At 64.7% G+C, this 111175-nt stretch carries 111 protein-coding genes, 1 other RNA gene, 1 pseudogene and 1 riboswitch (2 of these 114 only partly in view); of the genes and pseudogenes, 39 read left to right on the plus strand and 74 right to left on the minus strand.

Going from position 1 to position 111175, the window contains the following annotated elements; genetic code table 11:
* The 4 genes in view from I6L39_RS03965 to yacG are tightly spaced (at most 37 nt apart) and all read left to right on the plus strand, a layout consistent with a single transcriptional unit that may run on beyond the window.
* Window positions 1–337, plus strand: the final stretch of a protein-coding gene (locus tag I6L39_RS03965) for an A24 family peptidase (RefSeq protein ID WP_042077625.1). The gene continues 539 nt to the left of window position 1, outside the view; 337 of the gene's 876 nt are visible here — the last part of the coding sequence; its start codon lies beyond the left edge, outside the window; the stop codon is at window positions 335–337.
* Window positions 338–355: 18 nt separating this feature from the next.
* Complete coding sequence (gene coaE, locus I6L39_RS03970; protein WP_042077623.1) at window positions 356–970, plus strand: dephospho-CoA kinase; 615 nt, start codon at window positions 356–358, stop codon at window positions 968–970.
* A 37-nt stretch (window positions 971–1007) separates the two neighbouring features.
* Entirely contained in the window at window positions 1008–1730 is a 723-nt protein-coding gene (gene zapD / locus I6L39_RS03975; RefSeq protein ID WP_042077622.1) for a cell division protein ZapD, read from the plus strand.
* Window positions 1731–1742: 12 nt separating this feature from the next.
* Window positions 1743–1937 carry a DNA gyrase inhibitor YacG gene (gene yacG / locus I6L39_RS03980; protein ID WP_042077620.1) on the plus strand — a complete coding sequence of 65 codons (195 nt, stop codon included), beginning with the start codon at window positions 1743–1745 and terminating at the stop codon, window positions 1935–1937.
* A 58-nt stretch (window positions 1938–1995) separates the two neighbouring features.
* Here yacG and mutT read toward each other — a convergent pair whose 3' ends face one another.
* From mutT to I6L39_RS04080, 20 genes are all read right to left on the minus strand, one after another.
* A complete protein-coding gene (mutT, locus tag I6L39_RS03985; RefSeq protein WP_174213873.1) occupies window positions 1996–2400 on the minus strand; it encodes an 8-oxo-dGTP diphosphatase MutT in 405 nt (134 codons plus the stop codon).
* 8 nt (window positions 2401–2408) lie between these two features.
* Window positions 2409–3593, minus strand: a complete 1185-nt coding sequence (locus I6L39_RS03990) for a tetratricopeptide repeat protein (RefSeq protein ID WP_042077618.1) — start codon at window positions 3591–3593, stop codon at window positions 2409–2411.
* A 68-nt stretch (window positions 3594–3661) separates the two neighbouring features.
* Complete coding sequence (gene secA / locus I6L39_RS03995; RefSeq protein WP_216991096.1) at window positions 3662–6382, minus strand: preprotein translocase subunit SecA; 2721 nt, start codon at window positions 6380–6382, stop codon at window positions 3662–3664.
* A 57-nt stretch (window positions 6383–6439) separates the two neighbouring features.
* Complete coding sequence (locus I6L39_RS04000) at window positions 6440–7345, minus strand: M23 family metallopeptidase (RefSeq protein ID WP_201955332.1); 906 nt, start codon at window positions 7343–7345, stop codon at window positions 6440–6442.
* Between the two features lie 140 nt (window positions 7346–7485).
* Complete coding sequence (lpxC, locus tag I6L39_RS04005) at window positions 7486–8409, minus strand: UDP-3-O-acyl-N-acetylglucosamine deacetylase (RefSeq protein ID WP_124813883.1); 924 nt, start codon at window positions 8407–8409, stop codon at window positions 7486–7488.
* A gap of 102 nt (window positions 8410–8511) precedes the next feature.
* On the minus strand, window positions 8512–9663 hold the full coding sequence (gene ftsZ, locus I6L39_RS04010) for a cell division protein FtsZ (RefSeq protein WP_005305686.1): 1152 nt from the start codon (window positions 9661–9663) through the stop codon (window positions 8512–8514).
* A 39-nt stretch (window positions 9664–9702) separates the two neighbouring features.
* Window positions 9703–10962 carry a cell division protein FtsA gene (ftsA, locus tag I6L39_RS04015; RefSeq protein WP_025328454.1) on the minus strand — a complete coding sequence of 420 codons (1260 nt, stop codon included), beginning with the start codon at window positions 10960–10962 and terminating at the stop codon, window positions 9703–9705.
* On the minus strand, window positions 10943–11695 hold the full coding sequence (locus I6L39_RS04020; protein ID WP_029314839.1) for a cell division protein FtsQ/DivIB: 753 nt from the start codon (window positions 11693–11695) through the stop codon (window positions 10943–10945). The genes ftsA and I6L39_RS04020 overlap by 20 nt, the downstream gene beginning before the upstream one ends.
* Before the next feature lie 97 nt (window positions 11696–11792).
* A complete protein-coding gene (murC, locus tag I6L39_RS04025; protein ID WP_216991097.1) occupies window positions 11793–13247 on the minus strand; it encodes a UDP-N-acetylmuramate--L-alanine ligase in 1455 nt (484 codons plus the stop codon).
* A 110-nt stretch (window positions 13248–13357) separates the two neighbouring features.
* Window positions 13358–14425, minus strand: coding sequence for an undecaprenyldiphospho-muramoylpentapeptide beta-N-acetylglucosaminyltransferase (murG, locus tag I6L39_RS04030; RefSeq protein ID WP_042077609.1), 1068 nt, complete (start codon window positions 14423–14425; stop codon window positions 13358–13360).
* Window positions 14422–15606: a cell division protein FtsW gene (gene ftsW, locus I6L39_RS04035; RefSeq protein ID WP_161653065.1), complete on the minus strand. Its 1185-nt coding sequence runs from the start codon at window positions 15604–15606 to the stop codon at window positions 14422–14424. The genes murG and ftsW overlap by 4 nt, the downstream gene beginning before the upstream one ends.
* Complete coding sequence (murD, locus tag I6L39_RS04040) at window positions 15603–16886, minus strand: UDP-N-acetylmuramoyl-L-alanine--D-glutamate ligase (protein WP_042077606.1); 1284 nt, start codon at window positions 16884–16886, stop codon at window positions 15603–15605. The genes ftsW and murD overlap by 4 nt, the downstream gene beginning before the upstream one ends.
* Before the next feature lie 3 nt (window positions 16887–16889).
* The gene (mraY, locus tag I6L39_RS04045) at window positions 16890–17972 is read right to left on the minus strand and encodes a phospho-N-acetylmuramoyl-pentapeptide-transferase (protein ID WP_042077605.1); all 1083 of its coding nucleotides are present in this window, start codon (window positions 17970–17972) and stop codon (window positions 16890–16892) included.
* Entirely contained in the window at window positions 17966–19321 is a 1356-nt protein-coding gene (murF, locus tag I6L39_RS04050) for a UDP-N-acetylmuramoyl-tripeptide--D-alanyl-D-alanine ligase (protein WP_216991098.1), read from the minus strand. Before murF ends, mraY begins: the two co-directional genes overlap by 7 nt.
* Complete coding sequence (gene murE, locus I6L39_RS04055) at window positions 19318–20802, minus strand: UDP-N-acetylmuramoyl-L-alanyl-D-glutamate--2,6-diaminopimelate ligase (RefSeq protein ID WP_216991099.1); 1485 nt, start codon at window positions 20800–20802, stop codon at window positions 19318–19320. Before murE ends, murF begins: the two co-directional genes overlap by 4 nt.
* A gap of 95 nt (window positions 20803–20897) precedes the next feature.
* The gene (locus tag I6L39_RS04060) at window positions 20898–22664 is read right to left on the minus strand and encodes a penicillin-binding transpeptidase domain-containing protein (protein WP_209794196.1); all 1767 of its coding nucleotides are present in this window, start codon (window positions 22662–22664) and stop codon (window positions 20898–20900) included.
* Window positions 22661–22975, minus strand: a complete 315-nt coding sequence (gene ftsL, locus I6L39_RS04065) for a cell division protein FtsL (protein WP_042077599.1) — start codon at window positions 22973–22975, stop codon at window positions 22661–22663. The genes I6L39_RS04060 and ftsL overlap by 4 nt, the downstream gene beginning before the upstream one ends.
* 3 nt (window positions 22976–22978) lie before the next feature.
* Window positions 22979–23917: a 16S rRNA (cytosine(1402)-N(4))-methyltransferase RsmH gene (gene rsmH, locus I6L39_RS04070; RefSeq protein ID WP_216991100.1), complete on the minus strand. Its 939-nt coding sequence runs from the start codon at window positions 23915–23917 to the stop codon at window positions 22979–22981.
* Entirely contained in the window at window positions 23918–24376 is a 459-nt protein-coding gene (gene mraZ / locus I6L39_RS04075) for a division/cell wall cluster transcriptional repressor MraZ (protein ID WP_216991101.1), read from the minus strand. It lies immediately after the preceding gene.
* Window positions 24377–24615: 239 nt separating this feature from the next.
* Complete coding sequence (locus tag I6L39_RS04080; protein WP_043762764.1) at window positions 24616–24912, minus strand: hypothetical protein; 297 nt, start codon at window positions 24910–24912, stop codon at window positions 24616–24618.
* A 255-nt stretch (window positions 24913–25167) separates the two neighbouring features.
* Here I6L39_RS04080 and I6L39_RS04085 point away from each other — a divergent pair, with 255 nt between their 5' ends.
* Window positions 25168–26022, plus strand: a complete 855-nt coding sequence (locus I6L39_RS04085) for a lytic transglycosylase domain-containing protein (RefSeq protein WP_254203771.1) — start codon at window positions 25168–25170, stop codon at window positions 26020–26022.
* Here I6L39_RS04085 and I6L39_RS04090 read toward each other — a convergent pair.
* The 11 genes from I6L39_RS04090 to lafA (I6L39_RS04140) all read right to left on the minus strand — a co-directional run bounded on the left by I6L39_RS04090 (window position 25958) and on the right by lafA (I6L39_RS04140) (window position 34745).
* Window positions 25958–26416 (minus strand): hypothetical protein, encoded by a 459-nt coding sequence (locus tag I6L39_RS04090; RefSeq protein ID WP_216991102.1) that lies wholly within the window; start codon window positions 26414–26416, stop codon window positions 25958–25960. The genes I6L39_RS04085 and I6L39_RS04090 overlap by 65 nt on opposite strands.
* Entirely contained in the window at window positions 26403–27350 is a 948-nt protein-coding gene (lafU, locus tag I6L39_RS04095; RefSeq protein WP_216991103.1) for a lateral flagellar motor protein LafU, read from the minus strand. Before lafU ends, I6L39_RS04090 begins: the two co-directional genes overlap by 14 nt.
* Window positions 27350–28207, minus strand: coding sequence for a lateral flagellar motor stator protein LafT (lafT, locus tag I6L39_RS04100; protein WP_041211799.1), 858 nt, complete (start codon window positions 28205–28207; stop codon window positions 27350–27352). The genes lafU and lafT overlap by 1 nt, the downstream gene beginning before the upstream one ends.
* A gap of 50 nt (window positions 28208–28257) precedes the next feature.
* Entirely contained in the window at window positions 28258–28968 is a 711-nt protein-coding gene (gene lafS / locus I6L39_RS04105; protein ID WP_209794201.1) for a FliA/WhiG family RNA polymerase sigma factor, read from the minus strand.
* 5 nt (window positions 28969–28973) lie between these two features.
* Window positions 28974–29402, minus strand: coding sequence for a lateral flagellar basal body-associated protein LafF (lafF, locus tag I6L39_RS04110; protein WP_302055607.1), 429 nt, complete (start codon window positions 29400–29402; stop codon window positions 28974–28976).
* Window positions 29403–29471: 69 nt separating this feature from the next.
* Window positions 29472–30554 carry a flagellar hook-length control protein FliK gene (locus tag I6L39_RS04115; RefSeq protein WP_216991105.1) on the minus strand — a complete coding sequence of 361 codons (1083 nt, stop codon included), beginning with the start codon at window positions 30552–30554 and terminating at the stop codon, window positions 29472–29474.
* On the minus strand, window positions 30545–30883 hold the full coding sequence (locus I6L39_RS04120) for a LafX (protein ID WP_216991106.1): 339 nt from the start codon (window positions 30881–30883) through the stop codon (window positions 30545–30547). Before I6L39_RS04120 ends, I6L39_RS04115 begins: the two co-directional genes overlap by 10 nt.
* Window positions 30884–31003: 120 nt before the next feature.
* The gene (gene lafC, locus I6L39_RS04125) at window positions 31004–31396 is read right to left on the minus strand and encodes a lateral flagellar export chaperone LafC (RefSeq protein ID WP_216991107.1); all 393 of its coding nucleotides are present in this window, start codon (window positions 31394–31396) and stop codon (window positions 31004–31006) included.
* A 39-nt stretch (window positions 31397–31435) separates the two neighbouring features.
* A complete protein-coding gene (gene lafB, locus I6L39_RS04130; RefSeq protein ID WP_216991108.1) occupies window positions 31436–32719 on the minus strand; it encodes a lateral flagellar capping protein LafB in 1284 nt (427 codons plus the stop codon).
* Window positions 32720–32831: 112 nt separating this feature from the next.
* On the minus strand, window positions 32832–33698 hold the full coding sequence (gene lafA, locus I6L39_RS04135; RefSeq protein ID WP_216991109.1) for a lateral flagellin LafA: 867 nt from the start codon (window positions 33696–33698) through the stop codon (window positions 32832–32834).
* Between the two features lie 180 nt (window positions 33699–33878).
* Window positions 33879–34745: a lateral flagellin LafA gene (gene lafA / locus I6L39_RS04140; RefSeq protein ID WP_216991110.1), complete on the minus strand. Its 867-nt coding sequence runs from the start codon at window positions 34743–34745 to the stop codon at window positions 33879–33881.
* Window positions 34746–34944: 199 nt separating this feature from the next.
* Here lafA (I6L39_RS04140) and fliB point away from each other — a divergent pair, with 199 nt between their 5' ends.
* Window positions 34945–36105: a flagellin lysine-N-methylase gene (fliB, locus tag I6L39_RS04145; protein ID WP_216991111.1), complete on the plus strand. Its 1161-nt coding sequence runs from the start codon at window positions 34945–34947 to the stop codon at window positions 36103–36105.
* 61 nt (window positions 36106–36166) lie between these two features.
* Here the strand turns inward: fliB and I6L39_RS04150 are convergent, their stop codons facing one another.
* From I6L39_RS04150 to lfgB, 12 genes are all read right to left on the minus strand, one after another.
* Window positions 36167–37168 (minus strand): hypothetical protein, encoded by a 1002-nt coding sequence (locus I6L39_RS04150; RefSeq protein WP_216991112.1) that lies wholly within the window; start codon window positions 37166–37168, stop codon window positions 36167–36169.
* Window positions 37169–37187: 19 nt separating this feature from the next.
* On the minus strand, window positions 37188–38087 hold the full coding sequence (lfgL, locus tag I6L39_RS04155) for a lateral flagellar hook-associated protein LfgL (RefSeq protein ID WP_216991113.1): 900 nt from the start codon (window positions 38085–38087) through the stop codon (window positions 37188–37190).
* A 144-nt stretch (window positions 38088–38231) separates the two neighbouring features.
* Window positions 38232–39551, minus strand: coding sequence for a lateral flagellar hook-associated protein LfgK (gene lfgK, locus I6L39_RS04160; RefSeq protein WP_216991114.1), 1320 nt, complete (start codon window positions 39549–39551; stop codon window positions 38232–38234).
* Window positions 39551–39949, minus strand: a complete 399-nt coding sequence (locus I6L39_RS04165) for a rod-binding protein (protein WP_043762724.1) — start codon at window positions 39947–39949, stop codon at window positions 39551–39553. Before I6L39_RS04165 ends, lfgK begins: the two co-directional genes overlap by 1 nt.
* 8 nt (window positions 39950–39957) lie before the next feature.
* Window positions 39958–41061, minus strand: coding sequence for a flagellar basal body P-ring protein FlgI (fgIL, locus tag I6L39_RS04170; RefSeq protein ID WP_209794213.1), 1104 nt, complete (start codon window positions 41059–41061; stop codon window positions 39958–39960).
* An 8-nt stretch (window positions 41062–41069) separates the two neighbouring features.
* On the minus strand, window positions 41070–41741 hold the full coding sequence (flgH, locus tag I6L39_RS04175) for a flagellar basal body L-ring protein FlgH (protein ID WP_209794214.1): 672 nt from the start codon (window positions 41739–41741) through the stop codon (window positions 41070–41072).
* Window positions 41741–42526, minus strand: a complete 786-nt coding sequence (gene lfgG / locus I6L39_RS04180; protein WP_209794215.1) for a flagellar basal-body rod protein FlgG — start codon at window positions 42524–42526, stop codon at window positions 41741–41743. The genes flgH and lfgG overlap by 1 nt, the downstream gene beginning before the upstream one ends.
* A gap of 87 nt (window positions 42527–42613) precedes the next feature.
* Window positions 42614–43348 (minus strand): lateral flagellar basal-body rod protein LfgF, encoded by a 735-nt coding sequence (gene lfgF, locus I6L39_RS04185; RefSeq protein ID WP_216991115.1) that lies wholly within the window; start codon window positions 43346–43348, stop codon window positions 42614–42616.
* Window positions 43349–43358: 10 nt separating this feature from the next.
* Window positions 43359–44552 carry a lateral flagellar hook protein FlgEL gene (flgEL, locus tag I6L39_RS04190; RefSeq protein WP_216991116.1) on the minus strand — a complete coding sequence of 398 codons (1194 nt, stop codon included), beginning with the start codon at window positions 44550–44552 and terminating at the stop codon, window positions 43359–43361.
* Window positions 44553–44570: 18 nt separating this feature from the next.
* The gene (locus tag I6L39_RS04195) at window positions 44571–45254 is read right to left on the minus strand and encodes a flagellar hook assembly protein FlgD (RefSeq protein ID WP_216991117.1); all 684 of its coding nucleotides are present in this window, start codon (window positions 45252–45254) and stop codon (window positions 44571–44573) included.
* The gene (gene flgCL / locus I6L39_RS04200) at window positions 45255–45680 is read right to left on the minus strand and encodes a lateral flagellar basal body rod protein FlgCL (RefSeq protein WP_043762711.1); all 426 of its coding nucleotides are present in this window, start codon (window positions 45678–45680) and stop codon (window positions 45255–45257) included.
* 2 nt (window positions 45681–45682) lie between these two features.
* The gene (gene lfgB, locus I6L39_RS04205; protein ID WP_216991118.1) at window positions 45683–46072 is read right to left on the minus strand and encodes a lateral flagellar basal body rod protein LfgB; all 390 of its coding nucleotides are present in this window, start codon (window positions 46070–46072) and stop codon (window positions 45683–45685) included.
* Between the two features lie 61 nt (window positions 46073–46133).
* Here lfgB and lfgA point away from each other — a divergent pair, with 61 nt between their 5' ends.
* From lfgA to I6L39_RS04220, 3 genes are all read left to right on the plus strand, one after another.
* Window positions 46134–46925, plus strand: a complete 792-nt coding sequence (gene lfgA / locus I6L39_RS04210) for a lateral flagellar basal body P-ring formation protein LfgA (RefSeq protein WP_216991119.1) — start codon at window positions 46134–46136, stop codon at window positions 46923–46925.
* 78 nt (window positions 46926–47003) lie between these two features.
* Window positions 47004–47276, plus strand: coding sequence for a flagellar biosynthesis anti-sigma factor FlgM (gene flgM / locus I6L39_RS04215; RefSeq protein ID WP_104454866.1), 273 nt, complete (start codon window positions 47004–47006; stop codon window positions 47274–47276).
* A complete protein-coding gene (locus tag I6L39_RS04220; RefSeq protein WP_104454867.1) occupies window positions 47273–47716 on the plus strand; it encodes a flagellar protein FlgN in 444 nt (147 codons plus the stop codon). Before flgM ends, I6L39_RS04220 begins: the two co-directional genes overlap by 4 nt.
* Window positions 47717–47720: 4 nt before the next feature.
* Here I6L39_RS04220 and lfiJ read toward each other — a convergent pair whose 3' ends face one another.
* The 16 genes from lfiJ to rsmI all read right to left on the minus strand — a co-directional run bounded on the left by lfiJ (window position 47721) and on the right by rsmI (window position 62849).
* The gene (gene lfiJ, locus I6L39_RS04225) at window positions 47721–48137 is read right to left on the minus strand and encodes a lateral flagellar protein LfiJ (RefSeq protein WP_216991120.1); all 417 of its coding nucleotides are present in this window, start codon (window positions 48135–48137) and stop codon (window positions 47721–47723) included.
* A gap of 9 nt (window positions 48138–48146) precedes the next feature.
* Window positions 48147–49478, minus strand: coding sequence for a lateral flagellar FliI-like assembly ATPase LfiI (lfiI, locus tag I6L39_RS04230; protein WP_216991121.1), 1332 nt, complete (start codon window positions 49476–49478; stop codon window positions 48147–48149).
* Window positions 49471–50163, minus strand: a complete 693-nt coding sequence (gene lfiH, locus I6L39_RS04235) for a FliH/SctL family protein (RefSeq protein ID WP_209794225.1) — start codon at window positions 50161–50163, stop codon at window positions 49471–49473. The genes lfiI and lfiH overlap by 8 nt, the downstream gene beginning before the upstream one ends.
* 12 nt (window positions 50164–50175) lie before the next feature.
* Window positions 50176–51204: a lateral flagellar motor switch protein FliGL gene (gene fliGL / locus I6L39_RS04240; RefSeq protein ID WP_104454871.1), complete on the minus strand. Its 1029-nt coding sequence runs from the start codon at window positions 51202–51204 to the stop codon at window positions 50176–50178.
* Window positions 51191–52939: a lateral flagellar M-ring protein FliFL gene (fliFL, locus tag I6L39_RS04245; protein ID WP_104454872.1), complete on the minus strand. Its 1749-nt coding sequence runs from the start codon at window positions 52937–52939 to the stop codon at window positions 51191–51193. Before fliFL ends, fliGL begins: the two co-directional genes overlap by 14 nt.
* A 9-nt stretch (window positions 52940–52948) precedes the next feature.
* Window positions 52949–53275, minus strand: coding sequence for a lateral flagellar hook-basal body complex protein LfiE (gene lfiE / locus I6L39_RS04250; protein WP_104454873.1), 327 nt, complete (start codon window positions 53273–53275; stop codon window positions 52949–52951).
* 11 nt (window positions 53276–53286) lie between these two features.
* Window positions 53287–54549, minus strand: a complete 1263-nt coding sequence (gene lafK / locus I6L39_RS04255; RefSeq protein ID WP_302055608.1) for a lateral flagellar response regulator transcription factor LafK — start codon at window positions 54547–54549, stop codon at window positions 53287–53289.
* A 252-nt stretch (window positions 54550–54801) separates the two neighbouring features.
* Window positions 54802–54889, minus strand: a riboswitch (cyclic di-GMP riboswitch).
* Between the two features lie 194 nt (window positions 54890–55083).
* Complete coding sequence (lfhA, locus tag I6L39_RS04260) at window positions 55084–57159, minus strand: lateral flagellar biosynthesis protein LfhA (protein ID WP_216991123.1); 2076 nt, start codon at window positions 57157–57159, stop codon at window positions 55084–55086.
* Window positions 57160–57162: 3 nt separating this feature from the next.
* Window positions 57163–58299: a flagellar biosynthesis protein FlhB gene (flhB, locus tag I6L39_RS04265; RefSeq protein WP_216991124.1), complete on the minus strand. Its 1137-nt coding sequence runs from the start codon at window positions 58297–58299 to the stop codon at window positions 57163–57165.
* A complete protein-coding gene (gene lfiR / locus I6L39_RS04270) occupies window positions 58296–59078 on the minus strand; it encodes a lateral flagellar biosynthetic protein LfiR (RefSeq protein WP_216991125.1) in 783 nt (260 codons plus the stop codon). The genes flhB and lfiR overlap by 4 nt, the downstream gene beginning before the upstream one ends.
* On the minus strand, window positions 59075–59344 hold the full coding sequence (gene fliQ / locus I6L39_RS04275) for a flagellar biosynthesis protein FliQ (protein ID WP_041211832.1): 270 nt from the start codon (window positions 59342–59344) through the stop codon (window positions 59075–59077). The genes lfiR and fliQ overlap by 4 nt, the downstream gene beginning before the upstream one ends.
* Window position 59345: 1 nt before the next feature.
* Window positions 59346–60080 carry a flagellar type III secretion system pore protein FliP gene (gene fliP / locus I6L39_RS04280; protein WP_216991126.1) on the minus strand — a complete coding sequence of 245 codons (735 nt, stop codon included), beginning with the start codon at window positions 60078–60080 and terminating at the stop codon, window positions 59346–59348.
* The gene (lfiN, locus tag I6L39_RS04285; protein ID WP_041211834.1) at window positions 60080–60457 is read right to left on the minus strand and encodes a lateral flagellar motor switch protein LfiN; all 378 of its coding nucleotides are present in this window, start codon (window positions 60455–60457) and stop codon (window positions 60080–60082) included. The genes fliP and lfiN overlap by 1 nt, the downstream gene beginning before the upstream one ends.
* 7 nt (window positions 60458–60464) lie before the next feature.
* Window positions 60465–61337 carry a lateral flagellar motor switch protein LfiM gene (gene lfiM / locus I6L39_RS04290; protein WP_216991127.1) on the minus strand — a complete coding sequence of 291 codons (873 nt, stop codon included), beginning with the start codon at window positions 61335–61337 and terminating at the stop codon, window positions 60465–60467.
* A 229-nt stretch (window positions 61338–61566) separates the two neighbouring features.
* Window positions 61567–61953: RNase P RNA component class A (gene rnpB, locus I6L39_RS04295), an RNA gene on the minus strand.
* Between the two features lie 62 nt (window positions 61954–62015).
* Complete coding sequence (rsmI, locus tag I6L39_RS04300; RefSeq protein ID WP_042077594.1) at window positions 62016–62849, minus strand: 16S rRNA (cytidine(1402)-2'-O)-methyltransferase; 834 nt, start codon at window positions 62847–62849, stop codon at window positions 62016–62018.
* 199 nt (window positions 62850–63048) lie between these two features.
* Between rsmI and I6L39_RS04305 the strand changes: the two genes are divergently transcribed.
* The 11 genes from I6L39_RS04305 (at window position 63049) to I6L39_RS04355 (ending at window position 76556) form a co-directional block, all read left to right on the plus strand.
* Window positions 63049–64839 (plus strand): penicillin-binding protein activator, encoded by a 1791-nt coding sequence (locus tag I6L39_RS04305; RefSeq protein WP_254203732.1) that lies wholly within the window; start codon window positions 63049–63051, stop codon window positions 64837–64839.
* A complete protein-coding gene (locus tag I6L39_RS04310; protein ID WP_216991129.1) occupies window positions 64757–65152 on the plus strand; it encodes a YraN family protein in 396 nt (131 codons plus the stop codon). Before I6L39_RS04305 ends, I6L39_RS04310 begins: the two co-directional genes overlap by 83 nt.
* A 9-nt stretch (window positions 65153–65161) precedes the next feature.
* Window positions 65162–65752 carry an SIS domain-containing protein gene (locus tag I6L39_RS04315; protein ID WP_010675848.1) on the plus strand — a complete coding sequence of 197 codons (591 nt, stop codon included), beginning with the start codon at window positions 65162–65164 and terminating at the stop codon, window positions 65750–65752.
* A 4-nt stretch (window positions 65753–65756) separates the two neighbouring features.
* Window positions 65757–66335, plus strand: coding sequence for a division/outer membrane stress-associated lipid-binding lipoprotein (dolP, locus tag I6L39_RS04320; protein ID WP_216991130.1), 579 nt, complete (start codon window positions 65757–65759; stop codon window positions 66333–66335).
* Window positions 66336–66948: 613 nt separating this feature from the next.
* The gene (locus I6L39_RS04325; protein ID WP_216991131.1) at window positions 66949–67848 is read left to right on the plus strand and encodes a LysR family transcriptional regulator ArgP; all 900 of its coding nucleotides are present in this window, start codon (window positions 66949–66951) and stop codon (window positions 67846–67848) included.
* A gap of 86 nt (window positions 67849–67934) precedes the next feature.
* A complete protein-coding gene (locus I6L39_RS04330) occupies window positions 67935–69956 on the plus strand; it encodes an exoribonuclease II (RefSeq protein ID WP_216991132.1) in 2022 nt (673 codons plus the stop codon).
* A gap of 660 nt (window positions 69957–70616) precedes the next feature.
* The gene (locus I6L39_RS04335; RefSeq protein WP_209793707.1) at window positions 70617–72545 is read left to right on the plus strand and encodes a PTS mannitol transporter subunit IICBA; all 1929 of its coding nucleotides are present in this window, start codon (window positions 70617–70619) and stop codon (window positions 72543–72545) included.
* Between the two features lie 37 nt (window positions 72546–72582).
* Window positions 72583–73728 carry a mannitol-1-phosphate 5-dehydrogenase gene (locus tag I6L39_RS04340; protein WP_182935173.1) on the plus strand — a complete coding sequence of 382 codons (1146 nt, stop codon included), beginning with the start codon at window positions 72583–72585 and terminating at the stop codon, window positions 73726–73728.
* A 116-nt stretch (window positions 73729–73844) separates the two neighbouring features.
* Window positions 73845–74366 (plus strand): MltR family transcriptional regulator, encoded by a 522-nt coding sequence (locus I6L39_RS04345; protein ID WP_042077582.1) that lies wholly within the window; start codon window positions 73845–73847, stop codon window positions 74364–74366.
* A 95-nt stretch (window positions 74367–74461) separates the two neighbouring features.
* Complete coding sequence (locus tag I6L39_RS04350) at window positions 74462–76243, plus strand: sodium:proton antiporter (RefSeq protein WP_216991133.1); 1782 nt, start codon at window positions 74462–74464, stop codon at window positions 76241–76243.
* Window positions 76244–76307: 64 nt separating this feature from the next.
* Window positions 76308–76556 carry a hypothetical protein gene (locus tag I6L39_RS04355; protein ID WP_042077579.1) on the plus strand — a complete coding sequence of 83 codons (249 nt, stop codon included), beginning with the start codon at window positions 76308–76310 and terminating at the stop codon, window positions 76554–76556.
* A gap of 37 nt (window positions 76557–76593) precedes the next feature.
* On the opposite strand, the gene I6L39_RS04360 is transcribed toward I6L39_RS04355, so the two are convergent.
* The gene (locus tag I6L39_RS04360) at window positions 76594–77112 is read right to left on the minus strand and encodes a mechanosensitive ion channel domain-containing protein (protein ID WP_042077578.1); all 519 of its coding nucleotides are present in this window, start codon (window positions 77110–77112) and stop codon (window positions 76594–76596) included.
* Between the two features lie 9 nt (window positions 77113–77121).
* A complete protein-coding gene (gene zntB, locus I6L39_RS04365; protein WP_042077577.1) occupies window positions 77122–78114 on the minus strand; it encodes a zinc transporter ZntB in 993 nt (330 codons plus the stop codon).
* 104 nt (window positions 78115–78218) lie between these two features.
* On the opposite strand from zntB, the gene I6L39_RS04370 reads away from it, so the two are divergent.
* Complete coding sequence (locus I6L39_RS04370) at window positions 78219–78668, plus strand: YaiI/YqxD family protein (RefSeq protein WP_042077576.1); 450 nt, start codon at window positions 78219–78221, stop codon at window positions 78666–78668.
* A gap of 126 nt (window positions 78669–78794) precedes the next feature.
* Here I6L39_RS04370 and I6L39_RS04375 read toward each other — a convergent pair whose 3' ends face one another.
* Window positions 78795–80000 (minus strand): NupC/NupG family nucleoside CNT transporter, encoded by a 1206-nt coding sequence (locus I6L39_RS04375; protein WP_209793710.1) that lies wholly within the window; start codon window positions 79998–80000, stop codon window positions 78795–78797.
* A 563-nt stretch (window positions 80001–80563) separates the two neighbouring features.
* Here I6L39_RS04375 and dbpA point away from each other — a divergent pair.
* From dbpA to I6L39_RS20230, 3 genes and pseudogenes are all read left to right on the plus strand, one after another.
* Window positions 80564–81943, plus strand: a complete 1380-nt coding sequence (dbpA, locus tag I6L39_RS04380; RefSeq protein ID WP_216991134.1) for an ATP-dependent RNA helicase DbpA — start codon at window positions 80564–80566, stop codon at window positions 81941–81943.
* 72 nt (window positions 81944–82015) lie between these two features.
* The gene (locus I6L39_RS04385) at window positions 82016–82303 is read left to right on the plus strand and encodes a YkgJ family cysteine cluster protein (protein ID WP_042077573.1); all 288 of its coding nucleotides are present in this window, start codon (window positions 82016–82018) and stop codon (window positions 82301–82303) included.
* Between the two features lie 34 nt (window positions 82304–82337).
* A pseudogene (locus I6L39_RS20230) lies at window positions 82338–82445 on the plus strand (YkgJ family cysteine cluster protein); the annotation flags it as partial.
* A 40-nt stretch (window positions 82446–82485) separates the two neighbouring features.
* Here the strand turns inward: I6L39_RS20230 and I6L39_RS04390 are convergent.
* Window positions 82486–82881 carry a hypothetical protein gene (locus I6L39_RS04390; RefSeq protein WP_216991135.1) on the minus strand — a complete coding sequence of 132 codons (396 nt, stop codon included), beginning with the start codon at window positions 82879–82881 and terminating at the stop codon, window positions 82486–82488.
* A gap of 274 nt (window positions 82882–83155) precedes the next feature.
* Here I6L39_RS04390 and I6L39_RS04395 point away from each other — a divergent pair, with 274 nt between their 5' ends.
* The gene (locus tag I6L39_RS04395) at window positions 83156–84553 is read left to right on the plus strand and encodes a PepSY domain-containing protein (RefSeq protein WP_216991136.1); all 1398 of its coding nucleotides are present in this window, start codon (window positions 83156–83158) and stop codon (window positions 84551–84553) included.
* Between the two features lie 66 nt (window positions 84554–84619).
* Here the strand turns inward: I6L39_RS04395 and I6L39_RS04400 are convergent, their stop codons facing one another.
* The 5 genes from I6L39_RS04400 to I6L39_RS04420 form a co-directional block, all read right to left on the minus strand.
* Window positions 84620–84838: a DUF6500 family protein gene (locus I6L39_RS04400; RefSeq protein ID WP_042077569.1), complete on the minus strand. Its 219-nt coding sequence runs from the start codon at window positions 84836–84838 to the stop codon at window positions 84620–84622.
* Window positions 84839–84851: 13 nt separating this feature from the next.
* Window positions 84852–85865: a GTP-binding protein gene (locus I6L39_RS04405; protein WP_216991137.1), complete on the minus strand. Its 1014-nt coding sequence runs from the start codon at window positions 85863–85865 to the stop codon at window positions 84852–84854.
* A gap of 213 nt (window positions 85866–86078) precedes the next feature.
* Window positions 86079–86276: a YbdD/YjiX family protein gene (locus tag I6L39_RS04410; protein WP_025325546.1), complete on the minus strand. Its 198-nt coding sequence runs from the start codon at window positions 86274–86276 to the stop codon at window positions 86079–86081.
* Between the two features lie 59 nt (window positions 86277–86335).
* Window positions 86336–88459, minus strand: a complete 2124-nt coding sequence (gene cstA / locus I6L39_RS04415; RefSeq protein WP_216991138.1) for a pyruvate/proton symporter CstA — start codon at window positions 88457–88459, stop codon at window positions 86336–86338.
* Window positions 88460–88701: 242 nt separating this feature from the next.
* Window positions 88702–89607 carry a 1,4-dihydroxy-2-naphthoate polyprenyltransferase gene (locus I6L39_RS04420; protein ID WP_042077561.1) on the minus strand — a complete coding sequence of 302 codons (906 nt, stop codon included), beginning with the start codon at window positions 89605–89607 and terminating at the stop codon, window positions 88702–88704.
* A 209-nt stretch (window positions 89608–89816) separates the two neighbouring features.
* Here I6L39_RS04420 and I6L39_RS04425 point away from each other — a divergent pair, with 209 nt between their 5' ends.
* The 8 genes from I6L39_RS04425 (at window position 89817) to I6L39_RS04460 (ending at window position 100912) form a co-directional block, all read left to right on the plus strand.
* The gene (locus tag I6L39_RS04425; RefSeq protein ID WP_216991139.1) at window positions 89817–91148 is read left to right on the plus strand and encodes an isochorismate synthase MenF; all 1332 of its coding nucleotides are present in this window, start codon (window positions 89817–89819) and stop codon (window positions 91146–91148) included.
* 34 nt (window positions 91149–91182) lie between these two features.
* The gene (gene menD, locus I6L39_RS04430; protein ID WP_216991140.1) at window positions 91183–92916 is read left to right on the plus strand and encodes a 2-succinyl-5-enolpyruvyl-6-hydroxy-3-cyclohexene-1-carboxylic-acid synthase; all 1734 of its coding nucleotides are present in this window, start codon (window positions 91183–91185) and stop codon (window positions 92914–92916) included.
* Window positions 92906–93667 (plus strand): 2-succinyl-6-hydroxy-2,4-cyclohexadiene-1-carboxylate synthase, encoded by a 762-nt coding sequence (gene menH / locus I6L39_RS04435; protein WP_216991141.1) that lies wholly within the window; start codon window positions 92906–92908, stop codon window positions 93665–93667. The genes menD and menH overlap by 11 nt, the downstream gene beginning before the upstream one ends.
* Before the next feature lie 4 nt (window positions 93668–93671).
* A complete protein-coding gene (gene menB / locus I6L39_RS04440; protein ID WP_280842010.1) occupies window positions 93672–94520 on the plus strand; it encodes a 1,4-dihydroxy-2-naphthoyl-CoA synthase in 849 nt (282 codons plus the stop codon).
* Window positions 94520–95449: an o-succinylbenzoate synthase gene (menC, locus tag I6L39_RS04445; RefSeq protein WP_216991142.1), complete on the plus strand. Its 930-nt coding sequence runs from the start codon at window positions 94520–94522 to the stop codon at window positions 95447–95449. Before menB ends, menC begins: the two co-directional genes overlap by 1 nt.
* The gene (menE, locus tag I6L39_RS04450; RefSeq protein WP_254203734.1) at window positions 95442–96860 is read left to right on the plus strand and encodes an o-succinylbenzoate--CoA ligase; all 1419 of its coding nucleotides are present in this window, start codon (window positions 95442–95444) and stop codon (window positions 96858–96860) included. Before menC ends, menE begins: the two co-directional genes overlap by 8 nt.
* 178 nt (window positions 96861–97038) lie before the next feature.
* Window positions 97039–99783, plus strand: a complete 2745-nt coding sequence (locus tag I6L39_RS04455) for a collagenase (protein WP_216991143.1) — start codon at window positions 97039–97041, stop codon at window positions 99781–99783.
* 166 nt (window positions 99784–99949) lie between these two features.
* The gene (locus tag I6L39_RS04460) at window positions 99950–100912 is read left to right on the plus strand and encodes a vancomycin high temperature exclusion protein (protein ID WP_216991144.1); all 963 of its coding nucleotides are present in this window, start codon (window positions 99950–99952) and stop codon (window positions 100910–100912) included.
* A gap of 58 nt (window positions 100913–100970) precedes the next feature.
* Here I6L39_RS04460 and I6L39_RS04465 read toward each other — a convergent pair whose 3' ends face one another.
* A complete protein-coding gene (locus I6L39_RS04465) occupies window positions 100971–101585 on the minus strand; it encodes a superoxide dismutase (RefSeq protein ID WP_216991145.1) in 615 nt (204 codons plus the stop codon).
* Between the two features lie 21 nt (window positions 101586–101606).
* Window positions 101607–102032: a hypothetical protein gene (locus tag I6L39_RS04470; protein ID WP_216991751.1), complete on the minus strand. Its 426-nt coding sequence runs from the start codon at window positions 102030–102032 to the stop codon at window positions 101607–101609.
* 281 nt (window positions 102033–102313) lie between these two features.
* Between I6L39_RS04470 and I6L39_RS04475 the strand changes: the two genes are divergently transcribed.
* Together I6L39_RS04475 and I6L39_RS04480 are read left to right on the plus strand one after the other, a co-directional pair.
* Window positions 102314–103225 carry a triacylglycerol lipase gene (locus I6L39_RS04475; RefSeq protein WP_216991146.1) on the plus strand — a complete coding sequence of 304 codons (912 nt, stop codon included), beginning with the start codon at window positions 102314–102316 and terminating at the stop codon, window positions 103223–103225.
* Window positions 103222–103977 (plus strand): lipase secretion chaperone, encoded by a 756-nt coding sequence (locus I6L39_RS04480; protein WP_216991147.1) that lies wholly within the window; start codon window positions 103222–103224, stop codon window positions 103975–103977. Before I6L39_RS04475 ends, I6L39_RS04480 begins: the two co-directional genes overlap by 4 nt.
* Before the next feature lie 51 nt (window positions 103978–104028).
* Here I6L39_RS04480 and I6L39_RS04485 read toward each other — a convergent pair whose 3' ends face one another.
* From I6L39_RS04485 to sgrR, 3 genes are read right to left on the minus strand one after another with little or no spacing between them, the layout of a single operon-like run.
* Window positions 104029–104727: a hypothetical protein gene (locus I6L39_RS04485; RefSeq protein WP_216991148.1), complete on the minus strand. Its 699-nt coding sequence runs from the start codon at window positions 104725–104727 to the stop codon at window positions 104029–104031.
* Between the two features lie 30 nt (window positions 104728–104757).
* Window positions 104758–105153: a thioesterase family protein gene (locus I6L39_RS04490; RefSeq protein ID WP_042077546.1), complete on the minus strand. Its 396-nt coding sequence runs from the start codon at window positions 105151–105153 to the stop codon at window positions 104758–104760.
* A gap of 50 nt (window positions 105154–105203) precedes the next feature.
* Window positions 105204–106943, minus strand: coding sequence for an HTH-type transcriptional regulator SgrR (gene sgrR, locus I6L39_RS04495; protein ID WP_216991149.1), 1740 nt, complete (start codon window positions 106941–106943; stop codon window positions 105204–105206).
* Between the two features lie 100 nt (window positions 106944–107043).
* On the opposite strand from sgrR, the gene I6L39_RS04500 reads away from it, so the two are divergent.
* The 3 genes from I6L39_RS04500 to I6L39_RS04510 all read left to right on the plus strand — a co-directional run bounded on the left by I6L39_RS04500 (window position 107044) and on the right by I6L39_RS04510 (window position 109363).
* On the plus strand, window positions 107044–107220 hold the full coding sequence (locus I6L39_RS04500; RefSeq protein WP_216991150.1) for a hypothetical protein: 177 nt from the start codon (window positions 107044–107046) through the stop codon (window positions 107218–107220).
* A gap of 138 nt (window positions 107221–107358) precedes the next feature.
* Entirely contained in the window at window positions 107359–108627 is a 1269-nt protein-coding gene (locus I6L39_RS04505; RefSeq protein WP_216991151.1) for an O-acetylhomoserine aminocarboxypropyltransferase/cysteine synthase family protein, read from the plus strand.
* A gap of 106 nt (window positions 108628–108733) precedes the next feature.
* Window positions 108734–109363 (plus strand): glutathione S-transferase family protein, encoded by a 630-nt coding sequence (locus I6L39_RS04510; RefSeq protein ID WP_216991152.1) that lies wholly within the window; start codon window positions 108734–108736, stop codon window positions 109361–109363.
* A 131-nt stretch (window positions 109364–109494) separates the two neighbouring features.
* On the opposite strand, the gene I6L39_RS04515 is transcribed toward I6L39_RS04510, so the two are convergent.
* Window positions 109495–110670, minus strand: a complete 1176-nt coding sequence (locus I6L39_RS04515; RefSeq protein WP_216991153.1) for an iron-containing alcohol dehydrogenase — start codon at window positions 110668–110670, stop codon at window positions 109495–109497.
* Window positions 110671–110861: 191 nt separating this feature from the next.
* Between I6L39_RS04515 and I6L39_RS04520 the strand changes: the two genes are divergently transcribed.
* Window positions 110862–111175, plus strand: partial view of a phage major tail tube protein gene (locus I6L39_RS04520; protein ID WP_216991154.1) — the 5' portion only. The gene runs 271 nt beyond the window's last position; the window shows 314 of its 585 coding nt (coding positions 1–314); the start codon lies at window positions 110862–110864; the stop codon falls past the right edge of the window.

A 111175-nucleotide genomic window follows, 5' to 3' on the forward strand; every position in this document is an offset into this window, starting at 1 on the left:
CCCCCTGGCGGATGCGGTGATCGGCGCCATGGCAGGCTATCTGGTGCTCTGGGCCCTCTACTGGGCCTTCAAGCTGCTCACCGGCAAGGAGGGCATGGGTTATGGCGATTTCAAGCTGCTGGCAGCCCTCGGCGCCTGGCTCGGCTGGCAGGTGCTGCCCATAGTGCTGCTGCTCTCCTCCCTGGTCGGCGCCGCCATAGGTATCGGCCTCATCCTGCTTCGCAACCACCATCAGGGCAAGCCCATCCCCTTCGGCCCCTATCTCGCCATCGCGGGCTGGATAGCGCTGCTGTGGGGGGATAGCATCACCCGCTGGTATCTCCATGTCGTGCTCTAGCAAGAGGATCTCTGACCCATGTATGTAGTCGCCATCACAGGGGGCATCGGCAGCGGCAAGACCACCATCGCCAACCGCTTTGCCGAGCTGGGCATCGAGGTGGTGGATGCCGACATCATCGCCCGCGAGGTCGTGGAGCCCGGCACCCCGGCCCTGGCCGCCATTGCCGACCATTTTGGCCAGGATGTCATCTCGTCCGATGGCCGGCTCGATCGCCGCAGACTGCGCGAGCATATCTTCAGCGACCCGGCGGCCAAGGCCTGGCTCAACGCCCTGCTCCACCCCCTCATCCGCAGCGAAATGCTGCGCCAGTGCGCGACCGCCGAGTCTCCCTACTGCCTGCTGGTGGTGCCCCTGCTGGTGGAGAACCGGCTCACCTCCCTCGCCGATCGGGTGCTGGTCATCGACGTGGACGAGGAGACCCAGATAGAGCGAACCTGTCGTCGGGATGGCGTGAGCCGGGCGCAGGCAGAGGCGATACTGGCGTCCCAGGCGCGCCGCGGGGAACGCCTGGCGATGGCCGATGACGTGCTGGACAACCAGAGTGTCACAAGTGAGACCATCCGAGAGCGAATTTTGGCCCTGCACCAGACATATCTGGCATTTGCCTCTCAACAAGCCCGCCAACAGTGAGTACACTAGGCCGGTTTATGGCTGGCCAGGATTAGGCATGATTTACGATTTCCCCCTCAATGAAAAAAGCCGGACCTATCTTCGTCTGGAGTCCCTGTTTTCCCAGATCCGCGACAATCTGGAGAGTGACCAGTCCTGGGCACACATCGCCTTCTTCAAGGGGTTGTTCGATTTGCAGGAGCTGCTGGAGCGCGGCGACCTGCGCGCCGATCTCATCAAGGACCTGGAGCGCCTCGGCCAGCGGCTGAGCCACTGGGCCAGCCTGCCTGACGTCGACCTCGAGCAGATCCAGCGGATGCAGCAGGAAAGCACCCAGCTCTCCCGCAGTCTGCTCAACTCCCCCCGTCCCGGTGCCCGCCTGAAGGAAGATCGCCTGCTCGGCTCCATCCGCCAGCGTTTCTCCATTCCGGGGGGGCTGTGCGCCTTCGACGTACCCCAGCTGCATCACTGGCTGGCCACGCCAGCCGTCGCCCGCCACCAGCAGATGCAGCAATGGCTCAGCGACATCACCCTGCTGATGAACGCCATCTCCCTGCTGCTGCGCCTGTGGCGCGAGTCGGGCAACTTCAGCGATCAGGTGGCCACCAACGGCTTCTTCCAGGACACCGCCGAAGGGGCCGAGCTTATCCGTATTCGCTTGCCCAATGGACAAGCCTGCTACCCCACCCTGAGCGGCCACAAGAACCGCTTCGCCCTGCGCTTCCTGCCGACGACGGAACAGCAGATTGGCGACGTCCCCTTCCAGCTCGCCTGCTGCTAAGGAGAGAACGACATGGTCACCAAGGTAAAATGCCCCACCTGTCAGAGTGAGGTTGAATGGACTCCCGAGAGCCCGTTTCGCCCCTTCTGCAGCAAGCGCTGCCAGCTGATCGACCTCGGTGAATGGGCCGACGAAGAGAAGCGCATTCCCGGCGAGATCAACCCGGATCTGCTGCCCGACCCGGAACAGGGCGATCCCTGGCAATAAACACAACACGATCAAGAAAGGGCCTGACCGGCCCTTTTTCAATGGTTGTGCTCTGCCCTCAGGCCAGCGAGGCTTGCAGCCGCGCCACTATGGGGCCGTTGGCATCCGGGAAGTGGTACTCGTGGAGCGAGGCCAGCGGCACCCAGCGGCACTCCTGCCCCTCCTTGCCGAAGGGCTCGCCATGGAAACGGGTTACCTTCCAGATATCCAGCAACACCTGCTTGTCGGGGTAGTCGTGGTGCAGCTCCATGAAGGGAGCGCAGTCCTGCACCCGGATCCCGATCTCTTCCCACAGCTCTCTGTCCAGCGCGGTGAGCAGGTCTTCCCCCGACTCCACCTTGCCCCCCGGAAACTCCCAGCGATCCCCCTGATGGCGATCGGCGGAGCGTTTGGCGATGAAGATATCGCCCCGTTCGTTCTCGATGACACCGACCGCCACCCAGATCCGTTTCTTCTGTTCCATCATTGTCCTCAACGTAAACACGACAAACGGGCGATCCAGGGGGCCAGCCGAGCGGCCTGCTTTTCCCCCTGGGCCCTGAAGAGATCCTGCCCCACATGTTCATTGCCCGCCGGGGCCGGCTGCGGCCAGGGGACGACGCCTGCCGGAGCAAAGCAGCGATCATGTATCAGCGCACTCTGGCGCAGATAGCGCCACAGGCAGTCACGCAGGAACCACTGATCGATATTCGGCGTCTCCATGGTCCTGGATTGATAACCCTCCAGCAGCGGCTGCAAGGGTGGAAGCACGCCGGCCACACCGCCCCACATGCCTGCCAGCACCAGATCGGTGTGGCTCCACCAGTCACGCATGATATGGAACCAGTGCCCCGATGCAAGCCAGTCATCGACCGCCAGCCGCTCCCGCAGATTCAGCACGGAGTCCGCATCGCGCACAAGAAAGCGTCCCACTCCGGGATCATTGGCGACCTGGAAGCGCCAGCACAGGCGCTGACGCAGGGACTGACCGTCGGGTTGCATCCTGACCTCGGCGCCATGCTCCCGCAGGCAGGTCAGCAACTCTCCCGGCACACTGGCATCCACGTAGAAGCGCACCCGCCAGCCGGGATAGAGGTAGGCTGCGGCCAGCACATTGTCGAGCGCTCCCCGCAAGTAACGGGCCTGCTTGCCCCAGAGGGAGAAGGCGATGACGGGCTGCCTCTCCCCCTGCCCGGCCAGCCAGGCTGCCGGCCCCTCTGCCGGCAGCGCCCACCCCTCGACGGGCTGCGAGACGGCCTCATCCTTGAGGGTCAGGGCCCGGGCCCCCGCCACCGAGGCTTCGGCATAGCGCCCAAGCTTGGCGAGGGAAGTGCAGAGTCCGTCATAGGTCAGATAATCGGCCGGCTCACGGCGGACCAGCTCGGTCAGATGAACCACGGCCCGCTCATGCTGACCCGAGCGGGAGAGACAGACGCAGAGATTGCGCAGCACCTCGTCGTCCTCGGGCGAGCCCTGGTGCGCCAGCATCAGTACCTGAGCGGCCGAGGCGGGATCCCCTGACAAAAAGAGGTAATAGGCCAACTGCAGCTGCAGGGGAACAGGCTTGATCCTTGCCTCGTTCAGCCTCATCAGCACCTGCTGGACAGCCTGCTGGCGATCCCCCCTCGACCAATGGCTATGTGCCTCGTCATCCCACCCCGCCGGCAGCTTGCTCATCGGTGATCTCCTCCTGTCCCGGAAACAAATACACCGCCCGGAGGCGGTGTATTCATCATGGCAGGGTGTCAGGTCAACTGACCGTGACAGTGCTTGTATTTCTTGCCGGAGCCGCAGGGGCAGGGATCGTTGCGGCCCACCTTCTGCTCGTCCCGCACGAAAGTGACGTGACCCGGTTCGGGCTGGGCCTCGTCGTCGGCCAGCTGGTTCTCGGCGGCGGCGTGGGTATAGGTGCGGGGAGCCGCTTGTGCCTGCTGGCGCTGCTGCTCTTCCATCGCCTCCACGTCGCGCTCCTGCACCTGGACACGGCTCAGGATGCTGACCACGTCGCGCTTGAGGGTCTCCAGCATCTGGGTGAACAGATCGAAGGACTCGCGCTTGTACTCCTGCTTGGGGTTCTTCTGGGCGTAGCCGCGCAGATGTATGCCCTGACGCAGGTGATCCATGGCCGCCAGATGCTCCTTCCACAAGCCATCCAGGGTCTGCAGCATCACCGCCTTCTCGAAGTTGCGCAGCACCTCCTTGCCGACCAGCTCCTCCTTGTGGGCATAGAGCTTGGTGGCCTCTTCCAGGATGCGCTCGCGCAGCTTCTCCTCATACAGCTTGTCGTCTTCCGCCAGCCACTGCTGCAGCGGCAGATCCAGCGCGAAGTCGGACTTCAGGCGCGCCTCCAGACCCGGCACGTCCCACATTTCCTCCAGGGACTGGGGCGGGATGTATTCGTCGATGACGCTGCCATAGACGTCGTCACGGATGACGTGGATGGTCTCGGAGATGTCGCTGGTGTCCAGCAGCTCGTTGCGCTGCTCGTAGACCACCTTGCGCTGATCGTTGGCCACATCGTCGAACTCCAGCAGGTTCTTGCGGATGTCGAAGTTGCGACCCTCCACCTTGCGCTGGGCGTTTTCGATGGCCTTGGTCACCCAGGGGTGTTCGATGGCCTCGCCCTCTTCCATGCCCAGCTTCTTCATCATGCCGGTCACGCGATCGGAGGCGAAGATCCGCATCAGGGTGTCTTCCATGGAGAGATAGAAGCGGGAGGAGCCCGGGTCACCCTGGCGACCGGAACGGCCGCGCAACTGGTTGTCGATACGACGGGATTCGTGGCGTTCGGTACCTATGATGTGCAGGCCACCAGCGGCCAGCACGGCATCGTGACGCACCTGCCAGGCGGCTTTCAGCTCGGCGATCTGCTCACTGGTCGGGTTCTCCAGCTGGGCTATCTCCGCCTGCCAGTTGCCGCCGAGCACGATGTCGGTACCCCGGCCCGCCATGTTGGTGGCGATGGTCACGGCACCGGTCTGGCCCGCCTGGGCGACGATCTCCGCTTCCATGGCGTGGAACTTGGCGTTCAGCACCTTGTGCGGGATCTTTTCCTTGGTCAGGATGCCGGAGAGCAGCTCGGAGTTCTCGATGGAGACGGTACCGACCAGCACCGGCTGGCCGCGCTGCACGCAGTCGCGGATGTCCTGCACGATGGCGGCGTATTTCTCCTGGGCGGTCAGGTAGACCAGATCCCCCATGTCCTTTCGCACCATGGGCTTGTTGGTCGGGATGACCACGGTGTCCAGGCCGTAGATCTGCTGGAACTCGAACGCCTCGGTGTCGGCAGTACCCGTCATGCCCGCCAGCTTGTCGTACAGGCGGAAGTAGTTCTGGAAGGTGATGGAGGCCAGGGTCTGGTTCTCGTTCTGGATCTTGACCCCTTCCTTCGCCTCGACCGCCTGGTGCAGGCCGTCGGACCAGCGGCGACCCGGCATGGTACGGCCGGTGTGCTCGTCGACGATGACGATCTCGTCCTTCTGGACGATGTAGTCGACGTTGCGCTCGAACAGGGTGTGGGCACGCAGGCCGGCGTTGACGTGGTGCAGCAGGCTGATGTTGGTGGCGGAGAACAGGGAGTCCTCCTCCGCCAGCAGCCCCTCTTTCTTGAGCAGCTCCTCCACGAAGATCTGGCCGTTCTCGGTCAGCAGCGCCTGGCGGTTCTTCTCGTCCACCGTGTAGTGGCCGTCGCCGGTGTACTCTTCGGAGTCTTCCTTGTCCTGCTTGACCAGCAGGGGGATCAGCTTGTTGATCTGGGTGTACATGGCGGAGCTGTCCTCCGCCGGGCCCGAGATGATGAGCGGGGTACGGGCTTCATCGATGAGCACCGAGTCCACCTCATCCACCAGCGCATAGTTGAGCGGACGCTGCACGCGCTGTTCCGGCGAGAACGCCATGTTGTCGCGCAGGTAGTCGAAGCCGAACTCGTTGTTGGTACCGTAGGTGATGTCGGCGGCGTAGGCGTCGCGCTTCTGGGAGGCATCCATGCCGGGCACGTTGCAGTCGACGGTCAGGCCGAGGAAGGCGAACAGCGGGCGGTTCGCCTCGGCATCGCGCTTCGCCAGATAGTCGTTCACCGTCACCACGTGGACGCCGCGGCCGGTCAGGGCGTTCAGGTAGGCCGGCAGGGTCGCGGTGAGGGTCTTACCTTCACCCGTCTTCATCTCGGCGATACGGTTGGAGTTCAGCACCATGCCGCCGATCAGCTGGACATCGAAGTGGCGCATGCCGAACACCCGGCGGGAGGCTTCACGCACGGTGGCGAAGGCCTCCGGCAGCAACTGCTCCAGGGTCTCACCCTGCTCCAGGCGCTGGCGATACTCGGCGGTCTTGGCCTGCAGCTCGCTGTCGGACAGTGCCTCGAACTGAGGCTCCATCGCATTGATCTGTTTTACAATTTTGCGCAAAGCCTTGAGCGTTCTGTCGTTCCGGCTGCCGATAATCTTGGTGAGCAGTGTGCTAATCATGGGTACCAACTGTTTTGGTTATATAAGCGTTCCGTCACTGGAACCTGAAGAAAAAACCTAACCCCGTCTGGCATTCAGAAAGCGCGCGGGGTTGACCTGACGACCATCTTTCAACACTTCGTAATGCAAATGAACTCCGGTCGCACGACCGGTTCGTCCCATCAGGGCGATCTTCTGGCCTTCGTCGACCAGGGTGCCCACATCCACCAGCAACTTGGAATTGTGGGCATAGCGGGTGACCAGACCATTGCCATGGTCTATCTCCACCATGTTGCCGAACTCAGGGTGACGCCCCGCCCAGCTGATGATCCCCTTGCCGGTCGCCAGTATGGGGGTGCCGGGCTTGCCGCGGAAATCCACCCCTTTGTGCATCTTGGCGCGACCGTTGAACGGATCGACCCGGCCACCGAAGCCGGAGGAGATCCAGACCCGCTCCTGTTTCACCGGTGAACCCGAGATGAAACCGGCATCGGTGATATGGTGATTCATGATGAAGGATTCAAGTACCGACAGCTGCTCTTCGCGGCTGCTGAGCTGACGGTTGAGGTGTTCCATGGAGTCTTGCAGCTCGCCCAGGCTGACTTCCAAGTCCGCATCGTAGGAGGGACCGCCCATGGGGGGCAGCTCCTTGAAGTTGAACTCCTCGGGATCGAGGTCCGCCTTCTCGGTCAGGCGTTCGCCGAGGGCGTTGAGACGACCGAGCTGCCCCTGCATGGTGCCCACCTGGGCCGCCAGCATGGCGAGCTGTTCGCGGGCTTCATCGGCCCCTTGCGTGGATTTTTGCTGCTGCGCCAGGGTCAGCGCCACTTCCAGCGCCTCCATCTTCTGGTGCCAGCTCTGCCAGAGCCAGCCACTCCCCAAGGCCAATGCAGTGAAGAGGATACCGCCGACCCAGGCCAGACGTTGTTTGGGTAAGTGCAACTTTCGGCGCTGCTTACCGTGGAGGATCAGGGTAATGCTCATAGGAATCTGTCTTCTCGGTCAGGTGAGGCCAAGGGCCTGCACGGGCAATAAAACCGGGAGATAATCGGTATTAAAGGATGGAATAAACAAATGACAGGACGTCGGTGCGGAGAGATGACCGACGTCCTGTTGCACAGCTATCAGGCCAGAACCAGACCGTTGTCGTAGTAAGCGATGGGCGCTTTGTCGCCCTCACCCTCGAAGGTCACCAGTTCCCAGGCCTCCTGCTGGGCCAGCAAGGCACGCAGCAGCTTGTTGTTCAGGGCATGGCCCGTCTTGTAGGCACGGAATTCACCGATGATGCTGCGGTTGCACATGTACAGGTCACCGATGGCATCCAGCATCTTGTGCTTGACGAACTCGTCCTCGTAACGCAGGCCATCTTCGTTCAGCACCCGGTAGTCATCCAGCACCACGGCGTTTTCCAGGCTGCCGCCCAGTGCCAGGTTCTGGGAACGCAGGTACTCGATATCACGCATGAAGCCGAAGGTACGGGCACGGCTGATCTCTTTCACGAAGGAGCTGCCGGAGAAGTCCAGCACGCAACGCTGGTTGCGGCCTTCAAACACCGGATGCTGGAAATCGATCTCGAGATCCATCTTGAAGCCGTTGCGATAGGGGTGGAATTCCGCCCACTTGTCGCCATCTTCAACCCGGATGCTCTGCTTGATCCGCACGAACTGCTTGGGTGCGTTCTGTTCACGAATACCCACTTCCTGCAGCAGATAGATGAACGGATGCGCACTGCCGTCCATTACCGGGATCTCGGGAGCATCAACCTCGACATAGAGGTTGTCGATCCCCATCCCGGCCAGAGCGGCAGACAGATGTTCGATGGTCGACACACGAACACCGGCTTCGTTCACCAGAGCGGTACAAAGCACGGTATCACGCACCTGATCGGCGTTGGCTGGCAGCTCTACCACAGGATTCAGATCGGTACGCAAGTAAACGATCCCTGTGTTAACAGGCGCCGGACGGAACGTCATAGTGACTTTCCGGCCCGAATGCAGGCCCACACCGGTGGCCTGGACACTCGTTTTCAAGGTTCTTTGTCTAATCATGGGCGTATCCGCTTTAACAGCTCAAATTCCTGACCAGATGGTCGTTGCCGGGCCATCTTAGCACAATCCTTAAGCAACAAACAAACCAGAGCCATCAGAGGCTTAGTCTGCCTGTTTGCGCAGGAACGCAGGAATATCGAGATAATCCGGTTCGCGACGAGCTTGCGGCTCGGCGTTCACCACCTTGGCCGGCGCCTCTTCCATCACGCGAGACTGCAGAGCTTCGCTGATCAGGGGCTGACGAGCCGGACGTTCCTGGACCATGTTGTTCTTGACCAGGGTAATGTCGGGCTTGCGCTCGGCACCGATACCGGTGGCCACCACGGTCACGCGCAGTTCGTCGTGCATCTCCGGATCGATGACGGTACCCACCACCACGGTGGCGTTCTCGGACGCGAAGGCCTTGACCGCGTTACCCACGGTCTCGAACTCTTCGATGGTCATGTCCATGCCGGCGGTGATGTTGACCAGGATGCCGCGGGCACCGGCCAGATCCACGTCTTCCAGCAGCGGGCTGGAGATGGCCTTCTCGGCCGCTTCTTCGGCACGGTCGTCACCGGAGGCGGAGCCGGTACCCATCATGGCGGTCCCCATCTCGCGCATCACGGTACGCACGTCCGCGAAGTCGACGTTGATCAGGCCCGGACGGGTGATCAGCTCGGCAATGCCCTGTACCGCACCCAGCAGCACGTCGTTGGCCGCCTTGAAGGCGTCCAGCAGGGAGATGCCACGGCCCAGCACCTTCAGCAACTTGTCGTTGGGGATGGTGATCAGGGAGTCGACGTTCTTGGACAGCTCCTCGATACCGTGGGCGGCGAAGCCCATCCGCTTCTTCCCTTCGAAGGAGAACGGCTTGGTCACGACGGCAACGGTCAGGATACCCATCTCGCGGGCCACTTCGGCCACGATCGGCGCGGCGCCCGTACCCGTACCACCGCCCATGCCGGCGGCGATGAACACCATGTCGGAACCGGTCAGCAGCTCGCGCAACGCTTCCCTGTCTTCCATGGCGGCGTCACGGCCCACTTCCGGGTTGGCCCCGGCACCCAGACCCTTGGTGATGCCACCACCGATCTGCAGAGTCGTGTTGGCACTGGAGTTGCGCAGCGCCTGGGCGTCGGTGTTGACGGTAATGAACTCAACACCCTCGATGTTTTGACGAACCATGTGCTCGACTGCGTTGCCGCCGCCGCCACCCACACCTATCACCTTGATGACGGCTTCGTCAGTGTGGCTATCCATAAATTCAAACATGTTGTCTCTCCGCTTTATTTGCCTGACTCAGCAAAATCTTTAGAACTCGCCACGCAACCAGTTGCTGACCCGTTTGACCAGCCCACCTACGCTTGCCTTGGCGGCATATTCCTTGCTACTGCCGGTGGATTGATTGGTACGGCCGTACTGCAGCAACCCGACCGCAGTCGAGTACACCGGTGCCTGTACGTAATCGCTCAATCCCCGGATATTCATGGGTTCGCCCACCCGGACCTGGCTCTGGAAGATCTGCTCTGCGCACTCCACTATGCCTTCGATCTGGGCCGCGCCACCGGTCAAGACCACACCGGCGGCCAGCTGATGCTTGACCCCCTGTGCCTTCAATTCGCTCTGCACCCGCACCAGCTCGTCATTCACCATGGAGAGCAACTCGGTGTAACGGGGTTCAATCACTTCCGCCAGTGTCTGCCGCTGCAGGCTGCGCGCCGGACGACCGCCGACACTGGGCACTTCGATATTGTCTTCCTTGCTGACCAGGCGGCCGAGGGCGCAGCCGTAGCGCACCTTGATCGCTTCGGCGTCCAGCGGCGGCGTGCCAAAGGCGTAGGCGATGTCGCTGGTCACCGTGCTGCCGGCGTAGGGGATCACCTTGGTGTGACGCAGGGCGCCGCCGGTAAAGAGCGACATGTCCATGGTACCGCCACCTATGTCCACCACGCAGACACCCAGCTCCTTCTCGTCCTCGGTCAGCACCGCATAGCTGGACGCCAGCGCCGAGAAGATCAGCTGATCCACCCGCAGACCCACCTTCTCCACGCACTTCTCGATGTTGCGAGCCATGTCGTTGTGGCAGGTGATCAGGTGCACCTTGGCCGCCATCCGCACGCCGGACAGGCCGACCGGGTTCTTGATCCCTTCCTGATAGTCGATGGCGAACTCCTGGGGCAGCACATGCAGCACCCGCAGCTCGTCCGACAGTCGCACCGACTTGGCGGTGTGGATGACGTTGTCCACGTCCTCCTGGGTCACCTCTTCATCGGAGATGGGCACCATGCCGGTCTCGTTGCGGCAATCGATGTGCTTGCCGGACAAGCCCAGATAGACGGAGCTTATCTGGCAGTCGGCCATCATCTCGGCCTCTTCCACCGCGCGGCGCAGGGACTTGACCACGGAGTCGAGGTCATTGACCCCGCCCTTCTCCATCCCGCGAGAAGCGTGGCTGCCCATGCCGATGACATTGAGTTCGCCATCGGGCAATACTTCGCCAACCAGTACCGCCACCTTGGTCGTGCCGATATCCAGTCCGACAATCAAATTTCTATCTGCGGTGTTGGTCATTCACTTTCTCTTCGCTTTTCTTCCAGCCAACTGCCATCCCGGTGTCGTATCGAAGATCCACGTAAGCAACCCGCTCACGGGGCTCGATGACCGGAAAGGCATCGATAAACCGCTGCAGACGAAGCGCGATATCAGAGCGCCCCACAAACAGCTGAATGTTGCCATCCAGGGTCAGTTCCCAGGCATGGCGGGGGGTCAGATTCACCCCCAGCAACTTGTATCCCTTGGCCGCCAGCAGCGTCTCGTACTGATGGCTGGCTTCCAGCACCTTGGCGGCCTGATCATCGGGCCCGGACAACTGCATCAGGGGTTTCTTCACCCTGTCCGGAGCACTGAACACCTCACCCTTGGTGTTGACGAAGCGGTTGCCGTTCCAGCGGGCCGCCACGTCCTGTTCGGTGAGATAGACCTTGATCTTGTTCGGCCACTTCTTGCGTACCGAGACCTGGGCCACCCAGGGCAGGGCGTTCAACCGCGCCTGCAATTCGTTCACGTCCAGCTCGAAGAAGTTGCGAAGCTCGGCACCATCCAGCACGGCGGCACGCAACTCATCGGCCTTCAAATATTCGTGTTGCCCCTGCAGCAACAGCTCGCTCATGGGCAACCGACTGGCATCCGTCAGCCAGTCTTTAACATCCAGCGCAGTCTGGTAGAGCCCCCACATGACCAGGATGAAAAATGCCACCCCGGCGATGAAGCCCCCCTTGGTGCGCCCTTGTGCCCTTGCCTCCACCCGATCGATCCCCGTTTAACGCGCCTTGCCGGCCACTTGCAGACCGGTTCGCCATTATATAGGCCCCGGCTTGGCGGTCAAAATACTCATTGGGCCCTCAGGCACCGGATTTCATGCTATCCACGCTCAATTTCATCTCGCCGAGACGGCGGGCCAGCGCCCCGACGTTACCCGCCCCCTGGGTCAGCACCAGATCCCCCTCGCCGATGAGGTCGGCCAGCACGGCCGGCACGTCGTCAGGCGTTGCGACAAAGATGGGCTCCAGGGTGCCGCGGGAGCGGATGGTGCGGCACAGGGCGCGGCCATCGGCCCCTGGGATCGGCTCCTCGCCGGCGGCATAGACCTCCAGCATCACCAGCACGTCCACCTTGGAGAGCACGTCGGCGAAATCTTCGTAGAGATCCCGGGTCCGGCTGTAGCGGTGGGGCTGGAACACCATCACCAGCCGCTTGTCGGGCCAGCCGGCGCGGGCGGCGTTGATGGTCACCTTCACCTCGCTCGGGTGGTGGCCGTAGTCGTCCACCAGCATGGCCTTGCCACGGCCGGTCTCGAACTCGCCGTATTGCTGGAAGCGACGTCCCACCCCTTCGAACTTGGCGAGCGCCCGGATGATGGCCTCGTCACCTATGCCGTCTTCGGTCGCCACCGCGATGGCGGCGGCGGCATTGAGCGCGTTGTGGATGCCCGGCAGATTCAGGGTCACCTCCAACTCGCCAGCATCCTTGCGACGGACCCTGAATCGGCTGCGGTTGCTGGTCTGCACGAAGTCCAGCACCTGCACATCGGCGTCATCAGACAGGCCATAGGTGATGGTCGGGCGGGCGATCTCCGGCAGCATGCCGCGGATCACGGGGTCATCCACACAGACCACGGCCAGGCCGTAGAACGGCAGGTTGTGCAGGAAGTCGATGAAGGTGGCCTTCAACCTGGAGAAGTCGCCGCCATAGGTGTCCATGTGATCCGCTTCGATGTTGGTCACGATGGAGACCATGGGCTGCAGATGCAGGAAGGAGGCGTCGCTCTCGTCCGCTTCCGCAATCAGATAACGGCTGCTGCCCAGGCGGGCATTGGTGCCGGCGCTGTTGAGCAGGCCGCCGATGACGAAGGTGGGATCCCTGTCCGCCTCGGCGTAGATGCTCGCCACCAGGCTGGTGGTGGTGGTCTTGCCGTGGGTGCCGGCGATTGCGATGCCGTGGCGGAAGCGCATCAGCTCCGCCAGCATCTCGGCGCGGCGCACCACGGGGATACGCAGCTCGCGGGCGGCCAGCAGCTCGGGGTTGTCCTGCTTGATGGCGGTGGAGACCACCACCACGCTGGCACCGTCCACATGCTCGGCACTGTGCCCCACGAAGATGTGGGCGCCGAGGGACGCCAGGCGCTCGGTCACCCCGTTGCGGGCCAGATCAGAACCGGTGACCTGGTACCCTTCGTTGGCAAGCACCTCGGCAATACCGCCCATACCGGCGCCACCTATGCCGATAAAGTGGATGCGACGCACGCGGCGCATTTCGGGGATAACGGTACGCAGTTTTGCCAGTTCAACCTTGGTCATAGTTCTTTCTCAATTCGCGGCCACAAGCCATTTTCATTCGGCGACACATGTATTCGGAGACAGGGGCGCGGCCTTGGCCAGCGCCATCCTGTCCATCAATCTCGTTCGGCTCACCCGGTGGCGAGCCGCTTGCACTCATCGGCCACCCGTTCGGCGGCATCGATGATGGCGACCCGGCGCGCAGCCTGGGCCATGTTCAGCAGGGTTTCCCTGCGCCCGGCGAGCCAGGAGAGACGGGCGGCCAGGGCGGCCGGCGTCAGCTCGGACTGGGGCAGAAACTCGGCCGCACCGCCGTCGACCAGGGTCAGGGCGTTGCGGGTCTGGTGATCGTCCACCGCATGGGGCAGCGGCACGAAGATGGCGGCCACCCCGGCGGCGGCCACTTCGGAGACCGTCAGGGCCCCGGCACGGCACACCACCAGGTCCGCCCAGGCATAGGCATCCGCCATGTCCCTGATAAATTCACTCACCTCGGCCTCGACCCCCAGCCCGGTATAGGAGGCAGCCACGGCCTCCCCGTTGCCCTTGCCGCACTGGTGGCGCACCGCGATGGGCACACCGGCGGCGGCGACCGCGGGCGGCACCTGCTCATTGAGGACCCGGGCCCCCAGGCTGCCACCGACGATGAGCAGGCGCAGAGGTTCGGCTGCGCTGCGCAGCACGGGGTCCGGCAGGGCCACCACCTCGGGGCGCACCGGGTTGCCCACCACGGCGGTGCGGGCGTTGGGGGCGAAGGCGCCGGGGAAGGCCATCAGCACCCGCTTGGCGAGGCGGGCCAGCAGCTTGTTGGTCATGCCGGCCGCCGCGTTCTGCTCGTGCAGCAAGAGCGGGATGCCGGCAAGCCAGGCGGCCACGCCACCCGGGCCCGAGGCAAAGCCCCCCATGCCCAGCACCACGTCGGGCTGGATGGTCTTGAGCACCTGACGGGCCTGCAGCACGGATTTGACGATGCGGTAGGGGGCCGCGAGCAGCCGCTTGATGCCGTTGCCACGCACCCCCTGGATGTCGATGAAGGAGATGGGATAGCCATGGGCAGGCACCAGCTCCGCCTCCATACGGTCGGCGGTGCCGAGCCAGTGGATGGTCCAACCCTGGGCCTTGAGGCGATCGGCAACGGCCAGGCCGGGGAACACATGGCCCCCGGTACCACCCGCCATCACCAGTAACGTCTTGCTCACGAAACCTCCCTCACGCGCGCCTGGGCACTGGCCTGGCGCAACTCGAAATCGATACGAATCAACATGCTCACCGCCACCATCATGATGATGAGGCTGGAGCCGCCATAGCTGACCAGCGGCAGGGTCAGCCCCTTGGTGGGCATCATGCCGCTGGCGGCGCCGACGTTGACGAAGGTCTGGAAACTGAACCAGATGCCGACGCCGATGGCCAGATAGCCTTCATAGAGCCGCTCGGCCACCAGCGCCTGATGGCCCAGCTTGAGCGCCTTGACCGCCAGCGCGAAGATGAGGAAGAGCGCGCCAAGCACGCCCACATAACCCAGCTCCTCGCCGAGGATGGCGAACACGAAGTCGGTATGGGCCTCCGGCAGGTACTCCATCTTCTGGATGGAGTTGCCGAGCCCCTCGCCAAACCAGCTGCCGCGGCCAAAGGCCATCAGGGACTGGGTCAGCTGATAGCCGCTGCCGAAGGGGTCGGCCCAGGGGTCGAGGAAGGAGGTCACCCGCCGCATCCGGTATGGCTCGGCGATGATCAGGGTCACCACGGCGCTCACCCCCACCAGGATCAGGCCGATGAACTGCACCAGCCGGGCGCCGGCCAGGAACAGCATGCCGAGCGAGGTGACGAACATCACCACCACGGACCCGAGATCCGGCTGGGCCAGCAGCAGTATGGCCACCACGAACAGCACCGCCATGGGCTTCATGAAGCCGATGAAGCGCTCGCGCACCTCGCTCTGGCGGCGCACCAGGTAGCCCGCCAGGTAGACGAACAGGGCCAGCTTGCCGAACTCGGCCGGCTGCAGGTTGAAGGGACCAAGCGGCAGCCAGCGCACCGAGCCGTTGACGCTGCGCCCCACCAGCAACACCATCACCAGCAGCACGATGGCGAGCAGCAGCATGGGGCCGTTGTACTGCTGCCAGCGGGCCATGGGCACCTGCAGCACGAACCAGGAGATGCCGAGCGCCATCACCAGGAACATGCCGTGGCGCTTCACGAACATGAAGGGATCATCCCCCAGGGCTATCCCTTCGGGGATGGAGGCGGACGCCACTATCACCAGCCCCACCGACATCAGCGCCAGCGCCAGCACCACCAGTTGCCGATCGTAGAGACCGGCGGGGCGCGCCGGTAGCAACCAGCGCTGCAGGAAGCCTGCGACTGCGCGAAGGGCGTTCATAACTTCTGTACCAGCTCGGTGAAGCGATCGCCACGCGCTTCGAAGGACTTGAACTGATCCAGGCTGGCGCAGGCCGGCGCCAGCAGCACCCAGTCACCGGGTCTGGCATCGGCCGCCGCCTTGGCGACGGCGGCGTCGAGATCCGCCACCCGCTCGGTCTGCTCGCCCAGGGCCAGCAGCACCTCGGCATCCTGGCCGAAGCAGTACATGTGATCGATCTGGTTGCCGAGCAGGGCCTGCACCGGGCCGAAGTCCTGGCCCTTGCCCTGGCCGCCGGCCAGCAGCAGCAGACGCCCCCTGACGGACTCGCGCACCCCGGCCACGGCGGCCAGGGTGGCCCCCACGTTGGTGGCCTTGGAGTCGTTGATCCAGCGCACCCCGTTCACCTCCCGCACGAAGCGGGCGCGATGGGGCAGGCCCTCGAAACGGCGCAGCACGGCGAGCTGGGGCTCGCGGGGAATACCGACCGCGTCGCACAGGGCCATGGCCGCCAGGGCGTTGGCCTGGTTGTGGGCACCGACGATCTTCATCTCGTCCACCGCCAGCAGCGGCTCGCCGTGCAGGGTCAGCCAGTGGCGGCCCGCCAGCTCACAGCGGCCATAGCCGTTGCAGTCCAGCCCGAAGCTCTGCCATACCTGGCCCACATCGGGCAGGGTCTGGGGATCGTCGCGATTCACCAGGATGTGCTGGGAGTGCTGATGGATCTCCATCTTGGCGGCGCGGTAGTCGGCCATGCCCTCATAGCGATCCATGTGATCTTCGGAGAGGTTCAATACCACGGAGGCGGCGGCTCGCAGGCTGTGGGTGGTCTCCAGCTGGAAGCTGGAGAGCTCCAGCACGCAGAGATCCATGGGCTGCTTGAGCAATTCCAGGGCCGGGGTGCCGATGTTGCCACCGACCCCGACCTTGAGGCCGGCCTCGGCGATCATCTCCCCCACCAGGGTCGTCACCGTGCTCTTGCCGTTGGAGCCGGTGATGGCGATGACGGGCACCTGGGTCTCGCGCACGAACAGCTCGATGTCGCCGACTATCCTGATGCCGCGCTCTGCCGCGGCCTTGAGCTCCGGGGTCGAGAGGGCGATGCCCGGGCTCGCCACTATCATGTGCGCCTGCTTGAGCCGTTCTCCGTCCAGCCCGTGGACGAGCTCCACCTCAGGGGGCAGCTGCTCCTTGCCGGGGGGGTTGGCACGGGTGTCCATCACCAGGGGCGTGACGCCGCGGCCGAGGAAGTAGTCGACGCAGGAGAGTCCGGTTTTGCCGAGTCCGATGATGATGACCATGGCTTACCTCACCTTCAGGGTGGCGAGACCAAGCAGCACCAGCATGAGGGTGATGATCCAGAAGCGCACGATGACGCGCGGCTCCGGCCAGCCCTTCTTCTCATAGTGGTGATGAATGGGCGCCATGCGGAAGATCCGCACGCCGCGCAGCTTGTAGGAGCCCACCTGCAGGATCACAGAGACGGTCTCCATCACGAAGACGCCCCCCATGATCACCAGCAGGAACTCCTGGCGCACCAGCACGGCGATGGTGCCGAGCGCCCCGCCCAGGGCCAGGGAACCCACGTCCCCCATGAAGACCTGGGCCGGATAGGTGTTGAACCAGAGGAAACCCAGACCCGCCCCGACGATGGCGGTACAGACGATCACCAGCTCGGAGGTGTAGGGCACGTAGGGGATGTGCAGGTAGTTCGCGAAGTTGACGTTGCCGGTCGCCCAGGCGATCAGGGCGAAGCCCCCAGCCACCATCACGGTCGGCATGATGGCCAGACCATCCAGGCCATCGGTCAGGTTGACCGCGTTGGAGGTGCCGACGATGACGAAGTAGGTCAGCAGGATGAACATCAGGCCGAGCTGGGGCATCACGTCCTTGAGGAAGGGCACCACCAGCTGGGTCTGTCCGTCGTGGGTGGCGGTGGCGTAAAGGAACACGGCCACCCCCAGCGCAACGGCGGATTGCCAGAAGTACTTCCAGCGGGCGATCAGGCCGTCGGTGTTCTTGCGCACCACCTTGAGGTAGTCATCGGCGAAGCCGATGGCACCGTAGGCCCCCAGCACGAACAGCACCAGCCAGACATAGGGATTGTCGAGGCGGCACCAGAGCAGCACCGAGATGAAGATGGCGGCGATGATCATCAGGCCGCCCATGGTCGGGGTGCCCTTCTTGCTGAGGTGGGACTCGGGACCGTCGTTGCGGATCACCTGGCCGAACTTCAGGATCTGCAAACGGCGGATGAGGCGCGGCCCCATCCAGAGCGCCACCACCAGGCCGGTGATGATCGACAGGATGGCGCGAAACGTCAGGTAGGAGAAGACGTTGAAGAAGGTGAAGTGCGGGGTGAGCAGTTCCGCCAGCCAGACTAGCATGTGGCTGACTCCTGATGGCCCTTGACCATCTCGACGATATCTTCCATGCGGGAGCCGCGGGCGCCCTTGACCAGAATCGAAATTTCCTGATGTGTCTTTATCATTTGCGCAAGCACTTCAAACAACGACGCCTTGTTATCGAAATGTCGGCCAGCCGCGGCATCTGCGGTGTGGCGACTCTGTTCCCCTACGGTCAGCACGGCGTCAAGGCCCTGCTCGCGGGCGTGGCGACCGACCCGGGCATGCTGCGCGGCGGACTCCTCACCCAACTCCTTCATGTCACCGAACACCAGCACCTTGTAGCCGCCCATGGCGGTCAGGGCGTCGATGCCCGCCAGCACGGACTCCACGCTGGCGTTGTAGGTGTCGTCCACCAGGGTGAGACCACCCCAGCGCTGCACGCAGAAGCGGCCCTTGACCGGCGCCATCTGCTCCAGACCGGCTTTGACCGAGGCCAGAGAAGCACCGAGCGCCAGGGTCCCGGCGGCGGCGGCCAGAGCGTTCGCCACGTTGTGGCGGCCCGGGATGGCCAGGGTCAGGCTCACTTCGCCCTGCGGCGTCACCATGACGAACTCGGCACAACCCTGCTGGTTGATCACCACGTTTCTGGCGTGGAACGGCTGGCTCTGATCCTCGAGGGAGAAGGCGCAGCGGATGCCCTTCTCACGCCACTTGGGCCAAAATTCGTTGTCGGCATTGACGATGGCGCTGCCGCCCTCGCGCAGGCCTTCGAAGATTTCGCTCTTGGCATGGAAGACCCCCTCCAGGGAGCCGAAGCCCTCCAGATGGGCCGCCGCCACGTTGTTGATGATGGCGGCATCGGGCTTGGCCAGCGACGTGGTCCAGGCGATCTCCCCCGGGTGGTTGGCCCCCAGCTCCATCACCGCAAACTGGTGCTGCGGCTCGAGGCGCAGCAGGGTGAGCGGCACCCCCACCTCGTTGTTGAAGTTGCCGGCGGTGGCCAGCACCTCCCCCTCGCAGCGCAGGATGGCAGTCGCCATCTCCTTCACCGTGGTCTTGCCGCAGCTGCCGGTGATGGCCAGCACTTTCGGGTTGATGCGCTCGCGCACCAGCCGGCCCAGACGCCCCAGCCCCTTGAGGCTGTCGGCCACCACCAGTTGCGGTATGGCCAGGGGCAGCTCGCGTTCCACCAGCAGGGCACTGGCGCCGGCGGCCACCGCCTGATCGCAGAAATCGTGGGCGTCGAAACGCTCGCCGCGCAGGGCGACAAACAGCGCCCCTTCGCCCAGGGTACGGGTGTCGGTGCTGACCGCCGTGATCTCGTGGTCGCTCCCGATCAGACGGGCATCGAGCACCTGCGCCAGGTCGGCAAGCCTGAGGGTCATCATCTGAATGACTCCATTAATGTGTGCAAGGCGGCCGCGACGGTTTCCCGGTCGCTGTAGTGCCGCTTGTCGGTTCCAATGATCTGATAATCCTCGTGGCCTTTGCCGGCCACCAGGATGATGTCCTCTTTGCTCGCCTGACTCAGCGCCAGCCGGATCGCCTTGACCCTGTCGTGCTCGATCTGCACGGCGCCGGGATCGCGAAGCCCCGCCACCATGTCGGCCATGATCCGGGCCGGCTCCTCGGTACGGGGGTTGTCGTCGGTCAGGATCACGCAGTCCGCATGCAGCTCCGCCATGGCGGCCATCATGGGCCGCTTGCCGCGATCCCGATCGCCGCCGCAGCCCACCAGGCACCAGAGGCGACCGTGGCAGTGCACCCGCAGGGCCTGCAGCGCCTTCTCCAGCGCGTCCGGGGTATGGGCGTAATCGACCACGGCGAGCGGCGCATCGCCACCGCCGAAGCACTCCATGCGACCGGTCACCGGCTGCAGCTGAGGCGCGGTGGCCAGCAGGGCGTCGAAATCGTAACCGAGCACCAGCATGGCCCCCATGGCGCCCAGCACGTTGCTGACGTTGAAGCGGCCGAGCAAGGGGGCGGATAATACACCATTCCCCCAACTGGAGTTAATGCGCGTGTCAAAACCTTGTTGATGGAAATGGGGATCCTGCGCCGTCAGCTGTCGTCCGGCATGGTTTTCAATCGGGCCATGGACGCCGAAGGCCACCGCACCGGGATAGGCCGCCAGCCACTGCCGCCCCAGGCGGTCGTCCACATTGATGACGGCGCAGGGTTCGTCCACCAGCTTCAGCAGCTCCTCCTTGGCGGCAGCATAGGCCTCCATGGAACCGTGATAGTCCAGGTGATCCCGGCTCAGGTTGGTGAAGACAGCCGCGGCAAATGGCAGGGCGGCGACGCGGTGCTGCACCAGACCGTGGCTGGAGACTTCCATGGCCACCAGATCGGCCCCCTGTTGCTGCAAGGCGGCCAGATTGGCCTGCACCTGCACGGCGCTGCCGGTGGTGTTCTCTGCTTCCACCAGCTCGCCGAACAGGCCGTTGCCTATGGTGCCCATCACCCCGGCCTTGCCTCCCAGCAGGGTGCGCCAGTTCGCCACCAGCAGGGCCGTGGTGCTCTTGCCGTTGGTCCCCGTGATACCCACCAGTTGCAGTTTCTGCCCCGGATGATCGTAGAAGTGGCCGGCCAGCTCGGAGAGGCGGGCGGGCAGATCCTGCATGCCGATGCAGGGGATCTGGGCCGCAGGAGGGACGAATTCCCCATCCTCCTCAAACAGCACGGCGGTCGCTCCCTGAGCCACCGCCTGTTCGATGAAACGCCTGCCATCCACCTGATGGCCTCCGATCGCCACGAAGAGAGAGCCGGGACCGACCCGCCGGCTGTCGAGCTGGAGGTCGGTGAGGGGAAGCGCCGGGGCAGTGATGCCGAAGCGGCTCATCAGTTGATCAAGTGAGATGGACGGCATGGGCAGCCTCCGAAAATGCGGGAATGCGGGCGCACACGGGCACCATGGAAAATGCCCCGACAGCGGCGGGGCCGATGGAAAAAGCCGGATGCCCGTCAAGTACGCGGTGCGCCATTGGTGGCCTCCGTGCGGGCAAGCTTGGCGGGTACCTCGGGCGGGATCGCGTCGGGACGGATGTTGAAGAGCTGCAGCACGCCCCCCATGGCCTCGGCAAAGGGCGGCGTCGCCACGGCGCCGCCGTAGTAGGCATCCCCCTTGGGCTCGTTGATCACCACCACCATGACGAAGCGGGGATTGCTGGCCGGGGCGAAGCCGGCAAACCAGGCCATGTAATCCTTGCCATAGCCCCCCGCCACGGCGACCTTGGCGGTACCACTCTTGCCGCCGACCCGGTAGCCCGGGATCTGGGCCTTGGGAATGGCGTTGCTGACCACGTACTCCAGCGCCTGCAACATGGCGGCCGCATTGTTGTGGTCGATGACCTGCTCGCCCTTGGGCGGCTTGGTCACCTTGATGATGGAGAGCGGCACCCGCTTGCCCTTGTTGGCCAGGGTGGCGTAGGCGGAGGCGAGCTGCAGCGGGGTCACCCGCAGGCCGTAGCCGAACGACAGGGTGGCCCGCTCGATGTCGGACCAGCGGCGACGCTGGGGCAGCATGCCGCTGCTCTCCCCCATCAGGCCGCTGCCGGTGTCCATCCCGAAGCCCACCATGCTGAGGGTGTTGATCATCTCCTGGGCCGGCATCCGCAGCGCGATGCGCGACATGCCGATGTTGGAGGAGTAGCGCAGGATGTCGTACAGGTTGGTCGCCTTGTGGATGCTCACATCACGGATTTGCTTGGCCCCGATAAAGAGCGGCCCACCCGGGATGAAGTCCTTCCAGCTGGTGACGCCGGCCTGCAAGGCACTGAGCAAAATCAAGGGTTTGACCGTGGAACCCGGCTCGTAGGTGTCGGTGACCACCCGGTTGCGCACCCGGAAACTCTGGTACTGGCCGCGGTTGTTCGGGTTGTAGGAGGGGGTGTTGACCATGGCGAGCACCTCGCCGGTCTTCACGTCCAGCATCACCATGGAGCCGGAGGTCGCCTTGTTCTCGTCGGTGGCCCGCTTGAGGGCGCGATAGGCCAGCGCCTGCACCCGCTGATCGATGCTCAGCTGCAGATCGTTGGCGTGCTTGCCCTCCTTGACCAGACCGAGCCGCTCGATGACGCGGCCCTGGCGGTCCTTGCGCACCCGCATCTCCCCCGGGGTCGCGGTCAGCCACTCGTTGTAGCTGCGCTCGATCCCCTCGATGCCGCTGCCGTCGATGTTGGTCACCCCCACCAGGTGGGCGCTGATCTCGCCGGTCGGATAGAAGCGGCGCGCCTCGGGGCGCAGATAGATGCCCCCCAGTTTCAAGCCCTTGATGTATTCCGCCACCGCCGGCGTCACCTGCCGCTGCAGATAGACGAAGCGCTTGCTCGGGTTGGCGATGCGGTGCTTGAGGGTGTTGATGTCGAGCTTGAGCACGGCGGAGAGCGCCAGCCAGGCGCGCTCGTTGTGGATGGCGCCGGACTCGTGCACCGTCTTGGGATCGGCCCAGACGGCCTCGACCGGCACGGAGACCGCCAGCTGCTCGCCGTTGCGATCCGTGATCATGCCGCGCACCGCCTGGGTGGAGGTGGTGCGCAGGGAGCGCATGTCCCCCTCCTGGCGCAGCCTGTCCGGATCGATCACCTGGATCCAGGCCAGTCGCAGGATCAGCCCCGCAAATGCGATGCCGATGAAGAAAACCAGGGTGCGAAAGCGCCAGGGGTAGAGTGACGGTGCTTTCGCCTTGGCTTTGTCCTTTGCAGGAGCCTTGGTGGCGGCCTTGCGTGTCATGGTTGTGTAATTACCTTCTCGGTGGTCACCAGCGGGCGAGCCATCTGCAACTTGTCCATGGCCAGGCTCGCCACCCGGGAGTGCTCAGCCAGGGTGCCCTGCTCCAGCAAGAGGTGGCGCCACTCGATGTTGAGCCTGTCCTCTTCCGCCATCAGATCGTTCTGCTTGGCCGTCAGCCCCCGGGTCATGTTGGTCACCAGGATCACCGCGAAGGCGGTAACCAGCACGGCGATGGTCAGCACGACCTGCAACTTGTGGCGCCAGAGATCCGCAACGATCTCCCTGGCGAGGTGAACGCGCACTTCGCTCATGGCTTACTCCGCCAGCCGCTCTGCGACCCGCAGTACCGAGCTGCGGGATCGGGTGTTTTCATTGACTTCATGCTCGGAAGGCTTGAGCGCCTTGCCGACCGACTTCAGCTTGCGACCGCCGGCCAGCTGGGCCTCGGTCAGCGGGATGCCGTGGGGCACCTCGGGTCCTTTCTCGTGCTTGCGGATGAAGTGCTTCACCAGCCGATCTTCCAGGGAGTGGAAGCTGATGATGGAGAGACGGCCGTGAGGAGCCAAGACTTCCAGCGCGCCGTTCAACGCGGTTTCGATCTCGTCCAGCTCGCTGTTGATGTAGATGCGGATGGCCTGGAAGCTGCGGGTAGCAGCGTGCTTGCCCTTCTCCTTGCTCGGGTTGACCCGGGCGATCATCTCTGCCAGCTGGCGGGTGCGCACATAGGGCTCGGTGACCCTGTCGTGCACGATGGCGCGGGCAATCTTCTTGGCGAAGCGCTCCTCGCCGAAGGTCTTCAGCACCCAGGCGATGTCGTCCACATCGGCGCGGGCCAGCCACTCGGCGGCGCTCTGGCCAGTGGTCGGGTCCATCCGCATGTCGAGGGGGCCGTCCTTCATGAAGCTGAAGCCGCGTTCGGCATCGTCCAGCTGGGGGGAGGAGACCCCGAGATCCAGCAGGAAGCCGTCCACCTTGCCCAGCAGACCGCGCTCGGTCAGATAGCGGGTGATGCCGGAGAAGGGGCCGTGCACGATCTCGAAGCGGGGATCCTGGATCTTGGCCGCCTCGGCAATGGCCTGGGGATCCCGGTCGATGGCGATCAACCGGCCGTTGGGGCCGAGCTGCTGGAGAATGAGACGAGAGTGACCACCCCGGCCAAAGGTACCGTCGACGTAGACACCGTCCGGCTTGATGGCCAGCCCTTCGACGGCTTCGTGCAACAGCACTGTGATGTGTTCAGCGGCTTGGGTCATTTATAAAGAAAAATCCTGTAGTCGTGGTGAACTTGCCCAGTCGTCCTCGGGCAGGCCCAGGATGTCGTCATTGATCTGTTGTTGCCAGCGGGCTTCATCCCACAGCTCGAACTTGTTGAGCTGGCCCACCAGCATGATTTTCTTGTCCAGCCCCGCGTGGTTGCGCAGCGGCTGGCTCAGCAGCAGGCGGCCGTTGCCGTCCAGCTCGCATTCGGTCGCATGGCCGAGCAGCAGGCGTTGCAGGCGGCGCTCGGCCGGATTGGTACTGGACAGGGTCTTGAGCTTGCGCTCTATCTCTTCCCATTCGTTCAGGGGATACAGCAGCAGACAGGGATGGGCGATGTCGATGGTGCAGACCAGCTGGCCGTCGCACTCGTCGCGCAGCCAGTCTCGAAATTTGGTCGGAATCGCCAACCGGCCCTTGCTGTCCAGGCTGATGGCGTGAGCGCCACGCAACAAATTGCAGTCCCTGAAAATGAGTTAAGGGGGCAAATCGCCCGATAAAAACCACTTTGATCCACTTTTCTCCACCATGAAGTTTAAGGACGAGCAGGAGGCTTTTCAAGCAAGGATCTCGGGCAGGGGAAACATATTGACGCAGCGTGGGGAGACGACCGATTAAATGAATTGATTTTTCACAAGTTATTTACTGCCAAATTAAATACATGCCCTCAGGCTGGGCTCAAAATTAATCTGTTTCAGGGGGAAATGATGAAACGAAACAGCACGACGGCACACAGGATAATGCTCACCCCCACCACGGGATAGATGATGTAACCGTCTCCCGCCCGCCGGGCACGCAGCACCACCAGCTGGCAGAGCAGCAGGTTATAGAGGATCAGAAGAAAAGTCAGCAGAAGGTTGGCACCAAATGTCAGCTCATCGGCATACACGACATAGAGCCACATCAAACCAAAATTAACGAGGATCAGATAAAGCAGAAATTTCTGAATCGCCCTGCCCGCCTTTGGGGTCTTTTTTACTCGTGTTATCATGCTTATCACGTCCTGGATACCACATGAACAGTCGACAGATATTGTCAAAAACTGTTGAGATACATCGTGTTTTTATCATTTTCCCGCCAGGCTATGCCCTCTCTTGCCAAATTATCGTCTCGCCTTCTCGCCGGGCTGTGCCTGCTAAGCAGTCCCGTTTGCTACTCCTACGATCATTATCATTGGCAGGCGGGTTTTCCTACCCCTCTCGCCGGCCCCGGCGCCGATCTGGTCACCGAGCAGACCCGCTTCCTGTTGCAGCAGCGCAGCCACCTGCAGCAACGCCTCATCGAGTCCCAGCCCATGATCCGCTGGGTCACGGAGCAGGTTCAGGCGCGAAAACTCCCACCCATGCTGGCACTGCTGCCCCTGATCGAGAGCAGCTACCGGCTGGACGTGATCTCTTCGGCGGGCGCCGCCGGTCCCTGGCAACTGATGCCAGACACCGCGGCCCGCTTCTCCGTCCCCATGACGACCGCCTTCGATGGCCGCTATTCCCTGCCATTGGCGACGGAGGCTGCCCTCGCCTATCTCGGCTGGCTGCATCGATTCTTCGGGCAGGACTGGCTACTGGCCTTGGCGGCCTATAACGCGGGAGAGGGACGGGTGCTGAAGGCGGTGCTCAGCGGTGGGACACGCAATCTGTGGGCACTGCAGTTGCCCACGGAAACGCGGCTCTATGTGGCGCGTTTCATCGCCCTCTCCCAGTTGCTGGACAGGGCGGCGCAGCACGACTTCGTGCTGCCATCCTGGCAGGAGGGAGAGAGCATTCGGGTGTGGCGGCAGCCGGGCGCCTGCTCCCTGCTGGACTGGGCCATGGCCAAAGGGGTGTCGATGAACGACGCCAGCCGCTGGAATCCCGCCTGGCGCCTGCCAGAGGCGCAAGGTGTCAGCGACTGCCCCATCGTCTATGGCGGTGGCAAGGCGCCTGCCCGCAGCACACCGGATAAACGGCCACTGCTGGCACGAGCCGTGTCGCTGGAGAGCCTGCACGACCCCTTGCTGCTGCGACCGGCAAGGGGGCTCGACATGGGGCGGGGGGGGATCACGCTGGAGCGGATGCCGGATCCTCTGGGACTGGGACAGACCCGGCCTCTGCTGGCGCCATGAAGCTATGGCGCCAGTGACTGAGCACGGGGGCGAGATCGATGGACGCCGGATCGGCCCAGCGCGCGCCGTAGAAGCTGAGGTATTGGCCTATGGCCCTGCGGTGGGTGATATGGCAGGCCAGCACGATTCGCGGTGACAGGGACAGGCTGACGGTATCGGGCAGGGCGAAGCGGGCGGGGGCCAGGAAGCCGACCCCGCCGGGCCCTATGTCCTTGATCACCGCCCGGCCGATCTGCTTGTCGAACAGCAGGCCGGACACCATGAGCCGGGCCGCGATGCCGCAGCTCTGGGACTCCAGCGGCGTGGTGCCGTCGTGCAGATACCAGCGAGGGACCTTGCGCCTGGGATCGTTGAACGGGGTGACGGGGGGCAGATCGGTATCAGGGGTTTCCATGGGCAGTGGCATCCTTGGCTTGCCGGGTGGCGGCTTGGGTTTGGGCGCTGAACAGCTGCTCCAGGCTCTTCTCCGCCTGGGTCGTCATCACCAGCAGCTCGATGCGGCGATTCTGGCTGCCCCGGGGATCGGCGGTGTTGTCCAGCATGGTGTCCGACATGGCGACCACCTGACCCACCCGCTCGGGGGGCATGCCGCCGGCAAGCAGGACGCGCCTCGCCATCATGGCGCGATCGGAGGAGAGCTCCCAGTTGCTGTAGTTGTCCCCGGCGAAGGGGGTGCTGTCGGTGTGACCGGAGATCATGACCCGGTTCTCCACCCGCTGGAAGATGGGGGCCAGCGCCATCAGCAGATGGCGGAAATAGGGGCTGATGCGGGCACTGCCGCGGCTGTACATCTCCCGCTCGTCGTCGTCGCGGATCAGGATGCGCAGCCCCTGGGGCACCAGTTGCAACTCCAGGTTGTTTCTGGCCTGCATCTGATCCGCCATGGAGCCGATGAAGCCGGCCAGCTGCGCCATCTGCTTCTCCCCCTCAATCTTGCCCACCAGCAGGCTCTCGTAGCCGCCCTTGGCACCGTCGGTGAAGATGCTGCGGTCGCGCTCCATGTGTCTGGGCATGCGCTGCCCCTCCTCCACGAACTGGGGGCTCAGCTCCTCCAGTACCGAGGGGTTGCCACCGAGATCCACCGGATAGGGGCTGTTGCGGATGTCGAACGGGTTCGCCTCGCTGTCCATGATGCTGTAGTCGCGCAGGCGGCTGGCCACCATCTCGCGCTCCTCCTGGCTGGAAACGGCCAGGATCCAGAGCACCATGAAGAAAGCCATCATCGCCAGGGTGAAGTCGGCGAAGGCCACCTTCCATGCGCCGCCGCCCTTGGGACCACTGCTGCGCCGCTGCTGGCGCTTGATGATGATCTGTTCGTGGTTGCGCATCACATGGCCCTGTTGGTCACCCAGTCTTCCAGTTCGAGGAAGCTGGGTTTCACGTCAGGCTCCAGCATCTTGCGGCCCGAGTCGACGGAGAGCAGGGGCGTCTTGCCCCGCAGCTGGGCGATCAGGATCGACTTGATGCACATCAGCATGCCGATGCGGCGCTTGACCATCTCTTCCATGGCGTTGCTGATGGGCTCCAGCAGGCAGTAACAGAGGAAGATGCCGATGAAGGTGCCCACCAGGGCGGCCGCCACGTGCACGCCGATGTTGCTGAGGGGACCGTCGAGCTGCTGCATGGTGATGATGATCCCCATCACGGCCGCGAGGATCCCGAACCCGGGGCAGGCTTCCCCCGTCTTGTGCAGCGCGTGGGCGGGCTTGAGCATGTCCTCCTCGATGGCCATGATCTCCTGCTCCAGTATGGTGTCGAGCTCGTGGGGGGTGATCTTGCCCATGCCCAGCAGGCGCAGGTTGTCGATGATAAAGCCGAGCAGTTGCGGATCTTCCGACACCTGGGGATACATCAGGAAGACGGAGCTCTGCTGCGGGTTCTCCACGTGTTCGTCCAGCGCCTTCATCCCCTTGTTGCGGGTCTCTTCCAGCAGTTGGTGCATCAGGGTCAGCAGTTCGCGATAGATCTCCTTCTCGTCCTTGTTGGACTTGAAGCAAAGCTTCATCTGGCGCCACATCTCATGCATCACCTCCTTGGAGTTTCCGAGGAACATGGAGCCGACCGCAGCACCTATGATGATGATGAGCTCGGCGGGCTGCCACAGGGCGATGGGACGCCCCCCGGCCATCATGAAGCCGCCGATCACACAAACGAAAATGACACCAAGACCGATCTGTTTTTGCATGGATGCTCCCGCAGAATTCACGAAGACTCCCCCCGCGGGGAGAGCCATTACTATATGGAGTCGACCAAACGCTGCTTGAGCTGAAGGACGCACTGCTTGTGGAGCTGGCATACCCGCGACTCGGTCAGGCCGAGCACCAGCGCAATCTCCTTCATGTTCAGCTCCTGCTGGTAGTAGAGGGAGAGCAGCAGTTGCTCGCGCTTGTCCAGGGTACCGAGCACCTTGCTGAGGGTCATGGCCATGTCCTGGTCGTCTGATTCCGACGCCGGCGCCCTGCCGCCGTTCTCCAGCCACTCCTCCAGGCTCTGCAGGGCCTCGGCCTGGCTGGCATAGGCCAGCTGGCGCACCTCCTCGACGGAGCAATCCAGTGCCTGCGCCAGCTCCTGCTCGGTCGGGTTGCGCCCCAGCCGGTTGAACAGCTCCCGCTGCACCTGGTTGTGGCCGTGCACCTGCTGGCGCAACTGGCGGGGACGCCAGTCGAGGCGCCGCAACTCATCCAGCATGGCGCCCCGCACCCGCTTGAACGCATAGCTTTCGAACTGGGCATCGGGCTCGCTGCCATACCGGCGCCAGGCCTCCAGCAGGCCCATCATGCCGACCTGCTCCATGTCCTCCTGATCGAAGCAGGCGCTCACCTGGCTGCGCAGGTGAGTGGCCGCCCGCTTCACCAGAGGCAGGTAGCGGCTCAGGATCGCCTGTTCACCGGTACGGGGGGCGGAGGCGGTCAGTTCACAGGGGATGTCCCAGCCGGCGTCCATCATGTCCGCTACTGCACCAGCACCTTGGTGACCAGCACTTCGTCCAGATAGGGCTTGTAGCCATACCCTTCCAGCGTCCCCACCAGCTTGCCGAGCAGTGAGGTCTGCAGGTCCGAGATGTTCTGCAGCTCCTGCTTCACCGCCTCATGGGAACGATGGCTGAAATATTGCACCATGGCATTGCGGATCAGGGGGGTCAGCTCGTTGAGCGTCTCCAGTTGCTGGGGGTTGTGGGTCACCAGTGCTAGTTCCAGCACCAGATAGTGGGGCTCCCTGTCCCCTTCCAGGCTGATGACGAAGCGTTCCATCGGCTTGAACAGCGGTGTCTTGCTCAGCTCGGGCTTGGCCTCCGCCAGCCCCAGCCAGACGGCTACCGTATCTCGCTTGAGATAGGCGCCATAGGCCAGCGCCACCAGCAGGCACAGTGCCATTACCATCACCATCATCCACTTCATGACACGCCGCATAATTTGAAGTCACTCTCGCTATTGCCAGATTGTAAAATGTCACACCAGGGTATTGAGCCAGTCCTGACCAGCGCCGCTCGATGCATCCCGTTCTTCCTGCCACTGCCGCCGGCCAGCCAGGATCTTCTCCTGCTGCCAGCGTTCTCCCCGCTCCTGCTCTCCCCCCTGCCCGACGTTCACCTCGACGCCGCCGGCATGGTGGGGGGTCAGGCTCATGCGCAGCCGTTCCATCGACTGGATCATGGCCTCGCGCACCGCCGGGTTGGTCACGTTGAGCTGCACGCTGAGCCGATCCCCCTCGACCCTGACCGTCAATTCGAGGCGCCCCAGCTCGGGGGGATCGAGCCGGATGTGAGCCTGCTTGATGTTCTGGTTCACCTGCAACTCGACCCTGTCCTTCAGCACCTCGACCAGTTGCTGGCCCCACTGGGCCGGACCGTCCGTCAGGCGAGCCGGCGCCCACTGGTACTCCGTGGGCCTGGCCGCAGACAGCGCGGTCGGCAGCCCCACTGCCGCCTTGAGATCTGCCACGGCAAGCTCCCGCTCCGGCGCCGCCTCCCCGGGAAGGGGCGGCAGACCGACCGTGGTCGGGAGCGGCGACCGCTCCCCCTGCACGCCTGGCTGGGCCAGCCTCAGGGCGAGCTCTCCCGCCTGCAGGGGGGAGTGCGCCTTACTGTCCGGCGCCGTCATCACCGGCATCCGTTCGCTCTCCAGGCGCACGAGGCGGGTGAGCGCTCGCAGCGCGGGCGAGGGGTGCTCCGCTCGCGCCCCTTGCTCCGCAGGGGGAAGTTCGGGCTCCACCGGCGGGCGGACAAGGGAGAGCCGCACGCTCTCCTCTGGTCTGACAAAGGGTGGGGGCATATGGGTGAAGGCGGACAGCTGCTCGGCAACGTCGGACGCCATCTCGACATTCGTCTCGATACTCGCCTCCTCACCGCCCTCCTCGTCGGGGGCGGTGACAGGGACGGCGGGCACCGGGGGGAGCGAGGCCAGGGCCTCCTGCGGGAGATCGAGCGGCTGGTACCCCTCTCCCTGCCCATCGGGCTGGCGCGAGAGACGGGTGAAGCCGCTTGAAGCGGAGGGCGGCAGGGCCTCGGTGCCGATAAAGGGGATCATGCCCATGTCTGCGCCTCGTCATAGGCCTGCAGCCCTTCCCGCTTGAGGGAGAGGGCATCCCACTCCTGCTTGCGCAGGGCGGTTTCCTGCTGGCAGAGCGCGAAGGCCTCCTGATGCCAGTGGCGCACCTGATCCCGGGCCGGCATCAGGGCCTGCCACAGGGCAGGTTGCTGGCGCAGACTCTCGACCAGCTGGGCCAGACGGTGATCCGCCAGGCGCACCGCATCCCACTGCCCGGCACGGGCCTGCTGTAAAATCAGACGCCCCAGCCCCAACAGCTGGCGCTGGCGCGTCTCGCGTTCCGTGCTGGGTGGCACGGCCCCGGTCATGGACATGATGATGGCCCCAAAATAAGACGACCCTGCCAGCAAGCAAGGAGCAGGCCAGATATATAGATGCGGTTTTTCAATACGTTAGTCGCTTTCCCTGGCAAACGAGGAAGGAGGACTTCCGCATCAGCGGGGATGGCGGGCCATCGCTTCCCAGCCCTCTTTCAACTCCAGCAGGATGCGGCGCACTTCGGCAAAGCCCGCGACGTCGTTGGCCACGCTGATCTCGAACAGGCGCTGACCACAGTAGTTATACAGGCGGTGCAGGTTGCCGGCGAGCTCCCCGCCCTTGTCCATGTCGAGGGCGCTGTCGAGCCCCCCCAGGATCTGCAGGCACTTGTTGATGGACTGCCCCTTGCGCTCATACTGCCTGGCCAGGATGTGGCCCTCGGCCCGCGCGATCTCGTCGAGCAGACCGTCCATCAGCATCAGCACCAGCTGATGCGGGTCGGCGCTCGCCGCCTTGGCCTGGGTGGCGGCGAACTGGTAGGCGTCATAGCCTTCTTGGGGTTCAAACATGAAAGACTCGCTTATTCAGGGTGTGATGGGCACGCCGTCTCACAGGGCGCCCATGGTCTGCAACATCTGGTTCATGGTGGTGAACTGGTTGAGGTAGCGCTTATACGCGGAATCCATGCGCCGATCCAGCGCCTCCATCCGTTCGTTGACCCGCTTCTCGTTCGCCTCCAGACCGGTCTTGCGCCCCTTGAGTGCGCCGTCCCGCTTGGTATAGGGGTCGAGCGCATTGCTCATCCGCTTGAGCAGGCCATCGTCTCCCATCAGTGCCTTGCCGAGCAGCTCGGGATCCTTCTCCAGCGCCTTGTTGAAGTCGGTCTCGTTGAAGGAGAGCTTGCCCGCCTTGTCGGTCTTGATCCCGAGGCTCCCCAGGGTCAGGTCATCGGGCAGATCCCGCACGCTGCGGGCGATCAGGCTCTTGAGGCTGCGCACCCCGCTGTCGGAGGAGAGGGCCCCCGGCGCCTTGGGATCGCTGGAGGTCATCTTGGCCAGCTCATCCACCAGCTCGTTGTAGCTGTCGACGAACTTCTTGAGTGAGCCGGTGACGGCCTCCTTGTCCTGATCCACCGTCACCAGCAGCGGCGCATCCCCCGCCTTCTGCGCCTTGGTCAACTGGAAGGTCAGGCCGTCCACCACGTTCTCTATCTTGTTGCTGGACGAGGTGATGGTGAGCGGGTTGTCGCCCCCCATTTGCAGCTTGGCGTCCTGCGCCTGGGTGATGTCCGTCTTGCCGGCCACGGCCACCCCGAGGGCATTGGCCGCATCGCCGCTGTAATTGAGGGTGATGGCGTTCTCCACCCCGCTCTCCTTGCTGGTCAGCACCATGCTGACCTTGCCGTCGGTACGCACTAGGGTCGCCTTCACCCCGGGGTTGTCCTTGGCATTGTTGATCTGGGAGACCAGATCCTTGGCGGTGGCACCAGCCGGCAGGGTCGCCAGATCGATGTCGAGGGTCTTGCCCTTGACGGTCAGGGAGAGCACGCCGTCTGCGGGCAGCGGCGCCGTGTCGCTGTCGAGCTGAAGGCCGACCTGATGGGACTGGGCGAGCTGCTCCACGAAGAAGTTGTACTGGCCCGAGCTGGCCTTGCCATTGCTCGTCACCGTCATGATCCCGTCTTGGGACATGGTCGCCTTCTGCGCCTGCAGGCTGCTCGCCTTGTTCAGATCCTTGAGCAGGGTCTGGAAGCTCGACAGCTTGGTGGTGAGGGTGCTGATGGCGCTCTGCTGTGCCTTGACGCTGTCCAGCTGCTTCTTCAGCAGCTTGTCCATGTTCTGGCGCTCGACGGCTACCAGCTGCATCGCCATGCTGGCCGGATCTACTTGCATCTCTCTCCCCTTGTTCGGTGGCCTGCCTGTTGGAAAGGACCGGTTCTCTCCTTTCCAACCGGCAGGCGGTTGTCAGACAGGGGCCGCCCCGACGGGGCGGCCCGGCAACGCATTAACGCAGCAGGGAGGTCACCATGCCGGTCATCTGGTTGGAGTTGGACAGCACGGACATGCCAGCCTGCATCAGCATCTGGTTCTTGGTCATGTTGGTGCTCTCCTGGGCGAAGTCGGCATCCATGATGCGACCGTTCGCCATGTCGGTGTTCTCTTTCATGTTGGAGAGGTTGTTGACGGTGTGCTCCAGACGGTTGATGTTGGCACCGAACTGGGAGCGGGCGGTACCGATCAAGTCCAGAGCGTCTTCCATCTTGGTGATCTGCGCATTGAAGTCGGTGGAGGCCAGGGCGGAGGCCGCCACGTCGGCGGTGGCCAGATCCGTGGTCGCCGTGGTGATGGCGGCATTCACGGCCTGGACGTTGGTGTCGGCCTTGACGTCCAGCTTCTCGGCGGCGGTGCCACCGATCTGGAAGGTCACGGTGCCGGCGCCGAACTTGCCCGCATCGCTGATCAGCGTTTCACCACCAAATTTGGTGTTGTCGCTGATGTTCTTCAGCTCGGCGGTCAGCTCCTTCATCTCGGTACCGATGGCCAGGCGATCTTCCGCGCTCGAGGTACCGTTGGCGCCCTGGGTGGCCAGGTCCTTCATGCGCTGAACGATATTGGTCATCTCGTCCATGGCCCCTTCGGCGGTCTGCATCATGGAGACGGCGTCCTGGGCGTTGCGCATGCCGACCTTCTGACCATTGGACTGGGCTTGCAGACGGGTGGCCATCTGCAGGCCGGCCGCGTCATCGGCGGCGGAGTTGATGCGAAGGCCGGTGCCCAGACGCTGCATGGCGGTGCCCAGCATCTTGTTGGTGTTGTTGAGCTGGTTCTGAGTGGTCAGAGAGGCGAAATTGGTGTGGATGGACAAACCCATGGTTTTACTCCTCGAAAAAGGCTGCTACCGCAGCGGATAACCGTACTAAGAGGAGAAGCGACCGGGCAGAGGCAGGACTTGAATGGCGAACGAAAATTGTGATGAAAAAAGCGGGGAAGGGAGAACAGGGAAGCCGTGAGGGGAAGAGGGCACCCATCGCCAGGATGGGTGCCGCCAGGATCAACGCAGCAGGGAAGTTACCATGCCGGTCATCTGGTTGGAGTTGGACAGCACGGACATGCCAGCCTGCATCAGCATCTGGTTCTTGGTCATGTTGGTGCTCTCCTGGGCGAAGTCGGCATCCATGATGCGGCCGTTCGCCATGTCGGTGTTCTCCTTCATGTTGGAGAGGTTGTTGACGGTGTGCTCCAGACGGTTGATGTTGGCACCGAAGGCGGAGCGAACGGTACCAATGTCCTTCAGGAAGGTATCCATCTCGGTGATGGCGGCGTTAGCAGTAGCCTGGGTCGCGATGCCGCCCCCCTTCACTGCGGTGCCGTCCAGGCCGGAGCCTGCGGTGGTACCAGTCACCTTCTTCAAGGCGGTACTCACATCCACACTCAGCACTTCGCTGGCAGAACCACCGATCTGGAACTTGACGGCAGCGGTTTCGAAGTTGCCGGACCCCTTCTTCAACAGGGCGGTGCCACCGAAGGTGGTGTTGTCGGTGATGTTGGTCAGCTCCTTGGCCAGTTCCTTGAACTCGGCGTCCAGGGCGGTGTAGTCCTCGGTGCTGGTGGTACCGTTGGCCGCCTGGGTGGAGAGATCCTTCATGCGCTGAACGATGTTGGTCATCTCGTCCATGGCCCCTTCGGCGGTCTGCATCATGGAGATGGCATCCTGGGAGTTGCGCATGCCGACCTTCTGGCCGTTGGACTGGGCCTGCAGGCGGGTGGCCATCTGCAGACCGGCGGCGTCGTCGGCGGCGGAGTTGATGCGCAGGCCGGTGCCCAGACGCTGCATGGCGGTGCCCAGCATCTTGTTGGTGGAGTTCAGCTGGTTCTGGGTGGTCAGAGAGGCGAAGTTGGTATGGATGGACAAGCCCATGATGTATTCCTCGAGTTAAACGCTGCACTGCAGCCTGTTAGGTTGACACCACATATAGACGACCCCTTTGCCGCAAAAATGTAGCCACGCCACCGTATATTTTTCTCTCCCCGCGCTCCCGGACGCCGGGGTTGATTGCCACAATCTTCCGGCATGCTTATTGCTTTTAAAATGCCACCTCTCACTACCGGATGGCGACATGGCTGCCTCGCTCTACACACCGCATTTCGTTCAACATTTCCAGTGCATCGGCGATCGCTGCGAGGACAACTGCTGTCACAGCTGGACCATCACCATCGACAAGCAGACCTTCCGCAACTACGAGCGACACCCCGATCCCACGGTCAAGTCCCTGAGCAAGCTGCACATCATCAAGGTGAAGCAGAGCAACGAACGCTGGGGGGAAATCAAACTCGACGAGCAGGGTGCCTGCCCCTTCCTCGATGAGAAGCGACTGTGCCAGATCCACAGCAAGGCGGGTCCGGATGCCCTGAGCCAGACCTGCAAGACCTACCCCAGGGCCCAGACCCGGATCGGCAACCAGCTCAAGAAGTCCCTGATGCTCTCCTGCCCCCAGGTATGCCGGCAACTGCTGCTGGACCCCATGGCGATGCAGACAGAGGTGACCGAGCTGGCACACTCCCTGCCCTTCGCCCCGCCCCCCGCCGCCATGGCCACCCTGCACAGCCTGAGCATTCACGTGCTGGCCGCCACCGACCTCCCGGTCGAGCTGCGGCTGTGGCTGATCGGCATGCTGATCCACCGGGATCCTGGGCAGCTGTCCCACGAGGCCTTCCTCGACCAGGTGGCCGTGCTGGCCGAGCGGGGGGAACTCCACACCATGTTCGAACAGTTGCCCGCCCTGCCCCGGCTGCAATGGTGGGGACTGAGGACCATGACCCACCAGTTGCTGGCCTACTCCCAGGGACGGCGGGGACGCCAGACCATGCAAGCCTGCCTCGACAAGATCAATGTGGTACTGGAGGGGGTCTACGATGAGGGCAAGATCGCAGGGTTGCAGCAGGTCTGGCACGACAGGGTCGCCCCCTTCCTGGCCGAGCGCCCCCATATCATGGACAACTACCTGCTCTACTACGTCTATCACCACAACTTCCCGCTGGTGCAGGGGGACAGGTTCCAGGCCTATCAGTTGCTGGTGATCGACTACTTCCTGCTGCGCAACTACCTCTGCCTGCTGGCCATGGACAGGGCGCTGGAAGAGCAGGACGTGGTCAACCTCTTCTACAGCTATCACACCATACGCCAGCACAATGCGCACTTTCTCAAAACCATAGAGCAAGGGCTCAGCGACTCCGGCTTCGCGTCGGATATCTCCCTGTACGCCCTGCTCAAGCCCTGAAAACAGGAAACCGCCAGCTGGCTGCATGGCGGTTTCCTGTTGTGAAGGGGGCGTCCAGACCCTAGGTCAGCAGCGCCGCCACGTTCTGGCGCGACACATTGGCCTGGGCCAGCAGGCCGGACATGGTCCCCATGAAGCCCCCCTCCTTGAGCTGCAGGCTGAGCTTGCCCTGCAACTGGGTCAGCTCCTCTTCCTGCAGGTGCTGGCTGCGCGCCTTCACCCGATCGAGCTGCTTGACCATCTTCTGGCGGAACTGCTTCAGCTCGCGCACCGACTGCTCTATCTCCCCGAGCAGCCGCTTCAGGCGCTGCTGCTCCTGCTTGAGCTCCCCCTTGTCGAGTCCTTCGCCTAGCTGGGTCAGCTGCCCGGCCCTTTGCTTGAACTGCACCGGCACCGGGTTGCCCGCCGGGATGCGAATGCCCTCCCCGCTCAGCAGCACGGGCTCGTCCAGCTTGCGCCTGTGCTGATCCGGCACGCTCAGCTCCAGCTTGCCCAGCTCGTTCAGGCGAGCCTGGATGTGCTCCTTGCGCAGGGCGCGATCCAGCCGGGAGGCGGCCTCCGACTCGCTGGCATCGGCAGGCAGCAGCACCTCGACGGCGCTGCTGGTCTGGGGGAAGGAGAAGACGATCCGCTCGGCGCTCGACCTGGGGCTCAGCAGATCGAGCCGTTCCGCGCCGTAGTGCACCCGGCTGTCCGCGGCCGACGCCAGCAGGCGGGGCCTGAGTTCGCTCGTCAGCGGCGCCTGGGGCTGGGTCAGCTTCTCTTCCAGCAGCTTGAGGCGGGAGACCAGATCTCCGCTCGCGGCCTTCTGCTGGCCGAGCTGCTGCTCGAGGCGCTTCAGCTCGCCCCAGACCTGACTCAGGGCCTGCTCGCTCCCCTGGGCATGGGCGATGCGCTGCTGCGCCGTGCCGATCAAAGCCCAGCGATCGAGCCGGATGACGTTGGGCTGACGTTCGTTGCGGGGAGTCTGCGGGGAGCCGGTCTGGGCAGTCGAACGCCCTTGCAGCCTGGGCTGGGCCGGTGTCTCGGCCACGCCGCCCGGGCGGGTTTGTTGAATCTGCATCCTGGCTCCTTAGACCGACTCAGGGCATGTAGTTGAACAGGCTCAGGCCATTGACCTTGGCGAAGGCCTGCTGCTGCACCTGCAGGGCCATCAGCACGTGGGCCTGCTGGGTCACGGCCCCGGCATAGTCGAGGGACTCTATCTGATTGCTCACTTCCTTGCTATAGGTGCCTTTCTCGGCATGCCCCTCGTCCACCTGATCCAGCAGGTTGATGCGCGCCCCTATGGTGCTGACCATCTGGCTGATGTCATCCTGCAGCGTCTTGCCGCGATCCAGCATGGCTCTGGCCTGATCCGCCGCATCCGGTGCACCGGCATCGAAGGCCGCCACCATGTCGTCCAGCTGCTTGAAGAAGTCCCCGTTCTGGATGAAGAGGGTGTCGGCGGTCTGGTTGAGGGAGACAGTCACCCCGCGGGCGATCTCCACCTCGCGCACTAGGGCGTCCCCCTGATAGACATAGTCGCCACCCGGCCCCTGGACTAGGGGGGTCTTGTCCACCTGGCTGCCGCTGAACAGGCTGGAGCCGTTCTCGTTGCGGGCGTTGGCCAGATCCAGCAAGCCATCCTTGATGATGGCTGCCTCGCTGGCCACGGCACGACGATCGTCCTCGGAGAGGGAACCGGTGGCGGCCGTCTGGGTCAGCTCCCGCAGGCGACCCAGCATGTTGGTCATGGTCTCGAGCTGCAGCTCCCCCTGGGAGAGCTGGCTCTTGGCGTTGGCGATGTTCTTCTGGTACTGCGCCATCGCCACCTGCTCCTTCTTCAGGCCGAGCAGCTGCACGCTGCCGACCGGATCGTCCGAGGGCTGGAGGATCCGCTTGTTGGACGCTATCTGGCGATCCAGACGGGCGTATTCGCCGAACCCCTGCTGCAGATTGTCGAGCATGCTGAGCTGGATTTGATTGGTGCTGATTCTCATGCCGCCCTCATCAGAACATGTTCAGGATGGAGTTGAAGAGTTGGATTTGACTGGTGCTGATCCTCATATCGCCCTCGTTAGAACATGTTCAGGCTGGAGTTGAAGAGTTGGATTTGACTGGTGCTGATTCTCATGCCGTCCTCATCAGAACATGTTCAGGATGGAGTTGAAGAGTTGATCCGAGGTACTGATCACCTTGGCATTGGCCTGGTAGGCCTTGGTGTAGGCCATGATCTTGACCCCTTCCTCGTCGGTGTTGACCCCGCTGACGCTGCTGAGCTTGGTGGCGAGCTGCTTCTCCATGTTGGCGTCCGCCTCCATGGTCGCCTTGGCCTGGCCGCTCTGCACCGCCATCTTGCCGAGCAGGGCGCTGTAGGCGTCGTACTGGCTGTCCTTGATGGTCAGCAGCTCCTGCAGGTTGCGGTTGTCACCGCCGCCGCCACCCGCCTTGGCGAAGGCGAGGTGATCGCCGGTGAAGCCGTCGGCCACCTTGAGGGTGCCGGACGGATTGAGGGGATCGTAACTGAACAGGGGTTTGCCCGGATCGCCGTTCAGATCGATCCCAGCCCCCTGCTTGGCATTGAAGTCGTCCGCCAGCTTCTTCGCGATCTGGTTCAGTTCGTCGCGCAGGGGACGCAGCACTGTGGTGCGATACTCCAGCACCCCGGCCAGGGTGCCTCCCTGCAGTTTGGGGACCTCGAAGGATTGCGGCCCGAAGCTCAGGCTCAGGGTGTCGCCGGCCAGGGAGAGGGTGCTGCTGCTGCCCGCCAGCACCAGGGGCTGGCCCTGGGGCAGACTCAGGGAGAAGGAGCCGTCGCTCTGGCGGTTGACCCTCACCTCCATGAAGGTCGAGAGCTCACGCACTATCTGCTCGCGGCTGTCTTCCAGCGCCGAGGTGTTGACTCCCTTGGAGGCCTGTTCGCCGATCTGGGTGTTGAGTTCGGCCACCTGCTTGAGATAGCTGTTGACCTGGGTGATGGTGCTGCCGAGCTGATCGTCGATCTGCTTCTCCTGGGTCAGCAGGCTCTCGTTCAGCTGGCCGAACCGGTTGGCCAGCGCCCCGGCCGAGCTGACGATCTGGCTGCGCTGGGCCGGCGTCTCCGGGCTGTCGAGGGCGGCACTCAGGGAGGCGAAGAAGCTGTCCAGCCCCTTGGCGATGTTCATGGACTCGCTACCGAGCAGCTGCTCCGTGGTGTTGATGTACTGGTGAAACGCATAGGAGGCGCCGGTCGATGAGCGGCTGCGCCAGTGCTGGGACACCAGGTAGTCATCGGTGATCCTGCGAACCCCGGTCACCTCGACCCCCATGCCGTTGTCCAGCCGGCCGAAGCCCGACAGGCTGCCCATCATGGCCTCCTGGCGGCTGTAACCGACGGTGTTGACGTTGGCGATATTCTGGGCGGTGACGTTGAGCGCGATCTGCGCCGCGTTGAGTCCGCTAAAACCGATATTGAGCAGCGACATCAGTCAACTTTCCTCATTTTTGCCGAATTCAGAGGCTGACTGAAGGCAGCCAGGGTCTGGGGTTCTGAAGCGACCACGGGCTCGGCATTCTTTAATGTGGGGGCCAGTTGATTGACCATCTGCTCCTTGAGTCCCATGCCACCGCGCTTGACCAGGCTCATCGCGAGCTGGCTGTCGTACATGTCGCGGTAGAGGGACTCCCCCTTGATGATCCTCTCCTCGTCATCCTGCAGGGCGTCGGAGGCCGAGCGCATGTGCTTGAGCACCGTCTGCAGGAAGCTCACCTCGAACTGGCCGGCCGCCGCCTCCAGGGCTGCACGCTGATCCGGGTTGCTCTTTATCTGCTGCAACTCGTTGAGATCCTGATAGAAACCAGGCTCGGATGTAATTCTGGTCATAACAATCCTTAGATGACCACCAGCTCGCCTTCGAGGGCGCCCGCCTCGTCGAGGGCTTGCAGAATGGCCATGACATCGTCCGGGGTCGCCCCCAGGGAATTCACCGCCTTGACGATCACCTCCAGGGAGGTGCCATCCGGCCAGACAAACATGTTGTTGCGTTCCCGGTCAACCTGAACCTGGGAGTTGGGCGTCGTGGTGGTCCGGCCGTTGGAGAAGGCATTGGGCTGGCTCACCGTCTGGCTCTCGCCGATCGTCACCGTCAGGCTGCCGTGGCTGACCGCCGCCTTGTGCACCTTGACTCCCTGCCCCATGACGACGGTGCCGGTGCGGCTGTTGAAGACGACACGCGGCCGCTCCTTGCCCATGTCGATCTCGATATCCTGCAGCAGGGCCATGAAGGAGATGCGCTGACTCTCATCGCGCGGGGCCGCGATCTGGATGCGACCGGCGCTGACCGCCTTGGCCACGGGACCGAGCTGGCGGTTGATCTCCCGCTCCACGTTGCGAGCCGTCTTGAAATTCGGTTGATGGAGGTTGAGGGTGACTTCCGGCTTGTCCGAGAAGTTGCTGGCCGCCTCCCGCTCTATGATGGCCCCGTTCGGTATGATGCCGGCGGTCGGCACGTTGATGGTGACGGAGGAGCCGGACTGCCCCTCGGCCTTGACCCCGGCCACCACCAGGTTGCCCTGGGCGACCGCATAGACCTCGCCGTCGATGCCGCGCATGGGAGTCAGCAGCAGGGAGCCGCCCCGCAGGCTCTTGGCATCGCCGATGGAGGTGACGGTCACGTCCACCAGCTGCCCCTTGCCCGCCAGGGCAGGCAGGGTCGCCTGCACCGAAACGGCGGCCACGTTCTTGAGCTTGGGGTCGATGTCATCGGGCAACTGCACGCCGAACTGCTTGAGCATGTTGGTCATGGACTGGCCGGTGAACTTGACCTGGCTGCGATCCCCGGTGCCGGAGAGGCCGACCACCAGACCGTAACCCACCAGCTGGTTGGTGCGCATCCCCTGCACATCGGCGATGTCCAGCAGGGCCCGCTTGGCGGGTGCGGCGGCGGCAATGCCCGGCAGCAGGCAGCAGAGCAAGGCGATACACCATCTGTTCATTGGAGTCCTCACAGGGGGGCGAAGGCGGAGCTGAAGAAACGCGCCAGCCAACCCATCTGGTTGCTGTCGGCGAGGGCGCCTCGTCCCGCATAGGTGATGCGGGCGTCGGCGATGCGCTGGGAGGAGATACGGTTGCTCTGGTCGATGTCCTCGACCCGCACCATGCCCCCCAGACGGATGTACTCATCCCCCTGGTTGAGGCGGATCCACTTCTCCCCCCGGATCCCCAGCACCCCGTTCGGCATCACCTCGGCCACGGTGACAGTAATTGCCCCCGCCAATGTGTTCTGCTGGCTGGAAGTGGCGCCGCCGTCGAAGTCCCGGTCTGCGCTGACCGAGGCGCCCCAGTCGGGCCGCGACACGCCGCCGATGGAGGGGGCCGGCACATTGATGCTGCTGGCCTTGTTCATACTGGTGTTGGCCTTCTTGCTGGACTGGGTGCGCTCCTCCAGCATCACGGTCAGGATGTCGCCCACCCGGTAGGCGCGGCGGTCCTGGAACAGGGTCATCATGTAATCGTTACGATAGAGGCTGCCATCCTCCCCCACCCCAGCCTTCGTCATCTCGGAGCGGGAGGGGGCCCACTTCTCGTCGCCGGGTTCCGGGGCCTGCAACTCATAGGTGGAGCAGCCCCCCAGCAGCAGGCAGAGCACGGCACAACGCCACAGCGCGCTCATCATCACAGGGCCTGGGTCACGAACTTGAGCATCTGATCGGCGGAGGAGACCACCTTGGCGTTCATCTCGTAGGCGCGCTGGGTGGTGATCATGTCCACCATCTCCTCCACCACGTTCACGTTGGAGCTCTCCAGGGTGAACTGCTTGATGGCCCCCATGGCCTCTTCACCCGGCACCCCCTCGATGGCCTCGCCGGAGGCACCGGTCGCCCGGTAGAGGTTGCCCCCCAGGGCTTCCAGGCCGGCCGGGTTGGAGAAGTTGGTCAGGGTGATGCGCCCCAGCTCCACGTTCTCCTGCTGTCCCGGCAGGGTGGCGCTCACGGTGCCGTCAGTGCCGATGGCGATCTTGGTGGCATTGTCCGGGATCTGGATCTGCGGCAGCATAGGCAGGCCGTCGGCATTGACCAGCAGCCCTTCCGCGTTGCGGTGCCACTGGCCGTTGCGGGTGTAGGCGGTCTCGCCATCCGGACGCTCGACGCTGAAGAAGCCCGCGCCCACCACCGCCATGTCCAGATCCTGGTTGGTGTTCTGGAACTGGCCCGGGGTGAACACTTTCTGGGTGCCGACCACCCGCACCCCGTTCCCCATCTGGATGCCGATGGGAGACAGGTTCTGCTGATCCTGCTGGGCCCCCGGCTGGCGCTGGACCTGATAGAACAGATCCTCGAACGCCACCCGATCGCGCTTGAAGCCGACCGTGTTGACGTTGGCCAGGTTGTTGGAAATGCTGGCCATCTTGGCATCCTGTGCCGACAGACCCGTCTTGCTCACCCAAAGCGCTGCATGCATCTTCGTCTCTCCACACTTCATGGGAGGGCGCCTGGCGCCCTCATCAAGCTAGTGCAGGGTCGGCCACACCGACCCTGCGTCATTCTGTCAGCCCTGGCCGGAAATCAGCCTGGCCCCCTGTCTCGCCTGCTCGTCCGCCGTCTTCATCAGCTTCACCTGCAGCTCGAAGTTGCGGGTCAGGGACATGCTGCCGATCAGCTCGTCCACCGCGTTCACGTTGGCCCCCTCGAGGAAGCCGGACGCCAGCACCACCTGCTCGCTGATCTCCGCATCGCCGCCCTGGCGCTGACGGAACAGGCCATCCGCCCCCTTGACCAGCTCGGCCGGATCCGGGTTGACCAGCTTGAGCCGGCCCACGTCCAGCCGGGCGCCGCCCCCCGGCGGGGTGATGCTGAGGGAGCCGTCCTTGCCAAAACTCAGATCCCGATAGGCCGGCAGCACCATCTCGCCGCCATCCCCGAGCACGGGGCGACCGTTGAGGGTCAGCAGTCCCTCACCGTCCACCTCCAGGTTGCCGGCTCGGGTGTAGGCCTCCTTGCCGTCCGCGGTCTGCACGGTGAGAAACCCCTCGCCGCGGATCGCCACGTCCAGCTTGCGGCCGGTCTGCATCAGGGCGCCCGCCCGAAAATCGGTGCCCGCCTGCTCCTCCCTGGCCATGACCCGGCTCTGGTAGCCGTCACCGGCCAGGGCGTAGGCGGAGGCCCGCTCGAAATCGGCCCGAAAGCCTGCGGTATTGACGTTGGCCAGGTTGTTGGCCCGGATCTGCTGGGCCATCAGGGTGTGTTGCGCCCCCGACATGGCGGTATAGATAAGCTTTTCCACGCATCACACCTTAGAAGGAGTTGAAGAGCACCTGGGTCATCTTGTCGGCCGAGCTGATGGTCTTGGCGTTGGCCTGGTAGTTGCGCTGGGAGGTCATCAGGCTGACCAGCTCCCCCGTCAGATCCACGTTGGAGGCCTCGTAGGCCCCCGCCGTCAGGCCGCCCAGGGTGCCGGTCCCCGGCGCCCCCAACACGGGCTGACCCGAGCTGAACGACTGCAGCCAGGTGGTGTTGTTGGCCTGCTGCAGGCCGTTGGGGTTGGTGAAGTTCGCCATCACCACCTGGCCCTGGAGCAGGCTCTGGCCGTTGGTGAAGGTGGCATAGACACCGCCGTCCGCATCCACCCGGACCCCGGTCAGATCCCCGGCGGTATAGCCGTTGGACTGGTTGCGGGTCGCGTTGAAGTCGGAGGCATACTGGCTGACCTTGGCCAGGTCGGCGGTGAGGGCAATGGGCTCGGCACCCGCGGGGGCCAGGTTCAGCACCGGGGCCGTGGTCGGGGACTTCAGGGTGCCGTTGGTGTTGAACGCCATGGTCACCGGGGTGCCGGTCTGGGTGCCGTTGAAGGCGTAGTTGACCTGCCAGGTGTTCTCGCCCGTCTTCACGAAGTACTGGGTCAGGGTGTGCTCGACCCCGAGGGAGTCGTACACCTTGCTGGACTGGGAGTAGCTGAAGCTGTCGGATTTCGCAGGGTCGAACGGGTGTACCGCCTGATCGATGATGCTGGCGTCCGCCTTGAGGTTCGCCACGAACTCCAGGGTGTCGGAGGGCTTGGCGGGCAGGTTGCCGGTCTTGACCTGGATGTCCCCCACCACGCCGGACTGCAGCTCCCCCGCCTCGTTGGTGGTGTAGCCCTGCAGACGGGTGCCGCTGGCGGTGGTCAGGTAGTTGCTGGCGTCCCGCTGGAACATGCCGGCCCGGGTGTAGGAGGTCTGGCCGTTGCCGTCCTTGAGGACGAAGAAGCCGTTGCCGGAGATCGCCAGATCCAGCCCGCGCCCGGTCCGGGTCACGTCGCCGTTGCGATCGAAGTTCTGGGAGACGTTGTTCATCTCCACGCCGCCGGCCTGGCCGCCGCCGTAGATGGCGGCAAACTCGGCACGGCTGGACTTGAAGCCGGCGGTGCTGGCGTTGGCCACGTTGTTGCTGATGACGCTCAATTCCTGGTTGACGGCGCGCAGGCCGCTCAGTCCGATACTAAAAGACACAGTGTCGCTCCTTTCTGATTACGCCGACTTGCCAAACTGGACGGCGCTGAACAGGGGAACATCCCCGACGCCCGCCACTTGCAACATGATTTCGCCCGTGCCGGGCAGGCTGACACGCTCCACCCGGCTGGCCACATAGTTCTTGGTGGTGGTGGCCACCCCGGCGAGGGAGGCCTTCACCTCGAAGCTGTACTCGCCGACCGGCAGGGCCGGCAGCTCGTAATCCAGCGCCCCCGCCTTGCTCTCACCCCAGCTCTTGGTCGCGACCAGGGTGCCGTGCTTGTCATAGACCTTCAGCTCGACCGCATCGGCCGCGCCGGCCAGTTCCACCTGACCGCGGATCGCCCCCTCTTTCTGCTGATCCAGGGTCTGGCTCGGCACCATCACCTCCTTGTCGATGAGGTCGGTGCTCTGCAGCACCTGCTGGGTATCCATCATGTTGATGGACTTCTGCTGCAGCACCTTGAGCCCCTCGACCCCCTCCACCATGCTGAACTGCGCCAGCTGGGTGACGTACTGGGCGCCATCCAGCGGGTTGGTGGGATCCTGGTTCTGGATCTGGGCCACCATCATCTGCAGGAATTCGTTGCGCAACTGGACACCCTGACCATCGGTGGCGCCGTTGGCAGCGATCTCCGGGGTGGCCGAGTACTGGCTGGTGCTGCGGGCGGTATCCAGACCGCTGACTTGTGGCAGGCTCATTTATGCCCCCTGGCCGAGGCGCAGCAGCCCCTGCTGCATGCTGTTGATGCGGTTGATCACCTCCACCGAGGTCTCGAAGCCCCGGGAGGCGCTCATCATGTCCGCCATCTCCTCCACCGCGTTGACGTTGGAGTAGTAGACAAAGCCGTCGCCGTCGGCCAGGGGATTGGTCGGCTCGAGGCGCTTCTCGACCTGGCGGTCGGACTGGACGATGCCGGCGATCTGCACCTGGGCGGCTCCCAGCCCCTCGGCCTCCTGGACCCGCTGGTACAGGGTGGAGAAGACGGGCTTGATGGCGCGAAACGCGGCCTCCTCGCTGCCGGCGGCGCTGTCGACGTTGGCCAGGTTGGAGGCCACGGTGTCGAGGCGGACGGTCTGCGCCCGCATGGCGCTGCCGGCGATGTCATAGATTCGGTTGAACGACATGATTAACGGCCCTCGATCGCCTTGGCGATCCCGGTGATTTTCATATTCAGGAAGGTGAGGCTGGTCTGGAAGTCGGTGGCATTGCTGGCAAACTTGCTCTGCTCCACGCTGAGCTCGGCGGTGTTGCCATCCATGGAGACCTGGTAGGGGATGCGGTAGAGGGGATGCTGCATGTCGTTGTCCATGGCGTCCTGGCGAATGGTGCCGCCAGACTCCCCGGCGGCCACCTGTCCGGCGACACGGCCGAGGATCGCCTTGTAATCCACATCCCGCGCCAGATAGCCTGGGGTATCCACATTGGCCAGATTCCCTGCCAGAATACGGGCCCTGTCCGCCCGCACATCCAGGGCATAGGGATGGACGCCAAGCGCGCTGTCAAATGAGATACTCATGCTTCATCCTTCTTGTGAACCAGTCAGACCGGTGCATCCTTTATCAAGACTCATGCCAATCATGAAAACCCGTGATTTCCGCTGGTCAGGCCATCTCCCATGGCGGGCGGGGCGGACAAAGGGGGAAGCAATGTTTCCCATATGGAAGCGGGCAGGCCTGCTCACCCTGCTGATCCTGGCGCTGCCCCTGCGGGCCGAGCCGGTCTCCCTGGCGCAGCGGCTGAGCGATGGCCTGACGGCGGATGCGACGGCTGCCCTCGACGACTACCTGCACCGGCAGGGCTGGCCGCAGACCCAAGCCGACTATCAGGTCTGGCTCTCCCCCGCCGTGGCCCACCTGCCCGACTGCCGGCAGGCGGTGCGCTATCAGGCCGGGGGGCAGTATCGCCAGCCCTGGGGAAGGCGCCCCTATCTGGTGGAGTGCACCGAGCCGGCCTGGCAGCTTCGGGCTCGGGTGGAGGTGACCCTGATGCTGCCGGTCTGGGTGACGGCGAGGGAGATCCAGAAGGGGCAGACCATAGGGCCGGGGGATCTGGTCGAGAAGTCTCTCGAGGTCAGCCGGCTGCAGCGGGGCTTCGTCCCCAGCAACGACGACCTGGTGGGCAGCAAGAGCACGCGCCATCTCAGGATGGGGCAGCTGATCGGCGAGCTCGACCTGCAGCAGGCCTGGGCCGTTCGCGCGGGGGAAGGGGTGCTGATCCGGGCGGGGCAGCCGGGCTTTTCCGCCACCACCCGTGGCCAGGCGCTGGCGAACGGCGCCATCGGAGAAGGGATCCGGGTCAGAAACCTCGGCTCGGGCAAGGAGATCCAGGCCTGGGTGATCGACAAGGGGGAGGTCGAAACCCGTTTTTAGCCCACAAAAGGCGAGTTTGATTCAAGTTCGGCCGCCTTCGGGTCGCCTGTCAGAGAGAGACCACCAGGAATTCACGTTATGAAAATCACACGCACCGACCCTATCTACGTTCAACCCCAGTCGCAGCGCAAGGCCGATGCCGCGCCCGCAGCCCAGCCACGGGCCAGCCAGGGGGACGCCAGGATCAGCGCCACGGCCCAGACCATCAATCAGGCGAGGGCCGAGCTGGCCTCCACCTCCGACGTGGACATGGAGAAAGTGAACCAGATCCGCCAGGCCATCAGCGAGGGCCGGCTCGAGCTCGACATGGATGCCCTGGGCCAGGCCATCCTGGACATGCACCGCCGATGACCATGACCCCCAGGCTGAGGGTCCAGCAGTTGATCGTCGGCATCCAGCAGGATTGTGGCCGCTACGCCGAGCTGCAGCAGCTGCTGCTCAACCAGTACCGCCTGCTGGCCAGCCACGACGTGGACGGGCTGACGGCGCACAACCAGCAGCAGACCCGGGTGATGAGCGAGATCCAGCAGCAGGTCCAGCTGCGCTGCCAGCACCTGAGGGCCCTGGGCCTCAAGCCCGACGAGCAGGGCATGGCGACCCTCATCGGCAAGCTGCCCGCTCCGCTGCAACAAAGGGTCGGCGAGCAATGGCAGACGCTCGAGCTGTTGCTGCGGCAGTGCCAGCGCCAGAACGAACAGAATGGCCGCCTGCTGGCGGGGCAGATCGAGACCATCCATACCCTGCTGGGCCAGGAATCCGCCTATGGCAGGCAGGAACACTTCCCCGACTGAACCCTCACTTCCCCTGCAGGGCGCGATGGCGCAGCGCGGCGAGCTCGTCCAGCTGACGCTGCTCCCCTGACTCCTGGCGCTGGCGTGCCGCCAGGGCCCGTTTGTCCAGCAGCAACTCCAGCCCCTTGACCCGGCCAAACTGCCTGATCAGCTGCCCCTCGTGGTGCGCCAGATCCTGGCTGGCCAGGGCACACTGCTGCTGCTGGTGCGCCAGCAGGTGGCGAAGCTGCCCCTGCATCTGCTGCTTGTTCTGCCACAGCAGGGGGTGGAAGCTGGCGGCGCCCGGGTGCATCGTCTCGATGACCTCCTGCAATTTCAGGGCCCTGCGCTCCTCCCGCTGCGCCACTTCCCGCAGGCGCTGGCGCTCCTTGCCCATGGCGTCCAGCGCATCTTGTTGCAGGCCGAGGTAGGATTTCAGCATGCCGCGTCCTTAGGCCCTGCCAAGCACTTGTTTCAACCCGGCCATCACCTGGGTGATGGGGGTCTCCTCGTGCAGGCCCTGCTGCAGGAAGCTGGCGATGGCGGGATAGCGCTGAACCGCCTCATCCATCTGGGGATCGGCCCCCGGCTGGTAGCCCCCCAGCGGCAGCAGCTCGCGCACCTGCTGATAGCGGCCCCACAGCTGGCGCAGGTTCACCGCCAGGGCCTGCCATTCTGGCGGCACCACCTGGGGCATCACCCGGCTCACCGAGGCGCCGATGTCGATGGCCGGGTAGTGTCCCTCCTCCGCCAGGCGGCGCGTCAGCACTATGTGACCGTCGAGGATGGCCCTGGCGGAATCCACCACTGGGTCCTGCTGATCATCCCCTTCCGCCAGCACTGTGTAGAAGGCGCTCAGGCTGCCGTCCGGATGGGTGCCGTTGCCCGCCCGCTCCACCAGCTGGGTCAGCATGCTGAACACCGAGGGCGGATAGCCCCGGGTCGCGGGAGGCTCGCCGATCGCCAGGGCTATCTCCCGCTGGGCCTGGGCGTAACGGGTCAGGGAGTCCATCAGCAGCAGCACGTCCTGCCCCTGCTCACGGAAATATTCGGCGAGGCGGTGGCACAGCTGGGCGGCCCGCAGCCGCATCAGGGGGGACTGGTCTGCCGGGGCCGCGATGACCACGGCGCGGGCCAGCCCCTCGCTCCCCAGGCTGTGCTCGATGAACTCCCGCACCTCCCGACCCCGCTCGCCGATGAGCCCCACCACCACGATGCGGGCGCTGGTGTTGCGGGTCATCATGCCGAGCAGCATGCTCTTGCCCACCCCGGAACCCGCAAACAGCCCCAGGCGCTGGCCCTTGCCCACGGTCAGCAGGCCGTTGATGGCACGGATGCCCACGTCGAGCGGTTCGCGCACCGGGGTGCGCAGCAGGGGGTTGGGAGGGGAGGAAAACAGCGGCACCCGCACCCCTTCCTCTTTCAGGGGGCGGCCATCCAGGGGCTGCAGCAGGCCGTCGAGCACCCGGCCAAGCAGGTGCTCGCCGACCCGGATGGTCTCCTCCCCGTCGACGGGCAGGACCCGGGCACCGGCATAGAGGCCGCTCATGGGCTGGAGCGGCATCAGGTAGGAGATATCCCGGTTGAAGCCGACCACCTCGGCCAGCAGGGCGGTCCCGGTGGCCGTCTCCACCTCGCAGCGCTGCCCCATGATGAGCTGGCACCCCACCACTTCCAGGGTCAGCCCGGTGACGCGCACCAGCCTGCCGTAACGGCGAAACCCCGGGACCTCCTCCAGGCTGTCGAGGGCCGAGGTCAGCGCCTGCTGCAGCGCCTCATGCATCCTGCGGCAGCTCCAGGGTCTGGTTGAGCTGCTCGATACAGCGGCCGAGCCGCTCCCCCGTGTTGATCTCGATCACAGCTGCGCGGGTCTCGATCCGCGCGTCGCCGACCGCCAGCGCCGGGTCCACCTGCAGCGGCCACTTCTCGCAGCGGGTCACCCCCTGCTCGATCAGCCGCTGTCTGTCCCCCTCGTTGAGGTAGATCACCAGCTCCTCCGGCTCGCTCGGCAGGCTGGCCATGGCCTGCTCCACCTGATGGAGCACCTGCTGGGGATTGAGGGTGAATTCGGCCTGGATCACCCGCCTGGCCACCTGGGCGACCAGCTGGGCCACCAGGGCCTTCTGCTCCAGCATCCGGGCCCGGGTCAGGGACTCCCACTGCTGCTGCAACCTGGCGAAGGGGATCATGGCCTGATCGAAGGCGGCGCGCCCCTCGGTCAGCCCCTGGGCCAGGCCGCGCACCTGTCCCTGCTGCAGCCCCTTGGCTTCCCCCTCGATGAGGCCGCTGGCCAGCCCCTGCTGGTAGCCGGACTGGTACCCTTCGGCCTGCCCCTGCTCCAGCCCCTGCTGATAGCCGTATTCGAACTCTTCCTGCTGGCTCCTGGCCTCTTCCCCGCTCTGTCCCAGCGCCGGGAAACGGTAGAGACGGGTGGCCCCGGCCGCCAGTTTGCGAACATGCTGACTCATGCCTGTCTCCTGTTAGCTGACGGTGGGCTCTTCGAACAGCTGGAACTCGATCTCGCCCTGCTCCACCAGTTCCCGCACCAGCTTCATCACCTCTTCCCGGGCCTGCTCCACCTTGCGCAGGGAGACGCTGCCCTGATCCTGGATCTGGGCCTCCAGCGCCTGCGCCATTCGCTTCGGCATGGCCCCCAGCACCACCTTGCGGAAACCGGCCTCGGTGTTCTTCAGGGCCAGCGCCAGCAGATCCGCCGGCAGCTCCTGCACCAGGCGCTGCAGGGTGTCGTCGCTCTGGCGACGCAGGGCCATGAAGTCGAACATGTTCTTCTCGATCTCGAGGGCCATCTCGCCATCGTGCTCCCGCAGCAGGGTGAGCATCTGCTCCTTGTTGCCCTGATAGCGGTTGAGGATGTCGGCCACCTGGCGCACCCCGTTGACCTTGGCGCCGGACTGGTCGGCCACATAGGCGAGGCAGCGATCCAGGGTCAGCCGCAGCTCCCCCAGCACGTGCTCGCTGACCGAGCTGAGGCTGGCAACCCGCACCAGCAGATCGTCGTGGACCGAGCCCGGCAGGGCATCGAGCACGGCCGAGGCGGTCTGGGGCGGCAGGAAGGCGAGCAGCACCGCCTGCATCTGGGGGTGTTCGTTGCGGAAGAAGCGGGCCAGCACATCCGCCGGCACCCATTGCAGGCGCTGGATGTCCTGGCTCATCGCATCCCCGTAGAGGCTGTCGAGCAGGCTGCGGGAGAGGCGCTGGCCGAGGGCCAGATCCAGGGTCTGCTCCAGGTATTCCCGGGAGGCGCTGCCGATGCCGCTCTGCTCGCGATACTGGGTGAAGAACTGCTGCAGGGTCCACTTGGCTTCGATCGAGCTCACGCCGGAGAGGCCGGCCATCTTGGAGATGAGGCGCTGCACCTCGTCCCGCGACAGCTTCTGCATCACCTTGGCGGCCGCCTCGGTGCCCATGCTCAGCAGCAGGATGGCGGCCTTCTCGAGGTTGTCGATGTCGATGTCGACCGCGTTCTGATTCAGATTACCGTTGCTCATTGCCGCTCACCCATTGTCTGACCACTTCCGCCACCCGGGCGGTGTCCTTGTCCACCAGCAGTTGCAGGTGCTTGAGCTGGACCTCCAGCTCGGAGCCCGGCTCCGGCAGCGCCTCCAGATCCAGGGAGGAGAACTGGGGCTCCAGCCTGTATTCAGCCTGTTGCAGGCCCTTGCCGGAGGCCGGCACCTCGTGATCCTCATCGCCCTCCCGCCGCATGGCGAGACCGATGCTGGGTTCCTGCTCCTCGTCCGGCTCCTGTCCGGCCTCGGCATCAGGATATTGCTGGGTGCGCACCAGGTGCTTGACCAGGGGACGAATGCCGAAGAACACCAGGGTCAGCCCCAGCAGGCCGCCCACCAGATAGCGCAGGGAATCCTGCCAGTAGGGGGTCTCCAGCCAGCTCGACTCCGGCGGTGTCACCGGCTCGGCACCGGTGAAATCGAACACCTGCAGGCTGATCTGGTCGCCACGGGCGCTGTCGAAGCCCACCGAGCGTTCCACCATCTGGCGGATCTGTTCCAGTTGCTCGGCACTCCAGCCCCCTTTGGGGCCGATCTGCTGATTGAGCAGGATGGAGACGTTCATCCGCTCCAGCCGCCCCTGCTGGTAGCGGGTATGCACTATGGTGCGGCTGTTTTCATACTGCTTGCTGACCTCCTGCCGCTCGGTGCGGGTGTCGTTCTTGGCAGGCTCCTGTGCCTTGTTCTCCTCGGTGGCGGCCTGATCGGTCTGGGGCGCCGTTTCCGGGGGGCGGTTGGAGAGGGCCCCCGGGATGCCGAGGGCCAGGGCATCTATGGTCTTGTCGGACTTGTTGGATTCCTTGGTCACCACACCATTGGGATCCAGCTGCTGCTGGGTCTCCTCCACCGCATTGAAGTTGACGTCTGCGGCGATCTGCACCCGGAAGTTGCCGGTGCCCAGCATGGGATAGAGCATGTCATTGGCGCGTTGGCGGATGTACTGCTCCAGCTTGCGCACGTATTCCATCTGCTGGACGCTCTGCTTGCCGAACCCGGCCTTGTCCCCCAGCTCGGCGCTCAGCAGCTGGCCCGCCTGATCCACCACGGTCACGGCGCCGGGCTTCATGCCGGAGATGCTGCCCGCCACCAGGTTGGCGATCGCCTCCACCTGGCCCGGCTCCATGGATTGCCCGGGTTGCAGATCCAGCATCACGGAGGCGCTGGGCTTCTCCTCGTCACGGCCGACGAACAGGGTCCGCTTCGGGATGGCCAGATGCACCCGGGCACTACGCACCGCGTCGAGGGAGATGATGGTTCTGGCCAGCTCTCCCTCCAGGGCATGGCGGTAGCGCGCTCCTTCCATGAACTCGCTGGTGCCGAGGCCGGTGACATTGTCCAGCCCCTCCAGGCCCGCCGGCATGGCCGCCCGGACCCCCCGCGCCGCCAGCGCCATACGCACGTGGGCCAGCTGGCTCTCCGGCACCAGGATCTGGCCCGAGCTCTTCTCCAGCCGAAAAGGCACCTGCTCCTTCTCCAGCATCTCCATGATGTTGGCGGTGTCGTAGAGCTCCTGCTTGCCGTAGAGGGGCACATAGTTCTTGCTGGAGGTCCAGAGGATCACCACTATGGTGGCGGCGACCACGGCGGCCAGCAGGGCGATGGTGAGGATGGACTTGTTGTCCCGCGACAGGGTGCGCCAGTTGCGCATCCCTTCCTGTACCCGGGCGATCAGGGAGCCGGACGCCCCCGGCGAGGATGATACCAGTTCAGTCATGACCTACCCTCAGAGCGGCATGCGCATGATGTCATCGAAGCCGGTCATCAGTTTGTTGCGCACCTGCATCAGGGCGGAAAAACTGAGGCCTGCCTTCTGGCTGGCCACCATGGCCCCCACCAGATCGTCGCTCTGACCGGCGTCGACGGCGGTCATCAGCCTGGAGGCGATATTCTGCTGCTCGTTAACGCGGCCGACGACGTCGCGCATGGCGTCGCTGAACGAGACGGCAGACGCCTCGTTCGGCTCGATGGAAGGGGTTTGGCTGGCGACTCGCTGCATTTCCTGCATCTGCTGCAGGAGCGTCACCTGTGATGACATCATCTCAATCTTCACTCGGTTATCCCTTAGTTTTGTATCTGCTGCTCGACATCGATGCCCTGCTCGCGCATGGCAGCCAGCTTGTATCTAAGTGCCCGGGTCGTCATCCCGAGGGCCTCGGCCGTGCGTGTCCGGTGACCACGGAAACGGCGCAACGTCTCAAGGACGAATTGAAATTCGGCATACCGCTTGGTCTCGTTGAGCCCCTCCGGGGCCGCGAGCGTCTGCGGCTGCGGGGGATCGGCTTCGGCGGCGTAATGGGGCAGCATCAGATCGACGGCCTGAATATGCAATCCGCGAGCCATAATTAGCGCGCGCTGGATGACGTTATCCAGCTCCCGCACATTGCCCGGCCAGTCGTAGGAGAGCAGCTGCCTGCGCGCACTCTCGCCGAGGCGGTATCCCTGCTGGGGGGCGTGACGCTCGATGAAGTACTCCGCCAGGGGCAGGATGTCGTCCTGCCGCTCCCGCAGGGCGGGCCAGCTCATGGGCAGCACGTCGAGCCGGTAGAAGAGATCCTCGCGAAACGCCCCCCGCAGCACCAGCTCCCTCAGATCCCGGTTGCTGGCGGCGATGATCCGCACATCCAGCGGGATCACCTGGTGGCTGCCCAGCCGCTCGACCTCTTTCTCCTGCAGCACCCGCAGCAGCTTGGCCTGCAGCGCCAGCGGCAGCTCGGAGATCTCGTCGAGCAGCAGGGTGCCGCCCTGGGCCAATTCGAACTTGCCCTGCTGGCTGGCCGTCGCCCCGGTGAAGGCCCCCTTGCTGTGGCCAAAGAGAATGGATTCGAGCATGGCCTCGGGGATGGCCGCACAATTGATGGCCACGAAGGGTTTGGCCGCCCGGCTGGACATCTCGTGGATGTAGCGGGCCAGCCGCTCCTTGCCCGTCCCCGACTCGCCGCCGATGAGGATGGTGGCCGAGGTCTTGGCCGCCCGCCTGGCGAGCTGCAGCACCTGCAGGCTCTGGGGGGAGGTGGCGATCAGGTTGGGGATGGCCTGGCGCAGGCGCAGGGCCCCCCTGACCACATCGAGGATCTGTCGCTGGCTGAAGGGCTTGATGATGTAGTCGATGGCGCCGGCCCGCATGGCCTCGGCCGCCAGATAGGCCTGGTGCTCGTTGACCAGGATGACGCAGTCGGTTCCCGCCAGCGTCTGCACCATGGCAGGCCCGGCCTCGGTCATGACCGCCATGTCGAGCAGGATGAGATCGACGCAATGGTTCGAAATAAATTGTTTGGCCTGCATCACAGAATCCAGACAGGAAATTCGATAGCCGGCATTCAACAATATTTGCCCAATATGGTTTCCATTTGATGACCGTGGGGACACAAATAATAAATTCGCATGGGTTTCAATATCGACCGATATTGAATTTTCCTTGATAGAAATATCAGAAACCATATTATCTCGAACCTGTGATTGCACATGAATCAATCAACAGAACTGACACCTGAAAATTAAGACATACAAAGACAGAGCGGCGCTTCTTAATTGAGCACCTGCCCTATATCTGCATAAAAACAAGGCGAGAATCATGGCCTTGGCAACCCCGCTATCATTAGCATCAATGCTGTTAGACCGGAGGCTTTGCGTCCTGACTTTTCAGTACAGTTTGCCTTTATCATGCGACGACCCGTATTTGGATGGCATGGCTTTGTGATCCTTCAAGCCATGAGACACATCTGACACTTTTTATATTTTATGTTCACTGTCAGTCTGTGTCGCGTCAAAAGCCGTCACATCATAACGGCTTTATATGACAATTCAAGCAGGTATACGGAATAGTATCTTCCTACCGGCAAGAAATAAGGCAATTCAACTTCAGCCCAGGGTCCCAATCACCTCGACCCGCAATTCTTCCGGAATCTCGTTATAAGAGAGCACTTTGAGCCCTTTCGAGAAGGAGCGGGCATAACGGGCGATCAGAGGCCTGAGCTGGGGCATGACCACCAGCACCGGGGCATGGCCCTGCTGCTGCAACTGCTCCTTCACCAGCGGCATGTTCTGCTGCAACTGCGCCAGCAGCTGGGGATCCACCGGGAAGCTGTCCAACTGGATCTTGCCCTGCTGCTGTGACTGGCTCATGGCCGTCAGCAGGGTCTGCTCCAACCGGTCATCCAGGGTGAAGGCCTCCAGCACGTCGCGGGACCCTATCGCCTGTCTGACGATCTGGCGCTTCAGTGCGCAGCGCACATCGGACGCCAGCAGGACGGGATCCTTGGTCAGCTCGCTCGCATCCAGCAAGGTGGTGGCTATGGTGCGGATGTCGGTGAGGCTGATCTGCTCCTTGAGCAGCTGGCGGAAGACCCGCAGTTGCTGCATCTGGGTCAGGGCCAGGTTGAGCTCCTCCGCCAGCCGGGGAGACTGGGTGGCGAGATGCTGGCCCAGCTTGCCCACCTCGTCATGGCCGAACAACCCGTCGAGCTGCTCCCTGAGCAGCTTGCTGGCATGGGTGGCGATGACGGTGGCGGAATCCACCACCGAGTAGCCCAGGTTGAGGGCCTTGGCCTTGTTGTCGGGGGAGATCCAGACCGCGTTCATGCCGTAGGCGGGATCCTGGGTCAGCTCGCCGTCCAGGGCACCATAGGTCTCCCCGCTGCTGATGGCCATCAGCCGCTGGCAATCCACATTGCCCGAGGCCAGGGCGATGCCGGAGAGCTTGATGCGGTACTGATCCGGCTGCAGTTGCAGGTTGTCGCGCACCCGGATCTCGGGCAGCAGGAAGCCATACTGTTCGGAGAGCGTCTTGCGTATGCCGCGCACCCGGGCGAGCAACTCGGCCCCCTTGTCCGCCTCCGCCAGCGGCACCAGCCGGTAACCCAGCTCGATGGCGACGCTGTCCACCGGGGGCAGATCCTGCCAGTCCAGCCCCTGGGGCTCCGGCTGCACCATCTGCCGCGTCAGCGCCTCGGCCGCATCCAGCGCCGGATCCGCCACCCGGCGCTTGCTGACGCTCCAGCCGGTCCAGGCCAGCACGGCGGCAAAGCTGAGGAAGGCCAGCATGGGCATGCCGGGCACCAGGCCCAGGATCAGCATGATGGTCGCCGCCGTATAGATGACCCTGGGCGAGGCCAGGATCTGCTGGCCGACCTGATCCGACATCTCCCCCTCGTCACTCACGCGGGTGACTATGATGGCCGCCGCGGTGGACATCAGCAGGGAGGGGATCTGGGCGACCAGGCCGTCACCTATGGTGAGCAGGGCATAGATACGGAACGCATCGGAGACCGGCAGGGAGTGCTGGAAGATGCCGATGGCCAGCCCCCCCACCAGGTTGATGATGAGCACCAGCAGGCCGGCGATGGCATCACCACGGACGAACTTGGAGGCCCCGTCCATGGCGCCGTAGAAGTCCGCTTCCCGGGCGATCTCTTCCCGCCTTGCCCGGGCCTGGTGCTGATCCAGGGTGCCCGCGTTGAGGTCGGCGTCGATGGCCATCTGCTTGCCCGGCATGGCGTCCAGGGTGAAGCGGGCGGAGACTTCGGAGATCCGCTCTCCCCCCTTGGTGATCACCACGAAGTTGATGATCATCAGGATCACGAAGACCACCAGACCCACCACGTAGTTGCCGCCGATCACCACCTCGCCGAAGGCCTGGATGACCTTGCCGGCAGCCTCATGCCCCTCGTGACCGTGCAGCAGCACCACCCGGGTGGAGGCGACGTTGAGGGACAACCGCATCAGGGTGGCGACCAGCAGCACGGTCGGGAACACGGAGAAGTCGAGCGGTCGGCGCGCCGAGACCGAGACCAGCAGCACCAGCACCGCCAGCACTATGTTGAAGGTGAACAGGGCATCCAGCAGCCAGCCGGGCAGAGGCAGTATCATCATCGCCAGGATGGCCAGCAGCATCATGGGGATAGCTGTATAGGATTGGGTCAATACACGCCAGTTCACAACTTACCTCTCAGGTTGACGTAACTCGGGCGGCACGTGCAAGGGAGCAAGGGGGTTGGGTTTCCTGCCCTTGCCAGCCTCATAGGCCCGTAGCTGCAATACATGGTTCAATACAAAGGCGACCGCGGTGTAGAGACCCGCCGGCACTTCCTGATCCACCCGGGTGGAGTAATAGATGGCCCGGGTCAGCTCGGGCAGGCTCATCACCATCTTGTCGTGCTGCCTGGCCACCTCGCGGATCCGCTCCGCCATGCCGTCCACCCCCTTGGCGATCACATAGGGGGCGTTGGCCCGCTCGGGATCGTACTTGATGGCCACCGCGTAATGGGTCGGGTTCACTATGATGACGTCGGCCTGCGGCACCCGCTGCTCGATGCGGGCCCGCGCCAGCATGCCCTGCACCTGCCGGATCCTGGCCTTGATCTCCGGGCGGCCCTCGGTGTTCTTGTGCTCGTCCTTGACCTCCTGCTTGGTCATCTTCAACTGCTTGTTCAGAGACCAGCGCTGATAGGGCACATCCAGCACGGCGATCAGCATCTGCACACTGCCTAGCAAGATAAATGCCTGGGAGAGGATGCGTAGCGCCTGCTCCATGGCCGCCTGGGGCGGCATGCGGTTCATCATCATCAGGGTGGGCCACTGGTGCTGGAGCATCAGGGCCAGGGTGCCGCCGATCAACAGCACCTTGAGCAGAGACTTCAGCAACTCCATCAGGCTGTGGGTCGAGAACATCCGCTTGAGCCCCTTGAGCGGGTTGAGCTTCTCCCCGCTTGGCATCAGCTTCTTCCAGACCAGCACCATGCCGCCGGGGACGGCGCCGAGCAGGACCAGCAGCAGGGCGAGCAGGCCGAACAGCGGCAGCAGCACCCACAACATGCCGACCAAGGCATCGGCGGTCCACTGGATCATCATCTGGGGATCCCGCGCCCCCTGCCAGTTGAAGCGCTGGGGCTGCTTCATCAGCTCGGCGAAGAAGAGGCCGAAACTTGGCACCATCCACTGCATGGCCAGGCCGCCGATGAGCAGCAGGCCGGCGGAGCTCAGCTCCCTGGAACGCGCTATCTGGCCCTCTTCCCTCGCCTTGCGCCGTTTCTGGGAAGAGGCCTCTTCGGTTTTGTCCTGGGCGCTGTGCTGGCTCATGGGGGCGTCAGCGCCCTGAGCTGGGCCAGCACGTGGCCGACCAGATCCAGATAGCGGGCCGGTACCCCGCTGATGGAGATGGCCATGGTGAGCAGCCCCAGCAGCAGGGTCATGGGGAAGCCCAGGGAGAAGATGTTCAGGGAGGGGGCCGTGCGGTTCAGCACCCCGAAGGTGAGGTTGACCATCAGCATGGCGACCACGGCGGGCAGGGTCAGGATGAGGGCCGCCCCTATGCTCCAGCCAAAGAGCCCGATGACCCCTTTCAGGTCAAGGGCATAGAGCGAGGTACCCGGTGGCCAGGCGCGCAGGCTCTGCACCAGCACGTCCAGGGTCACCAGATGACCGTTGAGGCCGAGGAACAGCAGGGAGCAGAAGATCAGCATGATCTGGCTGACGATGGGGGCCGTGTCCCCGTTGGAGGGGTCGTTCATCACCGCCATCGCCAACCCCATCTGCATGGAGAGGATCTGGCCCGCCATGGTCATCACCATGAACAGCATCTGGATGCAGAGCCCGAACAGCAGGCCGAACAGCAACTGCTCCAGGGTCAGCACCATCATGCCGACGCTGAGGGGATCCAGCACTGGCATCCCCTTCAACATGGGGGCGATCAGCAGGCTGATGATGAAGGCCAGAAAAATGCGCACCTGTGCCGGCACCCGGCCGTCACCGAAGACAGGCATCACCCAGAAGGCGGCCGCGATGCGAATGAAGGGCCACCACCACTGTCCCAGCCAGGCGGTCAGCTCGGCCGCACTGAACGACAGCAGGGAGTTCATCCGATGAGCCCGGGGATCTTCTGGAACAGGTCGGCGAACAGGGTGGTGATCTGCGACAGCAGCCAGTTGCCCGTGAAGATGAGCGTCAGCAGGGTCACGATGAAGCGGGGCAGGAAGCTCAGGGTCTGCTCCTGGATCTGGGTCGCCGCCTGGAAGATGCTGACCACCAGCCCGACGATGAGGCCGGGCACGATCAGCACGGACACCATGATGACCACCAGATTCACGGCGCCCCCCACCAGGGCCACACTCTGCTCGGGCGTCACGTCAGCCTCCGCCACCGAAACTGGCGGCCAGGGTCCCGACCGTCATGGACCAGCCGTCCACCAGCACGAACACCATCAGCTTGAACGGCAACGAGATGATGAGGGGCGAGAGCATCATCATCCCCATGGCCATCAGCACGCTGGCGACCACCAAATCGATGACCAGGAAGGGGATGAACAGCATGAAGCCTATCTGGAAGGCGGTGTTCAGCTCGCTCAGCACGAAGGCCGGCAGCAAGACACCGAACGGGACCTCGGCCTTGCTGAGGGTGGTCGGCTCCCCTGAGATGCGCAGCATCTGCTCCAGATCCGGCTCCCGGGTCTGGGCCAGCATGAACTGGCGCAGCGGTTTCTCGGCCCGGGTCAACCCCTCCGTCAGGGTGATCTCGTTCTGGTCGTAAGGCACGAAGGCGTGCTGGTACATCTCGGTCCAGACCGGCCTCATGATCACCAGGGTCAGGATCAGGCTGATGCCGATCAGCACCCGGTTGGGGGGGCTCTGCTGCAACCCCAGGGCCTGGCGCAGTATGGCCAGCACTATGATGATGCGGGTGAAGCTGGTCATCATCAGCAGCAGGGTCGGCAACAGACCCAGCAGGGTCATGAAGAAGAGGATCTGCAGCTTGATGCTGTAATCCTCGCCCCCGGTCTCGCTTGGGGAGACCGAGAACAACGTCATGTCCGCGCCCCAGCTCGGCAACGCGAACAGCAGCAGGGCTACCGGCAGATACCGCATCAGTCGTTCATGCCGCCCAGCAGCTTGGTGTCGACCACGTCCACCAGACGCAGGCCGTACTTGCCATTCACCACCACCACTTCACCCCTGGCCAGCAGACGGCCATTGACCCGCACATCCAGCGGCTCGCCGGCCAGCTTGTCCAGCTCGATGACGGCCCCCTCTTCCACCTTCATCAGTTCGCCCAGGGCCACCTCGGTGCTGGCCACTTCCAGGGTCACCTTGACCGGGATATGGTGAAAGAAGGAGAGATCCCGCTGCTTGGTGCTGCTGGTGGGCGCCATGTAGTCGGCCGCACTCGGCATGCTGATGTCGTCCCCAAACAGCTGATCCAGGCCATCCAGATCCAGCGGGTCATTCATGTTGTGCTCGTTCACGATTCGACTACTCCTCTACCACCGTTGCGACCTGATACACCAGGCTGCCTTTATGCTCGGCAATGCGTCCATTGAAACAGGGGCGGTGGCCGATCAGGGCCGGCACCACCTCGGGTAAATCCAGCGAGAGCACGTCTCCCACCTTGAGGCACTCCAGATCGGCCAGGGTCATGGACATCTGGCCCATGACCACCCGCAGCCGCACCGGCACCTGGACCAGGGCCTGCTCCAGCTGTGCCTGCTGCACGGTCTGACCGCCGATGCTGAGGGCCTCCTCGGGGGGAGCCAGCCAGAACTGCCAGTCATGCTGACTGCCCCCTGCCAGCATGCCGGCCTGCGCCACCCAGAGCCGGCTCGCCGGCACCGCATCCCGGGTAGTCAGGGTGAGCTGCCAGGCGAGGTCTCCCTGGCCCTGGCAGGCGGACCAGATCTCCACCTGATACTGGCAGAGCCGCAGCAGCAACCGCTGCTCGGTGTCGGTCAATCCCCTGCCATGGATGACCGGGTTTCCCTCGTGTTGCAGAGAGCCCCCGAAAAACAGCACGGCGAGCCGATAGATGACGGCGGGAGCAATGGAGAAGTAGGCAACGCGCTGGGCATCCAGCGGGGTGCGGGCCTCGACCCAGATCAGCGGCTCGTCCCCTTCCTGCGGGAGCGCGGAGGAAAAATCCCGGTAAGCCAGGTCGCAGTCCGCCGCATTGAACAACTGGGCCATGCAGCCCGATACCTGCTGGGAAAAAGAGCCTAGCTGGGCGTTGAGCTGCTTGAGGCGCGCCTGATTGGCGCGTTCAACCCCCAGCAAGTCATATTGAGGAAGGGCTCTGCCACGCTCGGCACAGAGCAACCGGGAAGGTGTGAGCATTACGCCGCTTGATGACATTACAAATCCACCTTTGCCATTTTCATCTCGTCCTGCTGCCATATGGCGACTCTCATCAGGCCGGCCGCGCGATCGATACCAATAGTCCAGCCGATACAGAGCGACCGAAACGGGCGAGAACTTTATTACAAAACCCCAAAAGGCGCCACGCGGGGGCATGGCAAGCCGGAAAATAAAAATCCCGGCACCAGGGGTGCCGGGATTTTTAGGTAATCGCTTACCTGAAGTAGGTCGGAGTCGGCCTGTAAGCCGGGTTCTGTACCGGGTTGCCCCGGGTAGCAATCATTCCTCTAGGCCAGCAATCGCTCGCTGGCTCAAGCAACCTACCCGCCCCCAACGCGGGCCGCGCCAATAGGGGCCTATTTGGTCTTGCTTCGGGTGGAGTTTACCGTGCCACGAACTGTTGCCAGTCGCGCGGTGCGCTCTTACCGCACCCTTTCACCCTTACCTGATCCCTTGCGGGCCATCGGCGGTCTGCTCTCTGTTGCACTGGTCGTAGGCTCGCGCCCCCCAGGCGTTACCTGGCACCCTGCCCTGTGAAGCCCGGACTTTCCTCCCCTCCGCCCGTCTGTCCCGAGGGACACAACGACGAAGCAGCGATTGCCCAGCCAACTCCGAGGCGCGGATTATAGCCTCGTGAAGCGGACGGGGTAAACCGGCAATTCCCGATTACGGCAATTAATGATGCTCGAGACCGTACTTGTAGAGGGCATTCTTCTTCACCCCGTGGATCTCGGCGGTGAGGGCCGCCGCCTTCTTGAGCGGCAGCTCGGCCACCAGCAGCCCCAGGGTGCGGATCGCCTCCGCCGGCAGCTCCTCTTCTTCCTTTCTGGCCCCCGCCACCACCAGCACGATCTCGCCGCGGCAGCGGTTCTCGTCTTCCCCGAGCCAGGCCAGCATCTCGGAGGCGGGCAGCCCGTGAATGGACTCGAAGGTCTTGGTCAGCTCGCGGCACACCACCACCTGGCGCTCCCCCAGGATACGGGCTATGGCCTCCACCGTCTCCTGCACCCGGCGCGGGGATTCGTAGAACACCAGGGAGCGGGTGTCCTCGATCACCGCCTGCAGGCGATCGTCGCGCCCCTTGGCCTTGGCGGGCAGAAAACCCTCGAAGGCGAAGCGGTCGGTGGGCAGGCCGGCCGCCGAGAGCGCCGTGATGGCGGCGCAGGGGCCGGGCAGCGGCACCACCTTGACCCCGGCCTCGCGACAACGGGTGACCAGATGATAACCGGGGTCGCTGATGAGGGGCGTGCCCGCATCGGAGACCAGGGCCACGCTCTTGCCCTCCTTGATCCGGCCGATCAGCACGTCCGCCTTCTGCTGCTCGTTGTGATCGTGCAGGGCGAAGGTCGGCACCGAGATCTGGTAGTGGCCGAGCAGGATGCCGGTATGCCGGGTATCCTCGGCGGCCACCAGATCGACGCGGCGCAGAGTGTCCAATGCTCGCTGGGTGATATCCGCCAGATTGCCGATGGGGGTGGGGACTATATACAGGGTTGGGATGTCACTCATGGGATCTCCGAGCGTCCCGACAATTGTGTCGCCATATTGGCCCGTTTACACTATGGAGAATTTCAACACTGGTCGGGGAATGAACTTGAACCGGGTTACAAAGCAGCTAAGTGTATCACGACTCTTCGGCATCCTACTCGCGGCAGTCCTGCTTGCCGCCTGTGCGTCGGAGCCCAATCAACCTTCCGGACAGCCCGGCATGCCGTCGGCCTTCTCGGATCTGACCAAGAATGCCCAGTGGTATCTGGAGCAGGTGGATCCCGCCAAGCCGGCGGAAGCCTTCGTCTGGCAGGTGATGGCTGCGCGCAGCTACCTGGCCCTCGGCCAGGCCAAGCCGGCTGCCGCCCTGTACCAGCAGTTGCAGAAGCAGGCCCAGAGCCCGGAGCAGCAGGCGCAACTGCAGCTGCTGCAGGCGCACCTGCTGCTCGCCCAGGGCAACGCCAACCAGGCGCTGATCCTGCTGGAGGGCAAACCCGAGGTGGCGCTGGATGCCGATACCCAGAAGGACTGGTACCGCCAGCGCGTGGTGCTGCAACTGGACATCAACAACAAGTTCGGTGCCGCCAAGTCGCTGATCCTGCTGGAGCCCTACCTGGCCAAGAATGAACTGGCCACCAACCATCAGCAGATCTGGTCCCTGCTCAAGAGCATGACTCCCTCCACCCTGCAGGCTCTGGAAGAGGCGCCTGCCCCCGACGTCACCACCGGCTGGCTGCGACTGGCCGCCCTGGTGAACGAATTCGGCGCCCAGCCGAGCCAGCTTGCCCGCCAGCTCGCCGGCTGGAAGCAAGCCTTCCCGAACCATCCGGCCCAGAGCGACATGCCGGCCGGCCTGGGTGATCTCGCCACCACGGATGCAGGCCCCCTGCAGCAGGTCGCCGTCTTCCTGCCCCTCTCCGGCAATCTGGAAGCCCAGGGCGCCGCCATCCGCAACGGCATGCTGATGTCCTACAAGGAGAATCAGGGGCAGTTCACCCTGAACTTCTACGACACCCAGGGCAAGGCGATGGGGGATCTCTACAAGCAGGCGATCCAGGAAGGGGCCAACATGATCATAGGCCCGCTGCTCAAGGATCAGGTCGAGGATCTGCTCAAGTCCAACCCGACCGTGCCCGTGCTGGCGCTGAACGAGCTGGACAAGCCCATCGTCAACGACAACACCTTCTATTTCTCCCTCTCCGCCGCCGCCGATGCGAGCCAGGCCGCGCAGTATCTCTATGGGCAGGGCTATCGCAAGCCGCTGTTGATCGCCGCACAAGGCCGGATCGGCTACAGCAGTATCAAGGCGTTCGAGCAGGCCTGGGCCGGCGTCAGCCAGGAGAAACCCGTGGTTGCCACCTTCGGCGCGCGCAACGAGGTGCAGGGCATGGTCAAGAACGCCCTGAGCGGCCGTTCCACCGCCCGTGCCGGGGAGATAGTCCAGCTGTCCGATGCGACGCCGCGCAGCATAGACGCCGTCTACGTGGTGGCCAACAGCCTGGAAACCCGGATGATCAAGCCCTATGTGGACATCTCGGTCAATCCCATGGGCAGCCTGCCCATCTACAGCAGCGCGCGCGGCTATGACAGCGGCGCGACCGAGGTCGCCTCCGAGCTCAACGGCATGCACATCTCCGAGATGCCGCTGTTGCTGGGCGGCTATGAGAAGCAACGTGAACAGATTGCCCTGCTCTGGCCGCAAACCCAGGGGGACCTGCTGCGCCTGTTCGCCCTCGGCTACGATGCCGTCGGCCTGGCTGGCAACCTGCAGCAGATGCGCAAGCTGAACGCCATGCAGCAACCTGGCATGAGCGGTCAGCTGAGCGTGGATCCTCAGGGCAACATAGTGCGCATGCTGGACTGGGCCACCTACCAGAATGGCCAGCTGGTCAGCGACAGCGCGGTGCCCCAGCTGGAGGACGCGACCCATGAAGAGGCTACTGGCACAACTGCACCAGCAGTGGTTGAACCTGTTGCCATCGGCGGCGACGAACAAGGGACAGCACTTTGAGCAAGTAGCGGAACGCTGGTTGCAGGCCCGTGGCCTGCAACCCGTGACCCGCAACTACCGCTGCCGCGGTGGTGAAATCGACCTCGTCATGCGCCAGGGGGAGACCCTGGTGTTCGTCGAGGTCAGATATCGCGCTCAAGCCAGCCATGGCGGAGCCGCCAGCTCGGTCACCCGGCGCAAGCAGCACAAGATCGTGCTGGCCGCACGCCACTATTTCAAGCAACATGCCATCAACGAGGCCGGCCAGGCCTGTCGATTCGATGTGATCGCGTTCGAGGGTGACCAGCCGGACTGGATCCAGAACGCGTTTTAAGAGGACTCCATGACAGACCCCATCAAAGAGAATTACACCGAGAGCATCCAGACCAAGATCGCCGCCGCAGAGGCGCTGCCGGACGCCATTCACACGGCGGCACAGATGCTGACCATCTGCCTGCTCAACGGCCACAAGGTGATGGCGTGCGGCAATGGCCCCTCCTCCGCGCTGGCACAGCTGTTCATCTCCGAGCTGGTCAACTGCTATGAGACGCCCCGCCCCTCTCTGCCCGGACTGGCCCTGACCCCCGACATGGCCACCATCAGCGCCATCGCCACCGATCACGGTTTCGAAGAGGTGTATGCCAAGCAGATCCGGGCCCTGGGTCAGCCCGGCGACATCCTGGTGGTCATCACCACCACGGGCAACAGCCGCAGCCTGATCAAGGCCGCCGAGGCCGCCCTCTCCCGCGACATGACCATCATAGTGCTGGGTGGCGGAGACGGGGGAGAGATCGCCGGTCTGCTCGGACCCAATGACGTGGAGATCCGCGTGCCGTCCGCCCGCCGCCCTCGCATTCTGGAAGTGAATCTGTTGACCCTGCACTGCCTGTGTGATCTCATCGACCAGACTCTTTTCCCGCAACAGGAAGACTGAAACCATGAAGAAGCCCATTCTCGCATTTGTCCTTCTGACCGGCGCCCTGCTGCTGCAAGGCTGCGCAGCCGTGGTGGTCGGCGGTGCAGCCGGTACCGCCAAGGCGACCGGGGATCGTCGCACCCTGGGCGCCCAGTGGGACGATCAGACCATTGAGCTGAAGGCGGCCAATCTGCTGGCCGACAACAAGCCCCTGAGCGCGGCCAGCAAGATCAGCGTCTACAGCAACAATGGCCGCGTTCTGCTGGTCGGCCAGACACCCTCTGACGCTTACAAGCAGGAGGCGGGCAAGATAGTGGCCCGCATCGAAGGAGTACGCCACGTCTATAACGAGCTGCGTCTCGGCAAGCCGGTCAGCATAGGGGTGCGCAGCAACGACACCTGGATCACCTCCAAGGTGCGGGCCGACATGCTGGGGACCAAGAACTTCGACAGCACCAAGGTCAAGGTCGTCACAGAGAACAGCGAGGTGTTCCTGATCGGTCTGGTGACCCGTCAGGAGGGGGAACAGGCCGTGGAGATCGCACGCCACGTCAGCGGGGTCAAGCAGGTGATCAAGGCCTTCGAGTTCGCCCAGAACTGATCCGGCAGAGGCATATAAAATCTCTGGTCACTCTGAACACCGTACGGCCAGATTGATGATGACACTGACAAGGCAGGGTGCTCGAATCTACCCCGACTTCGCTGGGCAGCCCTGCCCCATCCATGATGTGAGTCGCGCCTGAGGGAGCCTTAAAGCCGCACAGCCTCGGAGACTGCCTATGTTTCAGGGTCTCCCTCAGACCGTTGGGCCAGTGGTCGTCATCCCGTTCTGGACACACACAAGCAAGCGGGTTGCTTCATCTTGGCGGGACAAGCAGACACTTCTTTACTCTCCGTTCAAGCTGTCTATGGATGCGACCTTTACCTGCAGCACCGCTCACCCGTGCCAGCTTGTCCGCCAACGCCAGGCCGCCACATTCGCGTACCATCTGCTATCAACGGCGGCTCACACTTTGCCATGTCGGCACGCACTGCATCATCCCCCTCACACATTGCACCAGTATCCTTCGCAACGACTTGTTCCCTCGTTACCAGACACCAATAGATGACGCTTGCCTGCTGGGGTGGCCACCACCCGATCCGCGGCCGGGTTGTCCTCCCGCCGCCGCTCCAGTAGCATTCTTGCTCAATCCCCTTGTTCATAAGGAATGCTGATGAAGGCGTTGGACTACAAGCTGCTGCTGGCGCTGGATGCGGTGATGGAAGAGCAGAACTTCGAGCGGGCCGCCCAGCGCCTGCACCTCACCCAGTCCGCCATCTCCCAGCGCATCAAGCAGCTGGAGCAGCAGTTTGCCGAGCCGCTGCTCATCCGCAGCCAGCCGCTGCAGGCCACCGCGCTCGGCCAGAAGCTGCTGGCCCACTACCGCCAGGTGCGCCAGCTGGAGCTGGAGCTGGCAGGCGAGCTCTCCCCCGCCGAGCCCCAGGCGCCGATCCGGGTCAGCATCGCCGTCAACGCCGACAGCCTGGCCACCTGGTTCCTGCCCGCCCTGGCGCCGCTGCTGGAGCAGCACCCCATAGAGCTGAACCTGCTGGTGGACGACGAGAGCCGCACCCTGGACCGGGTGCGCGAGGGGCAGGCGTTCGGCGCCGTCAGCCTGCAACCCCAGCCCCTGGCTGGCTGCTGCGTCGACGAGCTCGGCGAGATGCGTTATCTGCTCACCGCCAGCCCCGCCTTCATCGCCCGCCACTTTCCCCGCGGCCTGACCCCGGAGGCGCTCGCCAAGGCGCCGGCGGTGGCCTTCGATCAACGGGACGACATGCATGTGAGCTTCATGGCCCGTCACTTTGCCCTCGCCCCCGGCGGCTACCCCTGCCACACGGTGCGATCCTCCGAGGCCTTCGTCGCCATGGCCGAGCAGGGGCTGGCCTGTTGCCTCATCCCGGAGCTGCAGATCCGCCGCCAGCTGGCCGAGGGCAGCCTGCTCGATCTCAGCCCGGAGCACCACCTGATAGAGCGACTCTACTGGCACCGCTGGGTGCTGGAACGGGGGCTGCACAAGCAGATCTCCCTACGCCTGATCCAGCAGGGGCGCCGGGCACTGCAACCGCGCTGAGGGGGCCATTCACCTTGGCTTTGGAGGGGTAAAAACGTATAGTGCTGGGCGATTAACCATCAGGTCTCCACTCAGGTTCCCCATTTATGTTCCAAGACAATCCGCTGCTGGCCCAGCTCAAGCAACAAATCCGCGAAAACATCCCCAAGAAAGAGGGTGTGATCCGCGCCTCCGATCGGGGCTTCGGCTTCCTGGAGGTCGATGAGAAGACCAGCTATTTCGTGCCGCCTCCCTACATGAAGAAGGTGATGCACGGCGACCGGGTGAGCGCCCTGATCCGTACCGAAAAAGAGAAGGAAGTGGCCGAGCCCGATGCCCTGCTGGAGCAGGCGGTGACCCGCTTCGTCGGCCGCGTGAAGATGTTCCGCGACCGCCTCAACGTGGTGCCGGACCACCCCCTCATCAAGGACGCCATCAAGGCCCGCGCCAAGAAGGGTCTGGACGAGAAGTCCTTCAAGGAAGGGGACTGGGTGGTCGCCACCCTCAAGCGCCACGCCCTGGTGGATGGCAACTTCTCCGCCGAGATCACCCAGCTCATCGCCACCCAGGAAGATCACAACGTGCCCTGGTGGGTAGTGCTGGCGCGCCACAACCTGGCCCAGATTGAACCGGCCGACCTGCCGGAGTGGAAGGTGATCGAAGAGGAAGAGCTGCCTCGCCGCGATCTGACCCAGGTCCCCTTCTTCACCATCGACGGCGCCAAGACCAAGGACATGGACGATGCCCTGGCCATCACCAAGCTGGAGAACGGCTGGGAGCTGCTGGTGGCCATCGCCGACCCGACTGCTTACGTGGCCGAAGGCAGCGAGCTGGACAAGGAGGCCGCCCAGCGCGCCTTCACCGTCTACATGCCGGGGCGCAACGTGCCCATGATCCCGCGCACCCTCTCCGACGAGCTCTGCTCCCTGAAGGAGGGCGAGGAGCGCAACACCCTGTGCGCCCGTCTGCTCATCGCCGAGGACGGCCTGCTGCTGGAGGAGACCGAGTTCTTCGCCGCCCGCATCGTCTCCCACGCCCGTCTCAGCTATGACGACGTCTCCGACTGGGCCGAACACGGCAAGGAGCTGGCCATCGACGCAGGTGTGCTGGCCCAGCTGCCCCTGATGAAGGCGATGACGGAGGCGCGCATCAAGTGGCGCACCGAGCACGCCCTGGTGTTCCCGGACAGACCCGACTACGACTTCGAGCTGGGTCAGGACGGCGAGGTGCTGGCGATCCACGTGGAGCCGCGCCGCATCGCGAACCGCATGGTGGAAGAGTCGATGATCGCCGCCAACATCTGCGCCGGCCGCGTGCTCGGCAAGCAGGTGGGCTACGGCATCTTCAACGTCCACACCGGCTTCGACGAGGAGTCCCTGGACGGCGCCATCGAGCTGCTGAAGACCGCAGAGGCGCCGTTCGAGAAGGAAGAGATCGCCAGCCTCTCCGGCTTCTGCGCCCTGCGCCGCTGGATCGACGGCCTGGACACCCGCTGGCTGGATGGCAAGATCCGCCGCTTCCAGAGCTATGCGCTGATGTCTGCCGAGCCCGGTGCCCACTACGGCCTGGGGCTGGACGCCTACGCCACCTGGACCTCCCCCATTCGCAAATACGGCGACATGGTCAACCATCGCCTGCTCAAGGCCGTCATCGCCGGCAAGACCCCGGGTGAACGCCCAAGCCTGGAGCTGACCGAGCACCTGACCGCCTGCCGCCGCCTGCACCGCATGGTGGAGCGCGACATCGGCGACTGGCTCTATGTCCGCTACCTCAAGGCCGATGCGGGCACCGACAAGGTGTTCAACGCCGAGATCATCGACGTGATGCGCGCCGGCCTCAAGCTGCGCCTGCAGGAGAACGGCGCCGTGGTCTTCATGCCCGCCCGCCATATCCTGGACAACAAGGACAGGCTGGAGTGCAACTGGGACAACGGCCGCGTCTATCTGGACAAGACCGAGGTGGTCTACGAGCTCGGCCAGATCATCGAGGTGAAGCTGACCGAGGCAGTGGAAGAGACCCGCTCCCTCATCGCCAAGCCGGCGGTGGATCTGGTGCCGGGCCCGGCGCCGGTGGCACCGGCCAGCGAAGCAGAGGCGGCGCCGACCGCCGAGGCACCCAAGGCGGAATAAACCCGCAGCCAGCCTTGTCCCGAAAAAGCCCGCTTCCCGCGGGCTTTTTCATGGGCGCGCCGCAGAGGCGGACCGCACCGGGATGGAAGGCGCAGCCGAACGCCCATTTTGCCATGCCGCCAGGAAGGGAATGGCAGCCACGGGAAGCGTCGGGAAGCGTCGGGAAGCGCAGAGGAAGGAAACAGGAGGAGTCATGCCGGAGGCGATCCCCCGGCGGCGAAAACTGAAAGTGGGTTACAGAATCACTGATTCATCGATAAATAATGGGTGATGGAGCCTGATCAATCGTTGCAGCTTGTCAATTGGATGACACAAGCCATGCTTCAATCGAGTACAAATTATCATTATGTGACGAGAATCACGTTGACACATGGTTTGCGCAAACAACAAAACGGGATTCAAATCACAAAAAATCGGAGAGAAAAGGCGAGGAGATCGAAATGTAACCGAAATACGGCGAATGATTGTGATCGACGTCACTGTGTATGGAGGGGGGAGGTCGGGGTATTTGAGACGCGGGTCACAATACCCCCCGTTTTCAGCCTAATTTGATTACAAGCTGGTAGATTGAAGTTGCTTAGACGACAGGGATGGGGTTCTGCAAAACCGACCATCCCCACTACCACCCTTAATCACACAGGCTTAAAACGGGGTCCCGACATGTTATCACCGGATACCAAAGTCAAGATACAGAATTTTGGACGCTTCCTGTCCAATATGGTCATGCCCAACATAGGCGCCTTCATCGCCTGGGGCTTCATCACCGCCCTCTTCATCCCCACCGGCTGGCTGCCGAACGAGACGCTGGCCAAGCTGGTCGGCCCCATGATCACCTACCTGCTGCCCCTGCTCATCGGCTATACCGGCGGCAAGCTGATCGGGGGTGACCGGGGTGCCGTGGTCGGTGCCATCACCACCATGGGCGTCATCGTGGGGACCGACATCCCCATGTTCATGGGCGCCATGATGGTCGGCCCGCTCGGTGGCTGGGCCATCAAGCGCTTCGACAAGGCGATGGAGGGTCGCGTCAAGAGCGGCTTCGAGATGCTGGTGAACAACTTCTCCGCCGGCATCATCGGTATGTTGCTCGCCATCCTCGCCTTCTTCGTGATCGGTCCCTTCGTCAAGGTGCTCTCCGGTGCCCTGGCCGGCGGCGTCGACTTCCTGGTCGCCCACGGCCTGCTGCCGCTCACCTCCATCTTCGTCGAGCCGGCCAAGATCCTGTTCCTGAACAACGCCATCAACCACGGCATCTTCTCGCCGCTGGGCATCCAGCAGGCCACCGAACAGGGCCGCTCCATCTTCTTCCTGATTGAAGCCAACCCGGGCCCGGGCCTCGGCGTGCTGCTGGCCTACATGGTGTTCGGTCGCGGTGCCGCCAAGCAGTCCGCTGCCGGAGCCTCCATCATCCACTTCTTCGGCGGCATCCACGAGATCTACTTCCCCTACGTGCTGATGAACCCGCGCCTCATCCTGGCGGTGATCGCCGGCGGCATGACCGGGGTCTTCACCCTGACCCTGTTCAACGCAGGCCTGGTCTCCCCCGCCTCGCCGGGCTCCATCTTCGCCGTGTTGCTGATGACGCCGAAAGCCTCCCTGATCGGGGTGCTGCTCTCCATCATCGCCGCCGCCACCGTCTCCTTCCTGGTCGCCGCCGTGTTCGTCCGTGCCCAGCAGCCGGAAGCCGACGAGGCCGATGCCCTGGGTGAAGCCACCCGCAAGATGAAGGCCATGAAGGGTGCCAAGCCCGAGACCACCGCGGCCAAGAAGCCGGGTGCCGAGCTCACTGCGGTGCGCAACATCGTCGTTGCCTGCGATGCGGGCATGGGTTCCAGCGCCATGGGTGCCGGCATGCTGCGCAAGCGGGTGCAGGCCGCCGGCCTCGACATCAGCGTCACCAACCGTGCCATCAACAACCTGGACGATCAGGTGGATCTGGTCATCACCCACAAGGATCTGACCGACCGTGCCCGTCGCCACGCGCCGCACGCCCGTCACATCTCCCTCTCCAACTTCCTCGACAATGCCCTCTATCAGGAGTTGGTGCAGAACCTCACCCTGGCCAACGCGGCCAACGACGACGTGGCCAACCCGCAGCTGCTGGTGGCGGCCAACGACGACAGCTACGAGCCGCAAGCCAGCGAGGTCTTCACCCTGAGCCTGCAGGACGTGCATCTGGGCCTCAAGGCCGACAACAAGGAGGCCGCCATCCTGGCCGCCGGCAGGTTGCTGGCCGAGCGCGGCTACGTGGCACCGGACTATGTCGACGCCATGCTGGAGCGGGAGAAGCTGGTCTCCACCTACCTCGGCGAGTCCATCGCCGTGCCCCACGGCACCATAGCCGCCAAGGAGCACGTCAAGCGCACCGGCATCGTCATCTGCCAGTACCCGGCCGGGGTCGCCTTCGGCGAGTCCGCCGACGAGGTGGCGCGCCTGGTCATCGGCATCGCCGCCCGCAACGATGAACACATTCAGGTCATAACCCGCCTGACCAATGCACTGGACGAACCCGGTCTCGTCGACCGCCTGGCCAGTACCCAGGATCCTCAGGAGTTCCTGGACTTGCTGGGCGCCGAACAGGCTGCCTGATCATCCGTCATCGTCTTTGGTTATAGAGGTTAATATCATGAAAACATTGCATTTTGGTGCCGGCAACATAGGTCGTGGCTTCATCGGCAAACTGCTGGCGGACGCCAGCCACCAGGTCACCTTCGCCGACGTCAACGAGACCCTGATCGATCAGCTCAACCACCGCCAGGAGTACAAGGTGCACGTGGTGGGCACGGATCAGAAGCTGGACGTGGTGCGCAACGTGGCGGCGGTCAGTTCCGCCGGCCACGAGGTGATCGCCCGCATCATCACCGCCGATCTGGTGACCACCGCGGTCGGCCCCAACATCCTGGACAAGATTGCCAGCACCCTGGCCAAGGGGCTGCAGGCCCGCTTCGATGCCGGCAACCTGACCCCGCTCAACGTCATCGCCTGCGAGAACATGGTGCGCGGCACCAGCCACCTCAAGCAGGAGGTACTCAAGTATCTGCCGGTCGCGTATCATGCCACCCTCGAAAACTGTGTCGGCTTCGTCGACTCGGCGGTGGATCGCATAGTCCCGCCGGCGGCGGCGAACGACGATCCCCTGGAAGTGACGGTGGAGAGTTTCAGCGAGTGGATCGTCGACCAGACCCAGTTCAAGGGGGAGCTGCCCCAGGTGGCGGGCATGGAGCCCACCGACAACCTGATGGCCTTCGTCGAGCGCAAGCTGTTCACCCTCAATACCGGCCACATCGTCACCGCCTACCTCGGCAAGCTCAGGGGCTATGGCACCATCCGCGAGGCGATCGAGGATCCGCTGATCCGCAGCAAGGTGCGCCGCGCCATGGAGGAGAGCGGAGCCGTGCTGGTGAAGCGCTACGGTTTCGACCCGCGCCTGCACGCCGCCTACATCGAGAAGATCCTGGCCCGCTTCGCCAACCCCTATCTGGTGGACGAGATCGACCGGGTCGGCCGCCAGCCACTGCGCAAGCTGTCGGCGGGGGACAGGCTGGTGAAGCCGCTGCTCGGCACCCTGGAGTACGGCCTGCCGAGCGATCACCTGCAGGAGGGCATCGCGGCGGCGCTGCACTACCACAATGCCGACGATCCCCAGGCAGTGGAGCTCCAGTCCCTGCTCGCGGAGCTGGGCCCGGCCCGGGCCCTGGCCAGGGTGACCGGCCTGGATGAAAACAGCGATGTCGTGCGCACCATAGTCGCCCGCTACAACAACTTGAAGTGACCCTATGGGGTGCCTTCACCGCCGCCGGTCAGCGCAGACCGGCCAGTGAGGCACCCCATACGATAACACCGGGGAAGAGCCTGACTCTCCCCCTGTCAGCCGGACCCTAGAGACCTATGACCACACACCAGGAAGATGATGTACTGGAGCGACTGAACGAGCAGGACGGCCCCCGCGGCTTCTTTCTCGAGGTCGTGACCATCCTGGAAGAGGCGGTCGACTCCCTGATGCGGCGAGCCTTTCGCCAGGAGGAGTATGCCGTCAAATACGCCATCGAGCCCCTGCTCAACCAGAGCGGCCCCCTCGGCCAGCTGGAAGTGCGCCTCAAGCTCATCTTCGCCCTCGGCCTCATCTCCCTCGAGCGCTATCAGGATCTCGAGGCCTACCTGAAGATCCGCGATTTTCTGGTGCGCGATCCCAAGGATTACCGCTTCAGCGACAAGCCGATCCGGGATCTGCTGGCTCGCCTCCATGGCATCAATCAGGGCAGCATGATGCCGCAGGATCCGCCGGCCAACGAGGAGGACTGGCCCCTCTACCAGATGCAGCTCAACCGGCTCGATCAGATGGTGCGCTCGGCCCTGGTGCTGGCGGTGACCGACTGTGTCACCGAGCTCCACAAAGAGAGTCCCATCTGATCGGGACCGTCCGCTGAGGGCCCACCCACAGGGTGTCAATTTGCCCTCCCTCCCCGCTACACTAGGTCCAACCCCATCATCTGTCCGAGGTTGGCATGATTGCACTCTCCCTCGCCGGGATCGCCTTGATCTCCCTGCTGGCCCAGTGGCTCGCCTGGTCGCTGCGCGTCCCCGCCATCCTGTTCCTGCTGCTGAGCGGCCTGCTGCTCGGTCCGATCACGGGCGCGCTCGACCCGGATCTGTTGCTGGGGGAGCTGCTGTTTCCCCTGGTCTCCCTCTCGGTCGCCATCATCCTGTTCGAAGGGGCGCTGACCCTGCACCTGACCGAACTCAAGGGGATCGGCAAGGTGGTGCGCAACCTCTGTTCGGTGGGCATGCTGGCCAGCTTCGCCGTCATCGGTGTCGCCAGCTACTTCCTGCTCGGGCTGGACTGGCGGGTCGCCATGGTGCTCGGCGCCGTGCTGGTGGTCACCGGCCCCACCGTGGTCGCCCCCATGCTCAACGTGATCCGGCCGGTGCGGGAGGTGGACAAGATCCTGCGCTGGGAGGGGATCGTCATCGACCCCATCGGCGCCCTGTTCGCGGTGCTGGTGTTCGAGGCGGTGCGCCTCGGCAGCCAGAGCGACGTGCTCGGCCACACCCTGCTGGCGCTGGCCAAGACGGTGGGGGTGGGGTCGCTCATCGGGGCGGCCGCCGGCTGGCTCACTACCCTGCTGATCCGCAAGGACTGGTTGCCGGTCAGCCTGCACAAGTTCGGTGTGCTGGCGCTGGTGCTGGTCACCTTCACCCTGTCTGACTGGCTCAGCCACGAGTCCGGCCTGCTGGCGGTGACCGTGTTCGGCATCTGGCTCGCCAATCAGGAGGGGCTGGATCTGGAGGAGGTGCTCGCCTTCAAGGAGGACCTTGCCGTCATCCTCATCTCCTCCCTCTTCATCCTGCTGGCGGCCCGCCTCGATCTGGCCCAGCTCTGGCAGCTCGGCCCCATGGTGCTGGCGCTGCTGTGCGTGGTGCAGTTCGTCGCCCGCCCGCTCTGCATCCTGGTCTCGACCTGGGGGTCGGACCTGCCCTGGCGGGCGCGGGCCCTGCTCGGCTGGATAGCGCCCCGCGGCATAGTGGCGGCGGCGGTCAGCGCCTCCTTCGCCATCAGCCTGCACCAGGCCGGCATCGCGGATGCCGACAAGCTGGTGCCCCTGGTGTTTGCCGTCATCATCTTCACCGTGGTGTTGCAGAGCCTGACGGCCACCCCCCTGGCCCGGCTGCTCGGCATGCGCCAGAGCGCGCCCAACATCTGGCTGCTGATCGGCGCCAACTCGGTGGCCCGCGCCATAGGCCGGGCGCTGGCGGATCAGGGCATCCCCGTCCATCTCTCGGATCCGGCCTGGGAGCACTGCAAGCTGGCCCGCATGAGCGGTCTGCCCTGCTATTTCGGCAACCCGCAGTCGGAGCACGCCGAGCTGCACCTGCCCCTCACCAGCATCAATACGGTGCTCGCCCTCTCCCCCAACCGCCACAACAACGCCCTCGGCGTGCTGCATTTTGCCCACCTGTACGGGGAGGAGAAGGTCCACTCCCTGCGCTCCAGCGAGCAGCATGGCAAGGCGAACCGGGAGAGCGCCACCTTCCGCGCCCGCCAGCACCTGTTCGGCCCCGACGTCAATTTCGCCCGCCTGAGCGGCCTGCTGAGCCGGGGCGGCCAGATCAGGGCCACCAGGCTGAGCGACGCCTTTGACTGGGGCCAGTACCAGGACGCCAATCCGGGCGCCATCCCCCTGTTCGTGCTGGATGCCAGGGGCAGGCCCAGGGTCGTCACCGGTCCCGTCGCCCCCCTGGCAGGGGAGCTGCTGATCGCCCTGCAACCGCCCAGGGAGGCGGGATGAAGGGGGCGCATCCTTGGCTGCGAGCTAGACTTGAGGGTGGCGCCATGAGTCACAGGAGGATGTCATGACAGTCAGCGAATTGCGTGCGCTTCACCAGCAGCACAGGTTCAGGGAGGCGGAGATCATGCACGACATCATCGCGCCCGGCTGGATCGTGGAGTTTCGGGGGCAGGACGGCCATCTCTACGTGATGACGGATACCCTGGGGTGTCCCATGAGCTTCTCCTCCACCGAGGAGGCTCGCGACCACATCCATCTGGTGGCCGATTGCCCCATCCAGGTCGAACACCTCTACCGCTTCTTCGAGCGTTGAGCCCCCGACCAGCAGAAGGCTCCCGCGGGAGCCTTCTTCATTCCGGTTGCAGGGGTTCAACCTCCTTGCCCTCCAGCCGCCTGACCGGCTTTTGCAGGATCAGGTTGGCCGGGTAGGTGACCAGATCGCCGTTGTCATCCCGCACCCGCACATAGAAGAGGCCGATCTCGGTGATGACGCCGGTGACGGAATCGTCCTTGTCCAGGATGCGGATCCGGTCGCCGATCTTGTAGGGGAAGGCGAAGAAGATGGTGATGCTGGCGGTGATGTTGGAGAGGATCGACCACTGGGCCACCATGGCGACGCCGAGCACCGCGAAGAAGGAGGAGGCGAGCACCACCAGCCGGGAGAAGTCGAGCCCCCAGACCCCCGCCAGGATCAGCAGGGTGGCGCAGCCGAGCAGGAAATGGAACACGTGCTCCACATAGATCACCCGGTTCTCGCTCACCTGCCGGCTCTGGCCAAGGGCCATCAGGCTCTTGTGGATGAGGCCGCGGATCAGGGTGTGACCCAGCAGCAACAGCAGGGTCCAGCCAAAAGATTCCCATGTCGTCATGTTCACTCCTTACCACCAGCGCCTGTGCTTGAGCCAGACCGCGAGTCCGGTCGCCAGCGCCAGCAGGGAACCACAGAAGACCCAGAAGGCGGTCGGGCTCTCGGCCCCCGGCATGCCCCCCAGGTTGATGCCGAACAGGCCGGTCAGGAAGCTGGCGGGCAGGAACAGCAGCGCCATCACCGACATCTGGTAGGCGCGGCGGTTGGTCGCCTCCGCCATCAGGTTGTTGATCTCGTCCGCCAGCACGGCGGTGCGCGCCACGCCGGCATCCAGATCGTCAAGCCAGCGCCGCAGGCGATCGGCGATGTCGAGCAGGCGCCGCCTGTCGTCCTCGTCCAGCCAGCTGATCTTCTCGTTAGCCAGGCGCGCGACCAGATCCCGCTGGGGGGAGAGGTAGCGGCGGATCATGATGAGCTGCTTGCGGATCCGTGCCAGCCGGCCATTGGGGGGCAGATCGCGCATCAGCACCATCTCCTCCAGATCCAGGATCTGATCGTGCAGCTCCTCGACGAACTCCCCGGCCCTGTCGGTCAGGGCATCGCAGATCTCCACCAGCCAGTCGGCGGGGGAGTCGGCGCCTCCCCCCAGCGTCAACTGCTCGAACACGTCCTTCTCGGAGAGCAGCGGACGGCGGCGACTGCTGATGATGAGATCCGGCGTGATGTAGATGCGCAGCGCCACCATCTCTTCGGGTCTGTGATCCTTGTTGTGGTTGATGCCCCGCAGGATCAGCAGCACCGTCTCCCCCATCCGCACCAGCTTGGGCCTGTTGCTCTGGCCGAGCAGGGCTTCGCGCGCCGCCTCCCCCAGCAAGGGGGTCTGCAGCAGCCAGCGCGCGGCCTCCGGGTTGCCGTAATCCAGATGCAGCCAGCCGGGCTGGGCTGCCGGAATCTCGCTGCCCGCCGCCAGCGGCTGCATGCCTCCCTTGCCATCCAGGGTCAGGCCATAAATCACGTCACTGGGCACCCGATCCATCCACACGTCCTTCTCGCTCATGGTCATCGGCCCAGCTTACACCAAAGCCGGGCCCGACTCAGCCCCGGGGCAGCCGCCCCGCACCGGCCGTGCTAAGATGCCGCCTCGCCTCAGACACAGGAAACCATGCCATGCCCATCTGGGTTGATGCCGATGCCTGCCCGCTCCCAATCAAGGAGATCCTCTACCGCGCCGCCCACCGCGCCCAGGTCGTCACCACCCTAGTGGCGAATCAGGGGTTGCGGGTACCCCCCTCCCCCTTCATCAAGACCCAGCAGGTGGAGAAGGGGTTCGATGTGGCGGATCATGTCATCGCCCAGCAGGTCAAACCCGGCGATCTGGTGATCACCGGCGACATCCCCCTCGCCTCCTGGGTGATCGATGCCGGGGGCGAGGCGCTCAACCCCCGCGGCGAGATCTACACCCGCGAAACCATCAAGGCGCGCCTCGGCATGCGCAACTTCATGGAAGAACTGCGCTCAGCCGGGGTGCAGACCGGCGGCCCCGCCCCCCTCAACGCCGCCGACAAGCAGCGCTTCGCCAATGCGCTGGACAAGTGGCTGGTCAGGGGCAAGCTCTGACCCCTGCCCCACGCCGTCTGACAGGGCCAGGCCCTGCCCCTTGTGGACGGCCTGAGACCGCCAGACGCCCAAAAAACAACCCCCTGCCGAGGCAGGGGGTTGTCAGCGCGAGCGCGGAGGGATGAGTTAGAGCATCACACCGGCGATGACGGCGGAGAGCAGGCTCACCAGGGTGGAGCCGTAGACCAGCTTCAGGCCGAAGCGGGAGACCATGTTGCCCTTCTCTTCGTTCAGCGCCTTCACTGCACCGGCGATGATGCCGATGGAGCTGAAGTTGGCGAACGACACCATGAAGATGGAGAGCATGCCGACGGTACGCGGGGAGAGCTCGGCGGCGATCTTGCCGAGATCCATCATGGCCACGAACTCGTTGGTCACCAGCTTGGTCGCCATGATGGAGCCGGCCTGCAGCGCCTCACCGCTCGGGATGCCCAGGATCCAGGCGATGGGGTAGAAGATGTAGCCCATGACGTGCTGGAAGTTGACCCCAAATGCCGCCTCGAACAGGAAGTTGATGAGGGCGATCAGGGCGATGAAGCCCACCAGCATGGCACCGACGATGACCGCCACGGTGAAACCGGCCATGATGTATTCGCCCAGCATCTCGAAGAAGTTCTCCTGCTTCGGGGTGTGGTGCTCGTCACCCTCGGCCAGCGCCTTGGCGTCGGTCACGGTATTGTCCGGCTCGTAGGGGTTGATCAGCGACAGCACGATGAAGGTGCTGAACATGTTGAGCACCAGGGCCGCCACCACGTAGCGCGGCTCGATCATCTGCATGTAGGCGCCGACGATGGACATGGAGACGGTGGACATGGCGGTCGCCGCCAGGGTGTACATCTGCTTCTCGTTCAGGTGCGGCAGCACGTTTTTCAGCGCGATGAAGTTCTCGGACTGGCCGACGATCATGGAGCTGATGGCGTTGAAGGACTCCAGCTTGCCCATGCCGTTGATCTTGGCCAGCACGGTGCCGATGCCGCGAATGACGATGGGCAGCAGGCGGATGTACTGCAGGATGCCGATCAGCACGGAGATGAAGACGATGGGCATCAGCACCATCAGGAAGAAGGAGAAGGCCCCCTCGTTCATCAGGCCGCCGAACACGAAGTCGGTCCCCTGCTTGGCAAACTCCATCAGCTTGGTGAAACCGGCGGCGAACCCGCCGATGACGGCCAGACCCACTTCGGAGTTCAGCATGAACCAGGCGAGCGCCAGCTCCACCACTAGCAGTTGACCGATGTAGCGCGGCTTGATCTGTTTCCAGTTGCGGCGGTTTGCCAGCAACGCCAGAGCCAGGACCATCACGAGTCCGAGCACAAAGTGAACGTATTCCATACCTGTAGCACCTGAGTGAATTGTAATTTTTGACCGGCGCCATCATAGACATTTGCACATTTAAAAATCTGATAGCCATCACAATCCGCGGTAAAAATATGCATGCAGGATAATACAAACGTTTTTAAATTAATTAAACAATTTCGCCGAAATCCAACTGTAGCTCAATGAACAATTAAATTGTTACAAAACAATAACTTAATAATAAGCCACTCCACTTTAAAGGCCTATTTTCACAGCAGCATTACATCCCTTTAAAATTCACACAGTGGCGTCGCAGCCAACCTGTCAAATTTACGGCCGGTTTATTTAATCAAGGCGAAATGACAAACGTTTATCTTATTTGCAATGAATGATGACGGCGCCATCAACCTATTTCCACGACCGTGGGATTGTGATTCGCATGATCCCCGCCCGGCTGGCAGCCCAGACTCCCCTGCCGGGGCGGGAAGGCAGGTACCCGCACTGTCGCTCAAATTTGCGCCACATCCGGCGGGGGATTCTGGTACAATGTGCGCCCCTGCGCCCGGCGCAGCCCGTTTTCTCCGATATAGAGTCCTTTTGTGAACAACAGCGAATTTAGCAGCCTCACCCTCTCCCCCGCCCTGCAAGAGAACCTCGTCAGCCTGGGCTATCTGCAGATGACCCCGATCCAGGCCCAGAGCCTGCCCCTAGTACTCGACGGCAAAGATTTGATCGCCAAGGCGAAAACCGGCAGCGGCAAGACAGCCGCCTTCGGCCTGGGTCTGCTGGCCAAGCTGGACGTCAACCGGCTCGAGGTACAGGCCCTGGTGCTCTGCCCGACCCGCGAACTGGCGGATCAGGTGGCCACCGAGATACGCCGCCTCGCCCGCACCCTGCCCAACGTCAAGCTGGTGACCCTGTGCGGCGGCACCCCGACCGCCCCGCAATCGGCCACCCTGGGCTTCGGTGCCCACATCGCCGTCGGCACCCCGGGCCGGATCCTCAAGCACCTGGAGCAGGGCACCCTGGATCTGGATGGCCTCCAGACCCTGGTGCTGGACGAGGCGGATCGCATGCTGGACATGGGCTTTGGCGAGGACATCAACCGGGTCATAGGCTATGCCCCGCACGAGCGTCAGACTCTGCTCTTCTCCGCCACCTATCCGGAGGGGATCGCCCGGATGAGCCGCGGCGTGCAGCGCAACCCGGTCGAGGTGAGCGTGGAGTCGCTCCATGAAGAGAGCGCCATCGCGCAGACGCTGTACGAAGTGCCGGCCGGCCAACGCCTGGACGCGCTCACCTGGCTGCTGAGCCACTATCAGCCGGGCTCCTGCGTGGTGTTCTGCAACACCAAGCGCGCCTGCAACGAGGTGGCCGACCATCTGGCCGCCAAGGGCTTCTCGGCGCTGGCGCTGAACGGCGATCTGGAGCAGCGCGAGCGGGATCAGGTGCTGGTGCGCTTCGCCAACGGCAGCGCCACCATACTGGTGGCCACCGACGTGGCCGCCCGCGGGCTCGACATCAAGGAGCTGGGCGCCGTCATCAACTACGAGCTGACCTACGACCCGGAAGTGCATGTGCACCGCATCGGCCGCACCGGTCGCGCCGGTCAGCAGGGCCTGGCCCTGAGCCTCTACCAGCCCAACGAGGCCCAGCGCGTCAACTTTATCGAGGAGTACCAGAAAGCGCCGATGCCGCTTGGCGATCTCGACGGGATAGGCCGCGAGATCAAGCCGATCGCGCCGCAGATGGTGACCCTCTCCATCGACGCGGGCCGCAAGAGCAAGGTGCGCGCCGGCGACATCCTGGGCGCCCTGACCGGCGAAGGCGGCATTGCCGGGGCCGACGTCGGCAAGATCCAGATCGCCGAGCAGTACTCCTACGTCGCGGTCAGACAGGGCGCGGCCAAGGCGGCGCTCAAGCGACTGCAGGAAGGCAAGATCAAGGGGCGCAGCTACCGTGCCCGCAAACTGGGCTAAGGTTCAGACCACAGGCGCCGCACCGGCGCCTGTTTCCTATTCTTCCGTGCCCATGACGGCGAGGCAGGTGCCATGACCCGGACAACTCCCGAAGTAAGCTGCCAGAACTGCGAGGCGTGCTGCTGCCGTCTCGAGGTGATGCTGTTTACCGATACCGGCGTGCCGGACCGCTATGTCGAAGAGCGGGAAGGCGAGGTGCCCGTGATGCACCGGCTGGAAGATGGCTGGTGCGCGGCGCTCGACCGGAACACCATGATGTGCCGCATCTACGAGGTACGCCCGCTGATCTGCCGCGAATTCGAGATGGGTGAGCCCGACTGTCTCGACGAACGGGACAAGTGGTTTATCACGTTGAGTTAATCCGCTGAAGGGCGCTCGTTCGCCACTCCCCGCGATGATGTGCAGCATCCATGAGGTATGCCCGCTGATCTGCTGCGAATTCGAGATGGGTGAGCCCGACTGTCTCGACGAACGGGACAAGTGGTTTATCACGTTGAGTTAATCCGCTGAAGGGCGCTCGACCGCCACTCCCTTGATGTCGTTCAGACAACCTCGGCCAGCTGCTGTTCCAGCCAGAGCAGCGCCTCATCAGTCTGCTCGAAGTAGCGGATCCCCTGAAACGGCAACTCGTGAAAGACCCGATCCGCCAGATAGCGCTTGAACCCGCCCGTCACCACCACCGCCAGAAAGGCACAGCCGTGGGTGGCACACCAGCCAAACTGGCGGCGAAAGCGCGCCAGCACCTCGGGCCCGGCCGCCTCGAACTCGGTCGCCACCTCGACTATGCCCCAGGGCGCGGCATGCAGGCTGGCGATCTGCTGGCTGAACTGCGCCTCATAGGCCATGGCCCCCGCCAGATTGAAGGGGCCGCTCGGACGGCAGATCAGCACCTGCCCCCGTCGCTGCATCTCGAAATGGCCGTGTGGTTTCAACGTCACGCCAGTCTCCTTCCTTGGATCCTTCCCGACTTCACCCAAAGGGTGGCATGTTGCAACAAGGTAAGGATTTATCTGCAGAAAGTCCATTTTGGCGGCGGCAGTCCCGCGCTCTCGACCATGCCCCCCGGCCGCAAGACCCCATGTGTTTCGCCTTTCTGCCCCCCCGCGACGCCCGTGCCATGTTCTGTTGCAGTTAACAAAACGTTGCTGCTATCATCCGCGCCGACAAACCTTCCACCAACTGCAATGTTTGCCCTTGCCGCAAGGATCCGAGATGAAAACCCGAGATACGAACCACTACCAGAGGATCTGGCGCTGGCACTTCTATGCCGGGCTCTTCGTCGCCCCCTTTCTGATCCTGCTCTCGCTGACCGGGATCGTCTATCTGTTCAAGCCCCAGCTCGACAATCTGATGTACCCCGAGCTGATGAAGGTGGCCCCCAGCACTCAGACCCTGAGCGCAGACCAGCTGCTGGCCAAGGCGATGATGGCCATTCCGGACGCCAGCCTGAGCAAGTACCTGCCCCCCGCGGCCCCGGACCAGAGCGCCCAGTTTATCGTCCGCCAGCAGGGTCATGAGTTGACCCTGTTCATGGATCCCGCCAGCGGCGCCCTGCTCGGCACCCAGGATAACCAGTGGAACCTGCAGGCGGTGGCGCGGGCCCTGCACGCCGATCTGCTGATCGGCACCACGGGGGATCGCCTGATAGAGCTGGCCGCCGGCTGGGGAATAGTGTTGCTCGTCAGCGGCCTCTATCTCTGGTGGCCGCGCAAGGGTCCCGGGGTGGGCGGCATCCTCTGGCCCAGGGCGAACCAGAAGGGACGCCTCTGGTGGCGCGATCTGCACGCCGTGGTCGGCTTCTGGGGGGCGGGCTTCCTGTTGCTGCTGCTCTTGAGCGGCATGACCTGGACCGGCTTCTGGGGGGATCAGTTCGCCAACCTCTGGAACCGCTTCCCCGCGGCCATGTGGAACGAGGTGCCCAAATCCGCCCCCCTGACCCGCAGCCTCAACCATGCCCATGAGCAGACCGTGCCCTGGGGGGCAGAGACCCTGCCCATGCCGAGCTCCCAACCCAAGCCCGAGAGCCACGACCACGGCGCCATGAACCATGGCGGCGGCCACCAGGGCATAGTGATGGCCAGCCACCGCATCCCGCTGCAGCAGGTGGTGGAGATCGCCAGGGAGCGCCGGGTCACCCCGGGCTACAGCATCACACCGCCGACCGGCGAGCACGGCGTCTACACCATCGCTGTCTTTGCCGACGATCCCCGCAACGACGCCACCCTGCACATCGACCAGTACAGCGGCAAGGTGCTGGCGGACGTGCGCTGGCAGGATTACGGCCCGGTCGCCAAGACGGTGGAGACCGGCGTCATGCTGCACATGGGCAAGATGTATGGCTGGCCTCACCAGCTCGTCATGCTCCTCATCTGCCTGATGATCCTGGCAAGCTCGGCAAGCGGGCTCTGGATCTGGTGGCGCCGCCGCCCGACAGGCCGACTCGCCGCGCCCCCCCTGCCCGCCAGGCTGCCCCCCATGCGCGGTGCCATCGCCGTGCTGGTGCTGCTCGGAGCCGCCTTCCCCCTGGTCGGTGCCTCCATGGTGGTCATCTGGCTGCTGGACACCCTGCTCTTCTCCCGCCGCTCGAGGGAACTGGCGCAGGCCGAGTGAGGCCAGACGCCGGGACTGACGAAGGAAGGGCTTCTTGTCAGAAGCCCTTCCTGTCTCATCGCACCGTCATTCCATGCTCTCAACCAGCCTGATTATCTTCCTCGCCTTCTCGAAGTGGTCTAGTCGATGGGTCTGGATCCACCAGGTCGCGGCCTCCATCAGCAGATCGGGATCATCATTCCTGTTGGCGAAAAACGCATAGAAGGAGACGCCAACCTCCTCCCCCTTCTGCGCGATTTTCTTCTGGCAAACCTGGATCATCTTCTCTCTCAGCGATGCGCGCATCGGCGGCTCTCCCTCACTCCTGTGTCTGCAGAAAGTCTGCCCGCAGCACCTCGACGGGCAGGTAGCGGCCGATGATCACCAGACGCGACCGGGGCGTCTCATCCCCCCAAGGGGAGCCGTAATCGAAGCCCGCCACCCTGTGCACCCCCTGCACGATCAGGCGGCGCGGCTCCCCGGCGATGGCCAGCACTCCCTTGTAGCGCAACATGTCGTTGCCATGCTGCTCGATGCAGGACTCCATGAAGGCCCCTATCTTCTTCAAGTCCAGCTCGCCCCCCTCGAACAGCTGGGCCGAGATGGCGTCGTGCCAGGAGCGGGGACGGGCCGAGAGGGGACCAAATGCCTCCAGGCCCAGGTCACCACCGCGCACTATCCTGATGCCCTGGCTCAGGCTCAGCTCGTCGCTCAGGGTGAAGGCATCGAGATCCAGCCAGAGCGCGGCCGGGCACTCCCCCCGCACTATGTCGAGGATCTGGGCCCTGGCATTGATCTTGTGGATCCGGGCGATGGCGGCTGCCCGCGTCGCCTCGTCCACCCTGTCGGTCTTGGTGAGCAGGATACGGTCGGCGAAGCCGAGCTGGGCCGCCGCCACCGGATGCTCATCCAGCTGACGGCCGATATGTTCACAGTCGGCCAGGGTGATGACGGCATCCAGGCGCAGGGCATCCCGCAGCGCCTCTTCAACGAAGAAGGTCTGAATGATGGGGGCGGGATCGGCGAGCCCCGTGGTCTCGACGATCAGTCGCTCGAACTGCAACTCCCCCGTCGCCCGCCGGGCCAGCAGATCCCTCAGGGCAGCGCCGAACTCCCCGCGCACGCTGCAGCAGACGCAGCCGTTGCTGAGCTCCACCACGCTGACCCCGGCGCCTCCCTCCAGCAGGGAGCCGTCGATATTGGCGGCGCCAAACTCGTTCTCGAGAATGGCCACCGAGGCGTCGCCATGGTGGCGCAGGAAGTGGTTGAGCAGGGTGGTCTTGCCGGCACCGAGAAAACCGGTCAGCAAGGTGACCGCTACAGCTTGCGTCATGATGGGAGTCCTATAGTAAGGGAATGAATTGCAGTGCCCGCTATCGCTCGCTGGCACCGAGAAAACCTCTCAGTAAAGGGTGACAGCTACAGCCTGTGTCATGTTGGAAATCCTGTGAGATGGGGATCGTATCTCTCGCCGAAACCGAGAAAACCGTTCAATAAAGAGTGACCGCTACAGCCTGTGTCATGTTGGAGTCCTGTGATGTGAAACCTAGCAGCAACGCCCGCCATTCTTGCCGCCATAGCGGGCATCCTGGCGTTCGCGAAAGAACTCGTCGTGGCTCATGGGGGTCTGCTCAGGATGGGTCAGCCGCATGTGCTGCACATAGTTGTCGTAATCGGGCACGCCCACCATGAGTCTGGCGGTCTGTCCCAGATACTTGCCCGCCTTGGCCAGGGTATCGAACATGCTTGCTCCTTGTTCGCCGTCGATGAGGGGCCGGCACCCCGGGGTGCCGGCCTGCTGACTTACTTCAGGCTGGGGGCCAGATCGCCGTCGTCATCAGCGTCGGGCTGAGCCGCCTTGCCCGCCGGCATCGGCTGATAAGGGGTTTCGTTCGCGGTCGGCTGCGGATTTTGCAGCGCCTTGAGGGCCGTCTTCAGGGAGAAGAAGGCGAGCACCACCACCACCGCCATGAAGAAGATGGTCAGCCCCGCATCCAGCCGGTTGTTGAACACCAGCTGGGCCAGCTGGGACTCGGTGTACTGGGCCGGTATGGTGCCGCTGTCGATCATGGCCTGGAACTTGTTCGCGATGGCCAGGAAGCCGAGCTTGGGATTGTCGCTGAAGGTCTTCTCCCAGCCCGCCGACAGGGTGCAGATCAGCAGCCAGCTGGTGGGCAGCAGGGCCACCCAGGCGTAGGCCTGACGCTTCATCTTGAACAGCACCACGGCGCACAGCATCAGCGCCATGCCAGCCAGCATCTGGTTCGCGATGCCAAACAGCGGCCACAGGGTGTTGATGCCGCCGAGCGGGTCCACCACCCCCTGATGCAGGAAGTAACCCCAGGCCAGCACGCACAGGGCGGTGGCGAGCAGGTTGGCCGGCAGGGAATCGGTGCGTTTCAGGGACGGGGAGATGACCCCCATCAGATCCTGCAGCATGAAGCGGGCCGCCCGGGTACCGGCGTCCACCGCCGTGAGGATGAAGAGCGCCTCGAACAGGATGGCGAAGTGATACCAGAAGGCGACGTTCATCAGGCCGCCGAGGGCGCCGTGCAGTATGTAGGCCATGCCGACCGCCAGGGTCGGGGCGCCGCCGGCACGGGAGATGATGCTCTGCTCGCCCACCTCGCCGGCGATGCGGGTCAGGGTCTCCGGGGTGATCTGGAAGCCCCAGCCGCTCACCACGGCGGCGGCGGAGGCCACCACGTCGGCGGTACCCGCCGGCGCCAGCACCGCCAGAGGGCTGTTCATGGCGAAGTAGACGCCCGGATCGATGACGCAGGCGGAGACCAGGGCCATGATGGCGACGAAGGACTCCATCAGCATGCCGCCGTAGCCGATGAAGCAGGCCTGGTTCTCGTTGGCCAGCATCTTGGGAGTGGTGCCGGAGGAGATGAGCGCGTGGAAGCCGGAGACGGCGCCACAGGCGATGGTGATGAACAGGAAGGGGAAGAGATCCCCGGCCCAGACCGGACCCGTGCCGTCCACGAACTGGGTCAGTGCCGGCATCTGCAGGGTCGGCTGGGTCACCAGAATGCCGATGGCCAGGCCGACTATGGTGCCGATCTTGAGGAAGGTGGAGAGGTAGTCCCGCGGCGCCAGCAGCAGCCAGACCGGCAGTACGGAGGCGACGAAGCCATAGCCCACCAGCATCCAGGTCAGCTGCACCCCGTCGAAGTCGAAGTAGGGCGCCCAGGTCTCGCTCTCGGCCACCCAGCCGCCGGAGACGATGGCGAAGACGAGGCACACCAGGCCGATGATGGAGACCTCGCCGATGCGGCCCGGCCTCAGGTAGCGGGTGTAGATCCCCATGAAGATGGCGAGCGGTATGGTGAAGGCGACCGTGTAGGTGCCCCAGGGGCTGTGGGTGAGCGCCTTGACCACTATCATCGCCAGCACCGCCAGGATGATCACCATGATCATGAAGGTGGCCACCAGGGCGATGACCCCGGCGACGGGGCCCATCTCCGACTTGATCAGCTCGCCGAGGGAGCGACCGTCGCGGCGGGTGGAGACGAACAGCACCATGAAGTCCTGCACCGCCCCCGCCAGCACCACCCCCGCCAGCAGCCAGAGCATGCCGGGCAGATAGCCCATCTGGGCCGCCAGCACGGGGCCCACCAGGGGGCCGGCACCGGCGATGGCGGCGAAGTGGTGGCCGAACAACACCTTCTTGTCGGTCGGCACATAGTCCAGGCCGTCGTTGTGGCGCACCGCCGGGGTCATGCGGCTGCCGTCCACCGCCAGCACCCGGCTGGCGATGTAGAGGCCGTAGTAGCGATAGGCGATCAGATAGACGCACACCGCCGCCACCACTATCCAGAGCGCGTTGATCTGTTCACCCCGGTTGAGGGCGATGTAACCGAGGGAGCCTGCGCCCAGCAGCGCCAGCAGCCCCCATCCCAGGTGTTTCCCTAACTTGTCCATAAGTGTGTCCCTGCCGTCGATTTTTACATGTGCAACCAAGTACGGTTACATCTCTATAGCAATCAGGCAGGCGCCACAATCGGAGCCCGTCACAACTCGGAAGCCTGCCCCGGGAATTTCTCAATATTGCCGGACGGATCACGGCCCTGTGGGGAGAGGCGACATGGATGGGATTGAATTGGCAGGAAAAACTGGCGATGGCCCCACAAAAAAGGCCCCTTGCGGGGCCCTTCAGGCAGCCCTCAGGAGAGGGCGAGGCCGATGGAGAGCAGCAGGCTGTAGAGGAAGGCGCTGATGGCGGTCTTCTTGAGGGCGCCGGTCAACACCTCCCCATCGAAGCTCTGGCGCAGGGTGTGGGCGGCATCGGCGAGGGGCTTCATGGCGGGCAGGAAGATCCAGGGCCAGAGGCTCGCAGGCTGAGTCAGCAGAAAGGCGACGGTGGCCAGCAGCGCCGCCCCCAGCAGCCCCCAGTGATAGGCGATGGCGCGGTTGCGGCCGAGCCGCACCGCCAGGGTGATCTTGCCGCTGGCGGCGTCCGTCTCGATGTCGCGCACGTTGTTGATGTTGAGCACGGCGGTCGCCAACAGGCCGCAGGCAGTGGCGGGCAGCAGCAGATCCCACTGCAGGGTGTGGGTGAACAGGTAGTAGGAGCCGAGCACCCCCAGCAGGCCGAAGAACAGGAACACCGAGATATCCCCGAAGCCGCGATAACCGTATGGAGTCTTGCCCACCGTGTAGGTGATGGCCGCGACGATGGCGGCGCCTCCCAGCAGGATGAAGGTCAGGATCTGCTGCCACGCCTCCCCGAAGGCGCAGGCCAGCAGGGCGAGCCCGCTCACCACGGCCGCCAGGGCGGTCAGCCCCATGGCCAGGCACATCTGGTGCCTGGTGATGAGGCCGGAAACTACGGCGCGCTGGGGTCCGATCCGCTCCCCGTTGTCGGCGCCGGAGACCGCATCCCCGTAGTCGTTGGCCAGGTTGGAGAGGATCTGCAGCAGGATGGCGGTCAGCAGGGAGAGGCCCATGATGGTGCCGTCGAAGGCCCCCCGGCTGGCTGCCAGCCCCGAGCCCAGCAGGATGGAGGAACACGCCAGGGGCAGAGTTCGCAAACGCGCCGCCAGCAACCAAACAGAGAAGGTATTTGTCATATTGTGATGGCCAAACGATCGGATATTGATCGTGTTAAGGGTTATCGAACCGGATTTCGGTATACTTGGCTCCGCGGGGGCTGGACTCCCTCGGGCAATTTACATGGAAGAATGGGCAGATAATATATAGGAAATCGTCGCCCTTTGGCATCAACCTGCGCCATCCTCCCCCAGAGTGATTGCGACAATCCGGCTCAGACAAGACATCCATGTTGGCTCAGACCCATCTCAAGCAACAACTGGACGCCCTGCGTCACAGCACTGTCAGCGGTTTCATGCGCTTGCGCGTGGCGGCCAGCGTCGAGGCGTTCCCGGGCTGGCTGGCGGCGCAGGCGATCTACCCCCGGATCTATTGGCGCGCCAGAGGGGCCAGCCGCCCCGAATACGTGGCGCTCGGCGCCATCCACGAGCTGACCCGGCCGGAGGATATACAGCGGGTCTGCGATCTCGCCGGGGCGGGCAGTGAAGACAGCCCCCGCTACTACGGCGGCCTGGCGTTCGACCCCACCCAGCCAGGCTGGGACGGCTTCGGCCCCTGCCGCTTCGTGCTGCCGCGCATCGAGCTGGTGCGCCGGGGGGAGTGCACCAGCCTCTGCCTCAACCTCTGGCTGCCCGCCCGGGAGCAGGAGCGCGAATTCGAAGCCGAGCTGCAGGCCGCCGAGGCGGCGCTCGATGCCCTGCAACCCGAGGCGCCCCTGCCCGCGCTGACCAAACAGCCCTGGCAGCGCCGGGATCTGCCGGGCCCGGCCCAGTGGCAAACCCTGGTAGAGCAGGTGACGGCCCCCGACTTCCAGGCCCACACCCCCAAGGTGGTGCTGTCGCGGGAGAGCCTGCTCGCCGGCGAGGAGAGCGGCTCCCCCCTCTGTCCCTGGTCCCTGCTGACCCAGTGGGCCCGCCATGCCCAGGAGTGTTTCCACTTCGGCTTCCAGTTTTCCCCCGAGCAGAGCTTCATCGCCTGCTCCCCCGAGCGTCTCTATCGCCGGGAGCGGGGCCACCTCTTCACCGAGGCGCTGGCGGGCACCATACGCCGCTCCGGCGACGAGGCGACCGACGCGGCCCTGGCCGCCGAGTTGCTGGCCGACAGCAAGAACCGGCTGGAGAACCGGCTGGTCCACGCGGATATCCTGAGCCGCCTGGCCCCGCTCACCACCCGGACCAGCCTGACCGAGCCGCGCATCCTCAAACTGCGGCTGCTGCAGCACCTCAAGTGCGACATCGAGGCCGAACTCCAGCCCGGCGTGTGCGACTGGCAACTGCTGGCCGCCCTGCACCCCACCCCCGCCGTGGGCGGGGCCCCCCGCGAGGCGGCGCTCGCCTTCATTCGCGAACACGAGCCCCATGAGCGCGGCTGGTATGCCGGCGCCTGCGGCATGCTGAGCCGGGAGACCTCGGAGTTCTCCGTCGCCATTCGCAGCGCCCGCATCACGGCCCGGGGCATCAGCCTGTTTGCCGGCGCCGGCATAGTGGCGGGGTCGCAGCCGGCCGCCGAGTGGGCCGAGCTCGACAACAAGATCGCCAACGTGCTCTCCCTGCTGGGATAGCGTTTCTTCATCGTTTCCTCACTGCGAGAGCCTTATGCCCGCCAGCCAATTGCCTGAGCACCGCGCGTTTGCCAGCCAGCATGCCACCTTCAACCACGTCTGGTCTTCCCTCCTGCTGGAGGAGCTCTATCGGCTCGGCGTGCGGGACATCGCCCTGGCCTCGGGTTCGCGCTCGGCACCGCTCACCATGGCCGCCGCCGCCCACCCGGGCTTTCGCCGTCACCTGCACTTCGACGAGCGCGGCCTCGGCTTCATGGCGCTCGGGCTCGCCAAGGGCAGCGGCCGGCCGGTGGCGGTGATCATTACCTCGGGCACGGCGGTGGCGAACCTCTGGCCCGCGGTGGCCGAGGCCCAGCTCACCGGCGTGCCGCTCATCATCCTCTCCGCCGATCGCCCCCCCGAGCTCATCGACAACGGCGCCAACCAGGCCATCGACCAGCAGGGGATCTTCGGACGCTATCCCGTCCATCAGCAGAACCTGCCGAGCCCCACCCCCAGCATCCCGGCCGCCTTCGTGCTGAGCTCGGTGGATCAGGCCCTGGCCCGCCAGGCGCACACCCCTGGGCCGGTGCACTTCAACTGCATGTACCCCGAACCCCTCTATCCCGGCGAGGCGTACCTGGACTTTGCCGACTACCTGGCTCCCCTCGGCGACTGGCTCCACTCGGGCAAACCCTGGAGCCCCTGGCAGCTGGCCGAGGCCCCCTGCCCCCGCCAGCCGGACTGGGAGGAGCTCCAGGGCAAGCGCGGCGTCATCGTCGCGGGGCGCATCCAGGATCCCGCGCAAGGCAGGGCGGTGGCCGAGCTGGCCGAGCGGCTCGGCTGGCCGCTGCTGGCGGACCTGCAGAGCCAGATCCGCTTCGACGGCCGCAACCTGGTGCACGCGGATCTCGCCCTGCAAAACGGCGACTTCGTGGCCGAGCTGGCCCGCGCCGAAGTGCTGCTGCAATTCGGCGCCCGCCTCATCTCCAAACGCCTCGGCCAGTTCATCAAACAGCACCCCTGGCAGGATTACTGGCTGGTGGACCCGCAGCCGGCCCGGCTCGATCCCGACTATCGGCTGCGCCGCCGCCTGGTGTGCACGCCCTCGGCCTTTGCCGCCGCCCACCCTCTGGGCCGGGAGTCACATCCCTGGCACCAGCTGGGCGCGCACCAGCAGGGGATCAGCCAGCAGATCCGTGCCGCCTGCGATCGCTTCTCCGAGCTCGGGATCTGCCACCGTCTGAACCGGCTCATCCAGGGCCAGCTGTTCGTCGGCAACAGCATGCCGGCCCGGCTGATGGACATGCTGGGCGAGGCGGGCACGGGCCCCAACCGGGTGATGACCAACCGCGGCGCCTCCGGCATCGACGGCCTGATCGCCACGGCCTTCGGTTTCTCCCAGTGCAGCGACGAGCCCACCACCCTGCTGCTCGGGGATCTCAGCGCATTGCACGATCTCAACAGCCTGGCCCTGCTCGGCAAGGCGAGCCGCCCTCTGGTGGTGATCCTGCTCAACAACGACGGCGGCAGCATCTTCCGCATGCTGCCGGTGCCGACCCAGGACGCCCTGCTGGAGACTTACTACTGCCTGCCCCACGGCCTGCACTTCGAGCACGCCGCCGCCATGTTCGGCCTCGCCTACCGGGCGCCGACCACCCTCGACGAATTTGAACGAGACTACGCCGCGGCGCTGCAAAGCGGGACAACCCTGATTGAAATCAAGGTACCGAGCAGTGAAGTCGCCGAGGATCTCAAGGCGCTGGGAGCCGCCATCCGTGGTCTCTGATCCCGTACCTCTGGTGCTGCTGCACGGCCTGCTGGGGGACGCCGAGGACTGGCGGCCCGTCATCCAGGCCCTGGCCGGCATCGAGTGCCACGCCCTGGATCTGCCGGGCCACGGTCGCAACCAGGCTGTGCGGGTGAGTGGCTTCGACGAGGCCCATCGCTGGCTCTGCGACGAGCTGGCCACGCGGGATATCACCCACTACCGGCTGGTGGGTTATTCGCTGGGGGGGCGGCTCGCGCTTCATCACGCCAGCCTGTCACCGACGGGGCTGCAGGCCCTGCTGCTGGAGAACTGCCATCCGGGCCTGCCGGAAGCCGAGCGGGCGGCCCGCCTCGTGCACGACGAGCTGTGGGCCAGCCGTTTCGAGCACGAGCCCCTGCCCCGGGTGCTGGCGGACTGGTATCGCCAGCCGGTGTTCGCCGACCTGGACGAGGAGGCCCGCGCCCGCCAGGCCGCCCGCCGCCTCGGCAATCAGGGCCCCGCGGTCGCCGCCATGTTGCGCGCCACCTCCCTCGGCAGGCAGCCGGATCTCGCCCCCTGGCTCGGGGAGACCCGGCTGCCGGTGCACTGGGTCTCCGGCAACCGGGATCACAAATTCCATGCCCTCGCTTGCCAGTTGGTAAAGCAAGGCTGCAATATCAAACACTTGGCTCTGGATGGCGGGCACAACCTGCACGCCGGCCAGCCCGATACCTTTGCCCGGCTCCTGCGGGAGTGGGTCAACCAACCAGAAGAGAAGATCCATGATTGAAGCAATGACGGAAGCCGAGCTCTATGCCCCTGTCGAGTGGCGCGACTGCTCAGCCGGTTACGAAGACATCCTCTATCACAAGTCCCGGGATGGCATTGCCAAGATCACCATCAACCGCCCCCAGGTGCGCAACGCCTTCCGCCCACGCACCGTGAAAGAGATGCTGCAGGCCCTGGCCGATGCCCGCTACGACGATCGGGTAGGCACCATCATCCTCACCGGCTTCGGCGAGCAGGCGTTCTGTGCCGGCGGCGACCAGAAGATCCGGGGCGACTACGGTGGATACCGCGATGACGAGGGCACCCACCACCTCAACGTGCTGGACTTCCAGCGCGACATCCGCACCTGCCCCAAACCCGTGGTGGCCATGGTGGCCGGCTACGCGGTCGGTGGCGGCCACGTGCTGCACATGATGTGCGACCTGACCATTGCCGCCGACAACGCCCAGTTCGGCCAGACCGGCCCCAAGGTCGGCTCCTTCGACGGCGGCTGGGGTGCCTCCTACATGGCGCGCATCGTCGGCCAGAAGAAGGCCAGGGAGATCTGGTTCCTGTGCCGTCTGTACGACGCCAAGCAGGCGCTCGACATGGGGCTGGTCAACACCGTCGTGCCCCTGGCGGAGCTGGAGCGTGAAACCGTGCGCTGGTGCCGCGAGATGCTGCAGCACAGCCCCATGGCGCTGCGCTGCCTGAAGGCCGCCCTGAACGCCGACTGCGACGGCCAGGCCGGCTTGCAGGAGCTGGCGGGCAATGCCACCATGCTGTTCTACATGACCGAAGAGGGTCAGGAAGGGCGCAACGCGTTCAACGAGAAACGCCGTCCCGACTTCTCCAAATACAAGCGGAATCCCTGATGACACTCGCCCTCTACCGCTACCAACTGCCCTTTACCCAGCCCCTGACCTTTCACGGCCAGGTGCAGGTGGCGCGTGAGGGCCTGCTGGTGCGCATCCATGACGGCTGGGGGGAGATAGCCCCCCTGCCCGGCTTCTCCAGAGAGACCCTGGCCGAGGCCCAGACCGACACCCTCGACTGCCTGGCGCAGCTGGCCAGGGGCCAGGCCATGACGCCCCGGCTGCCTTCGGTGCAGTTCGGGCTCGACTGTGCCCGCCGGGCCTGGCCGGCCCAGACGGCCCCCCTGCCCGAGCCCTATCCGCTCATCCAGGGCTCTCCCCAGGAGCTGCTCAAGAACTGGAAGCAGTGGCTGCACGAGACCCCGCCCAAGGCCAAGCTGAAGGTGGCCCGCTACCCCATGCGGGACGAGCTGGCGCTGATCCGGTTGCTGCTCGACCGGCGACCCAACCTCAAGCTGGTGCTGGATGCGAACCAGGGCTGGACCCGCGAGGAGGCCTGGGCCTTCTGCGGCCACCTGGATCCGAACCGCATCGAGTACCTGGAAGACCTGTGCGCCGACTTCGAGGACATCGCCTTCGTCGCCAGCCGCACCGGCATGCCGGTGGCGCTGGACGAGCTGCTGGCCCAGGGCAAGACCTGGGAGCCCATCCCCCAGCTGCGCGCCCTGGTGCTCAAGCCCACCCTGCTCGGGTCCCTGGCCCACTGCGAGGCCCTGGTGACACGGGCCCGGGAGCTGAGGCTCAAGGTGATCGTCTCCTCCTGCTTCGAGTCCGGGGTCGGTCTCGGCCAGCTCGCCCGCCTCGCGGGGGAGTGGGCGCCGGATCAGGCCCCCGGCCTCGACACCCGCCGCTGGCTGGCCAGGGATCTGCTGGACAAGCAGGGCCAACCCGACCCCAGCCGGATGGAGCCCCTGTTCCACCGTGACTGACCGGAAGAGGCTGTCGCCTGAGCCTCACCCCGTCGAACCCTGCCCGGTACGCCACTGGGCCAGGGTGGCACCCAGGCGGATCGCCATCCAGGGAGCCATCCCCCTCGACTATCAAGAACTCGATCGACGGCTCAACGGCCTGAGCGAGCAGCTGGCCCGGGCCGGATTGCAGCCGGGCGATCGCCTCGCCGCCGTGGTGCGCGGCGCCCTGGAGGATGTGCTGCTGGCCTGGGCCTGCGTGCGCAGCGGCCTGATCTTCTGCCCCCTCAACCCCGCCTTTCCTCTGGCGAAACAGGCCGGGCTGGCACGCCAGCTCCGGGTGCAGGCCTGCTGGTCGGCGGGGGAGATCCCGACGGGCGACTGGCAAGCGCTCAGCCTCGACTTCGCCCATGAGCCGGCGACGGACGAAGGCGACTGCACGCTGGATCCTGCCCGACTCAGCAACATGATCCTCACCTCGGGCTCCAGCGGCACGCCCAAGGCGGTGGTACACCGGCTGGCGAACCATCTGGCCTCCGCCCGGGGCTCCGCCACCCTGATCCCCCTGAACGAGACCTGCGGCTGGCTGCTCTCCCTGCCGCTGTTTCACGTCGGCGGCTACGCCATCCTGTTCCGGGTCTTCCTGGCGGGGGCCGCCCTGGTGCTGGACGATCGCAGCCAGCCGCTCAAGGCGCGGCTGGAGCGCCAGCCCATCACCCACCTCTCCCTGGTGCCGACCCAGCTCTGGCGGCTGCTGGCGGCGGGGTTCGAGCCATCGCGCACCCGGGTGCGCGAACTGCTGCTCGGCGGCGCCGCCATCCCGACCCCCCTGGTGAGCCGGCTGACCGCCATGGGGCTGGTGCCCAAGGTGAGCTATGGCCTCTCGGAGATGGGCAGCCAGGTCTGTACCGGCCAGCCCTGCGCCGCCGGCGTGGTGGGCCGTCCGCTGCCGGGGCGGGAGATCTGCATCCGCCAGGGGGAGATCTGCGTGCGCGGCGACACCCTGTTTGCGGGCTATTTCCAGGAGGGCGAGCTGGTGCGACCGCTGGACGAGGCGGGCTGGTTCCACACCCGGGACAAGGGACGCCTCACCGCCGAGGGCGAGCTGGTGGTGGAGGGGCGGCTCGACAACCTCTTCATCTCGGGGGGCGAGAACATCCAGCCCGAGGCCATAGAGCAGCGGCTGGTGGACCACCCCGCCGTGGCCCAGGCCCTGGTGGTGCCGGTGCCGAGCGAGGAGTGGGGGCAGAGGCCCGCCGCCTTTATCGACTGGCACGGCGAACCTGTTCCTCCTGCCGAGCTCGCCGCCTGGATCAGGCTGTCGTTACCCGGCTTTATGGTGCCGGATCGCTGGCTGCCCTGGCCGGATCTCGGCGGCAACCTCAAACCCTCCCGCACCCTGCTCGCCCGGCGCCTGCGGCAAGACGACTGACGCCGCCCCCCATATGGGGCTGAGCCCTTGCTATCAACACAGCCCCTTTTGGGGCTGTTTTTGTGCTGTTTGCTCCCGAACGCAGGATTCTGCCTCGCCATCTGGCACATTGATATTCTTTTGGAGCCCAATACCCTGTCTGGTCCCCACGCCCATCCATCCACCAAAAGGGATCACGATGAACCACCTCTCTACCCGGCTGCTGCTCCTGGCAGCCCCCTGCCTGCTCGCCACCTCGGCGCAGGCCAACTACTCCTCCGACTGGCAACAGTACCAACTCAAGGGGGAATCCAGCCGCCAGCTGGGGGACCGTCTCACCGAAGTGACCTACGAGCTGAGCGCCCGCAGCAGCGATGCCCCCTATCAGCAGCTGAGGGTGTATCGCCGCTTCGACTGGCGCGATGCCAACCTGGCCGCACTGGCAGAGCGGCAGTGCGGCGAGCCGCAGCTCAGGATCGAGCAGGGCTGGCAGATCCGCTATCTCAGCTGTGAGGAGGTGGTGCCGGCCGGCAAAGCCGTCCCGGCCAGCAGCTACGACTATGGCTACGGCATGAGGCAGGGCCGCTGGGAGCCGCTGGCAGGCACCCCGACCGCGCCGCGTCAGGATCGCCTGCCGCTGGCGGAGCGGGTCATCCTGGGTCACGGCGAGCAGGAGCTGGATCGCTGCGAGCTCAACGCCGAAGGTCGCTGCGCCGAGCTGGCATGGCAGTACCAGCCGCAAAACTGGCAGCAATTGAAGGCGCTGGAAGAGACCCCCAACGAGCGGGATGGCCGCCTCGAGCAGATCTTCTTCCGCCTGCAGCCGGTTGCGGGCAGCCAGGCCGCCCGTCAGGTGAGCGAGCTGCACGTCTGGCGCCAGTACACCTGGTTGCTGGACGAGATCAAGGCCCAGCAGGAGTGCGATGAACCCCAGACCCGTCAGGAAGGGGACAAGATCATCAGCTACCGGGTGTGCCGTCAGACCCTGCCAGCCGGCAGCGAGGTGCAGGTGGTCTTGAAGGACACCGGCTATCAATACCCGGTGGGGGGCAGCGAATGGCAGACCCTGCCGGAGACGACCGAGTGGCAGGAGAGCCGGGTGCTCAACCGCCCCATGGTGCTGGCCAGCAAGGAAGAGCAGCTCGACTGTCGCCGTGCCGACGGCCGCGCCTGCTCCGAGCCGGAGCTGCCGGGCACCGAGCTGCTGGACGCCGAAGCGGCCAGGATAGTGCAGGATGCCAGTGGCCAGCCCGCGCCGGTCTGGCAGGAGAACTATGGTCACGATGACACCAAGCTGCTGGCCGCGTCCCGCGGCATCCAGAGCCTGCTGGCGGCCAATCAGCCGGCCCATCCGGCCATGAAGCTGCTGCTGGAATACGTGCGTGCCCACAACTACCACAACTACGGCAAGCACAAGGAAGACGGCCCGGCTGCCGCCGAGGCGCTGGCCGAGGCATTGACGGCCCTGGGCGCCCATCCGCTGCTCTTCCCGGAGCAGGCCAGCGACGAGGTTGGTGCCGTCATGGGTGCCTGGAGCATCGCCCTGCACGGCCAGTTCAAGAGCCCGGCAGTGCAGAGCCGCTTTGGCACCCTGCTCGGCGAGTTCAACCAGATGCTGGCCTACAGCACCCGCCATACCAGCGAGATCAACGGCCGGCATCCCTGGGCGACCGGTCTGTTCGATCTGCTCAACTTCCTCGACTTCGCCAGCGACTACAGCGACCCCTTCGCCAACGACTTCCGCCAGCAGGATGGCGAGCTGCGCAAGCAGCTGCACGCCCTCGGCATGAGCGAGCTCGCGTTGTGGAAGGGACGGGATGGCGCCGATTTGTTCCTGCTCAACAACGTGCTGGATGCCTACACCCGCCTCTACCGGGTCGCCCGCTATACCCGCCCGGACGAGCTCGACGGCTATCGCAAACTGCTGGATGACTCCGTCATCGCACTCGTTCGCCACCACGACCTGATCCCCGGCGGTCAGCAGAGCCAGGATCTGCTGGAAGACATGTCGCTGGCCCTCTCCACCTACTACCTGACCTACACGGACCGCACCGGCGAAGCCTGCATCAGCGGTGACTTTGCCGGGCTCTGCACCCCTGTCCGGGTGGAGGACGTGCTGCCGTTCGAGCACACCTGCTCGCCGACCCTGCGCCTGCGCGCCCAGGATCTGACCCTGGATCAGGCCGAGGGGATCTGCCGTGAACTGGGCGCCGAAGAGCAGCGGTTCCACCAGCAGATGGAAACCGGCTGGCAGCCGGTGGCGGACGATCACAACGAGGCGCTGGAGCTGGTGGTCTTCGACTCCTCCGCCGACTGGAAACGCTACGGCAGTGCCCTGTTCGGCGGCGTCTCCACCGACAACGGCGGCATCTACCTCGAAGGGGATCCGGCTCGCCCCGGCAACCAGGCCCGCTTCTTCGCCTACGAGGCGGAGTGGAAGCGCCCCGCCTTCCAGGTGTGGAACCTGCGCCACGAGTACGTGCACTACCTGGACGGCCGCTTCAACCAGTACGGCAGCTTCGGCCACTACCCCCTCAACCGCACCACCTGGTGGTCGGAAGGGCTGGCGGAGTTCATCGCCCACGGCCAGTGCTTCGCCCGCGGTCTGGACAACGTCGCCGGCCGTCCTGCCAGCGATCGTCCGGCCCTGGCCGACATCCTGCACCTGGATTACGACAAGGGCGGCGAGATGGTCTACTCCTGGTCCTACACGGTGCACCGCTTCCTCAGCGAGACCGGTCGCGGCGCCAGCTGGCTGGCCATGGCCCGGGCCCTGCGAGGCCCGGATCAGCAGCAGGCGATGAGCGCCTTCGAAGCCGAGCTGGATGCGCTGATCGCAAGCGACAGCGAGGCCTACCAGCAGTGGCTCGGCCGCGAACTGCTGCCCTGGTGGGAGGCCAACAAGGACTCTGACGAGTGCAAGGCCAACGACTCTGCCCACTGAGGACGAGACGGGGATGACAAGGGGCGGCCATGACCGCCCCTGCTTATGAATGATGTTAATCGGCTCAGGATCAAGCAGTTAGCCGACCTCTCCCTGCGACAACCTCTGCCCGTGTGACACCCTGGGCGGTCATCAAGCCTGACGCGCGGCGGCAACTTGTAATAGAATGACCCCCTGTCTTCTCTTACTTCAGACCCGAACCGCACCGCGCATGAAGAAGTTTGCCAAGATCCTGCTCGCCTGCCTCTGCCTGTTGCTGGCCTCCGTCGCCGCCCTGCTTGGCTACAGCGAGTGGACCGTCTCGGACGCCCGTCACTACACCTATGACGACGTCAACGCGGTGCCCTACAACCGGGTCGCCCTGGTGCTCGGCACCTCCAAATACCTGATCGGGGGCAGCCCGAACCACTACTTCAAATACCGGATCAAGGCCGCCGCCGAGCTCTACAACAACGGCAAGGTGGACTACATCCTGGTCTCAGGCGACAACGCCACCGTGCAGTACAACGAGCCGCGCCAGATGCGGCGGGCGCTGATCCAGGCCGGCATCCCGGCCAGCGCCATCTACAGCGACTACGCCGGCTTTCGCACCCTGGACTCCATCGTGCGGGCCAAGGAGGTGTTCGGCCAGGCCCGCTTCACCGTGGTCTCCCAGGCCTTTCACAACGAGCGCGCCATCTTCATCGCCCGCCACTTCGGCATAGAGGCCATCGGCTTCAACGCCCTGGATCCCAGCGCCTATCAGGGCATCCGTACCCGGGTGCGCGAAGTGTTCGCCCGCCTGATGGGGCTGCTCGACCTCTACGTGCTGGACAAGGGGCCCAAGTTCCTCGGCGAGCCCATCGTCATCGGCGCCCCCGCCCCCTGCCAGGTCTTGAGCACCATAGGAACGGGCCAGCCCTGCCTGCCCATTGTCGCCCCCAAGACGCCGGCCCAGCCGCCGACAGCCGGCACCGCACCAACGGCCAGCACGGCAACCTCGACCGTCAGCGGGGCGGCAGCAACCAGCAGCGCCGCGGCCACCAGCGCAGCCTTGCCGAGCGAGACCACGCCCGTGGACGCCCCGGCTGCCGCCAGTGCGGCGACGCCAACCAGCAGCGCCCCGGCCACCCGGGCGCAAGCACACTGACCCTCAATAGCAGAGACCCGCCAACTGGCGGGTCTCTTTCATCTGGCAATCGGGCTGGTCATGCCAACGCGTCCTGGTAGCGGCGCGCCACCTCGGGCCAGTCGATCACGTTGTAAAACGCGGCTATGTAGTCGGAACGCTTGTTCTGGTACTTGAGGTAGTAGGCGTGCTCCCACACATCCAGCCCCAGGATGGGCACCAGCCCCTCCATCAGGGGGCTGTCCTGGTTGGCGCTGCTCACCACCCGGAGCTTGCCGCTCTGGTCCACCACCAGCCAGGCCCAGCCGCTGCCAAAACGGCTCAGGGCCGCCTGGGTAAAGGCCTGCCTGAAGGCCTCCAGCCCCCCCAGATCCCGATCGATCGCCGCGGCCAGCTCCCCGCCCGGCTCACCGCCGCCCCGGGGGCTCATCACCTGCCAGAACAGGCTGTGGTTCGCATGGCCACCGCCGTGATTGCGCACCGCCCCCTGCACCTTGCCAGGCAGGCTGTCGAAGCGGGCGAGCAGCTCCTCCACCGGCAGGGGCGCCAGCTCGGGGAGATCGGCCAGAGCCGCATTGAGGTTGGTGATATACGTCTGGTGGTGACGGCCGTGATGGATCTCCATGGTCAGCGCATCGATGTGGGGTTCCAGTGCGTCGTAGGCATAGGCAAGGGCAGGCAGGGTATGGCTCATGGTCACCTCTGTTTATCGTGATTAATGCAGTTGCGGGGCTCTCTCGGCCTGGCACAGGCACTGACCGAGACAGCGCAGGATGCCGTCGTGGTGGCCGTGCCTGCGCACGAAGGCGAGCAGCTCGGTGCGGGTGCTGTGGGCGTGGCGAAGAGCCGCCTCCCGCAGGGCAGCGGAACTGGTGGGGGACTGGCTGGTGGCGAGCAGGCAATCGTGCACGTGGCACAGCAGGTCGGCCGCCCTGTCCGGCAGCGTCATGGCCACCAGCAGATCCGCCAGATTGTGATGGGCCACCACCAGGGCTGCTACCGCTTCGTCGGCATCGTGCCAGTCGGCAAACTGCTGGCGAGCCAGCCACAGGGCCTGCTGGTAACAGTCGAGCGCCCTGGCATATTCGCCGGCATCGAAGTGGCGATTGCCGCTCAGGGTCTGCGCCTTCCAGTGCGCCATGCTGCTGTCCACCTCTGTGGTGCCTATCCACCCCTTCACCCAGGTTCCCGTCATGACTCGATCACTAAAATGATAATAATTATTATTTAAATTATCTGATGGACGGACACAAGCAATAGTTGGTGCGGCCTCTTTTTGCCCATATGGGTAGGGTTTTTCTGCAATCCCCGGTTTAGTGATCCCATCCACAGATGCATTTGAGTTCGACCACCATGCTAATGTCACCGGCATGAGGCCGGTCGCTGCCGGATGGGCAGCCGACTTTCACAAGGATGGTGAAGATGAAGAGATGGTTGTTGGTGCTCTTGTGCGCCCTGCCCATGCTAGGCCAGAGCGCGGGTTATACCCAGACTCGCTACCCCATAGTGCTGGTGCACGGGCTGTTCGGCTTCGACAAGCTGCTCGGAGTCGATTACTTCTACGGCATCCCCCAGGCCCTGACCCGGGATGGCGCCAGGGTCTACGTGGCCCAAGTCTCGGCGACCCAGAGCTCGGAGCTGCGCGGCGAGCAGCTGCTCAGGCAGGTGCAGCAGGTGATCGCCATCACGGGGGCGGAGAAGGTAAACCTCATCGGCCACTCCCACGGTGGCCCCACCATTCGCTACGTGGCCTCGGTCGCCCCCGAGCTGGTCGCCTCCGCCACCAGCGTGGGCGGGGTCAACCAGGGCTCTGAGATCGCCGACCTGGTGCGTGCCAAGGTGGCGCCGGGCTCGGCGGCAGAAACGCTGGCGGTGGCCGCAGCCTCGGCACTCTCCGGGGTCATCTCCCTGCTCTCCGGAGGCGCCGACCTCCCCCAGGATCCCCTCGCCTCCCTCGATGCCCTCACCAGCGCCGGCGCCCAGCGCTTCAACCAGCGCTATCCGGAGGGGCTCCCCAGCCAGCATTGTGGCGAAGGGCCCATGCTGGCCGCCAACGGTGTCTACTACTTCTCCTGGAGCGGGCGCGGCAACATGACCAATATCCTGGATCCGGTGGATCCGGCGCTGGCGCTGACCGGCACCTTCTTCGGCGAACCCAATGACGGCCTGGTCGGGGTCTGCAGCAGTCACCTCGGCAAGGTGATCGGCACCGATTACCGGATGAACCATCTGGACGAGGTGAACCAGTCGTTCGGCATCCACCACCTGTTCGATACCGACCCGGTGACCCTGTATCGCCAGCACGCCAACCGCCTGCAGAGGCTGGGGCTATGAGACGGCTCCTGCTGGTCAGCCTCTCCCTGGCCGCGGCCCTGCTGGGCACACTCCTGCTCTGGCCCGAACCTGCCCCTGATCTGGCGGCGGCCCCCGAGCAGGGGAGCCTGCGCCACCAGCTGACCCAGCGGCTGGCGCAGGGGGAGACGGGGGACGCAGACCCCATGCTCGCCCGCTACCGGCAGTTTCTGAGGGCGGAGGGTGGGCTGACGGTGCCGACGGATCCTGGCCTTGCCAGCCTGCAGCAGCTGTTCGACGAGCGCGAGCGACTGCGCCGACAGCACTTCTCCCCAGCCGAGCAGGAGCCACTGTTTGCCGAAGACAGGCTGATGGAGCAGTGGACCCTGAGGCGCAAGGCGCTGGCGGAGGCTGGCGATGCCGACAAGCCGCTGCTGGCCAGCGAACTAGAGCTCTGGCTGGCGGAGCAGCCCCAATGGTTTCGGGAGGCGGAGGCCAACGGCCGCCTGCTCGGGGATCTGCGGCGCCTGGAGCTGGTCGCGCCGGCCGAGCGCGACGCCGTGCTGCGGGAGCGGCTGGGGCCGGAGGCGGCGGATCGGCTGCACCAGCTGGCGCAGAGCCAGCAGGGGTTCGAGCGGCAACTGGCCGGCTACCTGGCGGAGCTGGCGCCGCTGCCTGCCGAGGCGCGGGCCGACCGGCAACCGGAGATACTGGCGCGCTGGTTCGAGCCAGCGCAGTGGCGGCGGGCGGAAGCCCTCGCCCGGCTCAGGCTGGGCGAATCGTCACCGCAATAAATAAAAAGGGGGCCCAGATCTGGGCCCCCTTGCTTCATGCTGCAACCGTACTTACAGCGGCTTGTTGGCGCCCGGCAGCGGCTGCCAGGTGAGGCGGGTCACCCGGGCGCCCTGCACCTCGCAGGTGAGGCAGAGATCCTGCCACCCCTTCTCCCGGCGCAGGGAGACCTCCCCCTCGATACCCTCGGCACTCGTCTTGAGCCTGGTCTGCTCGAAGGTCACCTTGTCTCCCCCGGCGAGCGCCATCAGCTTGCCGTTGCAGAGCCAGTGGGCGAGCTCGGCCCCCTTCAGCTTGACGCCCTTGGCGGCCTGCTCCTCGGCAGGGCTAGGCGCAAACAGCCTGCCCAGCTCGGCCGCCCGCCTGGTAAGCCAGGCCTCCCGCTGCTGCATGCTCATCTTGCTGACGAACTCCGCCGGCTGGCCCTTGTCGTCGAGCCACTGGGTCAGGGTGCCCTTGTCATCGAAGGCGAACTGGGCGGCGGGCTCCTTGACCCCGAACAGCTTGCCCCCCTTGAAGTAGTAGCGGCTCTCCCCCTCCTGCTTGCCCTGCTCGTTCAGAATGGGAACGGCGATGATGACGGGCTTGCCGTCGACCCAGGCCTTGATGTCGACGCCGTCGTGGCTGAACAGCCGGGTGTCGAGGGCGCCCTCGGCCCCCTTCTCCATCAGGGTGAACTGTTCGGCCAGGGTGGCGGCCAGGGAAGGCAGGGAGCAGAGTCCCAGCGTGAGAGCGATCAGGGTGTTGCGCATAGTTGTCCTGTGATGGGCCAGAAGGCCGGATTAACTCTCTACCAACCAGGCCCGCAGCCCCTCCCGGTGAGCCTCGCTCAGGGGGATGGACTGGCGGGTCCGGTAGTCAAAATGGATCAGGGTCGTCTCGGCGGTCACCGCCAGCTCGCCGCCCTGCCAGGCCTCCTGCCAGAGTGTGAAGGAGCTGGTGCCGATGCGGCGTACCCCGGTTTTGATCGACACCTGCTGGCCATAGAACAGCTCCCGTTTGAACTGCACCGTATAGCCCGCGATGATCAGATGCCAGTCGTGCACGTCCAGCTCGGGGGAGAAGAGGCGAAACAGCGGGTCGCGGGCCGATTCAAACCAGACCGCCGGCACCGTGTTGTTGATGTGGCCGAGGGCGTCCGTCTCTTGAAAACGGGGTTGGATCTGCATTTCCAGCATGGATGTCGACTCCTTGTCGTGGGACCGCGCACAGGCTAGCGCGCCCATCCTCAGGACTCAAGCATCCCGCGCTTCGGCTGAGAGCCCTCTCCGGTTTCCGGCGCCGCCATGCCCTGCTCGGGCCTTAGCCAGGCGCTGCGAAAATCGAACCAACCCAGGGCCGTCATCCGCACGCCGTGCACGCCGACCCGGCTCTCCAACTCCAGCCAGTGGTGGAACAGGGGCACGAACCAGCCCTGGCGTTGCACTTCGGCCAGCAGGGCGCGCGGGCCGGGCTCGACGCCGCTGGCACGCCACTGCGTCAATCCCTGCCACAGGGCCTGTCGTCCCCCCCACACCCGGCGCAGCAAGGGGGTGCCCTGGAGCCAGGCGTAGGGGGCGAAGGCGTGCTCGTGCTCCAGGTTGAGGGTGCCAAGCCAGAGATCCACGTCCTCGTCCACCCCACTCACCCAGCGGCCGTAATCCAGGGTGCGCACCTCGAGCGCGATACCCTGTTCTGCCAGCAGGCCGGCCATGGCGCCGGCGCACTCCTCAAACTCCAGGTGCTGGTTGAAGCAGGCCAGCACCAGCCGCTCCGGCAAACGGGTCGGCGTGGGCTCGGGGGCGGGCTGGGTCTCGCGCCAGTGGGGCAGCAGGCCCAGCGCGCTGGTCCAGCCCCGCTGCAGCTCGGGGGCGACCCGCGCCATCAGGGCGATGGGGTTGAACAGCCGGCTCAGCCACTGGCGCAGGGCAGGATCCTGCAGCAGGGGGGATCTGTCGTCCTGAAGCAGGAAGTAGCAGCCCGATTCGAGCTCGGACTCACCGCGCATGGTGCCGAGTTCCGGGCTGTCGCTACCGAGCCTCAGGTGGCTCTCCAGCCGATCCGCCAGCTCCGGCAGCATCCAGATGTCGATCTCGTCGAGCAGGGCCCGCAGGCCGAAGTAGTCGTCGAATGCCTCAAGGCACAGGTGCAGGGGATCGTTGGTGGTCACCCGATAGGGGCCTGTCCCCACCGGCTGCAGGGCAAAGCCCGGCTCCCCCTTGAGCTCGCGGGGCAGGATGGCGGCCACCGGCTCTGCCAGCAGGTGCGGCAGCAGGGGATCCGGGCTGTCAAGGTGCAGATCCAGGGTGCGCGGCCAGGGGCTCTCCAGCCGGGCGAGATGGGCAAACAAGGGGCGATCCCGCAAGGCCAGCAGGCTCTCCATCACGTCCTCCACCGCCAGCACGCGTCCGTGGTGGAAGCGCACCGCCGGCCTCAGGTAGAAGCGCCAGTGACAGGGGCCCAGGCACTCCCAGTGGTGGGCCAGATCCCCCTCGATTTCCCCATTTTCCTCATTTCGTCGGGTCAGGCCGTTGAAGATCTGGCGGCTCAGGTGCACCTCGGAGCGGCGCAGGGGGTCGGTGGGCAGCAGGCGCGGCAGCGGCCGGTAGTAAGGCACCCGCAGGATCTGGCGCCCCTCCCGGGTGGCCTGACCGAGCTGCTCGATGAGCAGCGGGGTGAGCAGGTCCAGCCGATCTTCCGCCAGCCGCACCGCCTGGGCGAGTTGGCCCTGGCTCAGCAGCTCCCGCAGCCGGCGGCGGGTCAGGCTCTCCTGGTTGTCCAGCAGGGTGAGGCGGGAGCGCCGCCCCCGTCCTGCCTCGGCCGACCAGTCGAGCCAGCCCTGCTCCTGCATGCGGCGCAGCAGCAGGCGGGCGTTGCGCGGGGTGCAGCAGAGCAGCTCCGCCACCTCGGCAAGGCTTGTCTCCCGTTCGTCGCCGCCAAGCTGCTGGGCGAGCCGTTGAAACTGCTGATAGAGGCGGCTGCTGGGCATAAAAGAGGAAATCCTTGTGAGAAAAGTCATCAGTTTTTACTTCCTCATTTTAGCTCAATACTGCTGGCGAACGTGAACACCACAGCACAGGAGCACCATCATGAGCCAAGCCGTCACCCCCAAGCCGAACCGGATCCAGCAGACCCTGCGCCGCTACTTCCTGCGGATCCTGCCCCGTCCCCTGACCCTGATCGAGGACCCCATGAGCCAGCTCAACCGCCTGATGCAGTGGGACATGCACCAGATAGACGACAGGAAGTATCGCCGCCGCCTCTGACCCCGCCCCGGACAGGCCCCATGGCCACCGCACCGTGCCGGCATTGCTTTACCGGATTGGGTGGTTTACATCGGCGCCGAGCCTGCTAGATTGGACGTCTATCCATCCATAATGGCGACATCCAACAAGGAGTGTGTGATGAAAGATGCGACCCTGGCCCTGCACCACGGCTTTGCCAACGACCCCACCACCAGGGCGGTGGCCGTGCCCATCTACCAGACGGTGGCCTACGAGTTCGAGAGCGCCCAGCACGGGGCGGATCTGTTCAATCTGGCGGTGCCGGGCAACATCTACACCCGCATCATGAACCCCACCAACGACGTGCTGGAACAGCGGATGGCCGCCCTGGAGGGGGGGATCGCCGGCCTGGTGGTCTCGGCGGGTTCCGCCGCCATCACCTACGCCATCCAGGCGCTGACCGCCGCCGGCGACAACATCGTCTCCACGCCCCAGCTCTACGGCGGCACCTACACCCTGTTTGCCCACATGCTGCCGAGCTTCGGGGTCGAGGTGCGCTTCGCCAGGGATGACAGCGCCGAGGCCATCGCCGCCCTCATCGACGACAGGACCAAGGCGGTCTATTGCGAGAGCATCGGCAACCCGGCGGGCAACATCGTCGACATCGCCGCCCTGGCCAAGGCCGCCCATGCCCGCGGCGTGCCGCTGATTGTCGACAACACGGTCGCCACTCCGGTCTTGTGCAAACCCATCGAACACGGCGCCGATATCGTGGTGCACAGCCTGACCAAATATGTCGGCGGCCACGGCAACTCCCTCGGCGGTGTCATCGTCGACTCGGGCAAGTTCCCATGGGCGGACCACGCCGCGCGCTTCCCCCAGCTCACCCAGCCCGAGCCCTCCTACCACGGGGTGGTCTATACGGAGGCCTTTGGGCCGGCGGCCTTCATCGGCCGGGTGCGCACAGTGCCGCTGCGCAATACCGGTGCGGCGCTCGCCCCCATGAACGCCTTCCTGCTGCTGCAGGGGTTGGAGACGCTCAGCCTGCGCATGGAGCGCCACGTGGACAACGCCCTGCGGGTCGCCCATCACCTCAAACATCACCCCAAGGTGGCCTGGGTCAGCTACGCCGGCCTGCCGGGCCACCCCCACTACCCGCTGGCGGAGAAGTACATGGCCGGCCGCCCCTCGGCTATCCTCTCCTTCGGTCTGAAGGAGGGCTACGAGGCGGGGGTGCGCTTCTACGATGCCCTGAAAATCTTCAAGCGGCTGGTCAACATCGGGGATGCCAAGTCCCTGGCCTGCCACCCCGCCTCCACCACCCATCGCCAGCTGAGCGAAGAGGAGCAGGCCAAGGCAGGGGTCAAGCCGGAAATGATCCGGCTGTCGGTGGGGATCGAGGCCATCGAGGACATACTGGCGGACCTGGATCAGGCGCTGGAGGCCTGAGCCAGCAGCAGAGCGGGGGCAGCCCCGCTCTTTTCTTCTGTGAGCCGGTGAACCAGTTTCAGTACCGGCGCGTATCATGCCCTTCCGTCACCCCGTCGAGGTTTTCATGATAGTCCTGCACCACCTGAACAAATCCCGCTCCCAGCGCATCATCTGGCTGCTCGAAGAGTTGGGCCTGCCCTACCGGATCCAGGCCTACCAGCGCGATGCCGCCACCTTCATGGCGCCCCCCGAGCTCAAGGCCATCCACCCCCTCGGCAAGTCACCTGTCATCGAGTTTGACGGCCGGGTGCTGGCGGAATCCGGTGCCATCACCGAATACCTGATCGCCCGCCACGCCCCCGAGCGGCTGGCGCCGGCCCCCGACAGCCCGGAGTATCCCGAATATCTGCAGTGGCTCCACTTCGCCGAGAGCTCCGGCATACTGCCGCTGCTGCTCGACATCTTCGTGCGAAAGGATGGCAGCCCGATGCGCTTCCTGCCGGGCTACGCCAGGGCCGAGTGCGCCAAGGTGCTGGGCTACCTCGATGAGGTGTTGGCGAGCCGCCGCTACCTGGTGGCCGATCGCCTCACCGGCGCCGACATCCTGAACTCCTTCCTGGTGGACCTGCTGGCCCAGAACGGCCAGCTGGCGCACTTCCCCCACCTGCAGGCCTACTGGCAGCGGCTCAACACCCACCCGGCCCGCCAGAAGGCGGCGGCGCTGGAGCGCGAGCTGGACCAGAGCGCCGAATAAGCGGCTGTGCGACAGGCAACACCATGCAAAACGCCCCGATGATCGGGGCGTTTTTTCGTTGATCAGCCAGTGATCAGAGGGTGTGGAAGAGGATCCACGCCACTATGGTTGCCAGGCGCTGGCCCCCTGACTTAAAGCGCGTGGGAAAGGATCCTGGCTACCTTGTCGGGGTCGATGTCCTGCTGCTCCCCAAGCGCCGTCAGGCCGAAGCGCTTGAGGTTGGAGCAGATCCCCGGGATGCAGCGCGCATCCAGGCCGTAGTCGGCGAGCCGGGTGCCCACCCCCATCTGCCGGAAGAACTGCTCGGTGCGGATAATCGCCTCCTCGATGCGCAGCGCCCTGTCCTCGCGGCCGGAGTGCCATACCCGCTCGGCGAACTGAGCCAGCTTCTCCTGCTTCTGGGATGCCTGCTCGCGCAGCAACGAGGGCAGCACCACCGCCAGACTCTGGGCATGATCCAGCCCGTGCAGGGCGGTGAGCTGGTGACCGATGGCGTGGGTGGACCAGTCCTGCGGCACGCCGCGCCCGATGAGGCCGTTGAGCGCCAGGCTGGCCGCCCACATCAGGTTGGCGCGCACCTGGTAGTTGGCGGGCTCCGCCAGCGCCCGCGGGCCGTTGTCCACCAGCACCTGCAACAGCCCTTCCGCCAGTCGGTCCTGCACCTCGCCCCCCACCGGGAAGGTGAGGTACTGCTCGATGATGTGAACGAAGGCATCCACCACCCCGTTGCCCACCTGGCGCGGCGGCAGGCTGTAGGTGGTAGTGGGATCCAGCACCGCAAACACCGGCTGCACCAGCGGGTTCATGAAGGAGAGCTTGGCCTCCCCACGGCTCACCACCGCGGCCGGGTTGCTCTCCGAACCGGTAGCCGGCAGGGTCAGCACGCAGCCGAGCGGCAACGCCGCCTCGACGGGGGCCTTGTGCAGCAGGATCTCCCAGGGGTCCGCCCCTTCGAAGCAGGCCGCGGCGGCCACGAACTTGCTGCCATCCACCACGGAACCACCGCCGACCGCCAGCAGGAAGTCGATGTGCTCGCGCTTGACCAGGGCCACCGCCTCCATCAGCTGATCGTACTGGGGGTTGGCGCCGATGCCGGGAAACTCCTGCCACTCCCGCCCCGCCAGCGCCTGGGTCAGCTGCTCATAGACCCCGTTCCGCTTGATGCTGCCGCCGCCGTAGAGCACCAGCAGGCGGCTGCCGGCCGGGATCAGTTCGGGCAGCCTGGCGATCTGGCCCTCGCCGAAACAGACGCGGGTGGGGTTGGCATATTGGAAGTTGTACACGGCAGAGCCCTCGGTTGAATGCATGCAGGGGGATTGTGCGCCCGCCGTGCCACCAGGTCAAAACGAGAGCGCGCCGTCAAAACGGCGATGACCTGCATCCGGCATGATGGTACTCAGGTGCGACTTTGCTATGTTGGTAGCGGGGAGCGGCGTGTCGCCCTTCCCGCCGTCATGACCCCTCTCGGGGTCCCGTTCCCAGCCACAGGGTCTCAATCATGAAACTGAAGCACGCATGGATTGCCGGAGCGCTCGCCCTCTGCACTCATCCCCTGATACAGGCCGCCCAGGTGACCACCAATGTGGCGGTCACCCCGGGCCAGGCCAGCCTGGCAGAAGAGCTGACCGCCGAAGCCACGGTGACCGCCATCGACCTGGCCAGCCGCAAGGTCAGCCTCAAGAACGCCGAAGGCAAGGCGTTCGATCTGGTCGCCGGGGAAGAGGTGGCCAACCTCCAGAACCTCAAGGTGGGGGACGTAGTGGCCTTGCGATACCTGCAACTGCTGGATCTGACGCTGCTCAAGGGCACCGC

The sequence above is a fragment of the Aeromonas sp. FDAARGOS 1409 genome (assembly GCF_019048705.1).
GTDB classification, from domain to species: Bacteria; Pseudomonadota; Gammaproteobacteria; order Enterobacterales; family Aeromonadaceae; genus Aeromonas; species Aeromonas sanarellii.

What these genes read in the sequence shown, in the direction of transcription:
- fliP (WP_216991126.1), bottom strand. Translation starts at nt 60,080, where the DNA reads ATGCGGTATCTGCCGGTAGCCCTGCTGCTGTTCGCGTTGCCGAGCTGG.
- I6L39_RS04080 (WP_043762764.1), bottom strand. Translation starts at nt 24,912, where the DNA reads ATGATAACACGAGTAAAAAAGACCCCAAAGGCGGGCAGGGCGATTCAG.
- I6L39_RS04060 (WP_209794196.1), bottom strand. Translation starts at nt 22,664, where the DNA reads ATGACACGCAAGGCCGCCACCAAGGCTCCTGCAAAGGACAAAGCCAAG.
- yacG (WP_042077620.1), top strand. Translation starts at nt 1,743, where the DNA reads ATGGTCACCAAGGTAAAATGCCCCACCTGTCAGAGTGAGGTTGAATGG.
- I6L39_RS04475 (WP_216991146.1), top strand. Translation starts at nt 102,314, where the DNA reads ATGAAGAGATGGTTGTTGGTGCTCTTGTGCGCCCTGCCCATGCTAGGC.
- I6L39_RS04315 (WP_010675848.1), top strand. Translation starts at nt 65,162, where the DNA reads ATGACAGACCCCATCAAAGAGAATTACACCGAGAGCATCCAGACCAAG.
- I6L39_RS04150 (WP_216991112.1), bottom strand. Translation starts at nt 37,168, where the DNA reads ATGCAGATTCAACAAACCCGCCCGGGCGGCGTGGCCGAGACACCGGCC.
- I6L39_RS04360 (WP_042077578.1), bottom strand. Translation starts at nt 77,112, where the DNA reads ATGACGACATGGGAATCTTTTGGCTGGACCCTGCTGTTGCTGCTGGGT.
- lfgL (WP_216991113.1), bottom strand. Translation starts at nt 38,087, where the DNA reads ATGAGAATCAGCACCAATCAAATCCAGCTCAGCATGCTCGACAATCTG.
- I6L39_RS04460 (WP_216991144.1), top strand. Translation starts at nt 99,950, where the DNA reads ATGACCCCCTGTCTTCTCTTACTTCAGACCCGAACCGCACCGCGCATG.
- murE (WP_216991099.1), bottom strand. Translation starts at nt 20,802, where the DNA reads ATGCCGTCCATCTCACTTGATCAACTGATGAGCCGCTTCGGCATCACT.
- I6L39_RS04410 (WP_025325546.1), bottom strand. Translation starts at nt 86,276, where the DNA reads ATGTTCGATACCCTGGCCAAGGCGGGCAAGTATCTGGGACAGACCGCC.
- lfiJ (WP_216991120.1), bottom strand. Translation starts at nt 48,137, where the DNA reads ATGCTGAAATCCTACCTCGGCCTGCAACAAGATGCGCTGGACGCCATG.
- I6L39_RS04195 (WP_216991117.1), bottom strand. Translation starts at nt 45,254, where the DNA reads ATGAGCCTGCCACAAGTCAGCGGTCTGGATACCGCCCGCAGCACCAGC.
- fgIL (WP_209794213.1), bottom strand. Translation starts at nt 41,061, where the DNA reads ATGAACAGATGGTGTATCGCCTTGCTCTGCTGCCTGCTGCCGGGCATT.
- flgM (WP_104454866.1), top strand. Translation starts at nt 47,004, where the DNA reads ATGAAAATCACACGCACCGACCCTATCTACGTTCAACCCCAGTCGCAG.
- menB (WP_280842010.1), top strand. Translation starts at nt 93,672, where the DNA reads ATGACGGAAGCCGAGCTCTATGCCCCTGTCGAGTGGCGCGACTGCTCA.
- sgrR (WP_216991149.1), bottom strand. Translation starts at nt 106,943, where the DNA reads ATGCCCAGCAGCCGCCTCTATCAGCAGTTTCAACGGCTCGCCCAGCAG.
- I6L39_RS04220 (WP_104454867.1), top strand. Translation starts at nt 47,273, where the DNA reads ATGACCATGACCCCCAGGCTGAGGGTCCAGCAGTTGATCGTCGGCATC.
- fliB (WP_216991111.1), top strand. Translation starts at nt 34,945, where the DNA reads ATGGCTGCCTCGCTCTACACACCGCATTTCGTTCAACATTTCCAGTGC.
- lafS (WP_209794201.1), bottom strand. Translation starts at nt 28,968, where the DNA reads ATGATGGACGCCGGCTGGGACATCCCCTGTGAACTGACCGCCTCCGCC.
- I6L39_RS04465 (WP_216991145.1), bottom strand. Translation starts at nt 101,585, where the DNA reads ATGAGCCATACCCTGCCTGCCCTTGCCTATGCCTACGACGCACTGGAA.
- mutT (WP_174213873.1), bottom strand. Translation starts at nt 2,400, where the DNA reads ATGGAACAGAAGAAACGGATCTGGGTGGCGGTCGGTGTCATCGAGAAC.
- I6L39_RS04405 (WP_216991137.1), bottom strand. Translation starts at nt 85,865, where the DNA reads ATGACGCAAGCTGTAGCGGTCACCTTGCTGACCGGTTTTCTCGGTGCC.
- I6L39_RS04505 (WP_216991151.1), top strand. Translation starts at nt 107,359, where the DNA reads ATGAAAGATGCGACCCTGGCCCTGCACCACGGCTTTGCCAACGACCCC.
- I6L39_RS04090 (WP_216991102.1), bottom strand. Translation starts at nt 26,416, where the DNA reads ATGGAAACCCCTGATACCGATCTGCCCCCCGTCACCCCGTTCAACGAT.
- I6L39_RS04350 (WP_216991133.1), top strand. Translation starts at nt 74,462, where the DNA reads ATGATTGCACTCTCCCTCGCCGGGATCGCCTTGATCTCCCTGCTGGCC.
- I6L39_RS04345 (WP_042077582.1), top strand. Translation starts at nt 73,845, where the DNA reads ATGACCACACACCAGGAAGATGATGTACTGGAGCGACTGAACGAGCAG.
- lfiI (WP_216991121.1), bottom strand. Translation starts at nt 49,478, where the DNA reads ATGCATGAGGCGCTGCAGCAGGCGCTGACCTCGGCCCTCGACAGCCTG.
- I6L39_RS04335 (WP_209793707.1), top strand. Translation starts at nt 70,617, where the DNA reads ATGTTATCACCGGATACCAAAGTCAAGATACAGAATTTTGGACGCTTC.
- murC (WP_216991097.1), bottom strand. Translation starts at nt 13,247, where the DNA reads ATGACCAAGGTTGAACTGGCAAAACTGCGTACCGTTATCCCCGAAATG.
- lafF (WP_302055607.1), bottom strand. Translation starts at nt 29,402, where the DNA reads ATGGTAATGGCACTGTGCCTGCTGGTGGCGCTGGCCTATGGCGCCTAT.
- zapD (WP_042077622.1), top strand. Translation starts at nt 1,008, where the DNA reads ATGATTTACGATTTCCCCCTCAATGAAAAAAGCCGGACCTATCTTCGT.
- I6L39_RS04355 (WP_042077579.1), top strand. Translation starts at nt 76,308, where the DNA reads ATGACAGTCAGCGAATTGCGTGCGCTTCACCAGCAGCACAGGTTCAGG.
- I6L39_RS04385 (WP_042077573.1), top strand. Translation starts at nt 82,016, where the DNA reads ATGACCCGGACAACTCCCGAAGTAAGCTGCCAGAACTGCGAGGCGTGC.
- I6L39_RS04425 (WP_216991139.1), top strand. Translation starts at nt 89,817, where the DNA reads ATGTTGGCTCAGACCCATCTCAAGCAACAACTGGACGCCCTGCGTCAC.
- lfgA (WP_216991119.1), top strand. Translation starts at nt 46,134, where the DNA reads ATGAAAACCCGTGATTTCCGCTGGTCAGGCCATCTCCCATGGCGGGCG.
- lafC (WP_216991107.1), bottom strand. Translation starts at nt 31,396, where the DNA reads ATGTTTGAACCCCAAGAAGGCTATGACGCCTACCAGTTCGCCGCCACC.
- lfgG (WP_209794215.1), bottom strand. Translation starts at nt 42,526, where the DNA reads ATGCATGCAGCGCTTTGGGTGAGCAAGACGGGTCTGTCGGCACAGGAT.
- lfgB (WP_216991118.1), bottom strand. Translation starts at nt 46,072, where the DNA reads ATGAGTATCTCATTTGACAGCGCGCTTGGCGTCCATCCCTATGCCCTG.
- murD (WP_042077606.1), bottom strand. Translation starts at nt 16,886, where the DNA reads ATGGTCATCATCATCGGACTCGGCAAAACCGGACTCTCCTGCGTCGAC.
- I6L39_RS04310 (WP_216991129.1), top strand. Translation starts at nt 64,757, where the DNA reads ATGAAGAGGCTACTGGCACAACTGCACCAGCAGTGGTTGAACCTGTTG.
- lfiH (WP_209794225.1), bottom strand. Translation starts at nt 50,163, where the DNA reads ATGAGTCAGCATGTTCGCAAACTGGCGGCCGGGGCCACCCGTCTCTAC.
- I6L39_RS04490 (WP_042077546.1), bottom strand. Translation starts at nt 105,153, where the DNA reads ATGCTGGAAATGCAGATCCAACCCCGTTTTCAAGAGACGGACGCCCTC.
- lfgK (WP_216991114.1), bottom strand. Translation starts at nt 39,551, where the DNA reads ATGTCGCTGCTCAATATCGGTTTTAGCGGACTCAACGCGGCGCAGATC.
- rsmI (WP_042077594.1), bottom strand. Translation starts at nt 62,849, where the DNA reads ATGAGTGACATCCCAACCCTGTATATAGTCCCCACCCCCATCGGCAAT.
- I6L39_RS04370 (WP_042077576.1), top strand. Translation starts at nt 78,219, where the DNA reads ATGCCCATCTGGGTTGATGCCGATGCCTGCCCGCTCCCAATCAAGGAG.
- mraY (WP_042077605.1), bottom strand. Translation starts at nt 17,972, where the DNA reads ATGCTAGTCTGGCTGGCGGAACTGCTCACCCCGCACTTCACCTTCTTC.
- rsmH (WP_216991100.1), bottom strand. Translation starts at nt 23,917, where the DNA reads ATGACCCAAGCCGCTGAACACATCACAGTGCTGTTGCACGAAGCCGTC.
- lafB (WP_216991108.1), bottom strand. Translation starts at nt 32,719, where the DNA reads ATGCAAGTAGATCCGGCCAGCATGGCGATGCAGCTGGTAGCCGTCGAG.
- I6L39_RS04480 (WP_216991147.1), top strand. Translation starts at nt 103,222, where the DNA reads ATGAGACGGCTCCTGCTGGTCAGCCTCTCCCTGGCCGCGGCCCTGCTG.
- menD (WP_216991140.1), top strand. Translation starts at nt 91,183, where the DNA reads ATGCCCGCCAGCCAATTGCCTGAGCACCGCGCGTTTGCCAGCCAGCAT.
- flhB (WP_216991124.1), bottom strand. Translation starts at nt 58,299, where the DNA reads ATGAGCCAGCACAGCGCCCAGGACAAAACCGAAGAGGCCTCTTCCCAG.
- I6L39_RS04455 (WP_216991143.1), top strand. Translation starts at nt 97,039, where the DNA reads ATGAACCACCTCTCTACCCGGCTGCTGCTCCTGGCAGCCCCCTGCCTG.
- I6L39_RS04375 (WP_209793710.1), bottom strand. Translation starts at nt 80,000, where the DNA reads ATGGAATACGTTCACTTTGTGCTCGGACTCGTGATGGTCCTGGCTCTG.
- I6L39_RS04330 (WP_216991132.1), top strand. Translation starts at nt 67,935, where the DNA reads ATGTTCCAAGACAATCCGCTGCTGGCCCAGCTCAAGCAACAAATCCGC.
- I6L39_RS04340 (WP_182935173.1), top strand. Translation starts at nt 72,583, where the DNA reads ATGAAAACATTGCATTTTGGTGCCGGCAACATAGGTCGTGGCTTCATC.
- lfiR (WP_216991125.1), bottom strand. Translation starts at nt 59,078, where the DNA reads ATGAACTCCCTGCTGTCGTTCAGTGCGGCCGAGCTGACCGCCTGGCTG.
- lpxC (WP_124813883.1), bottom strand. Translation starts at nt 8,409, where the DNA reads ATGATTAGACAAAGAACCTTGAAAACGAGTGTCCAGGCCACCGGTGTG.
- I6L39_RS04120 (WP_216991106.1), bottom strand. Translation starts at nt 30,883, where the DNA reads ATGTCCATGACCGGGGCCGTGCCACCCAGCACGGAACGCGAGACGCGC.
- flgCL (WP_043762711.1), bottom strand. Translation starts at nt 45,680, where the DNA reads ATGTCGTTCAACCGAATCTATGACATCGCCGGCAGCGCCATGCGGGCG.
- ftsA (WP_025328454.1), bottom strand. Translation starts at nt 10,962, where the DNA reads ATGACCAACACCGCAGATAGAAATTTGATTGTCGGACTGGATATCGGC.
- dolP (WP_216991130.1), top strand. Translation starts at nt 65,757, where the DNA reads ATGAAGAAGCCCATTCTCGCATTTGTCCTTCTGACCGGCGCCCTGCTG.
- ftsL (WP_042077599.1), bottom strand. Translation starts at nt 22,975, where the DNA reads ATGAGCGAAGTGCGCGTTCACCTCGCCAGGGAGATCGTTGCGGATCTC.
- I6L39_RS04165 (WP_043762724.1), bottom strand. Translation starts at nt 39,949, where the DNA reads ATGACCAGAATTACATCCGAGCCTGGTTTCTATCAGGATCTCAACGAG.
- I6L39_RS04000 (WP_201955332.1), bottom strand. Translation starts at nt 7,345, where the DNA reads ATGAGCATTACCCTGATCCTCCACGGTAAGCAGCGCCGAAAGTTGCAC.
- I6L39_RS04395 (WP_216991136.1), top strand. Translation starts at nt 83,156, where the DNA reads ATGAAAACCCGAGATACGAACCACTACCAGAGGATCTGGCGCTGGCAC.
- I6L39_RS04500 (WP_216991150.1), top strand. Translation starts at nt 107,044, where the DNA reads ATGAGCCAAGCCGTCACCCCCAAGCCGAACCGGATCCAGCAGACCCTG.
- menC (WP_216991142.1), top strand. Translation starts at nt 94,520, where the DNA reads ATGACACTCGCCCTCTACCGCTACCAACTGCCCTTTACCCAGCCCCTG.
- fliGL (WP_104454871.1), bottom strand. Translation starts at nt 51,204, where the DNA reads ATGAGCAACGGTAATCTGAATCAGAACGCGGTCGACATCGACATCGAC.
- ftsZ (WP_005305686.1), bottom strand. Translation starts at nt 9,663, where the DNA reads ATGTTTGAATTTATGGATAGCCACACTGACGAAGCCGTCATCAAGGTG.
- I6L39_RS04420 (WP_042077561.1), bottom strand. Translation starts at nt 89,607, where the DNA reads ATGACAAATACCTTCTCTGTTTGGTTGCTGGCGGCGCGTTTGCGAACT.
- I6L39_RS04115 (WP_216991105.1), bottom strand. Translation starts at nt 30,554, where the DNA reads ATGGGCATGATCCCCTTTATCGGCACCGAGGCCCTGCCGCCCTCCGCT.
- fliFL (WP_104454872.1), bottom strand. Translation starts at nt 52,939, where the DNA reads ATGACTGAACTGGTATCATCCTCGCCGGGGGCGTCCGGCTCCCTGATC.
- ftsW (WP_161653065.1), bottom strand. Translation starts at nt 15,606, where the DNA reads ATGAACGCCCTTCGCGCAGTCGCAGGCTTCCTGCAGCGCTGGTTGCTA.
- I6L39_RS04470 (WP_216991751.1), bottom strand. Translation starts at nt 102,032, where the DNA reads ATGGCGCACTGGAAGGCGCAGACCCTGAGCGGCAATCGCCACTTCGAT.
- lafA (WP_216991110.1), bottom strand. Translation starts at nt 34,745, where the DNA reads ATGGGCTTGTCCATCCATACCAACTTCGCCTCTCTGACCACCCAGAAC.
- lafT (WP_041211799.1), bottom strand. Translation starts at nt 28,207, where the DNA reads ATGCAAAAACAGATCGGTCTTGGTGTCATTTTCGTTTGTGTGATCGGC.
- I6L39_RS04305 (WP_254203732.1), top strand. Translation starts at nt 63,049, where the DNA reads ATGCCGTCGGCCTTCTCGGATCTGACCAAGAATGCCCAGTGGTATCTG.
- I6L39_RS03990 (WP_042077618.1), bottom strand. Translation starts at nt 3,593, where the DNA reads ATGAGCAAGCTGCCGGCGGGGTGGGATGACGAGGCACATAGCCATTGG.
- lfiM (WP_216991127.1), bottom strand. Translation starts at nt 61,337, where the DNA reads ATGTCATCAAGCGGCGTAATGCTCACACCTTCCCGGTTGCTCTGTGCC.
- cstA (WP_216991138.1), bottom strand. Translation starts at nt 88,459, where the DNA reads ATGGACAAGTTAGGGAAACACCTGGGATGGGGGCTGCTGGCGCTGCTG.
- I6L39_RS04400 (WP_042077569.1), bottom strand. Translation starts at nt 84,838, where the DNA reads ATGCGCGCATCGCTGAGAGAGAAGATGATCCAGGTTTGCCAGAAGAAA.
- I6L39_RS04510 (WP_216991152.1), top strand. Translation starts at nt 108,734, where the DNA reads ATGATAGTCCTGCACCACCTGAACAAATCCCGCTCCCAGCGCATCATC.
- murF (WP_216991098.1), bottom strand. Translation starts at nt 19,321, where the DNA reads ATGATGACCCTCAGGCTTGCCGACCTGGCGCAGGTGCTCGATGCCCGT.
- lafA (WP_216991109.1), bottom strand. Translation starts at nt 33,698, where the DNA reads ATGGGTTTGTCCATCCACACCAATTTCGCCTCTCTGACCACTCAGAAC.
- secA (WP_216991096.1), bottom strand. Translation starts at nt 6,382, where the DNA reads ATGATTAGCACACTGCTCACCAAGATTATCGGCAGCCGGAACGACAGA.
- zntB (WP_042077577.1), bottom strand. Translation starts at nt 78,114, where the DNA reads ATGACCATGAGCGAGAAGGACGTGTGGATGGATCGGGTGCCCAGTGAC.
- flgH (WP_209794214.1), bottom strand. Translation starts at nt 41,741, where the DNA reads ATGATGAGCGCGCTGTGGCGTTGTGCCGTGCTCTGCCTGCTGCTGGGG.
- I6L39_RS04515 (WP_216991153.1), bottom strand. Translation starts at nt 110,670, where the DNA reads ATGCATTCAACCGAGGGCTCTGCCGTGTACAACTTCCAATATGCCAAC.
- lafU (WP_216991103.1), bottom strand. Translation starts at nt 27,350, where the DNA reads ATGCGCAACCACGAACAGATCATCATCAAGCGCCAGCAGCGGCGCAGC.
- I6L39_RS04325 (WP_216991131.1), top strand. Translation starts at nt 66,949, where the DNA reads ATGAAGGCGTTGGACTACAAGCTGCTGCTGGCGCTGGATGCGGTGATG.
- coaE (WP_042077623.1), top strand. Translation starts at nt 356, where the DNA reads ATGTATGTAGTCGCCATCACAGGGGGCATCGGCAGCGGCAAGACCACC.
- I6L39_RS04485 (WP_216991148.1), bottom strand. Translation starts at nt 104,727, where the DNA reads ATGCGCAACACCCTGATCGCTCTCACGCTGGGACTCTGCTCCCTGCCT.